Annotated in this window: 95 protein-coding genes and 1 pseudogene (2 of these 96 only partly in view); 68 read left to right on the top strand and 28 right to left on the bottom strand. The window is 55.6% G+C overall.

Going from position 1 to position 115,343, the window contains the following annotated elements; genetic code table 11:
• On the bottom strand, positions 1 to 3,453 hold the 5' portion of the coding sequence (locus V4U88_RS06215) for an AAA family ATPase (protein WP_334072393.1). The gene continues 678 nt to the left of window position 1, outside the view; the window shows 3,453 of its 4,131 coding nt (coding positions 1-3,453); its start codon is at positions 3,451 to 3,453; the stop codon falls past the left edge of the window.
• Positions 3,454 to 3,760: 307 nt separating this feature from the next.
• On the opposite strand from V4U88_RS06215, the gene V4U88_RS06210 reads away from it, so the two are divergent.
• From V4U88_RS06210 to V4U88_RS06195, 4 genes are all read left to right on the top strand, one after another.
• Positions 3,761 to 4,138 carry a hypothetical protein gene (locus tag V4U88_RS06210; RefSeq protein ID WP_334072392.1) on the top strand — a complete coding sequence of 126 codons (378 nt, stop codon included), beginning with the start codon at positions 3,761 to 3,763 and terminating at the stop codon, positions 4,136 to 4,138.
• A gap of 82 nt (positions 4,139 to 4,220) precedes the next feature.
• Positions 4,221 to 5,804 carry a hypothetical protein gene (locus V4U88_RS06205; protein WP_334072391.1) on the top strand — a complete coding sequence of 528 codons (1,584 nt, stop codon included), beginning with the start codon at positions 4,221 to 4,223 and terminating at the stop codon, positions 5,802 to 5,804.
• A complete protein-coding gene (locus V4U88_RS06200; RefSeq protein ID WP_334072390.1) occupies positions 5,801 to 6,676 on the top strand; it encodes an ABC transporter ATP-binding protein in 876 nt (291 codons plus the stop codon). The genes V4U88_RS06205 and V4U88_RS06200 overlap by 4 nt, the downstream gene beginning before the upstream one ends.
• Positions 6,658 to 7,287: a hypothetical protein gene (locus V4U88_RS06195; protein WP_334072389.1), complete on the top strand. Its 630-nt coding sequence runs from the start codon at positions 6,658 to 6,660 to the stop codon at positions 7,285 to 7,287. Before V4U88_RS06200 ends, V4U88_RS06195 begins: the two co-directional genes overlap by 19 nt.
• Positions 7,288 to 7,332: 45 nt before the next feature.
• On the opposite strand, the gene V4U88_RS06190 is transcribed toward V4U88_RS06195, so the two are convergent.
• The 5 genes from V4U88_RS06190 to V4U88_RS06170 form a co-directional block, all read right to left on the bottom strand.
• A complete protein-coding gene (locus V4U88_RS06190; RefSeq protein ID WP_334072734.1) occupies positions 7,333 to 8,532 on the bottom strand; it encodes an MFS transporter in 1,200 nt (399 codons plus the stop codon).
• Positions 8,533 to 8,737: 205 nt separating this feature from the next.
• Positions 8,738 to 9,706: an ABC transporter substrate-binding protein gene (locus tag V4U88_RS06185; RefSeq protein WP_334072388.1), complete on the bottom strand. Its 969-nt coding sequence runs from the start codon at positions 9,704 to 9,706 to the stop codon at positions 8,738 to 8,740.
• A gap of 125 nt (positions 9,707 to 9,831) precedes the next feature.
• Positions 9,832 to 10,677 carry an AraC family transcriptional regulator gene (locus tag V4U88_RS06180; RefSeq protein WP_334072387.1) on the bottom strand — a complete coding sequence of 282 codons (846 nt, stop codon included), beginning with the start codon at positions 10,675 to 10,677 and terminating at the stop codon, positions 9,832 to 9,834.
• 120 nt (positions 10,678 to 10,797) lie between these two features.
• Positions 10,798 to 10,980 carry a DUF2524 domain-containing protein gene (locus V4U88_RS06175; protein WP_334072733.1) on the bottom strand — a complete coding sequence of 61 codons (183 nt, stop codon included), beginning with the start codon at positions 10,978 to 10,980 and terminating at the stop codon, positions 10,798 to 10,800.
• Between the two features lie 62 nt (positions 10,981 to 11,042).
• Complete coding sequence (locus V4U88_RS06170) at positions 11,043 to 11,486, bottom strand: MarR family winged helix-turn-helix transcriptional regulator (protein ID WP_334072386.1); 444 nt, start codon at positions 11,484 to 11,486, stop codon at positions 11,043 to 11,045.
• A 172-nt stretch (positions 11,487 to 11,658) separates the two neighbouring features.
• On the opposite strand from V4U88_RS06170, the gene V4U88_RS06165 reads away from it, so the two are divergent.
• A complete protein-coding gene (locus V4U88_RS06165) occupies positions 11,659 to 12,135 on the top strand; it encodes a glutathione peroxidase (RefSeq protein ID WP_334072385.1) in 477 nt (158 codons plus the stop codon).
• 754 nt (positions 12,136 to 12,889) lie between these two features.
• Here the strand turns inward: V4U88_RS06165 and phnE (V4U88_RS06160) are convergent.
• From phnE (V4U88_RS06160) to V4U88_RS06145, 4 genes are all read right to left on the bottom strand, one after another.
• Entirely contained in the window at positions 12,890 to 13,693 is an 804-nt protein-coding gene (phnE, locus tag V4U88_RS06160; RefSeq protein ID WP_334072384.1) for a phosphonate ABC transporter, permease protein PhnE, read from the bottom strand.
• Positions 13,694 to 13,695: 2 nt separating this feature from the next.
• Positions 13,696 to 14,508, bottom strand: a complete 813-nt coding sequence (phnE, locus tag V4U88_RS06155) for a phosphonate ABC transporter, permease protein PhnE (protein WP_334072383.1) — start codon at positions 14,506 to 14,508, stop codon at positions 13,696 to 13,698.
• Positions 14,505 to 15,308: a phosphonate ABC transporter ATP-binding protein gene (gene phnC / locus V4U88_RS06150; protein ID WP_334072382.1), complete on the bottom strand. Its 804-nt coding sequence runs from the start codon at positions 15,306 to 15,308 to the stop codon at positions 14,505 to 14,507. The genes phnE (V4U88_RS06155) and phnC overlap by 4 nt, the downstream gene beginning before the upstream one ends.
• Before the next feature lie 130 nt (positions 15,309 to 15,438).
• Complete coding sequence (locus V4U88_RS06145; protein WP_334072381.1) at positions 15,439 to 16,440, bottom strand: phosphate/phosphite/phosphonate ABC transporter substrate-binding protein; 1,002 nt, start codon at positions 16,438 to 16,440, stop codon at positions 15,439 to 15,441.
• Positions 16,441 to 16,631: 191 nt separating this feature from the next.
• Between V4U88_RS06145 and V4U88_RS06140 the strand changes: the two genes are divergently transcribed.
• The 3 genes from V4U88_RS06140 to V4U88_RS06130 all read left to right on the top strand — a co-directional run bounded on the left by V4U88_RS06140 (position 16,632) and on the right by V4U88_RS06130 (position 21,165).
• Positions 16,632 to 18,236, top strand: a complete 1,605-nt coding sequence (locus V4U88_RS06140) for a bifunctional metallophosphatase/5'-nucleotidase (RefSeq protein ID WP_334072380.1) — start codon at positions 16,632 to 16,634, stop codon at positions 18,234 to 18,236.
• A 491-nt stretch (positions 18,237 to 18,727) separates the two neighbouring features.
• Entirely contained in the window at positions 18,728 to 19,276 is a 549-nt protein-coding gene (locus tag V4U88_RS06135; protein ID WP_334072379.1) for a class I SAM-dependent methyltransferase, read from the top strand.
• A gap of 188 nt (positions 19,277 to 19,464) precedes the next feature.
• Positions 19,465 to 21,165 carry a methyl-accepting chemotaxis protein gene (locus V4U88_RS06130; protein ID WP_334072378.1) on the top strand — a complete coding sequence of 567 codons (1,701 nt, stop codon included), beginning with the start codon at positions 19,465 to 19,467 and terminating at the stop codon, positions 21,163 to 21,165.
• A gap of 314 nt (positions 21,166 to 21,479) precedes the next feature.
• Here V4U88_RS06130 and V4U88_RS06125 read toward each other — a convergent pair whose 3' ends face one another.
• A complete protein-coding gene (locus V4U88_RS06125; protein WP_334072377.1) occupies positions 21,480 to 22,109 on the bottom strand; it encodes a YkoP family protein in 630 nt (209 codons plus the stop codon).
• A gap of 249 nt (positions 22,110 to 22,358) precedes the next feature.
• On the opposite strand from V4U88_RS06125, the gene V4U88_RS06120 reads away from it, so the two are divergent.
• The 7 genes from V4U88_RS06120 (at position 22,359) to V4U88_RS06090 (ending at position 33,808) form a co-directional block, all read left to right on the top strand.
• A complete protein-coding gene (locus tag V4U88_RS06120; RefSeq protein ID WP_334072376.1) occupies positions 22,359 to 24,974 on the top strand; it encodes a DUF2339 domain-containing protein in 2,616 nt (871 codons plus the stop codon).
• Positions 24,975 to 25,193: 219 nt separating this feature from the next.
• A complete protein-coding gene (locus tag V4U88_RS06115) occupies positions 25,194 to 29,270 on the top strand; it encodes a tail fiber protein (RefSeq protein WP_334072375.1) in 4,077 nt (1,358 codons plus the stop codon).
• A gap of 193 nt (positions 29,271 to 29,463) precedes the next feature.
• Positions 29,464 to 29,697, top strand: coding sequence for a hypothetical protein (locus V4U88_RS06110; protein ID WP_334072374.1), 234 nt, complete (start codon positions 29,464 to 29,466; stop codon positions 29,695 to 29,697).
• 91 nt (positions 29,698 to 29,788) lie between these two features.
• Entirely contained in the window at positions 29,789 to 30,658 is an 870-nt protein-coding gene (locus V4U88_RS06105) for an MBL fold metallo-hydrolase (RefSeq protein ID WP_334072373.1), read from the top strand.
• A 147-nt stretch (positions 30,659 to 30,805) separates the two neighbouring features.
• On the top strand, positions 30,806 to 32,002 hold the full coding sequence (locus V4U88_RS06100; RefSeq protein ID WP_334072372.1) for an MGDG synthase family glycosyltransferase: 1,197 nt from the start codon (positions 30,806 to 30,808) through the stop codon (positions 32,000 to 32,002).
• A gap of 17 nt (positions 32,003 to 32,019) precedes the next feature.
• The gene (locus V4U88_RS06095; RefSeq protein ID WP_334072371.1) at positions 32,020 to 33,231 is read left to right on the top strand and encodes an MFS transporter; all 1,212 of its coding nucleotides are present in this window, start codon (positions 32,020 to 32,022) and stop codon (positions 33,229 to 33,231) included.
• Between the two features lie 46 nt (positions 33,232 to 33,277).
• The gene (locus V4U88_RS06090; protein ID WP_334072370.1) at positions 33,278 to 33,808 is read left to right on the top strand and encodes a phosphatase PAP2 family protein; all 531 of its coding nucleotides are present in this window, start codon (positions 33,278 to 33,280) and stop codon (positions 33,806 to 33,808) included.
• A gap of 152 nt (positions 33,809 to 33,960) precedes the next feature.
• Here V4U88_RS06090 and V4U88_RS06085 read toward each other — a convergent pair whose 3' ends face one another.
• Both V4U88_RS06085 and V4U88_RS06080 read right to left on the bottom strand, forming a co-directional pair.
• Entirely contained in the window at positions 33,961 to 35,172 is a 1,212-nt protein-coding gene (locus V4U88_RS06085; protein WP_334072369.1) for an MFS transporter, read from the bottom strand.
• A gap of 534 nt (positions 35,173 to 35,706) precedes the next feature.
• Positions 35,707 to 37,059, bottom strand: a complete 1,353-nt coding sequence (locus V4U88_RS06080; protein WP_334072368.1) for a GH1 family beta-glucosidase — start codon at positions 37,057 to 37,059, stop codon at positions 35,707 to 35,709.
• Between the two features lie 164 nt (positions 37,060 to 37,223).
• Here V4U88_RS06080 and V4U88_RS06075 point away from each other — a divergent pair, with 164 nt between their 5' ends.
• Positions 37,224 to 38,690, top strand: a complete 1,467-nt coding sequence (locus V4U88_RS06075; protein WP_442951874.1) for an FAD-dependent oxidoreductase — start codon at positions 37,224 to 37,226, stop codon at positions 38,688 to 38,690.
• Positions 38,691 to 38,692: 2 nt separating this feature from the next.
• Here V4U88_RS06075 and V4U88_RS06070 read toward each other — a convergent pair whose 3' ends face one another.
• Complete coding sequence (locus V4U88_RS06070; RefSeq protein WP_334072745.1) at positions 38,693 to 39,166, bottom strand: hypothetical protein; 474 nt, start codon at positions 39,164 to 39,166, stop codon at positions 38,693 to 38,695.
• 424 nt (positions 39,167 to 39,590) lie between these two features.
• A pseudogene (locus V4U88_RS06065) lies at positions 39,591 to 39,701 on the bottom strand (GntR family transcriptional regulator); the annotation flags it as partial.
• A gap of 177 nt (positions 39,702 to 39,878) precedes the next feature.
• Here V4U88_RS06065 and V4U88_RS06060 point away from each other — a divergent pair.
• The 3 genes from V4U88_RS06060 to V4U88_RS06050 all read left to right on the top strand — a co-directional run bounded on the left by V4U88_RS06060 (position 39,879) and on the right by V4U88_RS06050 (position 43,499).
• Entirely contained in the window at positions 39,879 to 40,427 is a 549-nt protein-coding gene (locus V4U88_RS06060) for a GNAT family N-acetyltransferase (RefSeq protein ID WP_334072366.1), read from the top strand.
• Positions 40,428 to 40,732: 305 nt separating this feature from the next.
• Positions 40,733 to 43,030 carry an ATP-dependent DNA helicase gene (locus V4U88_RS06055; RefSeq protein ID WP_334072365.1) on the top strand — a complete coding sequence of 766 codons (2,298 nt, stop codon included), beginning with the start codon at positions 40,733 to 40,735 and terminating at the stop codon, positions 43,028 to 43,030.
• A 76-nt stretch (positions 43,031 to 43,106) separates the two neighbouring features.
• Complete coding sequence (locus V4U88_RS06050) at positions 43,107 to 43,499, top strand: cytochrome-c oxidase (RefSeq protein WP_334072364.1); 393 nt, start codon at positions 43,107 to 43,109, stop codon at positions 43,497 to 43,499.
• Positions 43,500 to 44,054: 555 nt separating this feature from the next.
• On the opposite strand, the gene V4U88_RS06045 is transcribed toward V4U88_RS06050, so the two are convergent.
• The gene (locus tag V4U88_RS06045; RefSeq protein WP_334072363.1) at positions 44,055 to 44,774 is read right to left on the bottom strand and encodes a 3-ketoacyl-ACP reductase; all 720 of its coding nucleotides are present in this window, start codon (positions 44,772 to 44,774) and stop codon (positions 44,055 to 44,057) included.
• A 123-nt stretch (positions 44,775 to 44,897) separates the two neighbouring features.
• Between V4U88_RS06045 and V4U88_RS06040 the strand changes: the two genes are divergently transcribed.
• From V4U88_RS06040 to V4U88_RS05995, 10 genes are all read left to right on the top strand, one after another.
• Positions 44,898 to 45,833, top strand: coding sequence for a helix-turn-helix transcriptional regulator (locus V4U88_RS06040; RefSeq protein ID WP_334072362.1), 936 nt, complete (start codon positions 44,898 to 44,900; stop codon positions 45,831 to 45,833).
• Between the two features lie 108 nt (positions 45,834 to 45,941).
• Positions 45,942 to 46,463 (top strand): GyrI-like domain-containing protein, encoded by a 522-nt coding sequence (locus tag V4U88_RS06035; protein ID WP_334072361.1) that lies wholly within the window; start codon positions 45,942 to 45,944, stop codon positions 46,461 to 46,463.
• Positions 46,464 to 46,481: 18 nt separating this feature from the next.
• Positions 46,482 to 47,246, top strand: coding sequence for a GNAT family N-acetyltransferase (locus tag V4U88_RS06030; protein WP_334072360.1), 765 nt, complete (start codon positions 46,482 to 46,484; stop codon positions 47,244 to 47,246).
• A gap of 117 nt (positions 47,247 to 47,363) precedes the next feature.
• Positions 47,364 to 47,807: a MarR family winged helix-turn-helix transcriptional regulator gene (locus V4U88_RS06025; RefSeq protein WP_334072359.1), complete on the top strand. Its 444-nt coding sequence runs from the start codon at positions 47,364 to 47,366 to the stop codon at positions 47,805 to 47,807.
• Positions 47,808 to 47,947: 140 nt separating this feature from the next.
• Positions 47,948 to 48,349, top strand: coding sequence for a DoxX family protein (locus V4U88_RS06020; RefSeq protein WP_334072358.1), 402 nt, complete (start codon positions 47,948 to 47,950; stop codon positions 48,347 to 48,349).
• 61 nt (positions 48,350 to 48,410) lie between these two features.
• A complete protein-coding gene (locus V4U88_RS06015; RefSeq protein WP_334072357.1) occupies positions 48,411 to 49,031 on the top strand; it encodes a nitroreductase family protein in 621 nt (206 codons plus the stop codon).
• Positions 49,032 to 49,044: 13 nt separating this feature from the next.
• A complete protein-coding gene (locus V4U88_RS06010; protein WP_334072356.1) occupies positions 49,045 to 49,995 on the top strand; it encodes a ring-cleaving dioxygenase in 951 nt (316 codons plus the stop codon).
• Complete coding sequence (locus V4U88_RS06005) at positions 49,992 to 50,600, top strand: alpha/beta hydrolase (RefSeq protein ID WP_334072355.1); 609 nt, start codon at positions 49,992 to 49,994, stop codon at positions 50,598 to 50,600. Before V4U88_RS06010 ends, V4U88_RS06005 begins: the two co-directional genes overlap by 4 nt.
• A gap of 39 nt (positions 50,601 to 50,639) precedes the next feature.
• Positions 50,640 to 51,251 carry a flavin reductase family protein gene (locus V4U88_RS06000; RefSeq protein WP_334072732.1) on the top strand — a complete coding sequence of 204 codons (612 nt, stop codon included), beginning with the start codon at positions 50,640 to 50,642 and terminating at the stop codon, positions 51,249 to 51,251.
• Positions 51,252 to 51,388: 137 nt separating this feature from the next.
• On the top strand, positions 51,389 to 51,865 hold the full coding sequence (locus V4U88_RS05995; protein ID WP_334072354.1) for a small multi-drug export protein: 477 nt from the start codon (positions 51,389 to 51,391) through the stop codon (positions 51,863 to 51,865).
• 155 nt (positions 51,866 to 52,020) lie between these two features.
• Here V4U88_RS05995 and V4U88_RS05990 read toward each other — a convergent pair whose 3' ends face one another.
• Positions 52,021 to 52,866, bottom strand: a complete 846-nt coding sequence (locus tag V4U88_RS05990; RefSeq protein ID WP_334072353.1) for a hypothetical protein — start codon at positions 52,864 to 52,866, stop codon at positions 52,021 to 52,023.
• A 283-nt stretch (positions 52,867 to 53,149) separates the two neighbouring features.
• On the opposite strand from V4U88_RS05990, the gene V4U88_RS05985 reads away from it, so the two are divergent.
• From V4U88_RS05985 to V4U88_RS05945, 9 genes are all read left to right on the top strand, one after another.
• Complete coding sequence (locus V4U88_RS05985; RefSeq protein WP_334072352.1) at positions 53,150 to 54,709, top strand: response regulator transcription factor; 1,560 nt, start codon at positions 53,150 to 53,152, stop codon at positions 54,707 to 54,709.
• Positions 54,710 to 54,729: 20 nt separating this feature from the next.
• Positions 54,730 to 56,568, top strand: a complete 1,839-nt coding sequence (locus tag V4U88_RS05980; protein ID WP_334072351.1) for a sensor histidine kinase — start codon at positions 54,730 to 54,732, stop codon at positions 56,566 to 56,568.
• The gene (locus tag V4U88_RS05975; RefSeq protein WP_334072350.1) at positions 56,558 to 58,102 is read left to right on the top strand and encodes a response regulator transcription factor; all 1,545 of its coding nucleotides are present in this window, start codon (positions 56,558 to 56,560) and stop codon (positions 58,100 to 58,102) included. The genes V4U88_RS05980 and V4U88_RS05975 overlap by 11 nt, the downstream gene beginning before the upstream one ends.
• A 126-nt stretch (positions 58,103 to 58,228) precedes the next feature.
• Positions 58,229 to 59,902 (top strand): extracellular solute-binding protein, encoded by a 1,674-nt coding sequence (locus tag V4U88_RS05970; protein WP_334072349.1) that lies wholly within the window; start codon positions 58,229 to 58,231, stop codon positions 59,900 to 59,902.
• A gap of 82 nt (positions 59,903 to 59,984) precedes the next feature.
• A complete protein-coding gene (locus V4U88_RS05965; RefSeq protein WP_334072348.1) occupies positions 59,985 to 60,950 on the top strand; it encodes an ABC transporter permease in 966 nt (321 codons plus the stop codon).
• Between the two features lie 2 nt (positions 60,951 to 60,952).
• Positions 60,953 to 61,912 (top strand): carbohydrate ABC transporter permease, encoded by a 960-nt coding sequence (locus tag V4U88_RS05960; RefSeq protein ID WP_334072347.1) that lies wholly within the window; start codon positions 60,953 to 60,955, stop codon positions 61,910 to 61,912.
• On the top strand, positions 61,913 to 63,475 hold the full coding sequence (locus V4U88_RS05955) for a glycoside hydrolase family 43 protein (protein WP_334072346.1): 1,563 nt from the start codon (positions 61,913 to 61,915) through the stop codon (positions 63,473 to 63,475).
• Between the two features lie 53 nt (positions 63,476 to 63,528).
• Positions 63,529 to 64,536, top strand: coding sequence for an endo-1,4-beta-xylanase (locus V4U88_RS05950; protein WP_334072345.1), 1,008 nt, complete (start codon positions 63,529 to 63,531; stop codon positions 64,534 to 64,536).
• Between the two features lie 71 nt (positions 64,537 to 64,607).
• Positions 64,608 to 66,710: an alpha-glucuronidase family glycosyl hydrolase gene (locus V4U88_RS05945; protein WP_334072344.1), complete on the top strand. Its 2,103-nt coding sequence runs from the start codon at positions 64,608 to 64,610 to the stop codon at positions 66,708 to 66,710.
• A 561-nt stretch (positions 66,711 to 67,271) separates the two neighbouring features.
• Here the strand turns inward: V4U88_RS05945 and V4U88_RS05940 are convergent.
• Genes V4U88_RS05940 through V4U88_RS05930 form a run of 3 tightly spaced genes read right to left on the bottom strand, consistent with a single transcriptional unit; the run spans position 67,272 to position 69,935 of the window.
• On the bottom strand, positions 67,272 to 68,126 hold the full coding sequence (locus V4U88_RS05940; RefSeq protein ID WP_334072343.1) for an SDR family oxidoreductase: 855 nt from the start codon (positions 68,124 to 68,126) through the stop codon (positions 67,272 to 67,274).
• Positions 68,110 to 69,219: a mannonate dehydratase gene (gene uxuA, locus V4U88_RS05935; RefSeq protein ID WP_334072342.1), complete on the bottom strand. Its 1,110-nt coding sequence runs from the start codon at positions 69,217 to 69,219 to the stop codon at positions 68,110 to 68,112. The genes V4U88_RS05940 and uxuA overlap by 17 nt, the downstream gene beginning before the upstream one ends.
• Before the next feature lie 26 nt (positions 69,220 to 69,245).
• Entirely contained in the window at positions 69,246 to 69,935 is a 690-nt protein-coding gene (locus tag V4U88_RS05930; protein WP_334072341.1) for a GntR family transcriptional regulator, read from the bottom strand.
• Between the two features lie 194 nt (positions 69,936 to 70,129).
• Between V4U88_RS05930 and V4U88_RS05925 the strand changes: the two genes are divergently transcribed.
• On the top strand, positions 70,130 to 71,272 hold the full coding sequence (locus tag V4U88_RS05925) for a glycosyl hydrolase family 8 (protein WP_334072340.1): 1,143 nt from the start codon (positions 70,130 to 70,132) through the stop codon (positions 71,270 to 71,272).
• A gap of 969 nt (positions 71,273 to 72,241) precedes the next feature.
• Here the strand turns inward: V4U88_RS05925 and V4U88_RS05920 are convergent.
• Together V4U88_RS05920 and V4U88_RS05915 are read right to left on the bottom strand one after the other, a co-directional pair.
• A complete protein-coding gene (locus tag V4U88_RS05920) occupies positions 72,242 to 73,294 on the bottom strand; it encodes an anthranilate phosphoribosyltransferase (protein ID WP_334072339.1) in 1,053 nt (350 codons plus the stop codon).
• 34 nt (positions 73,295 to 73,328) lie between these two features.
• The gene (locus tag V4U88_RS05915) at positions 73,329 to 73,934 is read right to left on the bottom strand and encodes an ANTAR domain-containing response regulator (RefSeq protein WP_334072338.1); all 606 of its coding nucleotides are present in this window, start codon (positions 73,932 to 73,934) and stop codon (positions 73,329 to 73,331) included.
• A 493-nt stretch (positions 73,935 to 74,427) separates the two neighbouring features.
• Between V4U88_RS05915 and nirB the strand changes: the two genes are divergently transcribed.
• From nirB to V4U88_RS05890, 5 genes are all read left to right on the top strand, one after another.
• Entirely contained in the window at positions 74,428 to 76,863 is a 2,436-nt protein-coding gene (gene nirB, locus V4U88_RS05910; RefSeq protein WP_334072337.1) for a nitrite reductase large subunit NirB, read from the top strand.
• A gap of 61 nt (positions 76,864 to 76,924) precedes the next feature.
• On the top strand, positions 76,925 to 77,242 hold the full coding sequence (gene nirD, locus V4U88_RS05905) for a nitrite reductase small subunit NirD (RefSeq protein ID WP_334072336.1): 318 nt from the start codon (positions 76,925 to 76,927) through the stop codon (positions 77,240 to 77,242).
• A 22-nt stretch (positions 77,243 to 77,264) separates the two neighbouring features.
• On the top strand, positions 77,265 to 78,140 hold the full coding sequence (locus V4U88_RS05900) for a formate/nitrite transporter family protein (RefSeq protein ID WP_334072335.1): 876 nt from the start codon (positions 77,265 to 77,267) through the stop codon (positions 78,138 to 78,140).
• Positions 78,137 to 78,934, top strand: a complete 798-nt coding sequence (gene cobA / locus V4U88_RS05895; protein ID WP_334072334.1) for a uroporphyrinogen-III C-methyltransferase — start codon at positions 78,137 to 78,139, stop codon at positions 78,932 to 78,934. The genes V4U88_RS05900 and cobA overlap by 4 nt, the downstream gene beginning before the upstream one ends.
• 229 nt (positions 78,935 to 79,163) lie before the next feature.
• Positions 79,164 to 79,421, top strand: coding sequence for a hypothetical protein (locus tag V4U88_RS05890; RefSeq protein ID WP_334072333.1), 258 nt, complete (start codon positions 79,164 to 79,166; stop codon positions 79,419 to 79,421).
• A gap of 135 nt (positions 79,422 to 79,556) precedes the next feature.
• Here V4U88_RS05890 and V4U88_RS05885 read toward each other — a convergent pair whose 3' ends face one another.
• The 3 genes from V4U88_RS05885 to V4U88_RS05875 form a co-directional block, all read right to left on the bottom strand.
• Positions 79,557 to 80,606 carry an LLM class flavin-dependent oxidoreductase gene (locus V4U88_RS05885; RefSeq protein WP_334072332.1) on the bottom strand — a complete coding sequence of 350 codons (1,050 nt, stop codon included), beginning with the start codon at positions 80,604 to 80,606 and terminating at the stop codon, positions 79,557 to 79,559.
• Positions 80,607 to 81,159: 553 nt separating this feature from the next.
• Positions 81,160 to 81,990, bottom strand: coding sequence for a carbohydrate ABC transporter permease (locus V4U88_RS05880; protein WP_334072331.1), 831 nt, complete (start codon positions 81,988 to 81,990; stop codon positions 81,160 to 81,162).
• Positions 81,990 to 82,877, bottom strand: a complete 888-nt coding sequence (locus V4U88_RS05875; protein WP_334072330.1) for a carbohydrate ABC transporter permease — start codon at positions 82,875 to 82,877, stop codon at positions 81,990 to 81,992. Before V4U88_RS05875 ends, V4U88_RS05880 begins: the two co-directional genes overlap by 1 nt.
• A 158-nt stretch (positions 82,878 to 83,035) precedes the next feature.
• On the opposite strand from V4U88_RS05875, the gene V4U88_RS05870 reads away from it, so the two are divergent.
• From V4U88_RS05870 to alr, 10 genes are all read left to right on the top strand, one after another.
• Positions 83,036 to 84,862 (top strand): cache domain-containing sensor histidine kinase, encoded by a 1,827-nt coding sequence (locus V4U88_RS05870; protein ID WP_334072329.1) that lies wholly within the window; start codon positions 83,036 to 83,038, stop codon positions 84,860 to 84,862.
• Entirely contained in the window at positions 84,855 to 86,504 is a 1,650-nt protein-coding gene (locus tag V4U88_RS05865) for a response regulator (RefSeq protein WP_334072328.1), read from the top strand. The genes V4U88_RS05870 and V4U88_RS05865 overlap by 8 nt, the downstream gene beginning before the upstream one ends.
• A gap of 136 nt (positions 86,505 to 86,640) precedes the next feature.
• A complete protein-coding gene (locus tag V4U88_RS05860; protein ID WP_334072327.1) occupies positions 86,641 to 87,963 on the top strand; it encodes an extracellular solute-binding protein in 1,323 nt (440 codons plus the stop codon).
• Between the two features lie 129 nt (positions 87,964 to 88,092).
• Positions 88,093 to 90,219, top strand: coding sequence for an alpha-galactosidase (locus V4U88_RS05855; RefSeq protein WP_334072326.1), 2,127 nt, complete (start codon positions 88,093 to 88,095; stop codon positions 90,217 to 90,219).
• A gap of 184 nt (positions 90,220 to 90,403) precedes the next feature.
• Complete coding sequence (locus V4U88_RS05850) at positions 90,404 to 90,829, top strand: SRPBCC family protein (protein WP_334072325.1); 426 nt, start codon at positions 90,404 to 90,406, stop codon at positions 90,827 to 90,829.
• Between the two features lie 2 nt (positions 90,830 to 90,831).
• Positions 90,832 to 91,266: an ArsR/SmtB family transcription factor gene (locus tag V4U88_RS05845; RefSeq protein ID WP_334072324.1), complete on the top strand. Its 435-nt coding sequence runs from the start codon at positions 90,832 to 90,834 to the stop codon at positions 91,264 to 91,266.
• 345 nt (positions 91,267 to 91,611) lie between these two features.
• Complete coding sequence (gene pdxR / locus V4U88_RS05840) at positions 91,612 to 93,078, top strand: MocR-like pyridoxine biosynthesis transcription factor PdxR (RefSeq protein WP_334072323.1); 1,467 nt, start codon at positions 91,612 to 91,614, stop codon at positions 93,076 to 93,078.
• 47 nt (positions 93,079 to 93,125) lie between these two features.
• A complete protein-coding gene (locus V4U88_RS05835; RefSeq protein ID WP_334072322.1) occupies positions 93,126 to 94,043 on the top strand; it encodes a D-alanine--D-alanine ligase in 918 nt (305 codons plus the stop codon).
• Positions 94,040 to 95,230, top strand: coding sequence for a pyridoxal phosphate-dependent aminotransferase (locus V4U88_RS05830; RefSeq protein ID WP_334072321.1), 1,191 nt, complete (start codon positions 94,040 to 94,042; stop codon positions 95,228 to 95,230). Before V4U88_RS05835 ends, V4U88_RS05830 begins: the two co-directional genes overlap by 4 nt.
• Positions 95,227 to 96,474, top strand: coding sequence for an alanine racemase (gene alr, locus V4U88_RS05825; RefSeq protein WP_334072320.1), 1,248 nt, complete (start codon positions 95,227 to 95,229; stop codon positions 96,472 to 96,474). The genes V4U88_RS05830 and alr overlap by 4 nt, the downstream gene beginning before the upstream one ends.
• Here alr and V4U88_RS05820 read toward each other — a convergent pair.
• On the bottom strand, positions 96,443 to 96,646 hold the full coding sequence (locus tag V4U88_RS05820; RefSeq protein WP_334072319.1) for a hypothetical protein: 204 nt from the start codon (positions 96,644 to 96,646) through the stop codon (positions 96,443 to 96,445). The two genes, alr and V4U88_RS05820, sit on opposite strands and share 32 nt — an antisense overlap.
• Positions 96,647 to 97,284: 638 nt before the next feature.
• On the opposite strand from V4U88_RS05820, the gene V4U88_RS05815 reads away from it, so the two are divergent.
• The 5 genes from V4U88_RS05815 to V4U88_RS05795 all read left to right on the top strand — a co-directional run bounded on the left by V4U88_RS05815 (position 97,285) and on the right by V4U88_RS05795 (position 104,029).
• Entirely contained in the window at positions 97,285 to 97,851 is a 567-nt protein-coding gene (locus V4U88_RS05815; RefSeq protein ID WP_334072318.1) for a TetR/AcrR family transcriptional regulator, read from the top strand.
• Positions 97,852 to 98,021: 170 nt separating this feature from the next.
• Entirely contained in the window at positions 98,022 to 99,515 is a 1,494-nt protein-coding gene (locus tag V4U88_RS05810) for an MDR family MFS transporter (protein WP_416367207.1), read from the top strand.
• A gap of 978 nt (positions 99,516 to 100,493) precedes the next feature.
• Positions 100,494 to 101,783 carry an NCS2 family permease gene (locus tag V4U88_RS05805; RefSeq protein ID WP_334072317.1) on the top strand — a complete coding sequence of 430 codons (1,290 nt, stop codon included), beginning with the start codon at positions 100,494 to 100,496 and terminating at the stop codon, positions 101,781 to 101,783.
• Between the two features lie 173 nt (positions 101,784 to 101,956).
• Positions 101,957 to 102,487, top strand: coding sequence for a hypothetical protein (locus tag V4U88_RS05800; RefSeq protein WP_334072316.1), 531 nt, complete (start codon positions 101,957 to 101,959; stop codon positions 102,485 to 102,487).
• A gap of 147 nt (positions 102,488 to 102,634) precedes the next feature.
• Complete coding sequence (locus tag V4U88_RS05795) at positions 102,635 to 104,029, top strand: diguanylate cyclase domain-containing protein (protein WP_334072315.1); 1,395 nt, start codon at positions 102,635 to 102,637, stop codon at positions 104,027 to 104,029.
• Here the strand turns inward: V4U88_RS05795 and V4U88_RS05790 are convergent.
• A complete protein-coding gene (locus tag V4U88_RS05790) occupies positions 104,019 to 104,939 on the bottom strand; it encodes a GNAT family N-acetyltransferase (RefSeq protein WP_334072314.1) in 921 nt (306 codons plus the stop codon). The two genes, V4U88_RS05795 and V4U88_RS05790, sit on opposite strands and share 11 nt — an antisense overlap.
• Positions 104,936 to 105,907 carry a GNAT family N-acetyltransferase gene (locus tag V4U88_RS05785; RefSeq protein ID WP_334072313.1) on the bottom strand — a complete coding sequence of 324 codons (972 nt, stop codon included), beginning with the start codon at positions 105,905 to 105,907 and terminating at the stop codon, positions 104,936 to 104,938. Before V4U88_RS05785 ends, V4U88_RS05790 begins: the two co-directional genes overlap by 4 nt.
• 156 nt (positions 105,908 to 106,063) lie before the next feature.
• Here V4U88_RS05785 and V4U88_RS05780 point away from each other — a divergent pair, with 156 nt between their 5' ends.
• The 9 genes from V4U88_RS05780 to V4U88_RS05740 form a co-directional block, all read left to right on the top strand.
• Positions 106,064 to 107,245, top strand: coding sequence for a glycosyltransferase family 4 protein (locus V4U88_RS05780; RefSeq protein ID WP_334072312.1), 1,182 nt, complete (start codon positions 106,064 to 106,066; stop codon positions 107,243 to 107,245).
• Positions 107,242 to 108,315 carry a non-hydrolyzing UDP-N-acetylglucosamine 2-epimerase gene (gene wecB / locus V4U88_RS05775; RefSeq protein ID WP_334072311.1) on the top strand — a complete coding sequence of 358 codons (1,074 nt, stop codon included), beginning with the start codon at positions 107,242 to 107,244 and terminating at the stop codon, positions 108,313 to 108,315. Before V4U88_RS05780 ends, wecB begins: the two co-directional genes overlap by 4 nt.
• A gap of 84 nt (positions 108,316 to 108,399) precedes the next feature.
• On the top strand, positions 108,400 to 109,089 hold the full coding sequence (locus tag V4U88_RS05770; protein ID WP_334072310.1) for a YveK family protein: 690 nt from the start codon (positions 108,400 to 108,402) through the stop codon (positions 109,087 to 109,089).
• A complete protein-coding gene (locus V4U88_RS05765) occupies positions 109,086 to 110,132 on the top strand; it encodes a Gfo/Idh/MocA family protein (RefSeq protein WP_334072309.1) in 1,047 nt (348 codons plus the stop codon). Before V4U88_RS05770 ends, V4U88_RS05765 begins: the two co-directional genes overlap by 4 nt.
• A gap of 289 nt (positions 110,133 to 110,421) precedes the next feature.
• Positions 110,422 to 111,759: a nucleotide sugar dehydrogenase gene (locus V4U88_RS05760; RefSeq protein WP_334072308.1), complete on the top strand. Its 1,338-nt coding sequence runs from the start codon at positions 110,422 to 110,424 to the stop codon at positions 111,757 to 111,759.
• Positions 111,760 to 111,799: 40 nt separating this feature from the next.
• On the top strand, positions 111,800 to 112,384 hold the full coding sequence (locus V4U88_RS05755; RefSeq protein WP_334072307.1) for an acyltransferase: 585 nt from the start codon (positions 111,800 to 111,802) through the stop codon (positions 112,382 to 112,384).
• A 4-nt stretch (positions 112,385 to 112,388) separates the two neighbouring features.
• The gene (locus V4U88_RS05750) at positions 112,389 to 113,528 is read left to right on the top strand and encodes a DegT/DnrJ/EryC1/StrS family aminotransferase (protein ID WP_334072306.1); all 1,140 of its coding nucleotides are present in this window, start codon (positions 112,389 to 112,391) and stop codon (positions 113,526 to 113,528) included.
• A gap of 19 nt (positions 113,529 to 113,547) precedes the next feature.
• Positions 113,548 to 114,876 (top strand): lipopolysaccharide biosynthesis protein, encoded by a 1,329-nt coding sequence (locus tag V4U88_RS05745; RefSeq protein ID WP_334072305.1) that lies wholly within the window; start codon positions 113,548 to 113,550, stop codon positions 114,874 to 114,876.
• 17 nt (positions 114,877 to 114,893) lie between these two features.
• On the top strand, positions 114,894 to 115,343 hold the start of the coding sequence (locus V4U88_RS05740; protein ID WP_334072304.1) for a polysaccharide deacetylase family protein. Its footprint extends 1,008 nt past the window's final position; 450 of the gene's 1,458 nt are visible here — the first part of the coding sequence; it begins with the start codon at positions 114,894 to 114,896; the stop codon falls past the right edge of the window.

Genomic DNA, 115,343 nt, shown 5'->3' with positions numbered 1-115,343 from the left:
GGATTCATAGATTTCGGCGGCCAAGGCCATACTGGCGTCGAAATCGGAGAAATGATAAGCGAGTGTTTTTACATAAAGGTAGGAAGAGGCCTCCCAGTAACGGCGGTCCCCGAGTTTTTCGTAAATCGCCATGGCCTGCTGCGCCAGATCGCCCGCCGCTTGCCATTCCCCGGTGCCGATATTGTTCAACGAAATGTCCATGTAAACCCAGGCTTTGGTGGAGAGATCGTCGAGCGCCTCGGCCGCATCCAGCGCTTGTTTTGCGTAAGAGCGGGCCAGTCTTCGCCAACCCATGATTCCCGCAGTAACGCACATATTCCCCGTAATGATGGCCAGCTCTTTGGAAACGCCGGACGTCTCGGCCAGATTGAGTCCATGGATCGAATAGTACAGGTTCCGTACGTTCTGATTGTTAAAAAAAGCGATCTCCGCCAGACAGTGATAACAATGAACCGCTTCGGCCACGGCGGGCGTCGGCTTGGAGGTCGAGGTGAATCCCATCGACCGCTTCAGGCGGTGCCACAACTGGACTACCAGTTGGCGGGACATCTGCCTTTTGATGCGCTCGGTGTACTTGGCGGAGTGCATATCCAGCAGGTCGAGCGTCTCCTCCAGACAAGGGACCGCCTGCTCCATGTCCCCGACCCCCATATAAGCGTCGCCGAGCAGGCGCCGATATTTGGCCCGGTCGGATTTCGGCGTATCGGCGGCTTCGGCCTTGGCCACAAGCTCGGACAGGACATTGACCGCTTCTTGATAAGCGCCGCTCTGGAGGGCCTGGCGTCCGACCTTCTCCAGATAGTACATGCTTTTCGCCGTATCTTCCACTCTCGACCAGTGATAAGCCAGCACACTGTAATAAGCCGGGGCGTCCGGATACTGCTGTTCGTACCACAGGGCCAGTTCACGGTGAAGCTGGCGGCGCTGGGCATGCAGGAGCAGGTTGTACGTTACCTCTTGCGTGATAATATGCTTAAAAATATACGATAATTCGGGTTCCCTGCTCTCCAACAGGGTCAAGTTGACTTGCTCCAGCGTATCGAGCCGGTTGTATAGCGCGTTGTCCGCCGTCGGCACCGGCAGAATCCCTTGGAGCGCGGAATAGGTAAAATGTCTGCCGATGACGCTGGCCACCTTTAAAATGAGCTGTTCCTCCGTAGGCAGCCGGTCGATGCGGCTGGCGATAATGCCATGGATCGAGTGCGGAAAGTCAAAGTTCATGAATTCGTTCTCCGACTTCAAAAGACGGCATTCCCCGTTCTTGATGCCGATATAGCCGTAATCGCGCAGGGTATACGCCAGCTCTTCACAATAAAAGGGGTGGCCTTCCGATTTGTCCAGAATCAGGTTGATCACCGGTTCGGGGAGCGAGGTCACCCCGAGGCGGTCCTGAATCAGCTGGAGTGTTTCTGCGCCGTCCAGCATCGACAAGTCGACCGTTTCCGTCCCGGGGCGTTCCTGCAACTGGCGGGACTCCATCGGCTGCGCAGCCTCCTCCGGCCGCAGGGCCGCTACAACAAGAACGGAGGGAAGCCGCTCGGTAAGACCGAGCAGCAGCGTCCAGGAGGAGGGGTCGATCCAGTGGGCGTCGTCTATGAAGAGGGCGGTCCGCTGCGTTCCGATCAGGCTTTGCAGCAGCTCCAGGCAGATCGTCTGGGTGTTCTCCGCCCGGATCCGGCCCGACATGGAGGCGGTCCACTCGTTGTCCGCGATTTCGAAAGGGACCACCGGCTGCAGCAGCGGGAATAAATGCTCCCAGGACGGCAGCCGTTCCTGAACGATCCGCTGAACATGCTCACGCCGGTCCCCTTCGTCAGCGGGCACTTTATCCAACTCCAGCAGCGCCCAAAAAATGCTTCGCCAAGGATAATACGGCGTTTGCTTTTCGATAGCTTCCCCGGCTCCATTGAATAAGGGGAGGCCGTAGCCGAGAATTTCGTGCTGCAGCTCGCCCAGCAAGCTGGTCTTTCCCATCCCGGCTTCGCCCCGGAGGAAGACGCAGCCGCTGCCGCCCTCGAGCAGGCGCACGACATGGCGGCGCAGCGCGCCGTGTTCGGCTTTCCGGCCGAACAGCGCTTGCGGCTGCTGCTCCCGCCCCCGGCGGCGGCCCGGCGCGGAGCGGCCCGCGGCGCCGATGATGCCGGCGGGCTCGTAGACCGCGCGGGCGCCGGCGAAGCCGCGGAACTGCCTCGGTTCCCCGGCCTGGAACCGGATGGCTCCCGAAGCCGCCGTATAGGTGGCTTCATCGCACAAGATCGCGCCGTCCCCGGCCGCTTGCATCAGCCGGGCCGCCAGATTCATCGTGTCGCCGATCATCGTGTATTCCCGGCGCAAAGGACTGCCGACGGACCCGCAGTACACTGTGCCCGTGGCAACGCCGATCGCATGCGGGATTCCCGCCTCCCGCAGCTCTGCCTGAATGCGCAGCGCCGTCCTTAAGGCGCGCTCCGCGTCGTTCTCGTAGGTCAGGGAAGGCAGGCCGGCGGCCGCGATGACGGAGATGCCTTTTTCGTCAAGGTTCACCTTGTTGATGGCGATTTGGCAGGTATGCGCACCCGCTTGAATTCTCTGCATCGTCCGGTGGATTTGCTGAAGGCTGCTCTGCTCCAGCACTCCCGGAAGATGAATGAACATCACGGTAATCCGCCGGAGCTCGGCGGACCAGTCATGATCCCCGGCCGCTGCGGAAGCCAACAGGGCGGGGGGAAGATATGGGAGCATCGAGGGGTCCAGTCCGGATGGCGGAGCGTTTTTGCCCGGAGCAGTCCCGTTCGACACCGGGGAGGCACCCGGCAACATGAAGGCGATAAAGACCGCTCCGTTCTCCAACGGAGCCCCGTGGCTTGCCGCATACGCCTCGATTTGCGCAAAGGCCTGCGGAGACAGCAGGACTTTGCCGACTTCTGCGGAGCCCGCGAGTTCCTTTAACTGCACGATCGCGTCTCCGCGCAGCACAAGCTCCCAGCGTCCGCTCGTGCCTCCGACATAGCTGACGGTATAGCCGCCTCCGCCTACAAAGACCCGCAGCGCCAGGTTTACGCCGTCCATGATCTCCCGCTGATGGAGTTCCCGCTGCAGGTCCAGCCCGCAGGCGGCAGCCTGGCGGATCAGGCGCTGGCGGCCTTCCTCGGTGGCTTGCCCGCTTCCTTCGCTCCATGTCGCCAGCAGGGCGTCGCCGGCGAAGCTGACGACCTTGCCTCCGGCGCGTGAAATCAAGTCGATCATGGTGTCAAAGCAGGCATTCAGGATGCCCGTGATCTGTTCGAGGCCGATCGTCCCTTGGTGGGCGAGCTTTTGGCTCAGCAGCGTAAAGCCGGAAATATCGACGAACAGCACCGCGCCGGAATGAACGTCTTCGACGGGGGTACGGCGATCCCACTCGGGGGCGTTCCACTTCTGCAGCAGCAACTCCGGCACATAACGGGTTAACTCGATCGTTTGAATCATGACCATCCTCGCTTACTCCGGGATTCTTGTATCCCGAGATAGAATAGATATCTCAAATATAGGGTCGCTGGGAAGAAATGACAATATGAATTTTGGGCCTTTAGGTCCGAAGTGATAATACTGTTTCTAAAGCCCGGGGGTAAGTCGCGGTAGATATTTAAGTCATGCTAGATTGCAATTTATTACCAATGCCAATAATATGAATATATGGAACTATTTAAATGAAATCTTCGTCGGAATATAATTAAAACTGTATTAATTGGGTTATGTATCCATATATAGCTTAAATTTTAATTTTAGGGAGGGTTTAATTATGTTGAATCGAACGAGAACACTTATTGCTGGAATTGCGGTGTTTTCTATTTTTGCAACGAGCGCATTTGCTGCTACTGGCACTGCAGATAAGCCCTTAAACTCCTCAAAATCTGTCGAAAGTGTATCCATCCAAGGAACGGGGGGAACGGGTACGCAATATACAAACTTATATGCAGGTACAGGTAAGGGAACCGGTAAACTTTACAAGTTTAGACGTTTTTGGCCGGATCAGCACCTAAATACACACGATGTTGCAAGTGGAAAAGGGCCTTTTAGTCTAACCTACTCTTTTACTACCGAATGGGATGCAGCATACAATGTAGTTGCTGATGGGGATTCCTCGGCGGGAATCAGAACCAGCATTGTTATTAACTAAACTTTAGTTAGTACAATAATTCTATGAACGCTATATAATGGAGCATAATCCAATTAACAAACAATAAAAGGTTGAGGTTAGTATGTTAAAAATCATCAAGCTAGAATTTAAACAGTTACTTAGGGTACCTTTATGGTTTGCTATATTTATATTGACCATAGTTGCATCAATTATTTTGCCAAGGTCAAATTTAACCGATTTGTCAGTTGTTCCTGGAATGGTTTATTTCGTTATGGTAATGTCCCTTGCGCTTTCGATTTATGGTTCGGAGCAGGCGAGATTGGAAGAGAATCAGCAAATGGAAGAGACTCTTTCCGTTACACCGAACTACAGAAAGTTTTTCTGGGGTAGGATTATCTACTGGTTGATATTATCGGCATTGATCTATTTGTTGTTTTATTTAACTGTATTAAGCTATATGGCAGTGGTACACCACAACACTACAACGAGGGATATTATTGATTCCCTGTTTTATACTATGATGTGTTGGCTAATCCCCTTTTTTTATTCTCTTATCATAGGTTATGTAGTCTATCGTTGGTTTCCTAGTATATACAGTTACCTGATCATTATTTTTATTTGGTTTATGACCATGCCTTATAATTCCTTACTTGGTTTTCTTCCTCGCGAGTTATCAGGCTGGATGATTAATGGAGACCCGAATATTCAACAAATATTTTCATATATTCCTGTAGAGAGTCTTTCCGTTAATAAAGGATACTATATTCAAAGGGCTTTTATGCTAATTCTTCTGCTTTCTATTTATACTTTGGTGAGCTACTATCGCAGTTTTAAATTTAAAATATTTGCCTTGTGCACAACTGCTTTAGCAATAATGATTCCGGTCTTTTCTCCTTATGTTCCTTATATCTCAGGGGACGATTTTCTGAGATCTGCGGCAGTATCCCTTCCCGAAGCGTCCACATCAGTGGGTTCTGATTATATAGTAAAAAAGTATTCTTTTCATTTATACCATGGAGAGAGCAATCATAAGTTTCGATATACCGTTGATATGGATTTGGAAGCCCGAAACAGTCAGATTTGTTTTGCACTCATGGAGGATTTTCAAATAAAGGAAGTTCGTATGAATGATATGCCAATAACCATGAAGCGTAATGATCAAATTGTTCAAATAGAGCTCCCTAAACCTAAGGGGATCCTGCACATGGAGGTTGAAAGCAATTCCTACATCGCCGTTGGACCGACGACAATTCAGCTAGTGGCGACCTCGGCCTGGTATCCGATGAATCCGAAGGAAGCACAAGATACTTATGCGAATGGGATTAAAGAGGAATACGAAGTGTATTGGGAATCCCCCAAACCTAATCCGATCTTGACCAACTTATCCCAAAAGTCGGATCAAGTCTGGACAGGAAATGCTTACGGCCCGACAATTCTTATGGGGAAATTCAGTCTAAGCAAAGAGATGATCTATCCTGGAAATAAATCTGTCGAGTGGATGGAGGAATATCAGAAGAACATCGAAAAAATCTTTGAAGCTAATAATAAGAAATTTAACGTACCCCGTCATTTACCCGAGAGAACTTATTACGTAACATTCTTTCAAGGCATGCAGGCCAATCCTGAAGAATCCTATATTCGACTGGAAGAAATTCCAACAGAGGATATACGAAGAGTGTTCTATTCTAGAAAAGGTGAGCGATGATGTTAAAAGTAGAGGGAATTTCAAAGAAGTTTGGCAACAAAAAGGTGGCTCTTCACCCAACTACGTTTACTTTAGAACGAGGAATTGTCGGCCTCCTTGGCCCCAATGGAGCGGGAAAAACAACACTATTGAGGCTATTATCCACCTACTATGCTCCAGATAGCGGTTCTATAAATTTAGACCAGCTCGATTGGATCAAGAATACGGAAGAAGTAAGAAAAATGATTGGTTACATGCCACAGCATCTGGGCACGTTTCCAAATTTAAAAGCATGCGAGTATTTGGAATACATGGGCTTGTTACGAGGCCTCGATATTCGGGGACTTAACAAGCGTATTTCCGATATCTTGAGAGAAGTAAACCTGGAGGAACGAGCGAATGACCTTATCAAGTCGTTCTCCGGAGGGATGAGGCAGAGGCTTGGCATTGCTCAAGCCATCCTACATCAACCTGCGTTATTGCTTGTTGATGAGCCTACAGCTGGCTTGGATCCCGAAGAGCGCATTCGCTTTCGAAGTTTGCTTAAGCGCCTGGGCAAGGACAGGATCGTAATTCTATCCACACATATCACCGAGGATGTCGCCATGACCTGTGATCAGATACTCCTTATGCAAAGCGGGAGGATAGAGCAATATCCTTCTACGGAAGAAGTAATTTCCTTAGCGGAGGGGAAAGTATGGGACTTGGAAACGGATGAGTCGACCTATGAGCGGTTACGTGAGGGTACAGACTTTTTAGTTACACAACTATTAAAATCGGGAAAAGATCGGGTAAATGTTCGTTTCATTGCATTTGAACCGGTAAATCCCGAGGCCGGGCCAGCCTCGCCTACTTTAGAGGAGGGATACATGGTTTGGTTAAACAAGAGATAATATTTTGGCGCTATTTATGGAAAACACAATATGTTTTGTTGCTGCTCCCTATTATTTTAATGGCTTTAGCTGCTGCCATAGCTACTTATGATGGGGATCTTGCGAATAATTTGATGAAGCTTATAGTGTTTCCTATTTTGTTGTTTCCGGCAGTTGCTTCTTTATATCATATTGGCTCTATTCACCATAGGGAGCTTTTGTTGACATTTCCATTAAATAACCTATGGTTAGGACTCATTCGTCCAGCTTTTTTAGGCTTCATATATTCGGCTTGTTTTACCATATCTTTAAAAACTGTAAGCCCCTATTCTACGGAGGAATTGGCCTCCGCTTTTATTTCATCGTTTTTTTATATGATACTGGCCGGATTTTTTCTCGTACTTTTTAAAAGTATAGCTATAGGATTCGTTATTCCTATGGCGTATTTATTTTATGGGATCTTTACTACGGGTACAGGGGAGGGATATTTCTATCTCATGCAGTGGGCAAGGCCCAATCCCGATCTCACCCTGCGGGATTGCGTGGTAGTCCAGGCGATTGCGGCGATTGTCTTTAGTTTGGGAACACTTTATTTTCTTGCAAAGCGGAATAAATACCACTGGAACACTTGAGAAGAGCGTCAACCGTTTAGGCGGTATGACGCTCTTCCCGTTCTTTCAAAGCAGTTCCCTGCGCTTCTTCAAATAGATGTACAACGCCAGGCTGGCGAGGGAGCAGACGACCGCGCAGAAGCCGATGAAGCCGTAGCCGGCTTGCAGGCCGCGCAGCAGGCCGGTTTCCGGGCCCTGGCTGGTGAGGAAGATCTGTTTGATCCCGTCGGTGATGACGCCGATCAAATAGTTGCCGAGCACGGTGCCGACGCCGATCAGCGTGACGATGAAGCTGATGGCGGTATCGCTGTTCTGGCGGTACCGGTCGGCGATCAGCGCCATGACGGTCGGGTAGATGGGCGCGACGCCGATCCCCGCGATGGCGAAGAGGGCCGCTCCCGGCTCACCGGCCAGGATCGCCGCAAATGTGCAAACGCCGGTAAAGCCGGCAAACAGGATCAGGGAAAGCGTGTAGCCGATCTTATCCGTAATCGGGCCGGCGATGAGCCGGGCGAACGTGAAGCACAGGAAGAAGGCGGACAGCATGCCCGACGCGGAGCTGTTGGTCCAGCCGTAGGCTTTTTCCAGGAAATTCACGAGCCAGCCCCCGACCGCCATCTCCGAAATGACGCCGAACGCCAGGACGGCCACGACCAGCCAGATCACCGGGTCGCGCATCAGCGTTTTGACCGGGATTCGCTCCTCATCCGCGAGATCCCTCTCCGGGAATTTGCCGAGGAAGGCGGGGATCATCGGAATTACCGACAGGAGCAGCACGACCATGTACATGCCTCTCCAGTCCAGCGCATGGCCTCCGACGGATACCGTCATCAGGCCCGCGGCCAGCATGGGCGCGACGGTGGAACTGAGCCCGTAGAAAAAATGGGCCAGATTCATCATCGTGCCGGTATTCCGCGTGAAAATCTGCGCGCCCAGCACCGCCAGGGCGATTTCCAGCATCCCGTTGCCGATGTTCATCAGGAAGTAGGACCCTGACAGCGCAGGGTAAGACCGGGAATAGAAAATCAGGACGCCCGTAAGCGCCATCAGCCCAAAAGAAAGAAGGCTGACCCATTTGACCCCCCATTTGCGGACGAGAAACGCCGTAAAGGAGCAGGCCAGCAGGTAGCCCAGCGAGTTCAGGGACAGCAGGGTTCCGATCTGCATCTCGTTCAGATGGAAATCGGTCTGGATGCGCGGGATGGCCGGTCCCTTTACATTTTCGGAAAAGCCGAAAATCAAAAAACCGATAAAAACAGTAGCCATAGGTAATAAGTATCGTTTGGCGGAAGCCGGACGGCCGACGGCAGATCCCGTCTGTTCCGCTGCGGTTTGCGACTGAGCTTTCAAGGGATAACCCTCCTGGTGGATTGATCTTGAGTCCGAACAACTCGAACAAAGAGATCGTAACATACTTTTCCAGGTGCAGCTATCCCTTGTTTAAACCGGTTTTATAAGCCTTCTGCCAAGTTTACTTTTGCAAAATTTCCTCGATGACATCCAGCCCTTTCGACTGGCCCATGGCCAGGGGCCCGACGATTTCGGTATCGATCACGTGCAGGTTTCCGCCCTTGACGGCCTTCAGATTGTTCCAGACGGGCCTTTTGCCAAGCTCCTCCAAGGTCAACTCCGCCGAATTGGTGAAATCCTCTCCCAGAAAAATATAGTCCGGGTCGATGTCGGCCACGCCTTCCAGACTGATTTCGCTCCAATCCTTCATGTCGGAGAATTTGGCGAAGCCCAGACGGTCATAGTAAGGCTCCATCCGGACGCCTCCGTAATAGTTGAAGCCTTTGCCCCAGGTCATCATGAAAATGGCGGTTTTGCCCTTGGCCCCGGTGTGGTCCATTTTCCCGGCCAGCTTGTCCAGCTTCGCGTTGTAATCGGCGATATATTGCTCCGCCTTGGCTTCCTCGCCGAGAACCGCGGCTACTTTGGTAATCGTGTCCTGCCAGTTTTCCGACTGCGGAATGACGATCGTATCGGCGATTTTGGCCAGCTGGTCGTAATTCTTCACATCATCCTCCCAAGCGATAATCACATCGGGCTCCAGCGCCAGAATGCTCTCCAAATTCGTGGTATCGCCCAGATCGGCGATCTTGCCCTGTTTCGTGAACGAATCGTAGACCGGGAAGTTTTGCAAAGACTTCAGGCCTACCACGCCCGCGACGACATCCTGCTCCCCGATGGCAAAAAAATGGTCGGCATACGGGAAATAGGTGACCGCGACCTTCTTCGGTTTTTCTTGAATGACCGTTTCCCCTTTGGCGTGCTGAATGGTGATCGGGAATTTGGCCGCGTTATCGGCACCTCCGGCGGAATTTCCGGATGGATTCGCGGTCTTGGATTCGGCCGCCGGACTGTTGTTTCCGTTCCCTGAGGAGCTGCCCGCCGGCGAATTTCCGCAGGCCGCCATGATTAATAACAAAATAGCGATCAAGGGAAGGATCCCCCATGTTTTGAACGTTGTGTGCACTTGTCTATCCCTCGCTTCGATTAGTTGATAATGATTTTCATTTTCATATTAAATTATAATCATGGAGGGGCGGAATTGAGAATAGACAATTATTCAAAGAAGGGTGGATTATTTCCGTTGCGGCTCCGAAACTCGCTTGGGGTGCAGCCTGTGTATTTTTTAAATAGTCTGCTGAAATAATGGCTGTCGCCATAGCCGATGCTCTCCGCGATATTCCGTATGCTGGAGTTGCTGGTGGCCAGCATTACGCGGGCACGGCTCATCCGGTGTTGGATCAGGTAGTCGATCGGATACACTCCAACATATTTATGGAAGACATAGGCGAACTTTTTGATGTCCATGTCCACCAGCCCGGCCAGTTTTTCCAGGTTCAGCGGCTCCGTATAGTGAGTATGAATATACTCCAGTACGTGTTCCACCGCATTCCGGCTTTCGCGGTTCATCCGGTTCCGGGCACAGCTTAGCGCTTCATAGATCGTGCTGTAAAACAGCTCCTTGGTACGAACGGCCTGCAGGTGTCCGGGTGTCGTTACCGAGGCTTGCAGCAGGTGAAGCAATTCGGTGATGCGCGGATTTTCCCCGGTCTCCAGAACGAAATGAGTCCCTGTGTAGCCCTGGGGTTCCCCTGGCGCAGCACTTAGCGTGTAGTGAATGAGCGCGTAATCGAAGCCGGACGTTCCAACATCAACCCGCAGCGTCATCCCCCTGGCCCCGTGGACAACGATACCGGAGGTTAGCTCGTAAGGCGTGCCGTTAAAGGTAAATACGGCTTGTCCCCGCAGGGCGAACACAAAACCGGCATGCGGCGTCGGCCGGTCAGACGTGTGGCCAAAATATCGGCCCGGACGCAGGCTGGTGAGGTAGACGCCATGCACGGTGACGGCCCCGCCGGCCATTTGTCCGGCTAACTCGTTAAGGTCTATGATGGAATTCACCCGCTCTCTTTGATGAGGTTGAAACAGTATCATTTTAACCGGAGGCGGCACGCCGGACAATGCAAAACACCCGATCCGTCCCTGAAAGGAACAGATCGGGTGTTTTGATTTCCACGTAAACTAGTGGTTAATATCGCATTTGTTCATAATAAAAGAGATCTGATTTTCCAAACGGTTAATGTGCTCTTGGGTTTCCGGGTCTTCCTTTCCTTGCCCCCGCAAAGACGCAAGCTCCTGCTTGAGCTGATGCAGATCGTCGCCGGCCCGTGCACAGTCGTAATTGCTTTCCAGATTGTCCAGCATATCGCGAATCGCCTCCATTGGTCTGGGATGTACTTCCCCTATTATGGAGATTTTGGCTGGATTTATTCCGCGATTTTACTTAAAAACGCATGGATATGCTTGTGCAGGTCCGTGATATCTTCCTTGGCAACCCCGGTATTGCCGAACAGCTTGAGCGGGACCTCGGCGGCTCGTTCCTGCAGCTCGCGGCCCTGATCGGTCAGTGTGATCAAAACGTTGCGCTCATCCGCCTTATTCCGCGTTCTGGTGATAAGGTTCATATTCTCCAGCTTTTTCAGCAGCGGGGTTAGCGTGCCCGAGTCCAGAAAGAGCTTGGAGCCGAGCTCTTTGACAGTTACGCCATCCTGTTCCCAGAGGGAGAGCAGCGTGATGTACTGCGTATAAGTCAACCCGAGCGGAGACAGCAGCGGGCGGTAGAGCTTCATCATTTCCCGCGAGCAGGTATAAAAAGCAAAGCAAAGCTGGTTATCCAGTTTCATATATTCTTGATATTCTTGAGGCTGCATATCGTATCACCTGCCATGGAATTGTATGCAATTTGTTTAAACCTGGTTTGGTAATTATAGCATTGGCTAGACTTGCACGTCAAAAAGCGGGTCGGAAGCATTTGACACGCCTGATTAAATTGTATACAATTTGATTATACACTATTTAAATAAGTTGTGGAGGCGTAAGAACATGTCCATCTATGATATTGAAGTCAAAACGATCAAGGGTGAAATGCAAACGTTGGAGTCTTATCGCGGGCAGGTTATGCTGATTGTGAATACGGCGACCAAATGCGGCTTTGCCCCGCAGTTCAAAGGTTTGCAAAAGCTGTACGATGCTTACAAGGAGCAGGGATTGGCGGTGCTCGGCTTTCCTTGCGGGCAATTCGCCAATCAGGAACCGGGGACGGATGCAGAGGTCGCGCAGGCATGCGAGTTGAACTTCGGGGTCAACTTCCCACTTTACGCCAAAATCGACGTGAACGGTAAAAACGCTCACCCGCTGTTCCAGCTTCTCGCAAAAGAAGCGCCCGGCATCATGGGCTCGAAGCAGATCAAATGGAACTTCACGAAGTTCCTTGTCGACCGGGAAGGACGCGTGGTCAAGCGCTTTGCGCCGACCGAGGAACCGGAGAACATCGAAGAGCATATTCGGAAGCTGCTTTAAAGAAGGGTCGGAATAGCGGCACACCGAATAATCGAGCTGCAGCAGCGCTCTCAAGGGCTGTCGTTGGCATCCTTTGAATAGGGAGAAAAATAGGGGCCATAAGGGCCTTTTGAGGCGCAATTTTGTCGAATTTGGCTTATTGATATGAAATAGCGGGTTTTTAAGGCCTTATTTTGGGAAAGGGCGGGCTAATTGCGGTTTTACGGTCCAACCTCGGGAAATAAGGCCGTTTTTGACCGCTATTATTCGCTTAGACCCGATTCGGGTCGAAATAGCGGCCCAAAAGACACTGAAGTTGCATCAAACCTGACAGGATGCTGCTTATTTTAAAACTTGTCGCCTCGGTGTGGCGAGTTGGATCCGGCGCGAAAACGAAAATTACGCTAACGGTTGCCACAGCCGTTATTTGCCCTGAAAACGCCGACTTCCCATTCTAACGGTCGCCACGTCGCTTATTTTCGGATAAACAGGCTGTTAGGGCGAGAATCCAGGGAAATAACGGCGCTCACGACCGCTAGAATTTTGAAAAGGTTACTTTTCGTTAAATAGCGGCTGCTACAGCCGTTAGACTTCACTGGCGTTGTATTAACCCGAGGGGGCTAATGGCTGTAACAGCCTCCCCTTGAAGCCGGGCGGGTGGATAACGGCCTTTTGCGCCGCTATTTTGTCGAATTCGTCCCTTCGGCGTCAAATAGAGGTCCTTTTGCCCCAAAAGGCCGCTATTTTGCGTGGGTGAGAGCGTAACCTCTCATAATTACACCAATTTCTTGCGAATTGCGCCGGAGATCAGGTCGATGATGGTGATCATGACGATAATCCCAAGCAGAATGATGCCGACCCGGTCCCAGTTTCGCGAGCTGAGCGCAAAAATGAGCGGCGTCCCGATCCCGCCGGCGCCGATGATCCCCAGGATGGTGGCGGAGCGCAGGTTGATCTCAAACCGGTACAGGGTGTAGGAAAGGAAGCCCGGCAGCACTTGCGGGAGCACGGCGAACCACAGAATCTGCAGCCGGGTGGCTCCCGCCGCGATGAGCGCTTCCGTCGGGCCGGTGTCCATGTTTTCCACTTCGTCGGCAAACAGCTTGCCGAGCATGCCGATGGAGTGCAGGCCGAGCGCCAGCACGCCCGCAAAAGACCCCGGGCCGACGGCTTTAATGAACAGGAGGGCCATGACGATTTCCGGAAAGGTGCGGACGAAGCTCAGCAGTATTTTGCCCGACCCGGAAATCCACCGCGACCGGCTCATGTTCACCGCCGCCCAGAAGGCGAACGGGACGCAGAGCACGGTGGAAATGACGGTGCCCAGGATCGAGATGGCCAGCGTATCCAGCAGCCCGCGCAGCAAATCCTCGCCGTCCGGCAGGTAGACGTAGTCCCAATCGGGGGAGAAAATGCCGCTGAAAATCGCCTTTGTCACTTGCCCGGCCGTTTCTTTGATGCCCTCGAACGGAATGCCGGCAAAGGCCCAAACGTAAACCAACGCAAGCAGCACATAAATCAGTAGGCGATAGCGGTTTTTCTTCGGTTTTTTCACCTTGTCTTGCCATGAATGGGTCATACTCATAGTAGTCTCTCCCGCAGCTTCGTGCTCAAATAGTCGATGATCAGGACCACCGCCAGGGTAAACAGAATAATCATGCACGTCTTGTCGTATTCGAGAAATCCAAGCGTCACTTCGTAATAGTGCCCGATCCCGCCGGCGCCGACCAGGCCGAGCACCGCGGCCGCCCGCACATTAATCTCAAAGGTATACAGCACAAAGGACATAAAATGCGCCTGGATTTGTGGAATCACGCCGAAAATAACGCGCTGGCCGGAAGTCGCCCCGACCGAAGTCATCGCCTCCAGCGGGCCGTGATCGATCGTTTCCAGGGCCTCATACGTCAGCTTGCCGATCAGACCGAAGGAGAAAAGGGACAGCGCCAGGATGCCGGGCAGCGGACCCAGGCCGAAGATAGCGACGAAGATGGCCGCCAGCAGCAGGTCCGGAATCGTGCGCACCAGGTTCAGCACGAAGCGGAACGGCTGGTAGATCCAGGCGGTCCGGCTGAGGTTGCTGGCGCAGAGCAGCGCCACGGGAACGGCCAGGATGGCGCCGAAGGTCGTGCCGATCAAGGCCATGCGGATCGTCTCCAGCATCGCTTCGACGATGTTGTCGAAGTAGCCCCAGTTCGGCGGAAACATCTCCTTCAGGAGTTCGAGCATATTGGGGGCTCCCTTGATCAGTTTTCCCCAATCGGCCTTCGATTGGACGGCGCTGCCCCAAACCAGAATCAGAATAATCGCCGCCGTAAGGTAGTGTTTCAGCTTGCCCGGAGGTTTGGGACGGTTCAACGGCTGGGGCTGTAGTTCGGGTTTGGCGTTCAGGTTCATCGGACCGGCTCCTTTGCGGCTGCGATGTCGGCCAGCCGGGCCTCCAGCAGCTCGTCCTGATCGATCGGCCGTCCGTAAATTTCGGCGAACCGCTCGTCCGTCGCTTCAGACACGGGGCCGTCAAACACCACCTGGCCGGCCCGCAGCCCGATAATCCGGGTGGCGTATTCCTGGGCCAGATCGATGAAGTGCAGGTTGACGATGGTCGTAATGTCGAGCTCCTGGTTAATCCGCTTGAGATCGTCCATGACCTGCTTGGTCGTCAAGGGATCGAGCGAGGCGACCGGCTCGTCGGCCAATACGATTTTGGCTTCCTGCGCCAGCACCCGGGCAATGGCGACCCGCTGCTGCTGGCCGCCGGACAGCTCGTCGGCGCGGGCGTAGGCTTTTTCGACGATGTTGACCCGATCCAGCGCCTGGAACGCCAGCTCGACATCCTCTTTCGGAAACGCCCCGAACAGCGTACGCAGCGTGGAATGGTATCCCACCCGGCCGGCCAGGACGTTGCGCAGCACGGAGGACCGCTTCACGAGGTTGAAGCTTTGGAAGATCATGCCGATGTCGCGGCGAATCGTGCGGAGGCCTTTGCCCGTAGCTTTGGTAATCGATTTGCCGTCGATGAGGATGTCGCCCTCGGTAATATCGTGGAGGCGGTTCATCGAGCGGAGCAGGGTCGACTTGCCGGCGCCCGACAGGCCGACGACGGCCACGAATTCGCCCTTCCCAATCTTCAGGTTAATCCCGTCCAGGCCTTTGGTGCCGTTGGGATAGGTTTTGGATACATTGCACAGTTCTATCACGTAGAGATCATCCTTTTTGAAAGTTTATCGTAAAAAAACGCATAGCCAGCCGGGTGCGGGGCACTCCGACTGGCTTGCATCGTGTCTTGCCGATCTGCTGGAAAGAGGGACCGAGCCTCGAAATGCCGGACTACTCGGTTTTTACCTTTTCGCCGTATTGACGGACAACGTCGAAGTTGCTGTCCTGGGATTTGACGTAGCCTTCGTGCGTGTAAATCTCGGAAATAATCTTGTGCCCTCCTTCGCTCTTGCCGATTTCAATAAACGCGTTCTGCAGCTTTTCGATCCATTCCTTGCTCATATCGGAGCGGACGCTGATCGTATCATTCGGGATTTTCTCTGTGTAAGTCAGCACGCGCGTATCTTCGAATACCTTCGGATAGTCGCCCTTCACGATGTTGCGGGCATCCTGGAAAATCGCCGCCGCATCCACGTCGCCGTTCAGTACGGCCAGCACAGCTTGGTCATGGCCTTTTACGGTGATCGGCTCGACATCTTTCAGCGGATCCAGCCCGGCATCCATAAGGGAGGCCGCCGGCCATACATATCCTGCCGAGGAAGTCACGTTTTGATAAGCGATTTTCTTCCCTTTCAAGTCAGCCACCGATTGAATCGGGGAGTCTTTCTTTACGATAATCATCGCTTTGTAGAAGTCGACCAGCTCATCGGTCGGTTCGCCGGTTTCGTCTTTTACGCCATAGCGTTGAGCCTGAAGAATAACCTCGGCGGCTCCTTTTTCTTTGGCCAGGACATAAGCGGTTGGAGGCAGGAAGCCTACATCCACTTGCTTGGATGCCATCGCTTCGACGATGACGTTATAGTCGGTGGATACGCTGACTTCGACCGGGATGCCGATCTTGTCGGACAACAGCTTTTCCAAAGGTTTAGCTTTAGCTTCCAGCGTATCCGCGTTTTGTGAAGGAACGAATTGGACGGTCAGTTTCTCGGGAACATAGCCGGTATTCTCCGGCGCCGGATCGGTCTTGGCGGCATCGCCCTGCGACGCGTTTTGCTGGCCGGAATTGGCCGCTGCCTTGCTTCCGGTATTCGTGGCGGCCTGATTGGCTCCGCAGCCGCTGATCACGGCGATGGACAGGAACAAAGGCATAAACAATTTCGTAAGCTTTTTCAAACGGGATGACCTCCAAAATTTAATAGTTTAGTCTTACTCGTTCCACTATAAGGACGGACTATTAACGGGGGGTTAGACAAATGATAATTTTTTGTAAAGTGATGGAAATTTAATATGGATCTGAAGATTGGCTGCTAGAATCGGAGGAGGAATAAGAGAATAAGAATGCGATTAAAGGGGAATACGACGGGATGAATACGAAACTGGACGAAAAGAAAAAGCAGCTCACGACCCTCACTATTTTGGCGACGAGCGATATTCACGGGTATATTTACCCCACCGATTACCGGAACCCGGACGAGCGTCCGCTCGGTCTGGCCAAGCTGGCGACGCTGATCCGGCAGGAACGCCTCGGCGATCCCGACCTGCTGCTGCTGGACAATGGGGATCTGATCCAGGGTTCACCGCTGGCCGCGTACACGTTCAAGCAAGGGGAGGGGACCCACCCCGCCGTGGCGGCGCTGAATGAGCTGGGCTATGATGCGGCCGTACCGGGCAACCATGAGTTTAACTATGGACCGGACCTGCTGCGCCGGGTGATGGAAGAATCCGCCTTTCCCTGGTTGTCGGCCGGAATTACGGACAAAGCAGGAGAGCCGGCGTTCGGGGCTCCTTATATCGTAAAAATGGTGGGGGCCATCAAAGTCGCCGTACTCGGCGTAACTACGCATTATATCCCCAATTGGGAAAACCCTGCGCACATTCGGGAATTTGAATTTCACGATGCGCTGGAAACCGTTAAGAGGTGGGTGCCGCGGGTTCGGGAGGAAGTTCGGCCGGATGTCATGATCGTCTCCTATCACGGGGGATTCGAACGGGATTTGGCGGAGGGCGAACCGGCCGAGCGGCTGACCGGAGAGAATCAGGCCTACGCCATGTGCGCGGAGGTGAAGGGCATCGATGTGCTGATCACGGGGCATCAGCACCGGCTGGAGGCCGGCGAGGTGAACGGCGTGGTGATCATCCAGCCGGGCTGCAACGGGCAGGCCTTGGGGAAGATCACGCTGGAGCTGGAGCGTGATGGGGACGGCCGCCGCTGGGCGATCCGCGGCAAGCGGGCCGAGCTGCTGAAGCCCGGGGCGGAGACGGCGCCGGATGCCGCGGTGCTGGCGCTATGCCGGGCGCTGGAGGAGCGGACGCAGCGGTGGCTCGATGAGCCGATCGGCCGCACGGACGGCGGCCTGCGGCTGAGCAGCCCGCTGGCCGTGCGGCTGGCGGAGCATCCGTTCATCGAGTTCGTCAATCGCGTCCAGATGGAAGCCGCCGGCGCCCCGGTATCCTGCACGGCGCTGCTGAACGAAGCCTCCGCCGGATTCGGCGAGGTGATCACGCGGCGGGACGTGCTCACCAACTTTATGTACCCGAACACGCTGGCCGTGCTCCGGCTGACGGGGCGGGACATTCGGGCCGCATTGGAGCAGACGGCGCATTATTTTACGGTCGGTCCGGACGGACAGCCCGCCGTCAACCCGGCTTACCTGATGCCGAAAGCCCAACATTACAATTACGACATGTGGGAAGGCATCGAATATATCCTGAATATCGCCAATCCGGCGGGCAGCCAGGTTAGCGTTTTGCGGTACGAAGGGAAAGACCTGGCGGACGACCTTGCGGTGGATGTGGTGATGAACAATTACCGGGCCGGGGGCGGCGGAGACTACGACATGTTTAAAGGAAAAGAAATCGTCCGCGAAATTCAGATCGACACGGCGGATTTAATCGAAGCTTATATTGCGGAGCGGGGAACGATTCCGACGGTGTGCAATCATAATTGGAAGGTGGTTGTGGAGGGGTGAGATAAAGCACGCGCAGCGGTCGGGCGGATGGATAGCGGCAAATAGAGTCGCTATTAAGCCCAAATGGGCGGACACGGCCATAGTTGAGCCAAGGGCGTCTCCTGGGCGGTGGATTAACGGGAAAACCTCCCGGTAATCGACTCGCGAATGGACAGGGGCAAGAATTACCCGGAAAAAGTACCGCTAATTTGCCAAAATCGGGCCGGATTGGCCGAAATGGGCTGAATTAGCGGGAGGAATTCCAGGTAAATGGCCAGGAGCCCGCCGGGTGGGCGAAATTAACGGGAGGAAATCCCGTTAATTCGAGAGAACGGCTAGAGCGGACAATACACCCAGAAGTTCGAGGCACTCAGGTGAAGGATGAGTTAGTTGAGTGATATGCTTGGCATGCGGTGTTAGGGAGCGGTAGAGGATGGAGGCAAGAGCAGGCACGTTTTCTTTCCTTCCGGCTCCTCAGCATTCCTTGTACAATGGAGCGAGGAGGCTGAAGGATGATGACAACCATGAACTTCATTTTATCCGCTGCTTTAATCGTTCTCTTTCTGCTGGCCGCCGGTTCCATTGTGTATTCCAGCTGGCGAAACGGAATTTCGCCGATGCCAACGGGCTCGGCCGTCCGGCGCCAGGTCATGGCCGAACTGAGGCGGGTGCCGGACGCAAAGGTGATGATCGAAGCCGGGTCCGGCTGGGGAACGCTGGCCTTGGAAGCGGCCAGGAGCCGGCCTGACCTGCAGGTCATCGGGATCGAAAATTCTCCCCTGCCGTGGGCGGTATCCCGGTGCTTGACGCGTTGGGGGGCTTTTCGAAATGTAGTGTTACATAGAAGGGACCTGTATGCGTATCCTTACGGCGAGGCGGATGCCGTGGTGTGCTATCTGTATCCCGGCGCCATGACCCGGCTGGATGGGATTTTTCGCGAAAAACTGAAGCCGGGAGTGCGGATCATCAGCATTTGTTTTGCGCTTCCCGGATGGAAACCGGAACGGGTGATCACCTGCGGAGATATGTACCGGACGAAAATCTACGTTTACAAATCCTGAATTATGACATTAATCGACAATAACATTTACAAAAGAAGCGCGAAATCCATTTTATTCGACAATAATCGATTTATTCATACAAATCTTAGATTTCCCCCTTATAATGGACTTACTTCCGCTGCGGATTGACGATGAGCAGGCCCGGTTTGGAAGAAATCGGTTGACCATGAAAGGGTGGATTTGTACATATGATGAGCGGAAAGCGTATGAGCATCGGCACCAAAATCAATCTCATCGTCGTTGGCATTTTGTTGCTGTTTTCGACGGCTACGGCTTTTGTCGCTGTGGAACGGATGAAAAAAGGAATCGAGTCCTTCGCGACGGCGAAATCAAAGAGCGACCTGAAATTGGCTTCCCGATGGCTGGAGGCTCGGTATCCCGGCGCTTGGGAGATTCGGGATGGCCGGTTATACAAGGGGAAGACCCTGATTAACGGTAATGAGACGCTTGTGGACCAAATCGGGGAGGCCACCGAGGACACGGTTACGATTTTCCAAGACAAAGTCCGGGTGACGACGAATGTGATCCATGAGGGGAAGCGGGCGGTAGGAACCGAGGTTTCACAGCAGGTGGGGGACGTTGTTTTAAAAAGCGGCCAAAACTACTACGGTAAAGCGGTAGTGGTCGGAAAAACCTATCAGGCGGCCTATGAACCGATCAAAAGCGCCGACGGCAAGACGATCGGCATTTTTTATGTCGGAGCTTCACAGCATTTGATTGAAGAAATACAGCAGGATTTTATCTTTGCTTTCATAATTGTGGTGGGCATCGCGATCGCGGTGGCCTGTGCCGTGATCATTTGGTATATACGCCGGATGCAAAAGCGTCTTGCCGCCATGGCGTCCGCTATGGAGCGGGCGGGAGAAGGGGATTTCTCCGCTTCGATTCAAGACATGTCCGGCGATGAAATCGGCCATCTGGGGGGCGGCTTTAACCGGATGGGGGCCAGTCTCAAAGCGCTGATCCGTCAAGGGCTTGAGGCCTCGGAAAAGGTGGCGGCTTCCGCGGATCAGCTTAAGCATGTCGCGGAAAGAACAAACAGCGAATCGTTGCGGATTGCCGCTTCGATGGGGCAGGTCGCCGAGGGAGCGGAGAGTCAGCGACACAGCACCGCCGAAAATGCCCGGGCGATGGAAGAAATCGCCCAGGGCGTGCAGAATATCGCGATGCATACGGTCGAAGTCGCCGAATCGGCGAATCGCTCCCGGGAACAGGCGAATACGGGGGCGGGTTATGTGAGCCGGACGATGCGGCAGATGGACTCCATCGCCAATTCCGTACGCAATACGGACGAAGTTATTCAACTGTTGGATGAGAAATCCCGGGAGATCGCCGGCATGCTTGAACTGATTCGGGGCATATCGACGCAGACGAACCTGCTTGCGCTGAACGCGTCCATCGAGGCCGCGAGAGCCGGCGAGGAGGGGCGCGGTTTTGCGGTCGTCGCTTCCGAGGTCCGGAAGCTGGCGGAGCAGTCGGAGGCGTCTTCGCTGCGGGTGGCCGGGGTCCTTCAGGAAATCACACAGGATGTGGGCCGGTCCAAAGGGGCGATGGCGGAAGTGATGAAGGAGGTTCAAGCGGGGCTGGAGCTTTCGCGGCAAACCGGCCGGAGCATCGACGGCATCGTGGAATCCAATGCCCGGATCGCGGAGCAGGTCGAGCAGCTCGCGGCGACGGCGGAGGAGATGTCGGCCGGCATCGAAGAGGTCTCCGCTTCGGTGGCGGTGATCTCCGATATTGCGAAGGTCACGAGCGAAAATTCCAGCGAGGTGTCGGACTCCGCAAGAGCCCAGCTTGCCGCAGTCGAGCGGCTCCAGGAGTCGGTGGTGCTGCTGTCGCGGGTGTCGGACGAACTGCAGGGGACGCTCGGGCGGTTCAAAGTTAATTAATAGAAGCCCGTTAGCTGGGCAAGACGAAAAAGGGGGTCGCCCCATTCGTAGCGCTATGTTGCTGCGGTGGGATGGGCCTCCTTTTAGATTAGCTGGAATTTCTCCAGTTAATCTGGCTTATACCGCCTTATATGCACAAAATAGCTGGAAAACCTCCATCTAATTTTCAGTGATAAAGCGCTTATTCGCCTCGTAATATCGAATTACTGGGAGGTTTTCCCGTTAATCGCTCGTCCGTGAGTGGATTCGGGTTGATTAACGGGAGGAATTCCAGTTAATTATAGGGCGAACGTGCTGTGGAGGTAACGACGGCCCTACCCTGTTTGTTTCGCGGGGGAAAAACGCCGCAGCAGGGCGTTGCGGGACATGACCAGCCGCAAGGGCACCAATTTCTCGGCATGCGGGGCGATTCGCTGCCCGTTTCGCGGATGGAAGACCGAGAGCAGCAGGCGGAGGTAGGACGTGGTAAACGCGCGGAACGTTCCGTGTTTCAGCGGATGGGTTTCAAAGCCCAATCCGTGGGTAATCCCTCTGTGGAGCAGTGTAATGCCTTGGAGCGCTTTAACCTGCCCCAGCTTGTGGTGGGTTTCTATGTCCGCGCAGATTTCCCGCATGGAGCTGCGAAGCAGCCGCGCTACCCGCAGGGCGACCTGGTTAGCATTCTGGCTGCGCAGCATCTCGAGAATGATCCGGTTATCGAGGTGAAGCTCGCCGACCCAATCGCCCGGAACAATTTGCGTGCCGTCCTGACAATCGATGACCGGTCCGCGGTATTTGGTCACGAACATTTTACATATCCCGTAATTGCCGGAATACAGGGATCTCGCCCGGCTCCACCGTTCAAATCCCTGTTCCCAGGCCATCCATACGTATTGAATCCACCTTTTGAAAATAGGAGTAGCCGCCGCTTGCATCGGGAGCAACCTCGCTTTCCATATATCCATAATTTAGTCCATGATCGCTTTCAGTATAACGATTCGCCGGACTGATGAAACCCGGCGGACGTCGCAAACGCGTCCAGACCGAAGTCCAGTTTTCGGGCTGGACCTCGGCATTTTTCGGCTGGACCGGGGGACTTTGGAAGCATTTTTTGGGAACGAAGAACCGGCAGGAATCAACTTATTGTAAAATAGGATAGATTGCTGCTTCATAAAGCGGTATTTTCCGCAAGTCATTGTACATGGAGGAAGGGAATGAAGGATTTTAGGGAACGGTTAAATGACATCAAGAAGGCACAGAACCGGCTCGCCCAAGAGTACGAAGTGCTGTTGGCGGAGTACGAGAGTACGGGCGATGTTGCCAAGGAAAATGAAACGCTGCGGCAGCGGTATTCCGAATATCAGCGCCGGGTAGAGGAATTGGAGACCCGGCTGCGCGAACTCGAGCGGGAAAACGGCGGCCTCCGGGCGGTACTGTCCGAACAGCAGCCTCGGGAGATTACGGCGCCGGATCAGATGTCGCAGCAAAGGCTCGAGGCGCATTTTTCCGCGGCCCGGCATGAGCACCAGAGCCGGCTGGATGCGATCGAGCAGGGGGCGAAGGAGCGGCTCCGCCGGTTCTATGAACAGGCGGACAAATACCTGGAGGCGGACCAACAGGTGATCGCCGCCAAGCTGGCGCAGTTCGAGGAGGAGCTCGGCCACCGTATGGGGGCTCATCGGCAGCATGCGCTGGAGGGCGAGCGCCAGATCCGCAGCCAAGCCGCGCAGGCTTATGCCTCGCAACCGGCCCTGACTGCGGGACCAGCCGCGGAGAATCAGGCCGCCATGACTTCTGCGCCGATGTATCAACAGGGGCAGGCCGAGAAGAAGCGGGAACGGCTGGAGATGAGGATCGGCCTCAACTGGATCAACAAGCTGGGGATTCTGCTGATTCTGCTTGGCGTGGTAGCGGCGTTCCAGTACTCTTTTTCAAACTGGTTCAGCGGGTATGCGAAGGGAGCATCCTTCTTCCTGCTCGGTATCCTGATGCTGGGCGGCGGGGAATGGATGTTCCGGCGAAAGCAAAAAACGTTTGCTCTCGGCTTGCTGGGCGGCGGGATTTCCGTGCTGCACGGCTCGGTATTCTACAGTTATTTTTTGCTGGATATCATCGGCTTGACGACGGGACTTGTCCTCTCCGTGCTGGTTACGGCGGCGGCTGTGTTCTTGTCGCTGAGGTACGATTCCCGGACGATTTGTGCCTTCGGTCTCGCCGGCGGGTATCTGCCTTTATATTCGTATATGATTGCGTTTGGTCTGCACGAAAACACCGTTTATGCGGCGATGGGCTATCTGCTCCTGCTTAACGCTTCGATTCTGGCGGTTTCCTTCCGCAAGCGGTGGCTCGTCATTCAGTACATAAGCTTCGCCCTGCATATGGCGACCATGTTGATCCTTACAGCCATAGCCGACAACGCGGCGGCAAGCATGGTTTACTCGGTCATCGCCTTTCTCATGTATCTCGGCATCACGCTATATGTGCCGTTCAAGTATGGCTCCAAGCTGTCCTGGTGGGACTTCAGCCTGCTGGCCTTGAATACGGTCATCAGCTGCAGCACCTTGCTCGGGCTGCTGGAGATCGCCGGCTGGGACGCCTGGCGCGGCGGGCTGGCGCTGCTCTTTTGCCTCGCCTATCTGGGACTTGCCCGGTTGTCCCGCAAATACCTGGCGCAGGAAAAAGAAACGCGCCTGTTGTTCTATGGGACTTCGCTTACGTTTTCCCTGCTCATTGTCCCGTTTCAGTTCGGCATTCACTACATGTCGTTGGCCTGGCTGGTGGAGGGGCTTCTGTTGTCGGTGCTCGGCCATCTTTACCGTTACAAAGGCCTGGAGCGGATCGGCTGGGGAATTATCGGACTTTGCGCCGGGGCGTTTATCATCATCGACTCGATGATCAGTTTGCTCGGCTTTGATTCGCTGGATTTTGCCTGGAAATATACATTCATCTCCCTGGGGATTTTTGCCCTCACCGTATTCTACGGCATCCGGCTGCAGGATGAAGGGGATGCCCGGCGGTACAACCCGGCGGATCGGACGATGCTCCGTACAATCAAATACACGGCGATGGTGAATATCTGGCTCTACCTGCTTTACGAGACGGGCCGGATTTACAACCATTTCATGCCGGTATGGTCGGACCTGTACGAGTTTTACGACAGGCTTCTGGTCTCCGCGGTCACGCTTGCTTTGGCTTACGGCTTATCTAAAGCCGCATTCTTGCACGACTTGTTCGTAAAATACTATGTCCGGGTCTTGTATGCCTGCGGGTATCTGGTATGCGTAGTGTTGACGATGTCGGTGTCGGCCCTCCAAGAGGTGTCCCATTACAACTCGGCCGGAAATTATATCTCCATTGTGATTTTGGTCGTGTTCAATCTGATGGTGTTCTTCAGCGGACGCGACCTGATCGCCGGTTTGCTGGAGCCCCATCCGAAGCGTCGGGAATGGTATCCGATTATTCTTGGGGTATACCTGCTCGGAATCATTTCGGCCTTCCTGGCCGTCCAATTCCATTTGGGCGAGATCGGCTGGCTGTTTAGCCTGGTGTACCTGCTGCTGGCGATCGGCTATATCATCTACGGATTTCGCTACAAGTATTTGCAGATCCGGCGCATCGGTCTGGGACTAACTTTGCTGGCGACCGGCAAAATGCTGCTCTTCGACCTGGAGCTCATGACGACGGCCAGCAAAATCGCCGCTTATTTCAGCTTTGGCGTAGCTTTGCTGGGCATCTCTTATATTTACCAAAGGGTGTCGAATAAAATATCGGCGGAGGCGGCGGAGCGCGCGAAGCCGCACGAGGAACAAGAGGAAGTACAACCTAGCTAGGAACCACGGTCGGTAGCAGTTTGTTTGCCAGATCGCGAAGTCGAGCTGAAGGAGCAAAAGCCTGATTCAGAGGAAGCGAAGCCTCTGGGTCAGGCTTTTACGTGTTATACGGAAATTGAGGAAAAATATTCAATTACAATAGATCGATTTAGTAATATAATTATTTTTAATCTATTAATTTTAAAAATATTAAAATGAAATCGATCGGGGGCTGTTTCATTGAATCGAATCAAGAATCGGGGGCGAGCCGGCATCGTCGGGAAAGCCCTTCTGGCACTTTTCTTAATGGTGCAGCTTGTGCTGGGAGGCTTCTTCCCGACGGAGCAGAAGGCGCAGGCTGCGGCCTCTTATCCGTTTATAGGAGAAATTCGCCTGTTTCCGTATAACACGGGGGTTAACGGCTGGATTTATTGCGCGGGCCAGGAGCTGCCGATTGCGGGAAACACGGCTTTGTTTGCCATTATCGGGAACAAGTTTGGCGGTGACGGCAAACGCACATTTGCCGTACCGGATTTAAGGGGATATGAACCTCTTAAAGGGACAGGGTACTATATGGCTCTGGAAGGGACTTATCCAAACTTTGAAGATTCGGACCACGGGGAGCAGAGAGAATTAGGCGAGGTCCGGATGTTTCCCTTTTTTCCGGGGCGTTATTTGCACGGATGGTTGCCAACTGATGGCGGGACGCACATCGTAGCGGAATATCCCGAGCTGGCGGCCATGCTGGGAGACAAATTCGGGCCGCGGGAGGATCCGCAGTTTTTTCAGCTCCCGGCCATAGAGGTTCCACCCTTGGTTGATGACCAGGGCCGTCAGGCGTTGTCGTACTATATAGCCACGTCAAAAACTTCGTCATCGCTTGGGGACACCGACTATTACACCGGTGAGCTTGTGGCTTTTCCGATGAAGTGGGCGGGGTCTCCGTGGGCGGAAGCCGATGGCCGGGCGGTGCCCAATGCGGGAAATGAGGAGCTGCTGGGGTTAATGAACGGGTTGTACGGAGAGGGGGCGGATTCTTTCAAGCTTCCGGACCTGCGGAATAACGCGCAATCTTTGAGCTATTATGTTGTTGGTAAAGGCATTATTCCGCTTCGAGGGCTCGATCTTCCCGAGCCGCAGCCTGACGGGTATGCCGTCGCTCCGGACAATACGCTCGCCGTTAATCGCCAAAACGGGGTGCTAAGCAATGATGCGGATGGGGTTACGGCTAAAATCATGGATTCTCCGGCGCATGGAACGATCCAATTCAATAAGGACGGCTCCTTTACTTACCGTCCGACCGCAAGCTATACAGGTATGGACGAGTTTACCTATATCGCCAGCAACGATAACGGAAGCAGCGAAAAGACGAAGGTAACGCTGACGGTCGAGGAATTGGAGCCGACCATCAGCGGGGTGACGGACGGCGCTGCTTACCGAAGCGATGTGACGATTGAATTTGCGAACGGGACAGGCAGGCTGAACAACGCTGCTATTGCCAGCGGATACACGGTTAGCCAGGAAGGCGCATATCAGCTGGTTGTGGCATCTCCCTCCGGCGTGAAATCCAAAACGGTTGCCTTTACGATTGACAAAACGGAACCGATGGTAACGGGGGTTACAGAAGGCGGAGTATACAATACGGCCGTTACCGTTTCTTTTGACGAAGGTACGGCCCTGCTGAATGGAGAGCCGTTTGCGAGCGGCGGCACTGTAACCGCGGAAGGTGTGTACAAACTGGAAGTGACCGATAGCGCGGGGAACAAAACGACGGTGAATTTCTCGCTCTACCATTCTCGGGTCGTCACCTTCGACAGCAACGGCGGATCGCCTGTAGCCGGCCAAACGGTTAATTATCAGGAAGCCGCCACCGTTCCGGCCGATCCGGTCCGGGATGGCTTCCGTTTTGCGGGCTGGTTTGAGGATCGCCTGCTCGTGACGCCGTTCGACTTCTCGACACTGCTGACGCAGAGCATCACACTCTACGCCAAATGGATCGACACGGCCGCGCCGCTGCTTGTTTCGTCGTTACCGGCAAACGGTGCGCGGAATGTTCCGGTGACGACCGCTCTGGAAATGAGCTTTAACGAACCGGTAACCCCGGTGGCGGGGAAATTCATCCGACTGACCAAGCAAAGCGACGGCACGTTGGCGGATCAGATACCAGCGGAGGATGCGGTAAACCTTGGCGGGAACCGATACCGGGTCGACCGGGGCGTCTCGCTCGAATATGACACGGAATATTACGTGGAAGTCGACCCCGGTGCATTTGTTGACGGAGAAAATAACGGGTTTGAAGGAGGGGCCGGACCGCAAGGGTGGAGGTTTAGGACGGAACGCGCACCCGTGTCGGCTCCACCCGCCCCAACCGACCTTGCGGCGATTCCCGGTAACGGAGCGGTAACCCTGAACTGGAGTACGGTGACGGGGGCAACGTATTACGAAGTTTATCAAGGGACGGCGCCGGGAGAATATGGGGATCTTCCGGTCCATACCGTTACGGACGCCGTATACAACGCGGAGGGGTTGACCAACGGAACGACCTATTATTTTGCGGTAAAAGCAGGGAACGCGGGAGGGACCAGTGCCTATTCAAATGAGGCGGCAGCGACGCCTGCGGCTCCGGCCCCGCCGGGCGAAGCGGATTTAAGCGGCCTTTCGATTTCGAGCGGAGTGCTGCGACCCGGCTTTGATCCGGCAGTTGCCAATTATGCGGTCAGTGTTCCGTACAGCCTGACGCAGCTCGCGGTCACGCCTGTTGCGGCCGATCCGTTTGCACGGATTACGGTAGCGGGAGTATCGGTGCCTTCCGGCAAAAGCTCGCCTCCCGTCGATTTAAAGGTGGGCTTGAATTTTATCGAAATTCGCATTGAAGCGCAAAATGGCGGCTTGAAAACTTATGGCATCACTGTAACCCGGGAAAAAGAGGAGCCGCAGCAGCCCGGCCCGAATCCGGGTTCCGGATCAAACGGCGGCTCCAGACCATCCAGGGGGAGCGGCTCCGGCGGAGCAAACCCGGGAACCTCGGCTCCTGTACCGTCCCGGCAAGGACAGCTGGAAGTGCTGGTTAACGGGCAGGCTTGGCAGGAACCGATCGGCAAAGCCGTTATGCTGGGGAAGGAAGGGGGAGCCGGAGCCGTATGGTCGGCCGAGTTGAATTCGGAGGGCCTGGCGAAGCTTCTGGCCCGTTCAGTTCCGGAGTCGGTCATCGAAATCAGCGCCCCCGAAGGAGCGGAGGCCACGGAAGTACTGCTGGACGGCCGGACCCTGCTTGCATTGGCGGATAAAAAGGCGGTTTTGGCGGTTCGCACGCCTTTGGGCTATTACCGATTCCCGGCAGACTCGGCAGCGGCGGGGCAGCCGGGGTTCAGCGCCAAGATTTCCATAATGAAAGGCGACCCGACCGAGCTGGCCGCCCTGCAAAACGCCGCATCCCGGGAAGGGTTTAACCCGGTCGGAACACCGGTGAACTTTACGGTCACGGCTTCCTTTGCAGGCAAAACCGTCCCTGTCGAGCGGTTCGACGCCTTCGTGCGGAGGGAGATCCCGCTTCCGGAAGGCGTGCGGGCGGACAGCGTAACCGGGGCCGTGGTGGTCGAACCGGGCGGTACGGTTCATCCGGTGCCCTTCTATATCGAAGAGCGCGGCGGCATCCGGTTTGCCGTCATCCATAGTCTGACGAACAGCACTTACGCGCTCGTCGGCAAACCGGTCGCTTTCGCGGATATGGCGCATCATTGGGCCGGGGCCGCAGTCAACGGCCTCGCTTCCAGAATGATCGTCCGCGGAGCCGACCCGGCGCATTTCCAGCCGGACCGGGCCGTTTCCCGCGCGGAGTTCGCCGCGATGCTGGTTCGCGCGCTGGGCTTGAACGAACGGAGCGATGCGGCCGCCGGGTTCACGGATGTCACGGCGAACGACTGGTTCGCCGGGGCCGTGGCTCGTGCAACCGAGTATGGCCTGATCCAAGGCTATGAAGGGAGCGTATTCGCGCCGGCGCGGACGATTTCGCGCGAAGAGGCGATGGTCATGATCGGACGGGCCGCGGAACTCGCGGGACTGCCGGGGCCGGCATCCGCCGGAACGGCCAACGCCGAAAGCCCGGCCGATGGGCCGCTCCCCGCCTTTGCGGATTGGGCGGACGTCAGCGCGTGGGCGAAGCCCGCGGTAACCGCCGCCGTCCGGCAGGGGCTCGCGGGTGGCAGCGGCGGCAAACTGCTGCCGCAAGACAGCATCACCCGGGCCGAAACCGCGGCCTTGATCGAGCGTTTTCTGGTGCAAGCCGGTTTGATCGGCCGCGGCGAAGGCGCGGAATAATGGAAATCCCCCGAAACGGGTATGGCACAGCTAGGGAGCTGGCCTGCTCGTTCCGGGGGATTTTTTTGAGGCGTCATTAACTTGAGGCGCTCCGTTAATTTCACAACACAGTCCCCCGCTATGTAACTTCCCGGCCCCCTACAACGTTTAACTAGTGAAGAAGGATAGAACGGAAGAAAGGTAGCGTTGCCGGATGTCCACATTGCTCATTGTTGAAGCCGAATATGGCGCTGTTGAAGGCCGATGCGCTTTACGCAGGGGACTCAGCTTCATCATTGTGCTGATCGGCGTGCTGAACTACAATAATACGGTCATCACGGACATGCGTGTCCGTGTGGCCGATCTTTTCCGTGATACCGTTCCTGCCGCTCCTTTCTGCGGCCGTCACCCTGACGGTCTGCCGCCTGCCCAAAGGCCTCGATCGTAAGAGGCTGCGGGAGGCGGAGTGAACGTAAAAAATTGGTAGTCATGTTGTCCATGGCTTCTGTATACTACTTTCAGAAGGAGATGAGTGTACAATGAGCCGTTTTGAACGAATCAGCGAGCATATTCATATCATGCATGCCGAGCATGAGACGGATCGGCCGATTCTGGCCCATATCCGGGGCAGCCGTAAGAGCCTCCTTATGGACGCGGGCAATTCCCCTAAACATGCGGCTCAGTTTCAGGAATATTTGCGGGAGCAAGGGCTGCCGAAGCCGGACTATGTGGTGCTGACCCATTGGCACTGGGATCATACCTTTGGGCTGCCGGCCTGGGACGTGCCGGTGATTGCCCAACGGCTCACGGCGGAGACACTGCGTCCGCTGGCGGATCTTCAATGGTCCGATGCGGTGCTGCGGCAGCTGTCGGATGAGGGCATCATCAGCGATCGCACCATCTCCGATATGAAGGGCGAATATGAGGATATCGCCGACATGCGGGCAATCGTGCCCGACCTTCTTTTTTCGGACGGACTGGATATCGACCTGGGCGGGGTGACCTGCTCGGTACATCATGTAGGCGGTGACCACGCGGAAGACAGCTGTTTCCTCTACGTAAAAGAAGACAAGACGCTGTTCCTCGGCGATGCGCTGGGACCTTCGGTATACGGCGGACCCCCATCTTATACGCCGGCCCATTTTTTGAAGCTGATGTCCCAAGTGTACGGCTACGGCGCGGAAATTTACGTGGAGTCTCACGGCGAGCCGGCGGAAAGGCAGGCTTTTCACGAGGATATCGGAAGATGGGAACAGTTTGCGCGGATCGTGGAGCGGTTTGGGGAAGACTCCGAGGCTGTCGCCCGCGAGATGTGCGATTACTTGAAAACGGAAAGTCTGCCGGACGAGTTTCGGAGCGCGATGGATTATTTTATGGCGGGATTGCGACGGAAGCCTAATGACAAGTAAAAAAGACATTTTCTGGACTATAGTCGGGGAGTTCCCCCGACGCCTGCCCGGTTTCGTTCACTTTGATCTTTTATATACTATTTATCGGAAAGTGAACAAAAGGAGCGGGAGAAACGTTAATATCGGTGGAAAGGCAGGTAGCTCGTCTTGAGAGATTTGAAAATCGTCATCCTGACCGCCGGATACGGTAACGGCCATATTCAGGTGTCCCGGACACTGCAGCAAACATTTTACCGGCGGGGGATCGGCAATGTCAGCATTGTGGACCTGTACCGGGAAGCGCACCCCGGCATGAACTCGATCTCCCGCTATTTGTACCTGTTCAGTCCGTACTTTTCGACGTATGGACTGGATTATTACGGCTGGAGTTATTACGCCACCCGGAATGCGAAAACGAACAGCGCTTTTGCGAAATGGAGCGGGTGGCTCGGCGTAAAGAAATTCGTCGCCATTCTGAAGGAACTGCAGCCGGATGCCATCATTTGTACTTTTCCTTTCGGCGGAATTTCCGAGCCATTGAAAAAGAACGGAATCTACGTTCCCTGGTTCACCGTCGTCACCGACTTCAGCCTGCATAACCGTTGGCTGCTTACACGCTCCGACCGCTTTTACGTGGCGACCGAGGATTTGAAAGCGGAGATGGTACGGCGCGGAACCGACCCCGATGCCATTACGGTTAGCGGTATTCCGGTTCGCGATCCGTTTTGCAAGCCTGCTGCGTCACGGCGGGAACAAGCCGAACCGCGCTCCATTCTGATTATTATGGGGGCGTTCATCCCCCTGCCGAATATTCAACTGGTCACTGCAAAGCTGCTGGCTTTGGAAAATGTGCGGGTCGATATCGTCTGCGGCGGGAACGACAAGCTGAAGCGGAGGCTGGAGCGTCGCTTTGCTGGGAATGACCGGCTTCGTCTGTTCGGATATGTCGAGGAGATCCATGACTGGATGCGCCGCTCTTCCTGTGTGATCACGAAAGCCGGCGGCATTACGCTGTCCGAGGCGATCCAAATCCGCACGCCGATCGTTATTTACCGGCCTTTTTCCGGACAGGAGCTGGAGAATGCCCGATACTTGAAGCGCAAAGGGGCGGCGTCGGTTGCCTCGAGCGTGGGCGAGTTGGTGGAGCAGGCCCGCGAAATTTTGGATTCCGAAGAAAAAAGAAACGAGATGATCAGGCAATACGAGGCCCTCGCCGTAGGTCACGCATCCGATACGATTGTAGAGGATGTGCTGAGTACGGTGGCGGAGATGCCGGTCAGAGCCGGAGAGGAGTACCGCCGTCAGGTTGTTTGCGTCGGCGGACCGCTGACCGAGGATGATAAACCAGATAAATATGGAGTATAGGAGAGTTTAGTAAATTTATGAAGCGATCAGCACAATCCGCATGGCGGAGTCAATTTTCTCCTTCTTTTCTGCATCGTTCAGCAATTTTGTTTTTGACCGAAATGGCTCGAAGCGCTTTTCTGATTTCCTTTCTTCCCGCCTTTGCGAAAGAACAGCATATTACTTTGGCGGCTGTTGGAGTGGCGATCTCGGTGCACTATTTGGCCGACACCTTGATCAAGGTCGTAGCGGGATACGTGCTCGACCGGTTTCCGGCCCGGCTGATCTTGAACTTGTTCTTGCTGCTCGGCCTGCTTGGTTTGCTCGTTTCCTATGGCGTGAGCGCCCCTTGGGCCATCATACTCGGGGCCGGATTGATCGGCATCGGGGTATCCCCCGTATGGCTGCTGTGCCTTTCGCAAATTCAGGAGGACAGCCGGGGCTCGCAAATGGGTTCGGTCTATACGATCTGGCTGGTGTCTCTCGGGCTTGGCCCGGTCGCGGTCAACTTTTTGATCGACCAGAGTTATGCGCTGTCGTTCTGGCTGCTCGCCGGATTATGGTGTGCCGGCTGGCTGCTGGCGGCCGTGGTTAAAGTCGAATTCCCGTCCGCCAGTCAAATTGCCGCGATTCCGTTCGGGCAGCAAGTGCGGGAGATGAAGAACAAGCTTAAGCAAATGAAGCCGCTCGTTCCGGGCATGATCGTTCAGACGATGGCGGCGGGGCTGCTGGTGCCGGTGCTGCCGAGCTTTGCTTCGGAATACCTTGCCCTGGATTACTCGGGATATTCCATCGTCTTGATGGCCGGCGGAGCGATGACCGTGCTCCTGCTGATTCCAATGGGCCGCCTGGCCGACAAGTGGGGACACAAATGGCTGTTGATCGTCGGCTTTGGCGCTTTGGCCGCTTGCCTGGGGCTGCTTATTTACTCCCGGCAGATGTTCAGCACCATGCTCCTCGCGGTCTGCCTCGGTGCCGCTTATGCCGCCGTGCTGCCTGCCTGGAACGCGATTCTGTCCTACTTTGTCCCGGCCGAGCAAAAAGCGACGGGTTGGGGCGTTCTCTCCGGCATTGAAGGAATCGGCGTCATCATCGGGCCGATGTTGGGCGGATGGATGGCCGAGAGCTTCGACGCGACGGTAACGGTGGGCATCAGCGCCGTGCTGCTGTTCGCGATTACGATATTTTACTGGGTCCGGCCCGTCAGTTCGTACAAGACCGCCGGACAAAAGGCAGGACAGCCGCACTAGCCGCACGCCCTGTTTATAAGTTTGCTTCCGCTTGGAGTGTGGGGACATGAAAAACCGCTATTATCTTAGAATGCGCGAATATGACAACCGGCTGTTTTTGTGGTGCAACCACAAGATGCGAAAACGCTGGCTGGATGGGCTTCTGAAAAAAATCACCCATTTGGGCAGCGCGGCTTTCACTATTGGCTGCGTCCTGTCCGTGATTCTGTTTGCGGAGGGACCGTGGCGGCGGACCGGCTGGCTAAGCTTGATTGCGTTGACGGTGAGCCATCTGCTGGCCGTGTTGGTCAAGAACGCGTTTCAGCGTGTCCGGCCTTATAATGCCTTGCAGCAGGCCAACATCGCCATCCTTCCGCTGAAGGATTATTCTTTCCCGTCGGGGCACACGACGGCGGCGTTCTCCGTCGCGATTCCTTTTCTGTTCGTGGCCCCGGGGCTGGCGCAAGTCCTGCTGTTGATCGCATCGATCGTCGGCCTGTCGCGGATTTACCTGGGCGTGCATTATCCCTCCGATTGCCTGGCCGGCTGCTTTCTCGGAACGGGAACAGCCCTGCTGGTCGTGCTGGGGGCGTCATAATATGACACATAAAAAAGGTGAGCTAAGCTGTTGGCTTAGGTCACCTTTTTGCGATGTAAAATACCCGGGAAAACTCCCGTTATTTCCGCCAAACTCCGCAGCGGCCGTCGGATCCTGCCCGGCCACGCCGCTTCCCCAACGGTCCGGCCGGCCTACGCCGCCTCCCGCCTGCGCTCGCCGATATAGCTGATTGCGCCAAGGATCAGCGCGAGGCTGACGAGCAGCGAGCCGATCCACGGCAGCGACGTCAGGCCCAGGTGGGGGATAGCCAGCCCGCCGATGAAGGCGCCGGCGGCGTTCCCCAGGTTGCCGGCCGAGTGGCTGGAGGTGGAGGCGAGGGCCGGCGCGGCCTGGGCCAGGCTCATGATGCGCACCTGAAGGCCGGGCATCACCCCGAACGAAGCGACGCCCCAGAAGAATATCGTGATGACCGCCAGGACCGGGCTCTGAATCGTGAAGGTGAAGACGCCGAGAAGAACGGCCACCAGCAGATAAAGCCCGAGCAGCGATGGCATCAGCTTCCAGTCGGCCAGCCGGCCGCCCAGAATATTGCCGATGGTCACGCCGCAGCCGAAGATGACCAGAATCCAGGTCACGCTGTGCTCGGCAAAGCCGGTGATGTCCTGAAGGAGCGGGGCGATGTAGGTAAAGACGGCAAACAGACTCGTATTGCCGAGCGCCGCGATCAGCAGGAACAGCAGCAGCTTCGGGCGCAGCAGCGAGCGGATTTGCTGGGCTATTCCGCCGGGCGCTTCCTGGCGCAGCCGCGGCACGAGCAGCAAAATGCCGGCCAAGGCGATGACGCCCATGATGGCGATGGCGCCGAAGGAGGCACGCCAGCCCAGCTGCTGGCCGATGAAGGTGCCGAGCGGCACGCCGACGATATTGGCGATGGTCAGGCCGGCCATCATGATCGAGACGGCGCCGGCGCGCTTCTCCGGCCGGACGAGGCCGGCGGCGATGACGGCGCCGACGCCGAAAAACGTGCCGTGGGTCAGCGCGGTCAGTATGCGCGCCGCCATTAAAACCGTATAATTCGGTGCAAAGACGGAGATGCCGTTGCCCAAGATGAACAGGATCATCAGCAGGCAGAGCAATCCTTTTTGCGGGATACGCTGGGTCAGCAGCGTCAGGATCGGGGCGCCGATCGCTACGCCCATGGCGTAGGCCGTAATCAGCTGCCCGGCGGTGGAGATGCTGACATGCAGGTCAGTCGCCACATTCGGGAGCAAGCCCATGATGACGAATTCGGTCATGCCAATGGCGAATGAACCGACCGTCAGCGATAGGAGCGCCACGGGGAACGGTTCTTTTTTGACGGAGGCCGAAGCCTTCGTTTCACTAAGAGACGGTGTGGAATTCATAAAGTACAACCTTTCTGAAGATCGGGTCTTCCCATATTGAATGCGGTGCAGGACAATAAGCTCCTTTGTGACCGCTATGATTCCCCCGTAGCCGAATCGGGCCGAAATAGCGCTCTAAAACAAAAGGCCGCTAATGCGGCGTTACAGCACTTTAGCCTTTAATTTAACGGGAAAACCACCCGTTAATTTTCGTCTACTGGGCCTCGGAGAGGATTTAGCTGGAAAAACTCCATCTATTTCGCGGTCCAAACCGCCGTTATAGGCAATTTCAGGCGAATTAGCGGGAGGTGTCCAGCTAATTTGCTCGGCAGCCGCATAGGGTACCAAATTAACAGGAGAAATTCCCGTTAAATGGGTGCCCGTCCCTCATTTTTCAATCAAGGATTCAACTTATACAGCTACTAATTATTAAGTTTAAACCGGATAAGATCAAGGGTTAATTTCGTCCGTTGTCCTCAAAATCGAAATGTAACCGCTTGCCCCGCAAAAAAGAGCCTCAACCCACCCTAAGGTGAGTCAGAGGCTCTTTCAAACTCACAGCATGTCGCCGTTGCTCTCAATGACGGATCGGTACCAGTACCCCGAATCCTTAATGGTTCGTTTGCCGTCGCTATAATCGACATGCACAAGGCCGAAACGTTCGTGGTAGCCCTCGGCCCACTCGAAGTTATCCATGAAAGACCAGCAGAAATAGCCTTTGACCGGCACGCCGTCGGCGGCCGCCCTGCGGTATTCCCGCAGGTAGCGGTGGAGGAAGTCGATGCGCTGCATATCATGGACCTTCCCGTCCAGGCTGACCCAATCCATGCTGGACAGGCCGTTTTCCGTAATCATGATCGGGAGGCCGTATCGTTCGTGGAACAGCTTGGGTCCCCAATACAGGGATTCCGGCGTCACCGTCCAGCGGATCATCGTTTCGGGATGGCCGACCGCATTGCCGATCGTCTCGGGCTGTCCGTCCGCTCCTTTTTGCACCGGGGTGCCGTGGTAAATGTTGAGACCCAGAAAATCAAGCGGCTGGCGGATGGTTTCCATATCGCCGGATTGGATCTTCGGCAGCCAAGGCTCGAATACGTGAAGTCCGTCCTCGGGATACCTTCCGAAAAAGACGGGATCCATATACCACGTATTCATCCAAAACGTAGGCTCCGTAATGCCGAAGGTCCGCTCCCGGGCGGCCTCGATATTCTCCGGCGTCGGCGTGACGGGGTACGAGGTGATGCCGACCGGAGCATAGCCGATCTCACAAGGTTGCTTGGAGGTCTGCCGCAGCGCTTGAACCGCTTTGCCGTGCGCCAGCAGCGAGTTGTGTACCGCCTGCAGCCATTCGGCGAGCCCGAGCTTCAGCCCCGGAGCATGGGTGCCGGCAAAATGGCCGAGCCCGAGGTAGCACTGCGGTTCGTTTTGCGTGAACCAATGCTTGACCCGGTCGGACAGGCGCCCGGCGATCACCTGCGTATACTCGGCAAACCAGTCCGAGCTTTCCGGGTGGAGCCAGCCGCCCTTTTTAAACAGTTCATGAGGGTAGTCCCAATGAAAAAGAGTCACATAGGGAACGATACCGTTCTCCAGAAGTTCGTCAACCAAACGATCATAGAAATCCAGGCCCTTGTCGTTGACCCGGCCAATTCCTTCCGGCAGCACCCGCGGCCAGGAGATGGACATGCGGTAAGCTTTTAACCCGAGCTCCTTCATGATCTGTACGTCTTCTTTATAACGATGGTAATGATTGCAGGCCACTTCCCCGGTATGTCCGCTTTTGATAAAACCCGGAATCCGGGAGCACATATCCCATACGGATAATCTTTTTCCGTCCGCATGGGCCGCCCCTTCGATTTGGTAGGCCGCCGTGGCCGCTCCCCAGACAAAGTCGTGTTGAAAGCTCATGGTTATCTCCTTTTTAATATTTTGTTATCTATAATTATAAAATAATAGCTAACAGAATAACAGGTGACCGCTAAGATAAGATAGAGCAAGCAATTTGACTGGATACCGGTATTTTCTGGAGTTACAATAAAATTACAATCTGTAGGCGAGGAGAATGACCTTTGATTAAAAAACACTGGAACAAATTTTCACGGTTTGTCATCGTATTTCTCGGCTGGACTCTATTTGTCTCGGGGTTTGCGGCAGCGGGGCCGGCCTCGACTGTTCGGGCGGCGTCCGACTCTTGCGGGGCCGGCTGCACCCGCTATGACGTCGTGCTGATCGGCAGTGAAATCGAAGGGGTGCTGCTGGCGAAATCCGCCCGTGATCTCGGGCTGAAGGTGCTGATTCTGGACCCGCGCGGCAAGCCGGGCGGCGAATTGATCCAGGGCCAGATGCTCGTCCTGGACGAGCCGAATGATAATAAGAAGCGGAGCCTGGTCCAAGGCGAATTGAAGTCGTTGTACGACGGGTATAAAGCGGGAACGATCCGGAAGCTGGCCGCGTTTGAACGCTATTTCAACAGGCTGATCCGCGGCATTCCACTGGAGAAAGGCGTCGCGATCGAAGGGCTGGAAACCGCGCCGCGGGAGGAAGGCAAGCCGGGAAGGTCACTGAAGTCGCTGACTTACCGGGCGAAGGACGGCTCGGAGCATACGGTGCGGGCGGAGTATTTTGTGGAGAATACGGATTTCAACGCATTGACCGGCAGGCTAAACGTCAAGCGGATTCCGGGGATGGAGAGCCTGTATAAAAGCAAGAAGCCCGATTATATGGCGGCCACGTATATGCTGAAGTTTAAAAATGTCGATTGGAAGGCGCTGCATCAAGCCGTTCTGGAGGACTACCCGCTTACCCATGTCCGCGAAAAATACGGCTCCAACACTTATGTCGATTGGGATTTTGCCACCGGCTTCAGCAATTTGACTTATAACTACAAGCCGCGGGACAGTCAATTGATGCTGCGCGGTCTGAATGCGACCTACCAGCAGGACGGCGAGGTCATTATCAACAGTCTGCTGATATACGATGTGAATCCGGCCGATCCGAAGTCCGTCGCTTCTGCTGTGGGGAAGGCGAAGGCGGAGGCGCCTTATATTTTGGAATATTTGCGCAAGCACATTCCCGGTTTTGCTGAAGCGGAATTAAACGGCTACCCGGATTATTTGTACATTCGCGACTACAACCGGTATGAGACGGAATACATGCTGGATTATCCCGACCTTATGTCGGGCCGGATGTTTTGGGACAATGTGACGATCGGCGGCTATCCTGTCGATTTGCAGGCCACCCGGATCGTCAAAAAAGGGATCGGCTACGGAAAGCCCGACCGGTACGGTATCCCGCTGCGCTCTTTCAAGTTGAAGAACTATGACAACGTACTGGTGGCGGGCAAAAATGTCGGCGCCGCGATCAAAGCTTACGGCAGCGCGCGCATTATCCCCACAACGGCGCTGGCCGGGGAGACCATCGGCATAATCCTTGGCCGTGAGCTTAAACAGGGCAAGCGTCTGGATGAGCTGACCCCGGCCGATTTCCAGCGGATTCACCGCTATCTGGAGAAGGAGTATCATATCCGGCTGACCCGCTGAAATTATGTTCGCCCGGGTTCGCTCAGGTACGCGGACCAAGCTTCATACAGGCGCTTTATGTCTTCGTCAATTTGTTCCGTACGGATGCCCCCGAAACCGACCATAAAGCGCTTTTGGTCGGTTTCGGTTTTTTTGTGCCAGAAAAAGGCCGCCGACGCGATTCTGACGCCGGCTTCTCCGGCCAATCGCAGCAGCTCTGCTTCGGTCAGCAAGGAGCGGATTTCCAGCACAAGGTGCAGCCCCGCCGCATCCCCCAAAATGGCGGCCCGGTCGCCGAAGTGCTCTTGAATGGAGGCGGTCAACCGCTGGTTCTTTTTCCGGTATAAATTACGCATTCTGCGAACATGTCTTTCGAAGTACCCCCTTTTGATGAACTGTTCCAGAACCCGCTGGTGAATTCGCGAGGCGGAAGCTTCGAACATGAGATCCCGCCGCAGGTCGTGATACCGGGAAGCCAGGTGTTCGGGAAGCACCATGTAGTGAATGATATTGAACCAGCATCTGCTGCTCCGCCGCGACGACAATCCGGCCGGGATCGCAGATCACGCCGCGGAATTGGCGCAGATATCCGGCAATTTCCCGGCGCAGTCCGAGCTCCCCTTGGGCATCTCCATAAAACATCAGCTCCCGGTTTTCGGGTCCGAACAGCTGATGGTGGAGCCTTTTCCAAACGGAAAAAGGGAACAGGGTGAAGTCATTCTTGGAGAGATGAAAATCATAGAGGATCTCCCTCGGAGCGTGCCTTTGTTCGGTCTGGACGTCGGAGGCTTGAGGAGCTATGTTCTCTCCCGGGTGTACTGCCTGTCTGCCGAGTTTCCCGTAAGCTTCCGGCAGCTTGGCCACATAGTAGCCCCGCCTTGGCCGGCTCTCGATAAAGCCTTCGGCGATCAACTGTTGGTACGCGAGTTCAACCGGCGTTGGGCTGAGCGACAGAAATTCGGCGAGCTTGCGGATGGAGGGCAAGCGGTTTTCCTCTGTGAGAACTCCGTTTATGATGTTCTGTTTGATCATCTCGTAGATTTCCTGGTATCGGTAGTTTGGGCGGGAATCGGATACCGGCGGACGAAGGTTCGCAAAAAAATCCATTTCTAATCTGTCCTTTTATTTTTGACGAATTTGTATATTTTTAAGTATACAATAACTTGCTATAGTGGATGGATAAAAGACCGAAGGGATGATGGAAGTACGATGAAATACGCCAGATTTTTGGAAGGGAAGCAGGTTTATTTGCGCCCGATCGGCATGGAGGATGCGGAGTGGTATTTTTACGATTTATACGATCCGGAAACGCGTCGGCTGACGGGAACCCAGCGGCATTTCACGAAGGAGGGGATCGCAGCCTATATCGAACGCAAAAATCAGGACGACTCCAGCGTTCTGCTGCTGATCGCCCTGCGGGTGAACGACGAATTAATCGGGGATATCGCGTTACAGGATATCGATTCTTACAACCGGAACTGCAACATCCGCGTCGCGATCAGTTCGCAGGCACAGACGGGAAAAGGCTACGGCAGCGAGGCGTTACGGCTGATGCTGGATTACGGGTTCGGCATCCTGAATATGCACCGCATTGAATTGAATGTCTTCGATTACAACCCCCGCGCGCTCCATGTTTACGAGAAGCTTGGCTTTAAGCGGGAAGGGGTTCAGCGCGAAGCGCTCTATTACAATCACAAGTATCACGATTCCATTACGATGAGCCTGTTGGAGCATGAATTCCGGGCGGCGAAGGGCTAGCAGAAATAGGGGATAACGTGCAAATTCCTGCAAATCTGCAAGCTTTTTTTCCTCATAGGGGGAAAAATTAAAAATTCCTGCGAATCTGCAAGCTTTTAAGGCGGAACAAGGGAATTTTACGAATGTGTCCGAAAATTCCTGCAGATTTGCAGGAATTTTGATCGGAGCCCAATGGACGGCTAAAATTCCTGCAGATTTGCATCTTTTTGAGCTGCCAAGGGATTTTCCCATGCTCGGCTATGTACCCCTTATCCCCGCGCGTATGCTATACTTAGAACAAATGTTCTGTGACGGCGGAGGAAACGATGAGCAATCCGGTTATTAATATAGCGGTAAGGCCATTGGTAGAGTATGTGTTTCGTGGCGGCGATCTGGACGTCGGAGACTTCCGGACGGCCCATGCTCTGGTCGAGGGAACACGGGCGCATCAGCAGGTGCAGCGCCATTACGGCGAGGGTGATGAGAAGGAAGTGTATGTGTCGGCGGAGATTCCTTGCGGGGATCTCCTTTTTGCCGTGGACGGGCGGTGCGACGGTCTGCTGCGGGAAGCGGACGGGACGCTGACCGTCGACGAAATTAAGTCGACATCCGGCGATCTGGCGATGATTGCGGAGGACACGTATCCCGTACACTGGGCCCAGGCCAAATGCTATTCCTATATCTTGGCGAAGGACCGCGGTCTGGCGCGGATGAATGTCCAGTTGACCTATGTTCAGCTTCCTTCCGGCGAGCAAAAACGGTTCCGGCAGTCGGCGGAATTCACCGAACTGGAGGATTTTGTGCAGGAGGTGGTGCGGAGCTATGCGCCATTCGCAAAAATGCTGCGGGATCACCGGCAGGCGCGGGACCGCAGTATTGCGGAGCTCGCCTTCCCTTTCCCGGCCTACCGGGCGGGACAGCGGAAGCTGGCGGGTGCGGTCTACAAGACGATTGCGGAAAAAGTGAATCTGTTCGCCAAAGCGCCGACCGGCATCGGGAAAACGATCTCCACCACCTTTCCCGCCATCAAGGCGATCGGCGAAGGGCATTTGCAGCATCTGTTCTACCTGACCGCCCGCACAATTACGCGGACCGCGGCGGAGGAGGCTTTTGCGCTCATGGAATCGGGGGGACTGCGCCTGCATGCGGTGACCATTACCGCGAAGGAAAAGGTCTGCTTCCAGGAGGAGATCAGCTGCCGGAAGGAAGACTGTCCATTTGCCGACGGCTTCTATGACCGAATCAATGGGGCCGTGCTGGACATCCTGTCGCGGGAAACTCGGATCACCCGCCAGGTTATCGAGAAGTATGCCCGCAAGCATACGGTATGCCCGTTCGAATTTTCGCTGGAGCTGGCCTACGCCGCCGATGCTCTCATATGCGATTACAACTACGTGTTCGACCCCCGGGTTTCTCTAAAAAGAATGTTCGCCGAGCAAAAGAGCCGGACCGCGCTGCTGGTGGACGAGGCACACAATCTGGTCGACCGGGGGCGGGAGATGTACTCGGCCGTTTTGGAAAAGGCCGGTTTCCTCGCCCTGCAGCGGGCATACAAAGGCGTCAATGCCGGGGTACATCGGGCGACCAAGGCGGTCAACGGATACTTTATCGCGCTGCGCAAAACGATCGAGGGGCAGCCTCGGGTAGACCGGGACAAGCCCGAGGACCTGCTTGCCTTGCTGGAGGAATTTATCCTCCAGGCGGAGCCGGAGCTCGCTTCACCCGGACCGATGACCGCAGCCTCCGGTGACCGTGAACTGCTGCTAGAGGCTTATTTTGGCGCTCAAGCTTTTGTGCGGATCGGCAATTTGTACGACGAGCGGTATGTCACCTATGCGGAAGACGCCGCCAATGACGTACGGATCAAAATGTTCTGCCTCGATCCTTCCCATCTGCTGCGGGAAGCGGGGAAGGGATTCCGCTCCTCGATCTTTTTCTCGGCGACCTTGTCGCCGTTATCCTATTACCGGGACATGCTCGGGGCCGGGCCGGAGGATTATACGGTCTCCATTCCTTCGCCGTTCTCCCGGGAACAGCTGGACGTCCAAATTCATCCGCTGTCGACGCGGTACCGAGACCGGGAGCGGACGAAGGAGGCGCTGGCGGAGCTGCTGCGTCGGTTGGTGGCGGAAAGGCCGCCGGGGAATTACCTGTTCTTTTTCCCTTCGTATGCCTATATGAACCTGATTTATGAGGCGTTTGCCGTGGATGTTCCGGAGGGCGTCCGGCTCCTCGTGCAGCGGGGAGAGATGTCCGAAGCGGAGCGGGAGGCGTTCTTGGCGGCCTTTGAGGCGGGGCGGGAGGATACGCTGGTCGGTTTTGCCGTGATGGGCGGCATTTTTTCGGAAGGCATCGATCTGGTGGGCGACCGGTTGACGGGCGTGGCTGTGGTGGGGGTCGGGCTGCCGCAAATCGGGCTGGAGCGCGATATCATCAAGGAGTATTTTCAGGCGCAGGGCAAGGACGGATTTGATTACGCCTACGTATATCCGGGGATGAACAAGGTGCTGCAGGCCGGAGGCCGGCTGATTCGGTCGGAACGGGACCAGGGCGTACTGCTGCTGGTGGATGACCGGTATCGGCAGCCCCACTATGCGAGGCTGCTCCCGGAGGAGTGGTCATGAAGCGGGCCAAGCAGGAATACAATGGTGAGGAAATCCAGTGTTTGAACTTTTTGTGACAAAAAGGAGGTCAAACCGCATGACGATCACCGGGATCACCTACTTGAAAGTGTCGGTCGTCTACTTCGTTATCGGCATACTGCTCGGCATGTACATGTCCATGAACCACGATTATGATCTGGGGAGCGTACACGCGCACGTCAATTTGCTGGGATGGGCTTCCTTCGCGCTGGCGGGCGTGATCTACTGGTTGTTCCCCAGGGGCGCCGCGAGCTTGCTGGGCGTCCTCCAATTCTGGACGCATATGATCGGATTCCCGGTCATGATGATCGCGCTGGCTTTGGTGATGAAAGGAAATGCCGCCTTTGAGCGGATTACCGCGCTCGGAGCGACGCTCGTGGCAGTGAGCGTGCTTCTGTTTGCGGTGAATGTGTTTCTCAACGTGCGACCGGAGCATGGAACGCGGAAGTAGGCGGAGCGTCGTGGCGAGCGGGGGCCGGCACCCGGGAATTCCCTGGCTGCCCGCCACATTAACGGACTTTTGGGATGCTATTTCGCCCGATGCGGACTCGTGGGAATCATAGCGGTCAAAAGGGCCGCCTGAGGGAAGTCTAACGGCTGTAGCAGCCGCTATTTAACGTAAAGGAACCCTTTCGAAAATCTAGCGGTCGTGAACGCCGTTATTTCCCTGGATTCTCGCCCAAACAGCCTGTTTATGCGAAATAAGCGCCGTGGCGGCCGTTAGAATGGGAAGTCGGCGTTTTCAGGGCAAATAACGGCTGTGGCGACCGTTAGAATGGTTTAGAGGGGAGACGACGACTTTGAGTCCGCCACTTTGCTTGCCGAAGTGCGGATAGGCCCAAAATGGGCAGCACTAAGGAAGGTTTGATGCAACGTCAGTGCCTAAAAGTCTGCTATTCCATACCGATGAGCAGAATTTTGACAAAGCAGCAGCGCAAAAGGCCCATTATTAGCAAAAAAAGAAGCCGCGATTTCCGCGGCTTCTTTTTTGGGTCATCCCCGCTTATTACTGCGGGTTGGTCGTCCAGATGCCCGCCGTTTTGACGAAAACGCGGCTCGGCAGCTTCAGCGTAGCCAAAGCGAGCTCGGCCACGTCCTCCGGCTGCATCATCCGGTCCTCGTCGCCGATCTTTAGCCCCGTGTTCACGGCCAGTTCGGTGTTCACCGTACTTGGGGTGAGCGCGACGACGCGGATGTTGGACTTGCGGACCTCCTGCATCAGCGATTCGGTCAGTCCGAGCAGCGCGAACTTCGAAGCGCAGTACGCGGAACCGGTCGCAAAGCCGCGTTCGCCGGCCGTGGACGCGACGTTGATAATGTCCCCGCTTTGCTTCTCCAGCAGATGCGGCAGCGTGGCGCGCGTCACATAGTACGTGCCCATGAGGTTTACGTTGATGATCCGCTCCCAGTCGGCCGGATCCATGTCGTTTAGGGTCGCGAACTTGGCGATGCCCGCATTGTTGATCAAAATGTCGACGGTGCCGAGCGCGCCGATCAGCTGGGATACGGCAGCTTCGGCCTCTTCGCGTTTGGATATGTCGGCGGAAGCGATATGTACCTGGATGCCGAATTCGCCGGAAAGCTGTTGTTTCAAGGCTTCCAGGTCACTCGCTGTGCGGGCGATCAGGCCCAGATTCACGCCTTCTTTCGCGAGGGCGGTGGCGACCGCTTTGCCGATCCCTTTCCCTGCGCCGGTAATAATGGCGGCTTTGTTTTTTAATTCCATCCTTCTCTACCTCCGGTTTATAATGATGGTGAGACGCAATGCTTCCCCTTTATTATAAAGGATACGAAGGTGAAGTACTATTTTGCATAGAGATAGGGAACGGAAAGGGGGGGCGCGAACCCGATGAAAACGGAACGTCTGTTGGCGATGACCGTACTGCTGCTCAATCGCGGCCGGATGAGCGCCAAAGAGCTGGCCGAGCGGTTTGAGGTTTCCGTCAAAACGATATATCGGGACATGGAAACGTTAAGCCGCGCGGGGATCCCGGTGGTGGCGCTGCAAGGGGCGTCCGGCGGGTTTGAAATCATGGACCGCTACACATTGGACAGGTACATGATAACGCCGGAGGAAATCGGCTCTCTGCTTTCCGCCGTGCGGGGCGCGAGCCAAGCGATCCAGGACCGGACCTATGATGACCTGGTGCAGAAGTTCATATCGCTGCTGCAGCCGGAAGGCAGGCTCCCTGTGACGAAGGGGGAAACGGTCATCTTTGATTTTCACCCTTGGGGTCAGGGGAGTACCGCCAAGCAAAAACTCGTGCTGCTCCGGCAGGCGATAAGCGAGCGGCGGATAGCCAGCTTCATCTATATCCGCCAGGATGGGAGCGACAGCCGCCGGACCGTGGAGCCGACGGTTCTTGTGATGAAAGGGGGCGTCTGGTACCTTCAGGCGTATTGCCGGGAAAGGAACGATTTCCGGATTTTCCGGCTGTCCCGGATCCATGAGGTAAACCTGCTCCCGGAAACCTTCGAGTTGCGGGAAGCCCCCAGGCTGGAAAGCTACGAATGGGACAAGTCCTGGTCGGGCCGGGAGGAGACGCCGGTTCGGCTGGTGTTCCGGGCGGAAGCGCGATACCGGTTCGGGGACACCTTTTTTCCCGAGCAGATCACGGCTCGTCCGGACGGCGGCTTTACGGTGGAAGGCAACTTTGCGGTGGACGAGTGGTTTTGCGGGATGCTGCTGAGTTATGGCGATCTTGTCAAGGTGGAGCATCCGTCCTCTCTGGCGGAGGAGATCAAGTCCCGCGCGGAACGAATCGTTCGAGTGTATGACAGGTAAAGGTAAGAAATTTTTTAAAATTGGTGCAGAACCGGATTTAAACTGGACAGACTGGTGTCCAGGTCGCTCCTGTAGAATAAGAATATCTTTGAAGGGGGCGATACAACGATGAATCACGATCAAGAGTTCAAGCTGGAAAAGGAAATTCAGGTGGCCGGCATCTCCGTACGGACGACAAATGCGGAGGAAGGCGGTCCGGAGGGACGGCTCCCGGGACTGTGGGACCGCTATTTCCGGGAAGGTGTTGAACAGCCGGATACACTTCAAAATCCGCACCTGCTGTATGCGGTGTACACCGATTATGAAAGTGATGCCTCCGGGGCATATACGGTGATTCTCGGGCATGAGCTGCAGGAGTCCGCAGAAGGCGGCGGGGCCCTGTACTCCGTGGAACGTCAGCACGAAAACGGGTATCGGAAGGCGGCCATTTCGGCTTCCGGGTACAAAGTGTTTGAAACGCGGCGGGGCCCGGTATATCAGGTGGTGGCCGAGGCGTGGGGACAAATTTGGGCTTATTTCCAAAATTCGTCCGAGCAAAGGGCCTACACCGCGGATTATGAGCTGTACGATTTGCGGAACTTCGATCCGGAGAACGCGGTAGTATCCATTTATATTGCCTTAAAATCATAAAAAGGTGAGGATTCAAGCATGGAATTCATTGAGATGACGCCGGAACGGCTGGAACGGGAGCATATCTGCTGCGCGCTGGGAGCGAAAGCCTACGAGGAGGCGGTAAACAGCAAAAAAAGCTGGTTGAAGGACCGGATGGCGGAGGGGCTCACGTTTGTCAGGCTCAACGAGCGGGCCAAGGTATTTATCGAATACCTGCCTGCCGAGGCGGCCTGGGTTCCCGTGCATGCTCCCAATTATATGATGATCAATTGCCTGTGGGTCAGCGGGAAATACAAAGGCCAGGGCTACGGGCGAAAGCTGCTGGAACGCTGTATCGCGGATGCCCGGGCGCGGGGAATGGACGGCGTGGTTCACGTGTTTTCGGACAAAAAGATGCCGTATTTGAGCGAGCGGAAGTTTTTCCTTAATCACGGCTTTGAAGTCGTGGACGAGGCGGAGCCTTACTATGAGCTGGCGGTGTTGAGATGGAACGACGCTGCTCCGCTGCCGTCCTTTAAGGAGAGCGCCCGGTCTTTGACCGTGAACGAGGACGGCCTGGTGGTCTATTATACGCCGCAATGCCCGTTTGCCGCCGGGGTGCTGCAGGATTGGCAGGCGGTTGCGGAGGAGCGGGGGATCCCGTTCCGGGCTCATCGCATCCTGTCGCGGGAGGAGGCGCAAAAGGCGCCCGCGCCTTGGACGACATTCGCTTTCTTTTACGATGGCCGGTACGTCGGTCATGAAATGATGAGCCGAAAAAAATTGGAACAGGTTCTTGAAGGGGTTGCCGGGGAAACCTAGGGCGAGCCCTTTTTTTTGTGGAGGGGTTGACAAAGCTTAAAAATCATATTATCTTAATATCAAGATAAATAACATCGAGATAAATTAAGATAAAGGCGAAAAGGAGGAGAACTTCTCATGACTTATAATCAACAGGACGCCCTCGATCTGCACATTGCGCTATCGCGGGCCAGTCAATGGGTCGGGGCCCACACGGACCGGGATATCCGGCAATACGGACTGACGCGTACGGAGTTCGGGGTGCTGGAGCTGCTGTATCATAAAGGGCCTCAACCGATTCAACAAATCGGCGGCAAAGTATTGATGAGCAGCGGCAATATCACGTACGTGGTCGATAAGCTGGAGCAGAAAGGCCTGGCCTGCCGCAAAGCCTCCACGGAAGACCGGCGTTTGACTTACGCGGAAATTACGGAGAAAGGCTCCAAATTTATCGAAGAAGTCTTTCCCAAGCATGCGGAAGCCATCGCCCGGGCGACCGCGGGATTGACGGAGGATGAGAAGCGGGTGGCCAGCGCTCTGCTGAAGAAGCTGGGGAAGTACGCCCAGGAGGGCTTTAAGTAGTAGAGTGAGATAGACGTGACGAATGTAACGAAAGCCGGTACCTAAGCCGGACGAAGGCTTGGGGCCCTTTTTTTAAAACTAATATCTTAATGATGAGATTCTTAATATATATCAATGCAAATTCAAAGGAGATGGAATAAATGAGTATAGCTATCGGGTTGTTCATTTTGCGGTTGGTGGTCGGTTTGTCATTTATGGCGCATGGGGCGCAAAAATTGTTTGGCTGGTTCGGCGGATACGGTCCGAAGGGCACCGGCGGATGGATGGAGTCCCTGGGCTTGAAGCCGGGGGTGCTGATGGCGGTGTTGGCCGGTTTGGGCGAGTTTGTCGGCGGTCTCCTGTTCGCTGCCGGATTTTTGACTCCGCTTGGGGCGGCGTTGATCGCGGTGACCATGATCATGGCGATCGTCACGGTACACGGTAAGAATGGATATTGGTCCACCGCGAACGGGTACGAGTACCAACTGCTTATTATCGGCGTTGCCGCCGCTGTAGGTTTGGCCGGTCCGGGAGCGTATTCTTTGGACGCTCTGGTTTTTTAAGTGATATAATCGCTGACCCGAAAGATTTTATAAAAATTGTTGAAAATGAGGAGACTGTACCATGAGCGAATTTACGGAATTGTTGAAAAACCGCCGTTCGGCCAGCAAATTTATCCAGGGGGTAGACATTCCCGAGCAAGATTTGAATGAGATTTTCAGCCTGGCCAAATACGCCCCCTCGGCGTTTAATCTTCAGCATGCCCATTATGTCGTAGTGAAGGATCCGGAACTCAAGGAAAAAGTATACGAGGCTGCCAACAAGCAATACAAGATACGTACCGCCTCCGCCGTGATTGCGGTTATGGGGAATACCCACGCCTACAAGGATGCGGCTACGCTTAATGAGGGCTTGCTGACGCTGGGCGTGATGAGCAAGCAGGAATACGATCTGACGGTGAAATCGACCACCGCGTTCTATGAGGAACGGGGCGAGGTCTTTCAACGGGAAGAAGCGATCCGCAACGCCAGCTTGTCCGCCATGCAAATGATGCTGATCGCCAAGGATCACGGATGGGACACCTGCCCCATGATCGGTTTTGATCCGGTCGCGTTGTCCGAGGTCTTGGGCACACCGGAATCCTATGTTCCGGTCATGCTCATCGCGATCGGCAAGGAAGATACCGCAAGCCAGCGCCCGCGCGGTTACCGCAAGCCGGTGGCCGAATTCGTCAAATATCTGTAAGGAGGCGAAAAATATGCCGCAACGTACCGCAGGAATCCATCACATTACCGCGTTTGTCCCGGGACCGCAGGAAACGGTTGATTTTTATTCGGGAATCCTGGGACTGCGGTTGGTTAAGAAAACGATCAATTTTGACGCGCCTGAAGTGTATCATCTGTACTTTGGGGATGAAGTGGGGCATCCCGGAACGATTATCACCTTCTTCCCATCCCCGGGCTCCCGTCGCGGCCGGATTGGCGGTGGTCAAGTCGGCGTGACGACGTATGCGGTTCCCCCCGGAACCCTCGGTTTTTGGGAGGAACGCTTGCACCGGTTTAAGGTTTCCGTGGAAAAGAGGGAGAAATTCTCCGAAACGGTGCTTCGCTTCCGCGATCCTTCCGGCTTGGTCCTGGAGTTGGTGGAGCGGGCGGAAGGGAAGGCCAGCGCATGGTCATTCGGCGGTATCCCGGCCGACCATGCGATCAAAGGGTTCGGAGGTGCGGTCCTATACAGCCTGTCTCCCGATAAAACGAGCCAATTGTTGGAACAGGTGTTTGGAATGGAAAAAATAGGAGAGGACGGGTCCTACGCCCGATACAAAACGGCGGGAGACTTAGGTAATATAATCGATATCAACGTGAACCCGGTGGAGCCTGGAAACGGCGGCGCCGGTACTGTACACCATATCGCCTGGCGGGCGAAAGATGACGAGGAACATGCGGCCTGGAGAAACAAATTGGCGGGGCTTGGTTATCAGGTCACCCCTATTGTGGACCGGCAGTATTTCAACGCGGTCTATTTCCGGGAAGAGGGAGGCATTCTGTTCGAAATCGCCACCGATCCGCCGGGATTTGCCAGGGATGAGCCTGTGGACAAGCTGGGCGAGAAGTTGATGCTGCCTGACTGGTACGAGGAGCATCGGGCGTTGATCGAAGCAAATCTGGAACCGATTGAGGTTCGGGTATTGAAGGAGGATCAGGTATGAAGCATATTTTTCAGCAGGGAACCAATTCGGACGCGCCCGTGCTGGTACTTTTTCACGGCACCGGCGGAACCGAGCGGGATCTGCTGCCGCTGGCCGGAATCATCTCTCCACAGTCTTCGGTACTGAGCGTCCGGGGGAATGTGTTGGAGAATGGAATGCCGCGTTTTTTCAGACGCTTGTCTGAAGGCGTCTTCGATGAGGAAGATCTTGTGTTTCGCACCGCGGAACTGAACGATTTCCTGGATGAAGCGGCGCAGAATTACGGCTTCAACCGTCGGAACCTGGTCGCGGTCGGCTACTCCAACGGTGCGAATATTGCCGGCAGTTTGCTCTTTCATCATAAGGACGCTTTACGCGGAGCTATCCTGCATCATCCGATGGTGCCGCGGCGGGGGATTTCCCTGCCGGCCTTGGACGGGGTTCCGGTCTTCATCGGAGCCGGAAGAAATGATCCGCTTTGTTCGCCGGAAGAGTCGGAGGAGCTGGAACGGCTGCTGGCGGAAGCGGGAGCGAAGGTGACGGTCCACTGGGAAATGTCCGGCCATCAGCTGTCGCCCTCCGAGGTTGACGCCGCCTCGGTTTGGTATCAACGGACCTTCGCCTAAATTCCTACTAATGAGAGGGGGAGCCTTATGTCGCCGAAAATGCGCTCGATCGACCCGGATGCCCAGAGCGAACGGGACAATTATAAGCTGCTGACGGGCACGATCATTCCGAGGCCGATCGCGCTGGTGACCACCCTGTCCGCCAGCGGGATCCTGAATGCGGCCCCGTTCAGTTACTTCAATATCGTGACCGCCGATCCGCCGATGATCTCGGTTTCTGTCCAGCGCAAGCAGGGGCAGCCCAAGGATACGGCCCGGAATGCGCTGGAGCGCGGGGCCTTCGTCGTCCATATTGCGGATGAATCTTACATCGCGCAAGTCAACACGACGGCGTCGCCCCTGCCGCCGGAGGAGAGCGAGGCCGCCTTGGCGGAGCTGACGGCGATCGCGAGCGAGCGCATTTCGGTGCCCGGCGTAGCCGAAGCCAAGGTACGGATGGAGTGCCTGCTGGAGCAGGCCCTTCCGATCGGGGGCAAGGCCGGCGCACCGGCGGCCGATCTGCTGATCGGCCGGGTGGTCCGGTTTCATATCGCGGAGGCGATTTATGAAGACGGACGCATCGACGCCGCCGGACTGGGAGCCGTCAGCCGGCTAGCCGGGCAGAATTATGCCCGGATCGGCGGCGTGTTTTCCTTGCAACGGCCGGAATAAGATCGGCCGGATCAGAGCGTTCCCCCGCAGCCGAAGGTTGCAGGGGAACGTTTTTTTGAGTACGCTCATAAAGGGAGCGGGGGCGAGTGGCAAGGCATCGCTTCACCAAGAATCGGATTGGGAGGGAAGAGACTTATATGTTGGAATGGGCTGAACAGGCCGAGGGGATCTGGCAATATGTCGCTTTATTTTTGCTGGCGGCCGCGCCTTGGCTAGACGTGTTTATCGTCGTTCCGGCCGGAATCGTCTGGGGGTTATCGCCGGTCGCCGTGGCTATCGTCGGGTTTGCCGGCAATTTTCTAATGATCGTGCTGCTGGGGCTATTGTTCAATACATACCGGAATTGGCGTGATAAACGGAGAGAGGCAAAAGGCATTACGGCCGAAAACAAAAGAGAGACCCGCGCAAGAAATCTGTGGGAGCGCTACGGCCTGCCCGGACTCGCGCTGCTGGCGCCGGTGCTGGTCGGGACGGATCTCGCGGCTTTGATGGCGCTGACGTTCGGTTCCTCACGGACCCGCGTGATCGGCTGGATGGGCGTCAGCCTGGTCGGATGGACCGTCGTGATGACCCTGGGCTCCGTATACGGCTTTAGCTATATTAACTGGATTTAGACGAGAAAACTCCTTTTTATGAGGAGTTTTTTTCATCCGGTTGCATCAGACTTACTAACAGTGACCAAAGAGAGTTAATTGAAATGCTTGAGGCAAACGGAAGCTCCGGTAAAATCACAATAAGTGAGAGCTAAAATTTAAAGGGTGGGATTTACCTAGCCCTTTTTTGCATTAATTTGCTTTGTATTTATCAAGTTGAACCATTTTTGAAATTCACTTTGACTAATTTTTTTAATGGTTTTTACTTTTTTGCTTTCCAAAGAGTATCTATATAATTTTTTTTGGTTAGATGGATACTCACTTATATAGTCCAAATTTTTTCCATTTTTATGCCATAAAATCAGGCTTGTGCTAATATAATCCGTTTCCCTGGGAAGATATATAAAGGCATCCTTTGTTGTATTATAAATGGCTAAGGAGCTGCTTGATGTATCACCGTACGAAAAAGCAATTTGATCTTCTTTAGGTGACCAGTTATAAGCAGGAATTGATTCAATATCTTTTTTACCTTTAGCCTTTAACAGATCATTAACAATAGCAGATTTTCCGGTTTTAAGATTGACCAGTATTAAGGTATCTCCCGCACTATGTTGTGCCTGTATAGCTAACCATGTATTAGAAGGAGATAATGCTGCGCTCGAAATATCACACAGTTTATCATTATATCCATCTGTTTTAATGGTGTAACTCTTTTTTCCTTTTTTAATCGATATTGATGTAATAACACTTTGCTCAGGACCCGGAGCATTTTCTAGCTCAATTTTTTTTGCTACTAACGAAATACTTTTCTCTTTCCAGATCACCTGATTTGAAGTTTCGCTCTTTTTAAATTTAGTTATGGACTGATATACAGATGGATTTACAGTATTAATTGAACTTTTAACATACGTATTAGAGCGTAATGTACTTTTAGCATCGGCAACAGAAAAGCCACTTACACTTCCCACCAGCACTATACTCGACAGGAAAGCAGTAGCATATTTTAATTTTAGATTTTTCATTTTAATTGTTCCTTTGCAAAAAAAATTATTAGTCTACAAGACATGATCCAAAGTTTTCCTAAAACTATATCTATATACATAGACGTGAAAATCGTGAATTTGTTTCTGATTTATTGAAAGAGCCTTATTGCCCCGGTGCGGACCGCGAAATCAGGGGTCACTTTTATATTTCAACTACCATACAAGTATGGTAGCATGAATTTGTGATGGCGCTTACATTGCGGGTCCATCGGTCAAGTTACAAAAAAAGTGGAATAAATCGCCCGAAGGAGCGGATGAACGGATGATGAATGTTCTTTTGGTTGACGACGAGCCGTTGGTTCTGGATGGGCTCCGGACCATGATCAAGTGGGAGCAATACGGCTTTCGGGTATGCGGCGAAGCCTCGAACGGCCCGGAGGCGTTCGGTTTGATCCAGCGGCTTATGCCCGAATTGGTGCTGACCGACATTCGAATGCCGGTCTATGGCGGTCTGGAGCTGATCAAACGCTCGAACCGGGCGCTGAAGCGGCCGCCGAAATTCGTGGTGCTGAGCGGCTACGATGATTTCAACTATGCCCTTACGGCGATGCGCCAAAGGGTCGCAGAATATTTGCTGAAGCCGATCGATGAAGAGGAGATCGAGGCGATTTTGGAGCGGCTTGGCGCTCAAATCCAGGGGGAGCTTGCGGCGGAAGAAACCCACAGGCAGCGGCAACTGCTGTTCGCGGGCAATATATTGGGGCGCTTGACGCAGGGCGAGTATAACGAAGGCCTGGAACAGCAAGCCATACGGGGCTTGAACCTTCCGGGCGATGCGGAATTGATCTGCGTGCTGGTGGACGGCGTGGCGGATCGGGCCGAGGTGGAGCGGAGATTCCGCGCTGTTTTTCCCGAGGAGCCGGTGCGGTCTTTTCACGACAGCGCGGCCCGCTTCGGATTTATTCTTCCGGCGTCCGCCCATCCGGAAGCCCGGCTGCAGGAGATCGGCTTACAGTTGGGCAGGCCGGCCGGGGGGACCGAGGAGGCGGGTCCCAAGTCGTCCGCGATCATCGCCGTCAGCGGGAGGCTGAGAGGAATCCGGGCGATCCGCGAGCTCTATTTGCAGGCGAAGGAACTCTGTAAGACGAAACGCTGCCAGGGGAAAGCGGGGCTCTTTTATTTCCGCGACCAGGAAACGTTCTGCCCCCGGCAGGATACACAGCTCCAAGAAAAATTCGGGCGCCTTCTGGACTGTACGGGCATTGGGGATACGGCCAAGCTCGACATGGCGCTGGATGAGGTTTTCGGTGCCCTGTTCGGGCGCCGGACCGGGCTTGCGGCGGCGAAGGCCCTTGTGGCCGATCTCGAATTCCGCCTATGCCGGATGGTTCAGGAAATGGAAGGGGCGCCCGATGCGTACATGCACAAAGTGCAGGAAAACTGCGGGCGGTTGAGCGAGGTTCAGGATTACCCGGCCTTAAAGAGGTATGTCCATTGCCTTTGCCTCGAGGCGGGCTTGCTTCTTTCCGAGCTGCGGCTCAAAAACGAAAACAATACGATTTTTCACGTGATCCGGCAGGTGGACCGGGAATACCGGACCAAACTGCAGCTTCAGGACCTGGCCAGGCACTACCATCTGAACGCCACCTATCTTGGCCAACTGTTCAAAAAACAGACGGGCAAAACCTTTAACGAGTATTTGCACGAGAAACGGATAGCTGAGGCGAAAAGGCTGTTGAAGCGGTCGCAGATGAAAATTTCGGAGATCGCGCTGCAGGTCGGATATCCGAATGCGGATTATTTTATCAGCAAATTCAAGAGCAAGACCGGCGTGCTGCCGTCGGCCTATAAGCAGGAGCCGGAACGGAAGCGGGCGGATTGAATCACGGGACGGTGTTGATCATGTGGAAACGAAAAACCGGCTTCACCAAATTCGTCAACGACATTCCTTTGAATTACAAGTTTTTTATGATTTATATTGTCGGCGTGCTGCTGCCAATCCTTCTGCTTAATCTGCTGTTCATGGACCGGATGTCCGGTTTGATCCGGGAAAGGGAGGATCAGAACCTCGAAATTTCGCTGGAACGGGCCAGGAAGGATATTCACGACTTCATCGACGGCGGGGTGGCGGTCAGCCACGCTTTAAATACGGATAAGACGCTGTATGAGATGCTGGACCGGACCTATAAGGATCCGCTCGATTTCTACGCGGCGTTCGACGAGCAGCTTCGAAACCGGGTGAGCAGTTATATTCCGGTCAATAACCAGATCTTGCAGATCGGTATTTTTACGGAGAACACCACCATCGTTCCGGGCGGCAATTACCACATTATCGATCAAGAGGTCCGGGAGAGCGATTGGTACCGAATGTGGGAGGAGTCGAAGGCGTCCGTTATGGTGGCCGCCTACCGCGCAAAACAAGCGAGCAATCAAACGCTGACGGCTCCCTACTTGAGCGTGATCGAAAAAATGGACTATTTTGACTATTACGGCACCTTTGACAAGCTGCTACGGATCGATATCGATTTAAGCCGGATTTATGACGTGATCGCTCGCGAAAGGGACTATCTGAATCTTTTCCTGGTCAATGAGAACAACGAAGTCATTATGTCCACGGAGGGCGGATATCAGCGGGTCGTCTCCACGAGTGAAGGTTATCCGAAGTTCACGCCGGATTCGGGCGATTCGCGGAGCATGGGTCCCTATGAGGTTGCGATCGGTACGGCCAAGTATGTCAAGGGCTGGCGGCTGATCGGAGTTCCGCAGGGGAACCGGGTCACGAAGGCGATGCTGGACATGCGGCTGTATGTCGGTTTTTTGGCGGCGGCGATTACGTTGATTACGTCGGTTTTTATTTATGTCATGCTGCGATCTTACAATTACCGGGTGAAGCGGCTGTCGCGGCACATGCAGAAGGTGACGAACGAGAAGTTTGATCTGATCCGGATCGATGAAGGGCGCGATGAAATTGGGGGATTGATCCGGAATTTCAATATCATGACCTCGCGGATCAATTCTTTGATCAACAATGTGTATAAATTGGAGATTCAAAAGAAGAGCCTGGAGATGGAACGGGTCCGGGCGGAATTGAACTTTTTGCAGAGTCAGATGAACCCGCACTTCCTGTTCAACACGCTGAATGCCATTCTGGTCGTGTGCACCAAAAACCAATATACCGACGTTACCGATATCATTAAAAGTTTGTCCAAGCTCCTTCGGCGATTGCTCAGCTGGCAAGAGGATCTGGTCCCCGTGGAAGAAGAGATGAGGTTTATCGAAATGTATCTCAAAATCGAAAAATTCCGCTTTCGGGACAAATTTGAGTTTCAGTGCGAAATCGATGACGAGGCGCTGCGTTATAAAATCCCGAAAATGAGCATCCAGCCGCTGGTGGAGAATGCCTGCAAGCACGGAATCCAGGCGGCGGAAGGGCTGGGATTGGTCCGGATCAAAGCCTTCGTCGCCGAAGGACGGCTGCGCATTGTCATTTCCGATAACGGCATCGGGATGGAAACGGGCCGACTTCGGGAATTGATTTTGTCGGTACGCAACGAGAATGCGTCGGGAAGCAGCATCGGCATCCGGAACGTATACCGCAGGCTGGAATTGTATTATGACGATCAAGTCCGCTTTGATATCGCCAGCCGCCCGAACGAAGGGACGACGGTGTCGTTTGATATTCCGATCAGGCTGCTCGAGCATCAGAATGACGAAGATAGGGGGAACGTCGATGGCGTTTAAAGTGTTGTTGGTCGACGATGAGCCGGGAGCTTTGGAAGGCATGCAGCTGTGGATCGACTGGGAGGCCCTCGGATATGAAATTTGCGGGACCGGCTCGAACGGCAGGGAAGGGCTGCGGTTAATCGAGGAACTGGAGCCCGATCTCGTCGTAACGGACGTGAATATGCCGCTGATGAACGGGCTGGAAATGATTGAGGCGTGGAAGGCGCGCTCGGCCAGACCGATGAGGTTTGCCCTGATGAGCGGGTACAGTGAGTTTGAGTATGCCCAAAAGGCGATGCGGTTCGGCATTACCCATTATTTGCTCAAACCGGTGGAAGCGGAGGAAGCCGCGGCGGAGCTGGAGCAAATCCGCGACGAGCTTCTGCGGGAAGCCGAACGAAGCCGGGTTGGCCGGGTCGCGGCTTACGAGGAGACGGCCGCCCTGGTCAGGCAGCTTCTGGCGGACCCGGGGGGGACGAAGGCCGTCCGGCCGTGCCCGCTTCTCGACAGGGTTTCGGCAAGCCGGGCGGCATGGAACTGCTGCCTTGTCCATGCCGATGAGGACGGGTTTCGGGAGGCCAGGGAGTGGGCCTCCTCTCTGTTGGAGGACAACGAGGCTCTTTATTTGATTGATCTGGATTCCGACCAATTCGTTCTGGTTTACGGCGAAGACGCGGGGAAGGCGACGGGGGAGGCGAAATCCGGGGACGTCATGAGCGAACTGATTCGCGGGTATGCCGGACGACCGGTCTGCCTGGCTCTGGGAGAAGGCTGCAAATCGCTGTACGAGATCGGGCATAGCTATGTGACGGCCATCCGGGCGATGTCCCACAGATTTTATGAGGAAGGCGATTTTCCGCAAATCTTCACCCATGAGGCAACCCGGTCGCTTTCCTTCAATCACCATTATGATCAGATACCGCTGACGGACCGGATCATCGAAGCGATTCAGCTCATGAAAGCGGACGATTTTGAGGAGGCGGTAACTATGGCGGCCCGCAGCTTTCGAGAGAAACGCATGGCCCCCGATATCGTGGAGAAGGCGGTGATTCACCTGCTGTACAAGATTTCGGAATATCTCCGCGAAATGCTGGGGGATCAAGCGGAAGAGGCCTTGGGTCCTTTTCACGTTCCCGGGGTGTCCGCCTATCCTACACTGGGGGGGATGATGGAATGTTTGAGTTCCTTCGGTGAAGCTTGCATCGACTTGCTCTCCCGGGAGCAAGCGCGAAAGGCCAAGGGCATCGTGGAGGAGATTAATCGTTACATTCTGGGGCACTACCGCGAAGCTCTGACCATTAAAAGACTGGCGGAAATATTTTATCTCCACCCGGTATATTTGGGGCAACTGCTGATGAAGAAGAACGGGGTCTCTTTTCACGATATGGTTCACGATTTAAGGATTGAAGAAGCGCTGAGGCTGCTTCACGAGAGGGAGATGAAAAACTGCGACATAGCGGAGCAGATCGGTTACGCAAATTACGGGCAGTTCCTGAAGCAATTTGAAAAAAGACACGGCATGTCTCCCAAGGAGTACAAAAGCAGAATCTAAAGTTTTTAGGGGTAAAAGCTTTAATTGTGATATAGTTCGGCGTTGAAAACGCTCTTACAATGAAAACAGGTACTTGTAAGGGCTTACAAAACCTGAGGGTACCAAATCCATTCGGAGGTGCTTTACATGGGGGGCAAGTCTAAATCAGTACTCCGGCTCAGCATGATCATGCTGTTATCGCTCGGCGTCATTCTTTCGGGATGCGGCGGCGGCAACAATGCTTCCAAGGCCGGAAAGAGCAACACTGGAGGACAGGGAGCGGACGGACCGTTTGAAATTACCGCATTTATCGGGGAAGCCGGACAGCAGCCCACGCCGGACAACAAGATTTACAAAAAGATTAAAGACGAGCTCGGCGTCACGTTCAAATTCGAATTCCTGGCCGGTGATATCAATCAAAAGCTGGGCGTCATGATCGCGGGCTCCGATTACCCGGATATTATGACCGCCAACACGAAGCTGACGGCGGCCGGCGCTTTTATACCTCTCGAAGACCTCATCGAAGAACATGCACCGAATTTGAAAAAACACTATGAAAAATACTGGAACATGATGAAGGACCCGAACGACGGTCATATTTACACCTTGCCGAATTATGGAGCTTATAACGGGGAGGTTGCCTCCACCTGGTACTCCGGGCCGGCCTTCTGGATTCAAAAGGCGGTGCTTAAGGAGTTCGGGTATCCGAAAGTAAAGACGCTGGACGAGTATTTCGATCTGATCGCCAAGTACAAGGAGAAGTACCCGACCATCGACGGGAGCCCGACCATCGGCTTCGAGATCCTGAACTACGACTGGAAAAACTGGGGCTTGTTCAACGCGCCTCAACATTTGATCGGTCATCCGAACGATGGCGGCGTGGTGGTCAAGGACGGGAAAGCGGAGATCTATGCCAACAAGGACTATGCCAAGAAATACTACCAAAAGCTAAACGAAGTGAACCAGCTCGGCCTGATCGATAAGGAGACGTTTACCCAGAACTATGACCAGTACATGGCGAAAATCTCTAGCGGTACGGTCCTGGGGATGTTCGACCAGCACTGGAACTTCCAAAGTGCCGAGAATGCCCTGATTACGCAGGAAAAGCTGGAGCGAACGTATGTTGGACTTCCGCTCGTTTACGACCCCAGTACTCGGGATCATTACCGGGATCGCGCGGCACTAAACCTGAATAACGGATTCGGCATCAGCGTCAACGCCAAGGATCCGGTGCGGATTATCAAAATGTGGGACCGCCTGATTCAGGAGGACTGGCAGAAAACCTTGACCTGGGGCATCGAAGGCGAAGACTACATCGTCAATGAGAAAGGCCGGTTCCTGAGAACCGAGGAACAGCGCAAGAAAACGACGGATGCGACATGGGAACTGGGGAACAAAGCCAAAACGTTGTATGCGTCCAGTCCGAAACTGGAGGGGTACTTCAGCGACGGCAACGCCACGGACGCCGCGGCGCAGCCCGAAGAATACCAGGCCGGATTGAAGCCTTATGACAAAGAGTTCCTTGCGGCTTACGGCTTTGAAAGCTATGTGGACTTCTTCAGCGATCCGCCGGAGAACCCGATTTATTATCCGGCCTGGTCCGCCGATTTGGTGGAAGGCTCTGAAGCGAAGATCGTGAATACGAAACTGAACGACCTCTCGACCAAGTTTTTGCCGCAGGCGATTCTGGCCAAACCGGGGGAGTTCGATAAGGTCTGGAGCGAGTATACAGGAGAAATCGGCAAGTTGAACGTGAAGGCCTATGAGGAACGAATCAATGAAGTGCTGAAATGGAGAATCGATACCTGGACCGTGAAATAACGCTTTTTGATGCACCGGAAGTGGAAGGTGACGGAGCCTTCCACTTTCCCAAATAACAGCCTTTTACGGGGAGAACAAATTTATGAATGAGACCTTGATGGGAAAAAGTGCTGTCCGGAAAACGAAAAAGAGAAGAAAACAGCCGTTGACGTGGTCCGTCATCAAAAGCCAGAGACAACTGATTTTTATGTCGGTCCCGCTGCTCGCTTATATTATATTGTTTGCTTACGTCCCTGTTTGGGGATGGACGATGGCCTTTCAAAACTACAAGCCGGCCCGGGATTTCGCCCAGCAGGAATGGGTGGGTTTCAAGCATTTCAAGTTTCTGTTCTCGGATGACAGCTTCTGGCGGGTGCTGCGCAATACGCTGGGGATGAGCATCATTAACCTGGTGCTCGGTTTTGTGACCGCGATTATTCTGGCCCTGCTGTTGAACGAAATCAAGAAGGTGTTTCTGAAGCGAACCGTTCAGACCATCTCGTACCTGCCGCACTTTTTGTCCTGGATTATCGTCACCGGGATCGTAGCGACTTCGCTCGCCTCGGACGGGATCGTCAACGATATTCTGATGAAACTGCACATCATCAAAGAACCGATCCTGTGGCTGAGCGAAGGGAAATACTTCTGGGGCGTTGTCGGCGCCTCGCATGTCTGGAAGGAAGTCGGCTGGAACACGATTATCTATCTGGCCGCCATCGCTTCCATCGACCCGGCCTTGTATGAAGCCGCCGATATCGACGGGGCCAGCCGCTACCGGAAAATGCTGCATGTGACGATTCCCGGAATCAAGGCGACAATCGTGATTCTGCTGATCATGTCCGTGGGGCATATTCTGGAAGCCGGCTTTGAAGTCCAATACCTGCTCGGCAACGGGCTCGTGGTGGACTGGTCGGAAACCATCGACATCTTCGTGCTGAAATACGGCATTGCCCAGGGCAACTACTCCCTGGCTACCGCCGGCGGTATATTCAAAACGGTCGTCAGCGTAACCATGCTGCTTATCGCAAATTGGACCGCCAAGCGGCTAGGGGAAGAGAGGCTGTTATAAACATGGACAATCAAACGATCAGCCCGCGTCAGATGTCTGCCGCCACCGCAAACCGCCGGATCCGGAGAGGCCGATTGGAGCCGATTCTTTTTAACACTTTTAACGCGATTTTTATGACGCTGCTTGTCATCGTTACGTTATATCCCTTTTTGAACACCATTGTCGTCTCCTTCAATGCCGGGAACGATACGATCCGGGGCGGACTGTATTTGTGGCCCAGAGAATTTACGCTGCAAAACTATAAAGCCGTGTTCGTGTCGGGCACCATCTACAATGCCTTTCTGATCTCGGTGGCAAGAACGGTGCTGTCCACGCTGCTCAACATCTTTTTGACGACGATGCTGGCCTATACGCTAAGCCGCCGGGAGTATGTGTTCCGCAAGCCGATCACGTTCATCTTTGTACTGACGATGTACTTTAACGCCGGTTTGATTCCGGGATACTTTCTGATGAAGGACCTGCATTTGACCAACAGCTTTTGGGTTTATGTTCTGCCTTCCATGATCAGCGCCTTCAACTTGATCGTGATCCGGACTTACATCGGGACGATTCCCGAAAGCCTGGTCGAATCGGCCAGGATCGATGGGGCGGGAGACTTCAAAATTTTCTGGCGGATCATTTTCCCGCTGTGCAAGCCCGTGCTTGCTACGATCGCCTTGTTCGTGGCCGTGGGGGCCTGGAACTCCTGGTTTGACGCCTTCCTGTTCACCTCCTCCCGGCAGGAGCTGAGTACGCTGCAGTATGAGCTGATGAAGCTGCTCTCGTCCAGCATGAACGCCAACAGCAATCCGGCCGTGGCAGCCGGAGCGGGGATGACGCAGGAGACGGCGGCTTCGATGGTAACCCCGCTGTCGATCCGCGCCGCCGTTACGGTGGTCGCTTCGGTACCGATTCTTCTGGTTTATCCGTTTATGCAAAAATACTTTGTCGTCGGACTTAACGTGGGGAGTGTAAAAGAATAAATGAAAAAGCATCCGCAGGCGATTTCGTATACGAACCCCATCCTTCCCGGCTTTTACCCCGACCCGAGCATCACGCGGGCCGGGGATGATTTTTATCTGATCTGCAGCTCTTTTGAGTATTTCCCGGGCGTCCCGATCTTTCGCAGCCGGGATCTGATCCATTGGGAACAGGTCGGGCATGTGCTGGACCGGATCGGGCAGCTGGATTTGCGGAGCCGCCGGAGTTCCGACGGCATCTATGCTCCGACGCTGCGCTATCATGACGGTGTTTTTTACATGATTACGACCGATGTGCGGGGGATTGGGAACTTTTATGTGACGGCGACCGATCCGGCAGGCCCGTGGTCCGACCCGATTCCCGTTCCCTATGGCGGGATCGACCCGTCCCTGATGTTTGACGATGACGGCCGGGTTTACGTCACCGCCCAACAGGGGGCCGATTACGACTCCCATGTCATCCAGTACGAGATCGACATTCAAACGGGCCGGGCCTTGACGGAACCGGCCGTGATCTGGCGGGGAGACGGAGGTCCGTGGACGGAGGGGCCGCATCTGTATAAAATCGGCGACCTCTACTATATCATGAGCGCGTCGGGCGGAACGGCCAAAGAGCATCGGGAAATTATCGGGCGGAGTTCCCATCCCTACGGACCGTTTGAAATGTGCCCGCAGCCGATTTTGACGCATCGGGGGATCGACCACCCGATCCAGTATCTGGGGCATGCGGACCTGATCGAAGACCAAAGCGGCGGCTGGTGGGCCGTGTTTCTCGGCGTGCGTCAGGTCGGTGACGGCTACAGCTACAGCTACAGTGTCCTGGGCCGTGAGACGTTTCTGGCGCCGGTGCGCTGGAGTGAGGACGGATGGCCGATGATCGACAACAACGAAGGTCTCGTCAACCTGGAAATGAACGTGCCGCGGGTCCCGGGCTCTCCTTCCCCGCTTGTAACGAAAGCCGCGGGGAAGGATGACTTCGACGACGGGCGGCTGGATGCGGCCTGGACCTTCCTCCGCAACCCGGCGGAAGGAAGCTGGTCGCTCGCCGAGCGTCCGGGTTGGCTGACGCTGCGGGGGCAGGCCGCGGGCTTGAGCGATGTCGGCCAGGTGGCGTTCGTCGGCCGCAGACAGCGGCAGGTCCGGGCCGCCTGGAGTACCTGCCTGGAATTCGAGCCGCTTGAAGAGGGGGAGGAAGCGGGAATCTGCGCCCGGAGGGACGAGGATGCGCACTATGAAATTTGCCTGAGGAAGCAGGGCGGCAAAAGAGTAATCACCGCGCGGCTGACGGCTCGGGGACGGACGGCGGAAGAGGCCGCGGTCAAAACGGAAGCGGGACGCGTCTGGCTGAAAATCACCGCGGATGCGGAGGAATACAACCTGCTGTATTCGCTGGAGGGCGGGGATTGGGTCCGGCTGGCGGCGGGGCCCGCCCGCGGTCTTTCCCCCGAGGATTTCGTGAATAAGATGTGTTTTACCGGTGTCGTAATCGGTCTGTACGCGACAGGTAACGGGAAAGCCTGCGCAAGCCCCGCCAGCTTTGACTGGTTTGAGCAGCGGATGGAATAAAAGTAATGAAACTCGGAGGCAGGTTTGGATCATATATTTTGAGGAGGGCCTTTATGGAAAAGCGGGAGCGGGCGGAAACGCCATTAAAGCAGCTGTTTCAGGAAGATTTTAAAATCGGGGCGGCGGTAAATCCGCAGACGATTGTTTTGCAGGAGGCGTTGCTGGCCCATCATTTTAACAGTATTACCGCCGAGAACGAGATGAAGTTTGCCAGCGTTCATCCGCAGGAGGAAGTGTACACCTTTGAGGAAGCCGATCTTTTGGCGGCGTTTGCCCGCAAGCATGGCATGGCGATGCGCGGACACACTCTGGTGTGGCACAACCAGACGACGGACTGGCTCTTCCGCGACCGGCAGGGAGATCCGGTGAGCAAGGATGTCTTGCTGGAGCGGATGCGTGCTCACATTCACACGGTGGTCGGCCGCTATAAAGGAGATATTTACGCCTGGGACGTCGTGAATGAGGTGATTGCCGACGAAGGCGCGGAACTTTTGCGCTCCTCCCGCTGGCTGGACATTGCGGGGCAGGATTTTATCGTCAAGGCTTTTGAATTTGCCCATGAGGCCGACCCGGATGCCCTACTGTTTTATAATGATTACAACGAATCGCATCCGCAAAAACGCGACAAAATTTACACGCTGGTGAAGCAACTGCTGGACCGTGATGTCCCGGTACACGGCATCGGCCTGCAGGCGCATTGGAATCTTTACGATCCTGCCCTTGAGGACATTCGCGCCGCAATCGAAAAATACGCTTCCCTCGGGCTGCAGCTCCAACTCACGGAGCTGGACATGTCGGTCTTCCGCTTCGACGACAAGCGCACCGATTTGACGGAGCCTACGCCGGAATTGCTGGAGGCCCAGGCGGAGCGATATGAAGCGGTCTTCCGGCTGCTTAAGGAGTACCGCAACGAAATTACCTCCGTCACGTTTTGGGGAGCCGCGGACGACTATACGTGGCTGAATGATTTTCCGGTGCGCGGCCGGAAAAACTGGCCGTTCCTGTTCGACGGCGGGCATCGTCCGAAACCGGCTTATGACCGGATCGCCGGGTTGGGCTGAAGCTGAATTTTCCACTTGTCGGCAGCGGTCTCGTTTCGTATGCGAAATCATGATGCACAGGAGGAACAGGGATGGAATCCGAAAGCGCATTATACAAAGCATGGCTGCAATACAGCGAACTGGGGAAAGGCAGTCTGCGGCGGATTTACGCCGAATGGCTTGGACGTATTTATCTTGACGCCGAAGGCGAGGCGGCGAGGCCCGGCCAAGGGCCGGGCGTTCTTGCTGCGGCCCTAAGGGAACTAAGGCACGGCGCGGGAAAGATGCTGGGCGTGGATCCTGTAGTCTCATGCGGTGAGCCTGCGGACGACGGTCCTTGCCTGGTGATTCGGACGAGGGGAACGGAAACCGGAAAAGCAGAGACCGGAAGAGCTGAGAGTCGGCGCTGGGAAAGGGAAGCTGAGGCTTACTCGGTAAATCTTCGCCCGTCCGGACCGGGGCACCGTTTGGAACTGGTTGGCGGGTCCGAGACGGGCGTATTGTACGGGGTTTTTCATCTGCTTCGCGGAATGGCTTTGGGGCTGACTCCCGAAGCGCTGGCGACGGAGGCGTCCCCGGCAAACCGGCTGCGGATGATCAATCAGTGGGATAATGCGGACGGATCGATTGAGCGGGGGTATGCGGGGAAGTCGATTTTTTACCGGGACGGTAAAATTGTGGAGGACGTACCGCGAATCCGGGATTACGCCCGTTTGCTGGCATCGGTGGGCATCAACGCGATTTCAATCAACAACGTAAACGTCCATGAAAAAGAAACCCGCTTCATTACCGGGGAAGGGCTCCCGGATATCGCGCGCGTGGCAGAAGTGTTTCGGGAGTATGGGATCGTGCTGTTTTTGAGCGTCAATTTTGCCGCTCCGCTGGCCATCGGAGGGACGGGTACCGCTGATCCGCTGGACGCCGGCGTCCGGAGCTGGTGGGTGGAAGCCGCGCACCGGATTTACCGGCATATTCCCGACTTTGGCGGATTTGTCGTAAAAGCGGATTCCGAACATCGCCCCGGACCGTTCGCTTACGGGCGGGATCATGCCGACGGAGCGAATATGCTGGCCGAGGCGCTTGAACCGTACGGCGGGCTCGTCATTTGGCGCTGCTTCGTATATAACTGCATGCAGGATTGGCGCGACCGCTCCACGGACCGGGCGCGGGCGGCTTACGACCACTTTAAGCCGCTGGACGGCCGCTTCCGGGACAACGTGCTGCTGCAAATCAAAAACGGCCCGATGGACTTCCAGGTCCGCGAGCCGGTGTCCCCGCTGTTCGGGGCGATGCGGCAGACGAATCAGATGATCGAATTCCAGATCACCCAGGAATACACCGGCCAGCAGCGCCATTTGTGTTACTTGATCCCGCAGTGGAAGCAGGTGCTGGACTTCGGTACGCATGCGGTTCCCGATGGCGGGGAGGTTAAGCGCATTGTCGGGGGCTCGGGGTTTGGCATGAAATACAGCGGCGTGGCGGCCGTCTCCAATATCGGGGACGACGTCTGCTGGACCGGGCATCCGCTCGCCCAGGCCAATCTGTACGGCTACGGCCGGCTGACCTGGGACCCGGACCTTTCCGCCGAGGATATCGCGCAGGAATGGGTGGTCCAAACCTTCGGAGACGACAAAGAGGTTGGCCATGCGGTGACGCGGATGCTTATGGCCTCCTGGCCGATTTACGAGAGCTATACGGCTCCGCTCGGCGTCGGCTGGATGGTCGTCCCCCACTATCACTACGGGCCGGACGTGGACGGATACGAGTACTCGCGGTGGGGGACCTACCATTTTGCCGACCGGGACGGCATCGGCGTGGATCGGACCGTCGCCACGGGCACGGGATATACCGCGCAGTACTTCAGTCCGAACCGGGAAATGTACGAGTCGCCGGACACCTGTCCGGATGAGCTTCTGCTGTTCTTCCACCACGTCCCCTACGGCCACCGGCTGCATTCCGGCAAAACCGTCATCCAGCACATTTACGATACGCATTTCGAAGGCGCGGAAGCGGCGGAAGACTTGCGGGGCAAGTGGACTTTCCTGGAGGGCAAGGTTGACCCCGAACGCTACGCGCGGGTCGCCGAAAGGCTGGCGGAGCAGGCCGAGCACGCCCGGCATTGGCGCGACGTGATCAACACTTATTTCTACCGTAAATCCGGCGTGCCGGATGAGCGGGGGAGACGGATTTACTAGAAACGAAGCGCCCGGAGCGGTTTCGCACTCCGGGCGCTTTGTTTTGCGGGGGCAGGGCCAAAGAGCATGACAAAGATTAACGGGAAAACCTCCCGGTAATCTAAGACGGACGGGCTGCGGGCAAGGATTACCTGGAGAAGCTCCAGCTAATTTTCCGCAATCTGGCTTAAATAACCGATTTCGAAAGAATAGCGGGCGAAATTCCCGGTAAATGGGTCATGCGCGGCAAATGGGCGAGATTTACGGGAGGAAATCCTGTTAATTTTGCGAGGCCGCCCGGCTTGCCCAGTCGACATGGGAGCGGCAAAGGAGTGGATGAAGCGAGTATGGAGCAACAGACGGAAGATTCGCAGTATGAGGTACTGGGGAGCAGGATTAATTAGTTAGTTGAGTATATAAGCTTCGTGTGCGGTGGTTAGGTACAGTTGTCGGGAGTGGTGGGCGAATTTAATGGGGATGACGAGTACGGCCCGGCGCCTTCGCGAGAGTGGCACGCCCAGGCGTCCACTCCCGCGGGCGTCGTGCCCGCTAACCCGCTCCGGCTCGCCGGCCGTCTATGGCCTACACGCCGGAGTAGGCCATAAAGCCGCCGTCGACCGGCACGACGGTGCCGGTGACGAAGCCGGAGGTGTCGGCGTCGGCGAGCCACAGCAGCGTGCCGAGCAGGTCCTCGGGCACGCCGAAGCGGCGCATCGGCGTGTGCGCGATGATTTTCCGGGAGCGCTCGGTCAGCGTCCCGTCCTCCCGCATGAGCAGACCGCGGTTCTGCTCGGTCAGGAAAAATCCGGGGGAGAGCGCGTTCACCCGGATTCCCGCCTCGGCCAAGTGCACCGCCAACCACTGCGTGAAGTTGTTGATCGCCGCTTTGGCCGCGCTGTAGGCCGGCACCTTGGTCATCGGACAAGGCGCGCTCATCGAGGAGATGTTCAGCACCGTCGCCCCCGGGCGACCGACCATCTCCTTGGTGAACACCTGCGTCGGAATCAGCGTCCCGACGAAATTGAGGTCCATCACGGTGCGCACGCCCGTAAGGCTCAGGTCAAAAAACGTCGTCACGTCCGGATTGGCCAAATCCTCGGCCCGGAACGTTTCGCCCGTCGTGTTGGCGCTGGGCTGGTTGCCTCCGGCGCCGTTGACCAGCACATCGCACGGCCCGAACGCCGCGCGCACCGCCTGCTCCGCCGCCCGCCCGCTGTCCGCGTCCGTGACGTCGCAGCCCACGGCGATCGCCGTGCCGCCGAGGCGGCGGATGTCCTCCGCCACCTGTTCGCCGCGCTCCGCCGTGCGGTTCAGCACCGCCACCCGCATGCCTTGGCGGGCGAGCTCCAAAGCCATCGCGCGGCACAGAACGCCCGCGCCGCCCGTGATGACCGCGGTTTTTCCCTCTAACGCGGGATGCTTAGGCAATCGGGACATGGCCGTCCGCCTCCTTTCGCGCCTGTTCCTCCGTCCGCCGGCCCGCAAAGGCGTCCCACAGCCCCCAGAGGTACATGATGCCGAGGGCGCGGTCGTACAGCCCATACCCCGGCCGGCAAATTTCTCCCCAAAGGTGGCGGCCGTGGTCCGGACGGCAGAAGCCCTTGAATCCGGTGTCATAATAGGCTTTGACGATACCCCGTATGTCGACCGATCCGTCCGAGGTCCGGTGGGAGGTCTCGATAAAGTCCCCGTTTTCGTACACCTTGACGTTCCGGATATGGGCAAAAGGGATGCGCCCGCTGAATTCATGGATCATGCCGATGATGTCATTGTCCGGATTCGCCCCGAGCGAGCCGCTGCACAGCGTAATCCCGTTCGAAGGACTGTCGTGGAGAGCGAGAAACCGGCGGAAATTCTCCCGATCGGTCAAAATCCGCGGCAGCCCGAAGATCGGCCATGGCGGATCATCCGGATGAACGGCCATCAGAATTCCGTGTTTTTCCGCGACAGGAATGACAGCATCGAGGAAATATTTCAGGTTGGCCCACAAATCTTCGGCCGTGACGTTGCGGTAAGCTTCAAACAGCGCGGTCAGGTGCTCAAGACGATCCGGCTCCCAGCCCGGCATCGTTAAGGTGCTGTTTTCGTTAATGAGGCGCACCAGCTCAAGGGGATCCACCCCGCGGATTTTGGACTGTTCGAAAAAGAGCGCCGTCGCCCCGTCCTCCATCGGCTTGTGCAGTTCGGTGCGCACCCAATCGAAGACCGGCATAAAATTGTAGCAGATCACTTTGACGCCGGCCGCGGCCAGCTTTTCGATCGTGCGGATGTAATTGCCGATATAGCGGTCGCGGGTAGGGAGGCCCAGCTTGATGTCCTCATGGACATTGACGCTCTCCACCACTTCGATATGCAGATCGTACCGAGCCGCGAGCCGGCGCATCTCTTCAATTCGCTCCATCGGCCATTCTTCTCCGGCGGGAAGATCGTGAAGCGCCCATACGATCCCCTCGACGCCGGGAATTTGCCTGATCTGTTCCAGCGAAACCGTATCGTTTCCTTCGCCGAACCAGCGGAATACCATACGCATAAATCCACCGCCTTCAATTGAGATGGTTATTGCTCCGTTTTGCTGAAATAATCCGGGAATTTCTCCTGCAGCACGCTTAAGTTCGCGATACTCAGTCTTAAATGTTCTTTCATCGTCCGCTCGGCAAGTTCTTCATTCCGCTGCATTACCGCATCGCCCATGGCCCGGTGCTGATCATACAAATGGTCCCAATGCGGGTCCGTTTTCAGCCACAACACCCGAGTCCGGTTCAGGTGGGCGTTCATCTGCTGGATGACGGACCAGGTACCCAGCTTTCGGCACCCTTCAAACAAAATCCGGTGAAATGCCTCATCCAGCTCGAACATGGCGCTGCCGTCATGCCGGGCCAGGGCATCCCGCTGAAGCTCAAGGTTGTCATTCAACGCGAGGAGCGATTCTTCGGGAAAATTCCGGCAAGCCAGGCGAATTACGGCCCGTTCCAACTGCTCCCGCATGAACCGCGCCTCCTCAACCAGAGCGGGATCGATCAGCGAGACGCGGGTGCCCCGCTGCGGCAGCACGACGAGCAGCCCCTCCTGCGCGAGCCGGACGAAACTTTCCCGGACGGGCGTTCGGCTGACCTGAAAGGCGACGGACATCTCTTTTTCCGACAGTGCCGTCCCCGGTGGGAGTTCCAGATTAACAATTTGCCGCTTCAGTTGCGCGTAAACGTGGTTTCCGGCCGATCCGGCCGCGGAGTCTGCCAATGATTTCAAACGATCACCTCCTGTTCGGTTTCATACTACCATACAAGTATGGCAGTGTAACTGCACAAATTAAAGGAATTGGCAAAGTCAGGCTTGATTTGGGTAAAAAAAGGCGTGATCTGCGCATGGCAACGCGTTCCATCCTTTGGTACCTTTTGGGTAAGCGCTAACACTAAAAAAGAAGCAGGAGGATGTTTTTGCCGATGAACGCGTTAAAAGGAGCTTATTATACGGATCGATATCGGAATTTGCTGGCCGACTACGGTTATGAGGAAGAGGAGATTACCCGGCGGGTAGAGGCCGCCTGGCGTGAGATGTTTGAGGGTGACGAGCAAACCCGGATTTATCATGAATCGGGGAGCGATATGGGGTATATGCAGGATACGGGCAACCATGATGCGCGCACCGAAGGAATGTCCTACGGGATGATGATGGCCGTGCAGATGGACCGCCGGGATGTGTTCGACCGCTTATGGAAATGGGCGGTGGAATACATGTACATGACGGAAGGGGAGAATGCCGGTTATTTCGCCTGGTCCTGCGCGCCGGACGGAACCAGACTGTCGGACGGGCCAGCCCCGGACGGGGAGGAGTATTTTGCGATGGCGCTGTTTTTCGCCTCCCACCGCTGGGGGGATCGGGAAGTGCCTTTCAATTATGGTGAACAGGCGAGGGAGTTGCTGCGCACCTGCCTGCATAAAGGAGAGGACGGCAAAGGGTATCCGATGTGGAATAGGGACAACAAGCTGATCAAGTTCGTCCCGAACTGCGAGTTTACGGACCCGTCCTATCATCTGCCGCATTTTTACGAGTTGTTCGCTTTATGGGCGGACCCGGAGGACCGGGCGTTCTGGAAGGAGGCGGCCGAGGCCAGCCGGTGCTATGTGCAGGCCGCCTGTCATCCCGTGACAGGGCTCGCCCCGGAGTACGCGCATTATGACGGAACGCCGAACCATGTCCGGGGGTTCGGGCACTTTTTCAGCGACTCTTACCGGGTGGCCGCCAATTTGGGACTGGACTTGGAATGGTTCGGCGGAGCAAAGCGGGAGCGGGAAACCGCTGACCGGATTCAGGCTTTTTTTGCGGATAAAACGTCTGACGATTACCGCAGGTATACCGTTGAGGGGGAACCTTTCGAGGAAAAAGCGCTCCACCCGGTCGGCCTGCTCGCCACCAATGCGATGGCTTCGCTCGCCACGGAGGGAGCGAATGCGCGCGCCAGCGTGGAACTGTTTTGGAACACACCGCTGCGGACCGGGGATCGCCGCTATTACGATAACTGTCTCTATTTCTTCGCCTTGCTTGCCTTGAGCGGCAGATATCGCATTTGGAAGCCTGAAGCGTGAGGGAAGGGGGCGCGTGGTCGCCCATTTCAGCTTAGACGTGCAGGTAATAAGGGCTTTTTGCGGCGTAATTTTGTCGAATTCGGCTTATCGCCATGGAATAGCGGTCTTATAGGCTTATAGGGCCCTATTTCGGCAAAAAGCCGGCCAAATGCTGAGCCATGGATGGGCATATGTGCCCGGGTTGGGGACCTGGACGGCAGATTAGCGGGAAAAAGTCCCGCTAATCTGCCGCGATTGGGCCGGATTGGCCCAAATGAGCTGAATTAGCGGGAGGAAATCCAGCTAATTGGGCGAGACCCCACCAATGAGCGAAATTAACGGGAGGAAATCCCGTTAATGCGAGGGGACGACGGGATTGGACCACATGGACTCATGGACATCACATTCAGAAGATCGAGGCACTCAGGTGAAGGATTAGTTAGTTGAGTAATATGATTTGCCTGTGGTGCTTAGTTACGATAGGAGATAAAGGCAAGTTAGAGCTTGACGACATGTTGGGCTGGGCGAGGGCCAGGCCTAACCTTGGAGTCGGGCACGGCCATGGATGGGCATATGTGCCCGGGTTGGGGACCTGGGCGGCAGATTAGCGGGAAAATCTCCCGTTAAATAACGCGCGAGTGGCCAGGAGCAGCAGCCTCGATAATACAGAATTCCTGCAAATCTGCATGTTTTTTTCCTGTTGGGAACAAAAAAATGAAAATTCCTGCGATTCTGCAGGAATTTTCGGCGAAATCGGCTTGATCCTCAAAAATCGTCAGAAATGCCTGCAGATTTGCATCTTTTTTCGAATCCCCTCGGGAACCGGCCTAAAATACCTGCAGATTTGCATCTTTTTGGAGTTGGGAGGGAGTTGGAAGGGACGAAAAAGTCGCTCAGGCTCCTTGATCCCCGTAGGTTTAAGGGTGAGGTACTAACTAGAAGCGCACTTGTTCGCGACAACCGAGAACCAATTAACCCACCCGTACCGACTTAACGCCGGGCCAACTGCCCGTTTCCGTTCAGAAGGGTCTCCCGCCACCGGTTGAACGCCTGCCATGGACCGCCGCCGTCCAACAGGGATTTGCCGATATAAATCCCCTCTTCGACGGAATCGGCGCGGCCCGTTACATGCAGGCGCAAAGCGCCGTTCAAAATCGCCTGGTTGATGAAGGCCTGGTGGGCTTCCCCGGTCAGAACAGCTTCGGTCACGCGCAGCTGCTCGTCGGCGGTCCATTGCATTTCCGGCGGCACCGCCTCGAGCCCGTAGGCCTCCGGGTCGATTACCCGGAGCCGGGCCCCGTCCGGATCGACCGTATAAACGCGCGTAGGACGATCGATATGGACGTCCTCGGAGCCTTCCGCGCCCTGGACGATCAGGGATTTTTGGTAATTCAGCCGCTGCAGGAGCTGGGCGGTCCGGTCGAACACCGTGTTGTGGAATACACCGTACACGATATATGGGGAGTGGCTGTAGTCGACCAGCTTCTCCACGGTATTGAGGATCGTGCGGAGGCCGAGCTCTTCCCGCAGCTCCCGCAGGTTCCGCAGCGGGGGACACCAGGCTTCGGCCGGCACGACCAGCACGCCGCTTCCCTCGGCCGCGGCCGCCGTCCGGTCACGGGAGACCACCTCTTCGTCCAGCCCCATGGCATGGAGCACATCCATCAGGGTAACGCCCCATTTGGGCGGAAGCGAAGAGGTGCCGTGCAGCGTTACCGGAACGCCCGCCGCAGCCAGCACAAAGGCGGCGGCGAATCCGGGCATGAAGGAGCTTTTTCTTCCGTCATACGGCCCGGCGCAGTCCAGTCCGTGTGCACCACGCGGGATGCGTACGGCACGGCTGCGGATTACCTCAACGAAGGCGGTCAGTTCTTCCACGCTCTCCATTTTGATCCGCTCCGCCAGGAAAAAGGCTCCGATTTGCGCCGGCGTCGCCTTCCGGTCCAGAATTAGCTCCGCGGCGGCGAGCGCTTCCTCGTAATTCAGGTCGCGGGCACCGCGCTTGCCCCGCCCGACTTCCTTCAATATTTCCGTCATGTTCATACGGAATTCCTCCTTGTGAACCCGCCTGGCTTTGCTAGGTTTTTAATTGTTGGTGGGCCTTGACGATCGAGGTGGCGATGTCGACGATTCGTTTACGTTCATTCATCGCCCGCCTGCGCAAAACGTCGTAGGCTTCCGCCTCCGGAATCCGGTTTATTTCGCACAAAATGCTTTTGGCCAAATCGATCCATTTGCGTTCTTCCAGCCGGGAGACCAGTTGGGCCCGCTCCTCGAGCCATTGCTGGCGCTCAAAAAAATGCTTGCCTCCCAGGTGGAGCGCCCAATGGAGTTCGTGGGCGGACATGGAGGGAGTCAGGATGCCATCCACCGGGACGTCCTCCTCGCAAGCTTCCAGGGAGGAGGCGGCCGTTTCGGCGCTGCACCACCAAAGAAGCGGAACCGGCTTCCACCGGGACAGTTGCTTCTCCCAGTCGTGAATTCCCGTTATCGGCAATTGCAGGACGACGGCATCGGCATCCTGGACTTTTTTGCGGATTTCCTGGCTTCGGCAGGAGGCCAACACCTGGTACCCGTGGCGTTTCAGCAGATGCTCCGGCCCTGCTTCACTTCCGGGCGCATCGGATGGTCCCTCGTGTTCCTTAAGGGAGGCAGCTTCGCGAATGACCAACAGGAAACGCATCGGAATATAACCCTCCTATTCATTCCAACTTCAATAACCAACCCGTCATAAAACCTTACATAAACTCATCCTGCAAGAAAGTTTTATCTGTATTTTCGCGTGGTATTTCAGAAAAATCAATATAATTTTCGTAATAAAGCATGGATTAAGTGACATAATTGCTTTCTAATTCTGAAATTACAATTAAGTAACATGTTATGTGATGTATTTTAAATAAAATGAGATATTTAAAATTTTATGTCATGTATATTGACATGAAATAAATTATTGGATATAGTAGCCTCAACGATGAATTACCAAACGCATAGTCAAAACCATCGGACACAATGGCGTGCCGATGTTGAAGCGGCAACGGAGCCTGTCTTCGCCAGAATCAAGGGATTGGAAATGAGCATGAAACCTGCATGCTTGTGACCGGTCTGTGGCGGAGCAGGCTTTTTCTGTTATGCAACGCTTGTACGAAGGACAAAGAAACGGAAGGGGAGAACCGGACATGGGTGAAAAGAAGAAACTGGTGCTGGTCGGCAATGGGATGGCAGGGATGAGGACGGTCGAGCATGTGCTGAAGCTGGCCCCGGACGCTTATGAAATTACCGTTTTTGGGGCGGAGCCTCATCCGAATTATAACCGGATCATGCTGTCCTCCGTATTGGCGGGCGGGTCCGATTTAAAAGAAATTGTGATTAACGATTTGGATTGGTATGCGGACAACGGAATTCGCCTGTACACCGGGGATGCGGTGGTCAACATCGATACGGGGAAGAAAAGGGTTGTCTCGGAGTCCGGGGTGGAGATGGAGTACGATGCCTTGATCGTGGCAACGGGTTCCAATCCGTTTATGCTTCCGCTGCCCGGCGTGAATAAAGAGGGCGTTATCGGGTTCCGCGACATTAACGACTGCCATTTAATGATGGAGGCTGCGAAAAAATACAAAAAAGCCGCCGTCATCGGCGGCGGGCTGCTGGGCCTGGAGGCGGCGAGAGGACTGCTGCATTTGGGGATGGATGTCTCGGTGATCCATATACATTCTTATTTAATGGAGCGCCAGTTGGATGAGCCGGCGGCCAAAATGCTGCAGTTGGAGCTGGAAACCCAAGGCATGAAATTCCTCATGGCCAAACAGACCGCGGCGATCCGGGGAGGGCGCCGGGCCGACGGGCTTGAATTCGCGGACGGCAGCTCTCTGGATGCGGACCTCATCGTCATGGCCGTGGGGATCAAGCCGAATGTGGAGCTGGCCAAATCCGCGGGACTGCAGGTCAACCGGGGCATCGTCGTGGACGACTTCCTGGAAACCAGCGTTCCGGGCATCTATGCGGTTGGCGAGTGTGCGGAACACCGCGGGATCGCCTACGGCCTCGTGGCTCCGCTGTACGAACAGGGCAGCGTGCTGGCGAAGCGGCTGGCGGGCGTGGAAACCGGCGGCTATACGGGTTCGGTGACCTCGACGAAGCTGAAAGTGTCGGGGGTGGACGTTTTCTCGGCCGGGTATTTCATGGACGCCCCCGGAACGCGATCGATGCGGATTCAGGATGATCTGGAGGGTACCTATAAAAAAATCGTCCTTCAAGACGACAAGCTGGTCGGCGCCGTGCTGTTCGGGGATACGTCGGATGGAACCTCCTTGTTCGCGAAGATCAAGAGCGGGGAGAACGTGGCCGGCAAGGAGAAAGAGCTGCTGCTCGGCTACCCTGCCGGAGGTGGAGCGGCCGTTTCGCCGGCAGCCAGGCTCGCCGCCATGGCGGATGACGAGATTATCTGTGGCTGTAACGGCGTATCCAAAGGCACAATCGTAAACGCGGTTAAGGACGGTTGCGGCACGGTCGGCGAAATCAAGGCCTGCACGAAAGCGTCCGGTTCCTGCGGCGGATGTAAGCCGCTGGTCGAAGGGCTGTTGGAGCTGTACGGGGACGGAACCGCGGGTGAGCCTGTCAAAGAGGGCATCTGCGGTTGTACTTCGCTGGGACGCGATGAAATTGTGGAGAGCATTCGGGCGATGTCGCTCAAATCCGTAAAAGAAGTCATGAACGTGCTGGAATGGCGTGAGCCGGAAGGCTGCTCGAAATGCCGCCCCGCGCTCAACTATTACCTGGGCATGCTCTGGCCGGCGGAATATATGGACGAGAAGGAGTCCCGCTTCGCCAATGAGCGTTACCACGCCAACATCCAAAAGGACGGCACCTATTCCGTCGTGCCGCGCATTTATGGCGGAGTAACTTCCCCGGCCGATCTCAAGCGGATTGCGGCCGTGGCGGAGAAATACGACGTGCCGATGGTCAAGTTTACCGGCGGACAGCGGATCGACCTGCTCGGCGTAAAAAAAGAGGACCTTCCGAAAATTTGGGCCGAGCTCGATATGCCGTCGGGCCATGCTTACGGCAAGGCTTTGCGCACCGTAAAAACCTGCGTCGGCTCCACTTTCTGCCGGTTCGGCACCCAGGATTCGATCGGCATGGGAATCGCGCTGGAGAAGGCCTTCGAACGGCTCAACACGCCGGGAAAAGTAAAGCTTGCCGTCTCCGGGTGCCCGCGGAACTGCGCCGAGGCGACGATCAAGGATCTTGGCGTTGTCGCGATCGACGGCGGCTGGGAGCTTTATGTCGGCGGCAACGGAGGCGTCAAGGTTAGGGCGGCCGACTTGCTGTGCACGGTGAAGACGGAGGAGGAAGTCATGGAGTGGACGGCCGCGTACCTGCAATTTTACCGGGAGCAGGCCAACTGGAACGAACGCACGGCGCAATGGGTGGAGCGCGTCGGGCTGGAGACGATCAAAGCGGTGCTGGAAAACACCGTGGAACGCCAGGCTCTGGCCGCCCGGATCGAAGAAACGCTGAGCCGGACGACCGATCCGTGGAAGGAGATCATCAACAGCGAAGAGCTGCGGAAAAACTTCGAACCGCTGCCGAACGCGGAGCCGGTCGTGGGGTAACATGGGCTATTTTGCGGAAGGATGCCATGAATTGAATGGATTTTTTGGGGAGGGAACAGCCATGCTGACGAAAATAAAAATCGCTCAAGTGCAGGATATCGATGCGCTGGGCTCACGGACTTTTACGGTGGGAGATAAAGAGATCGCCCTGTTCCGGCTAAGCGACGGCAGCATTCATGCCGTGGAAAACCGCTGCCCCCACAAAGGCGGGCGGTTGTCGGAAGGGATGGTGTGCGGGTCCAACGTACACTGTCCGCTGCACGATTGGAAGATCGATCTGCGAAGCGGCAGCGTCCAGGAGCCGGACCACGGTTCGGTGATTGTGTATGAAACGGAAGTGGACACCGCAACGGGCTCCGTCTACATCACTATAGACTAACTGGAACAGGGAGGCTGGGCCGATGGATTATGTAAAACCTGCGGAAGTACTTGAAGGAATGATAGAAGCGGGAGCCAATAAGGCTGAGTTGGGAATCCGGCAAATGCTGATCAAAGGCTTTTTGGCCGGTGCCATTCTGGCTTGTGCGACGACGCTGGCCTTTGCCGCGACGCAGCAGACCTCGCTCAGTCTTGTGGGCGCGCTGATTTTTCCCGTCGGTTTCGTCATCATTATTCTGCTGGGCTTGGAGCTCGTGACGGGCAGTTTTGCGCTGATCCCGCTCGCCGTTCTGGAACGGAAGGCCACCTTCCGGCAGATGCTGACGAACTTCGGCTGGGTCATTGTTGGCCACCTGCTCGGCTGCGCCCTGTATGCCGTACTTTATGGCCTGACGACTACGAAAATGGGAACCGATTTGAGCCACCCCCTGGTTCAGACGCTGATCACGACGAGCGAAGCCAAAACCCTCGGGTATAAGGAGATGGGCCTCTCGGGTCTGGGACTTGTGCTGATCAAAGCGGTGCTGTGCAACTGGATGGTGACGTTAGGCGCGGTGATGGCTTTTACTTCGCGTTCGACTGCGGGGAAAATCGCTGCGATGTGGCTGCCGATTCTGATTTTTTTCGCCCAGGGGTTTGAGCATGCGGTCGTAAATATGTTCGTCATTCCGGCCGGGATGCTGCTGGGGGCAAAGGTAAGCCTGACGGACTGGTGGGTGTGGAACCAGCTTCCGGTGTTGGCCGGAAACTTGCTCGGGGGCATAACTTTAACGGGCCTGGGGCTTTATTTTTCGCTGAAAAAGAAAGCCACCCCCGCGGCTCCCGCAGGTTCCCCGGTTGAGACGGGCGAGGGCCGGTTCGTTCCGGCGTCCGTTTCCCGGGCGGGGGAGAGCGTATGATGCGCCCGGGGAAGGGCTTCGTGAGCATTGTCGGAGCGGGCCCCGGCGATCCGGAGCTGATCACGGTGAAGGCGCTCAAGGCGATTCGCGCGGCCGACGTCATCCTGTACGACCGGCTGGTGAACGTCGAGCTGCTCACCTACGGCGATCCGATCGCCGAGCGGATCTACTGCGGCAAGGCGCCGGGGCGGCACGCCATGACGCAGGAGATGATCCAGCGCCGGATGATCGACAGCGCGCTGGAGGGCAAACGGGTGGTCCGCCTCAAGGGCGGGGACCCGTTCGTGTTCGGCCGCGGCGGCGAAGAGGCGCTGGCGCTGGCCGCCCGGGGCGTTCCGTACGAGGTGATCCCGGGCATCACCTCGGCGATCGGCGCGGCGGCCGCGTCCGGCATCCCGCTGACGCACCGCGGCGTCGCGGCCTCCTTCGCCTGCGTGACGGGCAGCCGCTGCCCGGGCGCCGAGGCCGACGAGGACGGCGGCGGGCCGTCCGTCCGGTGGGAGCTGCTGGCCCATGCCGTCGACACGCTGGTGATCTACATGGGCGTCAGCCAGCTGAAGGAGATTCGCAGCGAACTGCTGCGGCACGGCAAGGCCGCCTCGACGCCGGTGGCGCTCATCGAGAGCGGGACGACCCGGCGGCAGCGTACGTTCACCAGCACGCTCGGCGAGGTGCACAAGCTGGCCGCGGCCGTGCAGATCAGCAATCCGGCGCTGATCGTGATCGGCAAGGCCGTGCTGGTCCGCGAACAGCTGGACCAGTTGGAGCGCCAGGCCGCGGCGATGATCGGATAAGACGAACAACGGATGTCCCGGGGACATCCGTTGTTCGTCGTTTGGAGGGGAGAAGATCCCCGGCGCGCGTTCCGTGATTGGACCTCGAGTGTACGCAAGCTATCATTAATTTGCCGGGGACGCGTCGCTCCCGAAATAATTACATCGCAATTGCCGGCATCTTGCTCTTATCCACCTAGAGTGGTAGTTATTAATTAAAGAATAATTCCACTTCTGAGAGGGTGAGAAATTGAAAGTTATCGAATTGGCCATTGTATTAGATGATAAAGAGGGAAACTACGCTGAAAAATTTGACCTGGTTGCCTTGCCTTTTGTTCCAAGAAAAGGAGAAATGATTTTATGGAATCATAAACTTTATCGTGTGCTGGATGTTATGTATGGTTTTGATACGAACCCGTACGACTATAATTTTGATGCCGGCCCTACTACTCAAAGTTCGGTGGCTCATAATGTAACTTATAAAGTTTTTTTGAAACCTGATAGTTAAACAATTTTGAATTCTATTTGCCGCATTAACTCCGAGCTGTTCTTTAAAATCAAGATTCCGTTTTATTCAATAGACTAAGGGGCTGTCTCCAGATCATTCAATCTGTGGAGACAGCCCTTTTAACGTGTGTAGCACTTAGTTGTTTTTGAGCTCGGCCAGCAGCTCGTAAGAGCGTAAACGGGCTTTATGGTCATAGATTTGTCCGGCGATGATCAGTTCGTCCGCGCCGGTCTCCCGAAGGATTTCCTCCAACCGGTTGCGGACCGTGGCTTGGGAACCGATGGCCGAGAAGCCGAGTTGACGTTGGACGAGCGCTTTTTCCTGCGGCGTCCAGATCTCTTCGAGACTGTCGACGGGGGCGCTCAACTGCCCGGGGCGGCGGCGGATCAGATTCAGGAATTGCATCTCCTGCGAAGTCGCAAGCCTGCGGGCCTCGGCGTCCGTAGCGGCGACAATCACGTTTACGCCGACCATGGCGTACGGCTTCTCCAGGTGGACCGACGGCTGAAAATGGCCGCGGTACAAATCCAGCGCCGGCAACAGGTAGTCCGGCGCGAAATGGCTGGCGAAGGAGAACGGCAGGCCGAGAGCGGCGGAGAGCTGTGCGCTGAAACCGCTCGAGCCCAGCAGCCAGATCGGGATATTGAGCCCTTCGCCGGGGACGGCCCTTACCCGCATCGAGGAACTCGATACGGGGTGGAAATATTCCCGGAGCTCGCGCAGCCGCTCCGGGAAGTCCTGGCCGTCGCTGCCCGGCCCCCGGCGCAGGGCCTGCGCGGTGAGCTGGTCGGAGCCGGGCGCCCGGCCGAGGCCGAGATCGATCCGCCCGGGATACAGCGTCTCGAGCGTCCCAAACTGCTCGGCGATCACGAGCGGTGAATGGTTCGGCAGCATAATGCCGCCGGAACCGACGCGGATCGTGCTCGTGCCGCCGGCCACGTAGCCGATGGCTACCGAGGTGGCCGAGCTGGCAATGCCCGGCATACTGTGATGCTCGGCGAGCCAGAAGCGGTTGTAGCCCCATTTTTCGGCATGGCGGGCCAAGTCCAGTGTGTTCTTTAGCGACTGGGCCGCCGTGCTGCCGGCGGTGATCGGGGCGAGATCCAATATGGACAGAGGAATCGCGGACAACGGTCTGTTATCGGAATCTTTAGTGGAATGAAGGCCGTAACTAAGCTCAGACATAAGATCGATACCTCCCAATTTTACATACTTTAGATCACTATCATACCAAAAGTAACTACAAAGATGAAAGTGGGACGGTTCTGATACCTTTTCATTAATATGCCCTACTCCGCTTGATTTGACCGAATTTCCCGCATATTTGCATTTTCTGTAATATCGGGGAGAACGCCGGAGTCAATATACCGCTTAGACCAGAACGCTACCCGCTAACGGAAGCCATAGCTGCTATTTCGCGTTTTAAGAGCGAATTGGAATTTTAACGGACCCAGTAGCGGCTATTTCAGCAAAAAGAGGTGATTCTGGCGGTAATCAACACAAATAGGCGCTATGGCTTCCGTTAGGTTTGTCAAAGGGCGGTTTAGCGCGAAATAGCGGCTATTGTGTCCGTAAGTCCGTAAGTCCGTGAGAGTGACCGATCTTGGGCCGGCTCTCACGTGACCAACTTGGAGCCAGTTCTATCCGTGACGGCTCAGCCCCGTGCGTGAGCCGCGATGCCCTGGCCCAAATAAAACGTCCCATCCGGCACAAGAGGTGCTGGATGGGACGCCCGGGTTTAGCCTTTCACCGCGCCGGCGACAACGCCTTTGACGATGTATTTTTGCAGGAAGATAAATACGACGATCGAAGGGAGCACGGCCATCACCATGGCGGTCATCGCATACTGCCAGTCGGAGGTGTATTGTCCGACGAAGGTGTAGGCGGCCAGCGTGAGCGTCTTGGTGTCCGGCGAGCCGTTGACCATCAGGAGCGGGAGCAGGAAGTCGTTCCAGATCCACATCACGTCGATGATGATGATGGTTGTCGTCACGGATTTCAGCAGCGGGAAGATGACGCTGAAGAAGAGCCGGAATCCGGAGGCGCCGTCGATTGTGGCGCTTTCGTCGATCTCCTTCGGAATGCCTTTGACGAAGCCGTGATAGATGAACAGGGCGAGCGGGGCGCCGAAGCCCCAGTACATAATGCCGAGTCCCCAGGTGCTTTCGGCAAGATGCAGGTTTTTGGCCATTTGCAGCACGGTCAGCATGATCGACTGGAACGGGATCAGCATCGGCATGATGCAAAGGAAGTAGATGATGCCGCTGGCTTTGGATTTCGTGCGCGCCAGTTTATAGGCGGCAATGGAGGAAATCAGCACAATGCCGGCCAGGCCGAGAACCGTGATGACGGTGTTGTTCAGGAACAGCCGCGGATAGTTGATGAATTTCCATACATACGTATAGTTTTCGAACGCCAGCGCCTTGGGCAGCGCGATGACGTCGGTCATGACCTCGGAGAAGCTTTTGAGCGAGTTGATGATGGTCAGGAACAGCGGATACAGGAATATCAAGGACAAAATGACCATCACGACTTCAAGCAGAATACGTCCTGTTTTGTTGGATTTCATTAAGCCTCAACCTCCCTGCGTTTAAAGATCGTTAACTGGATTACGGTGATGACGAGTACCGCGACGAACAGAATGAGCGCTTTCGCCGTACCGTAGCCGTACAAGTTGTTTTGGAACGTGTCGCGGTAAATATCGTAAGCGACCGAGTATGTCGTTCCGCCCGGACCACCGCCCGTCAGGGACAGGATGACGTCGAACACTTTGATCGAGTTGGTCAGCGCCATGAACACGGAGATCGTAATCGACGGAGCGAGCAGCGGCAGCGTGATGTTGAAGAAGCGGCGGATCGGCCCCGCGCCGTCCACGGTTGCGGCTTCCTTCAGGTCGTCCGGCACCGATTGGAGACCGGCGATGTAAATCACGAGATAGAAACCGATGGACTGCCAGAGCGAAACCAGCAGAATCGAGATGAAGGCAAGCCCGGGTTCACCCAGCCAACTGAGCTGGAAGAGTCCCCATCCGGTGCTTTCGCCCAAAGACTCGAATCCTTGCATGAAGATGAACTTCCAGATAAAGCCGACGATGACAAGGCTGAGGATGTAGGGAATGAAGAACGCGGCTCTCAGCCAATTGGTCGATTTCAGCTTCATATCGAGGACCAGCGCCAGCAAGATGGCCAGCACGTTGACCAGGATAATGTACAGAATCGCATATTTAATGGTGAACAAGGCCGCGTTGGTAAAGTTGGCGTCCCCCATGAAGATTTGCTTGAAGTTATCCAATCCGATAAATTTCGGATGCTTCGAAATCCCGTTCCATTTCGTCAGGGAATAGCGGATCGTCATGATAAACGGATAATAAAACACGGCAATGACGCAAATTAGAATGGGAAGTGTAAAGGCTCCGAATTCGAGCTTGTCAGCACGTTTTCTCCCTAGTTTCATCATAATGCACCTCTTTTTCGTGGCGATGGTTTAAATTCGCTGTTGTATTTCAGTTATAATGCAATTATAGGACAGGGGGTATTCGGTCTAAATGGATTTAAATAAACAGTTAAGGGTAAAAAGGTGAACTGTGAAAAAAAAGCGCAGATAGGATGGAGCCGATGAGATACCGCATAGACAGAGCCTTCCGCAACCTGATCGAGCCGATTTCCCGCAGGCTGGTCAATAAGCTTATTTTGTTTTTTTCCACGATTATTATCCTCGTTGTCGGTTCGTTAACCATCATTTCGTACAACATGCTCCAGCGGGAATCCGTGGACCATAGCATCGAAAGCACGGCGAGCAATCTGAAGCTGGTGAATCAGAATCTGGAGGATTATCTGGAGGGGATCGAGCAGTTGTCCTTACCGCAAATCCGATACGACGATCTGATCCGCGCGATTATCAACGAAGATCAGGACTATGCTTCCAAAATGTATCTGGAGGATTACCTCCGCAACCTGTTCTACTCGCGCGACGACTTGAGCAGTATCTACCTGTACCTCGTCGGGAAGGGCAAATACTATTCGATCACCCAGGAAGCTTACGATATTAAGCTGCGGATCAGTTACGAAGGGAAAATTCCGGAGCAGGCCTGGTTCAAAGAGGCTATGGAAAGCCCGTATAACAGGTCCTACCAGTCTTTTCTGGATCCCAATGCGAAGACGGGCTATACGGCGATTATGGATCCGGGGTTTATGGCTTATCACCGGGTGCTGCGGTCGATTGCTACCAGGGAGCCGCAGGCGGTGATATCTTTTTATTTAAAACCGGATATGAAAAATGAAATTATGCGGGACATCCCGTTTGAAGATGGAGAGCACCTGCTTTATCTGGATCCCCATAATGTCCCGTTCCATGCGGACAATCTTGAATTTTACAAGCAATTGAAAGAGGCCGGCGGACTTCCCCCGTCGGGCGAAGGCGTGGCGGCCGGACCGATTTCCTGGACCGCGGAAGGTCAAAAATATCTGATCGTATATAATGTAGGGGAACAGGACGGCTGGAAGCTGGTCAAGCCGATCCCTTACAGCAATATCTATGAGCCGGCCCGGGTAACGCGAGACTTGAACTACTTAATCGGATTTATTTTTCTGGTGATTTCCGTCGTCTTGGTTACGCTGATCTCCAACGCGATTACGAAGCCGCTCAAAAAGCTGTCCCATCAAATGAAGCGGTTCAGCGAAGGAACCTTCGATGCCGAGGCACCGGTGAAGGGCAGGGATGAGATCGCCTATCTGACGCGGCATTTCAACCGGATGGTATCCCGGACCAATGACCTGATCAATGAGCGGTATAAAATGAAGCTGGTGGAGAAAAATGCGATTTTAAAGGCGCTGGAGGCGGAGATCAATCCTCATTTTTTATATAACGCCCTGCAGGCGATTTCCACCAAAGCGCTGAAGAGCGGCGATTTTGACGTCGCAGACATGGTGGATGCACTGGCTCTCACGCTGAGATACTGTATAAGCGGAAAAGACATCGTGTACGCTAGAGAAGAGCTGAAGCATATCGAGCGGTATTTGGCTTTGCAAAAAGCCAGATTCGGGAGCCGACTCGACGTGTCCGTCGAATGGGACGATTCGCTGATGGAGCTGCAAATCCCCAAGCTGTCCATTCAGTCGCTTGTTGAAAACTCCATCAAGCATGGGGTGGAGAAGGTGTCCGTGGCCATCCGCATCATAATCCGGGCGGAACTTGGTGATACCCATGCGGTCATTACGGTGGAGGATAACGGTCCGGGAATTCCGCCGGCTCGGATGGAGGAAATTCTGGCGTCATTCCGTACGGAGTGGGAAGAGCAGGAAGGGGAGAACATCGGATTGAAGAACTTGCATACCCGGCTGGTTCTCCTTTACGGAGAGGAAGCGGGCTTAAGGATTGAGAGCGGGGACAAAGGCACGAAAATGATCATGCTGATACCGCGGGGAGGCCAAAGTCATGTATAAAGTGCTGATCATTGACGATGAAGAACCGCTTCGCGAAGCGATTCGCATCCTGGGCGATTGGGAACGGCTTCAGGTAGATACGGTACTGGAGGCCACGGACGGCAAGTCCGGGCTTGAAATGGTTCGGGAACATAAACCGGACCTCGTTATGGTCGACATGAAAATGCCCGAAATGAACGGGGTGGAGTTTCTGCGCGCGATGGAGACGGAATTTCCCGAGCTTTTAACGATTGTGATCAGCGGGTACAACGATTTCGAATTTACCCGGCAGGCGATCCATTCCAAAGTGCTGGACTATCTGCTTAAACCGATCAACCGCCTGGATCTGAATCAGGCGCTCGGCAAGGCGGTCGGCCTGCTGGAGGCGAAGCGCCAGATTCGCAGTGAATCGATCACGCGGAATATCGCTTTTAATATGTCGCTGCCTAAGCTGAAAGAGAAGATTTATTTCTCCATTATCGAGCGAAGCTTCAAAAAACAGAGCAATAAGGCTTTTCTGGCCCTGATCGGCGCCGAGGAGGAAAACCTTCGCTACGGGACGCTCGTCTTGCGGATTCTCAATATGGAGTCGATTCGGGACAGCCGGTTCAATTCGGATACGGAGCTGCTCTATTTTGCCGTGGCGAATGTAATTAACGAGATGTCCGATGACGGCCTTCAATGCTTTAGCTTTGCCAATCCGAAGCAGGAGCGGGAAATCATCGCGGTGTATACCGCCAACGGCGGTTATCCGCAGGAGCTGCTGTTCCGCTCGGAACAGTTGTTGAAACGCGTCGTCTCCACCTTAAGTTCCCTGTTCGGCATCATTGCGGCGGGCGGTGTCGGCCGGCCGTGCGATGACGCGCTGGAATTGGCTGACTCTTATGAGGCGGCGGGTTCCTCGCTGCAGGCGATCGACCTGTTGAAGCTGACGGGCAAGGCGGTGATCGGTTCCGGGGACAAGCAGACGGTCCGCGACGTCCATTCCCTGACGGGACGGATGCCGATCCTGCGCAGCGCCGTGGAAGCGGGAAACCTGAACCACGCCAGAACAGTCCTCGGCGAATTTGCCCGCAAGGTCCGGGCCTCCGCTTTTTTCGGCCTGGGGGATGCCGACCGTATGGTCCGCGAGATTGTAGTGCTTTTCAATGATATGGCCCTCGAGCTCGGAGTGTCGCCGGACCGGCTTCCGTCTTTCAGCGGGGAGCGCGGGTTGCGCTCGGTTCGGGTGAAGACCGATTTTGCGACCTTCGACGAATTCGAGGGCTTGCTGATGCGGACCCTGGAATACTACAGCGAGCAAATCCGCCAGGCGATGGCTGGAAGGCGCCCGTTCAATGTAGAGGACATCAAGGAATATATCGATAACCACTATTATGAGGATATTAAAATATCTATGTTCACGGAGAAGTATTTTCTAAGCCGGGAATATTTGATGAAGCTGTTCAAACAGCAGTACGGCTATGGCATACATGAGTATATTCAAAAGATTCGTATGGACAAAGCGCAGGAACTGTTGAACGATTCCACGCTAAAAATACAGGAAATTTCCGAAATGCTCGGATACAAGGACAAGAACTATTTCAGCAAAGCTTTTCGGAATTACTACGCCATTTCTCCGTCGGAGTACCGGAGTCAGCGGGCGGAAAGGGCTAAAAAGTGAACTAGCCTATAACATTACTTTTTTACCCTTAACAGACCACATATCTACATTTTTATTGGGCACCCTTTTCTTTAGAATAGGGAGCATAGAAGGTCAAACCTCTAGCGCAAACAGAATAAGAAAGTGGGGGTATGCAATGAAGAAGAAGATTTGGGCGGGTCTATTTAGTCTGACGCTGATCATGGGCCTCTTGTCCGCTTGCGGCGGCAACAATGCGGCGAATAACGGAGCGGCCGGTGGAACCAACGCAGGAAATGGCGGCGCTGCGGACGACAACAAGAAGGTAACGATCAACATGTTCACAGCTTCCCCGGAGTATACGGATGCGTTCAATGCTTACATCGCAGAGTATAAAAAAGTGAAGCCGAACGTAACGATCAATCTGGAAATTATGCAATCCGACTACAACACCGTATTGAAATCCAGAATCGCGGCAGGCAGCACGCCGGACGTATTCCAAACGACCGCGGGCGGGGACATCGATACTTACGCGGAATACAGCGCCGACTTGACGAACGAACCGCTGGCGGCAGCCATGACGGATGCCGTTCGCGCCAACATGAGTTCCAGCGACGGCAAAGTGCTCGGTCTGCCGGTGAAAGGCAACCTCTTCTCGATCGTATACAACAAGAAATTGTTTGAGGATGCTGGTATCGCAACATTCCCTAGAACGACAGCCGAGATGGAAGACGCCATCGCCAAGCTGGAAGCCAAAGGCATCACGCCATTCGCCAATGCCTACAAAGAATGGTGGGTATGGAAGCACCTCTTCCAACACTTCGTGGATGCTGCAGCACAGGATGCCGGCGTAACTCCGAAAGAACTGGTCGACAAATTTATCGCCGGGGAAGCCAAAATCAAGGATTATCCTTTACTGTACAATAACTTCTTCGCTTATGTTGACACTACGGTAAAACATGGTACGGACAAGCCTCTGGAGCGCGACAGCAACGCTCAAGTCAGCGACTTCGCCTCCGGCAAGGCGGCGATTCTGAACGGTAAGGGCGCATGGGACGAAGAAGCGATCAAGAAAATTACGCCGGACATCCAAATCGGCATCGCGGGTTACCCTGTCAGCGACAAACCGGAGCAATCCCAAATCATTACGGGGGCCGACCAGGCGCTGCGGATCAACAAAGATTCCGCTGTAGCGAAGGAAACGATCGAATTCTTCAACTGGTTGTACACTTCGGAATACGGTAAGAACTGGTTCTCCAGCGTTGCGAAAGTAATCCCTCCAATCAAGGACGCTCCGCTTCCTGATCTGGATATGCCGAAGCAAATGGACGAGATTTTGAAAAAAGAGCCTTCCGGCGACCTCTCCATCAACTACTCGCTGGATACGTTCCACCAAAAATTTGGTGAAATTATGCAGGCTTACATTGGCGGCAGCAAAGATAAAGACGCTGCTGTAGCCGAAATCGAACAAGCTTGGGTACAACTCGGTTCCGCTCAATAATACCGGGCCGCGAGTCACTCGCCTTAACGCAGCACCGCCTGGTGCTGCGTTAAGTTTTTTTCGGGGATCGGAAGGTATAGAATGAAGATAGTACTACGAGAACGCATGCAGGATGCGAGGAGGAGAACGATGACGAAGACCCGGAAGATAGAGTTGAAAGAGAACGGATTGTACCTGGTTCTGGAGATTACGGAAGAACAGGATGTCCGGCTGCTGCATTTCGGCGCGGTGCCGTACGAGGAGCAAAAGGTGCGCGAGGATCAGAAACAAGGCTTCCGCCTGATGGAACTGCAGCTTACCGGCGAAGACCGGGAGGAATACCACGGCCGGACGCACCGCGCCACCTACCCCGGACTGCGCATGCGCTATGCCGGTCATACGGATGTCCGGAACGAGACGGGGCGCAAGCTGGAAATTACGCTCAAGGACCCGGTAACCTCGCTTTCGGCCGTGCAGCACATTCAGTTTCATGATGGCGTTCCCGCCGCCCGCGCCTGGGTGGTTTTAAGCAATGAAGGAACGGAAGAACTGGGCGTGGAATATGTCTCGTCCTTCGCATTGACCGGAATCGACAAGGAGGGTGTACGGTCCCGCGACGAGAAAATGAAGCTCTTCATTCCGCATACGGGGTGGCAGAGCGAACTGCAATGGAGAGCGTACCGGCTGCCCGAGCTGGGATTGTCGCATTTGACCGACCGGTCCTCCAAACGGATTTCTTGCAGCAATACCGGGTCTTGGTCCGCCGCGGAACATATTCCGATGGCGGTGCTGGAGAACGAGGAGGCGGGTACGGCCCTTTTCTGGCAGATCGAGCATAACGGTTCCTGGCATTGGGAAATCATCGACCAGAACGATTATTTGACCGCGCTGATCAGCGGACCGACCGAACATGACAACCATTGGTGGGACAAGCTGGCACCGGGAGAGCGGTTCGTCAGCATCCCGGTCGCCGTGGGCTCGGTGTCCGGCGGATTCGATGAGGCCATCGGGGCGCTGACCCAATATCGGCGCAAGATTCGCCGGCCGAACGAGGACAACCGGCTGCTGCGGGTGATTTTCAACGATTACATGAACTGCCTGTGGGGCAGCCCGACGACCGCGAAGCTGCTGCCGCTGATCGATGCCGCCGCGGAGGTGGGGAGCGAGTATTTCTGCATCGATGCCGGTTGGTATGCCGCGGGAGAATGGTGGGACGGCGTAGGCGAGTGGCTGCCGTCGGAGGAACGCTTCCCGGAAGGGATCAAATACGTCCTCGACTATATTCGGAGCAAGGGCATGATTCCGGGCCTGTGGCTGGAACTGGAAGTGATGGGCATCAACAGCCCCAAGCTCAAGGATACGGATGACAGCTGGTTTTTCATGCGGCACGGGAAACGGGTCAAGGACCGGAGCCGGTACCAGCTGGACTACCGGAATCCGGCCGTGCGGGCGCATGCGACCGAGGTGATCCGCCGGTTGGTCGAGGACTATGGCGTCGGCTACATCAAGATGGACTACAACATCAACGCGGGCATCGGGACCGAAACCGGGGCGGACAGCGTGGGCGACGGGCTGCTCCAGCATAACCGCGCCTATCTGGAGTGGCTGGACGGCATTTTTGCCCGTTATCCCGACCTCGTCATCGAGAACTGCTCCAGCGGCGGGATGCGCATGGACTATGCGATGCTCAGCCGTCACAGTATCCAGTCCACCAGCGATCAGGAGGACTACGTCAATTACGCGGCGATCGCGGCGGCTTCCCCGTCCGCGCTGACGCCGGAGCAATCGGCCATCTGGTCTTACCCGCTGCGGGAAGGCAACGACGAGGAAGTCGTGTTCAACATGGTCAACGCGCTGCTGCTGCGCGTGCACCAGAGCGGCCACCTGGCCGAACTCAGCCCGCGTCGGCGGGAGCTGGTGAAGGAGGCGCTGGATTACTACAAAACGATCCGCGCCGATATTCCCGAAGCGCTGCCGTTCTGGCCGCTCGGCTTGCCGACCCAGCAGGACGAATGGGTAAGTCTTGGCCTCCGGCGGGAGGACCGGATTTACCTGGCCGTGTGGCGGGTACGGGCTGTCGAGACGGGCAATCCGCATGAGCCGGCGGAGACAACCATCCCGCTGGACTGGTTAAAGGGTAAGCCGCTCCAAGTACGCTGCGCTTACCCGCAGGATTTTGCGGGGGATTGCGTCTGGAGCGCCAAAGACGGGGAACTAAAGGTCGTCTTGCCGGCCGAGAAAACCGCAAGATTGTACGAGATTACCGTGGGGGAGTAGTGAAGCGGTAAGAAATGCTAGTTTAACAAAGCCGTATCCCATGGAATGAAGAAAGGGCCGTATTCACAACCTATAGTGGAGTACGGTCCTTAATTTCAGTTGACAGGAAACCGTTTGGTTTCATATAATGACGCCATGCTTAAAAATGAAACTAAAAAGTTTCCTAATGGAGGGAGAATAGATTATGGAAGATAAGATGAATGAAACGCTGCCGGATATCCGGCATACTATTTTATTGCATGCAACGGCAGAGAAGGTTTGGGAGGCCGTCGCTACGGCCGAGGGATTGTCGGCCTGGTTTATGCCGAATGATCTGAAGCCGGTGGTTGGACATGAATTTCATTTGCAGGCAGGGCCTTTCGGGCAATCTCCATGCAAAGTAACGCTTGTGGATCCGCCGAACAAGTTGTCTTTTAATTGGGGTAAAGATTGGACGCTGACCTTTGAACTGGTGGAAAAAGAGGGGCAGATCGAGTTTACGCTCATCCACGGCGGCTGGACCGCGGCTCAAGTGACGGAGTTCGGCGAGCCCCATGACATTGTGCGCGACCGGATGGACCAAGGCTGGGCCGGCCTTGTTAACAAGCTGTCCGCCTACGTCGGAGGTTAACGATGACAAACGCGGCTGCCGCGCCGAAACAAGATGTCTTTCAAGCGGTCGCTGATCCGACCCGGCGTGAGCTTCTGGGTTTGCTCGGCGACCGGGAACTGCCGCTGAAGGAGCTGACCGGCCACTTTTCGATGAGCCGGACCGCCGTTTCCAAGCATCTTCGCATCCTCTCCGATGCGGGACTGGTCCGGGACCGGAAGGTAGGCCGGGAAACTCGCTACCGGCTCGACGCCGATCCGCTGCTCGAGCTGAAGCGCTGGCTCGCTTACTTCGACCGCTTCTGGGAGAACAAGCTCTCCCTGCTGAAGCATTATGTCGAATCCAGCCCGGACGCCGGTACGCCCGCTGTTGCGGAAGAACGCCTCCGGCTGGCAAGGCCGGCACAGCAGCAGACCTTGCCGCAGCAGGCGTCCTCGGTTCAGGCCCCTGAGGATTGACGGTGAAACTGGAGCGGTCATTCCAGTAAATTAACTGGAAAACCTCCAGTTAATTTACGCGTAATCGGCCAAATCACCAATTTTGCTGGAAAACCTCCAGGTAATTCGCGGCCTTCCCGCGTGTTGGCTCCCTTTGAGGCGAATTAGCGGGAGGTAATCCCGTTAATTCGCTTGGTGAGGGCAAAAGGTCAAATTAACGGGAGGTTTTCCCGTTATCGCCGCGCCGCCCCACGTTCCCCTTTCTCGCCGCCATATGAGAACCGCCTCCGGGTCAAAAAAACGGATCGGCGGTTCTTTTATTTTTGCGCCGGTTTGTGCCATCATGAGGGTAAGGAGAGATGAAGCATGTTCAATGATTTTCGGCTTGCCGCAGGCCGTCCGGTTTATATCCAGGTCAGGGACTACCTGAAAGGGCTGATCCTGAAAGGTGCTTTGCAGAGCGAGCAAAAGCTGCCGTCCACGCGGGAATTGGGAGAACTGCTGGGCGTGAGCCGCAACAGTGCGATTTCCGCCTATACCCTGCTGGAAGAAGAGGGATTTATTTATGCCAAAGCGGGCCGAGGCAGCTATGTCGCTTCCGACGCGACCCTTCCCGGGCCGGCGGCGGCCGCCGAACCATGGCGGATGGACTGGAAGGACCGGATGAGCCGGCAGGCGCGGCAGGCGGTAGAGCTTGATCATATGAAACGCGGCCTCCGTGCGGAGAAAGGGACGATTTCATTTACCAGCATCGCGCCCGATGAACAGCTGTTTGATCTCGAGAACGTCAAACGGGCTTTTTTGGACCGCATGGCCATGGAAGGCCGGGTGCTTTTGAATTACGGATATGCCAAGGGCTACAAGCCGTTAATGGAATATTTGCTGAACTATATGGAGAGCAAGGGCGTTGATTTGCAGGGCAAAGACATCCTTATCACCAACGGATTCACGGAAGGTCTCGACATCGTATTGTCCGCACTTCACCGAGACCGTGGGGGTGCGGTCATTTGCGAGAATCCGACGCACTATACGGCGATCAAAAATCTCAAGCTGCACGGCTTTGAGATCACGGGCATCCCGATGGATGCGGACGGGGTAAACCTGGAGAAGCTTGAGGAGGCTTTGGCGGAGCGGCCTTACGATTGCGCCTATCTGGTGCCTTCTTACCATAACCCTACAGGGATTGTCACTTCAGCGGAAAAAAGACTGGCCCTGCTTCGGCTGCTCGGCCGCTACCGCATCCCGGTCATCGAGGACGGGTTCAATGAGGAACTGCGTTATTCGGGCTCGCATGTGGCTCCGCTGATCGCGATGGCGGGAACGGGCAACAGTGTCATCTACCTGGGCAGCTTCTCGAAAGTGCTGTTCCCGGGGATCCGCGTCGGCTGGGTGCTGGCGGACCGCTCGTTGATCGACAGCCTGGAAAGCGTAAAGCGGGCGCGCAGCATTCACACCTCAACGCTGGATCAATCCGTGCTTTTTCAATATTTGCAGAACGGAAATCTTGAGAAATATTTAAAGAAAGCCCGCATGGAGTATAAGCGGAAATACGAATGGACCAAAGCCTGCTGCGAGCGCTACATTCCGTACAGCCGGCTTTCGGGGAGCGGGGGGCTGCATCTTTTTATCGAATTCCCCGAAAACTTCGACACCTGGAAACTGCTGGAGGCCTGCTCGAAACAAGGCGTGATCTTTACGCCCGGAGATATGTTTTATACGGATGGACGGGGGCGGAATACGATGCGGATCGGTTTCTCCAGAGTATCGGATGAGGATATCGGCACCGGCATACGTCTGATCGGCGAGACGGCGGCAAAAATGATGGGGGACTGACGGGAAACTGTCGGACCGAAGGACTTAGGGAGAAGGGGCGATCAGGGATGAGAATCGGCATCATTATGGGCGGCGTCTCCTCGGAATATGAGGTTTCGCTGATGACGGGGCAGGAGATGGCGGCGCATTTGGACCGGAAAAAATATGACGTGCTGCCCATTGTCGTAACGAAGCGGGAAGAGCTCATCGACCAGGTGAAGGATATCGATTTCGCGCTGCTTGCGCTTCACGGGGCTTTTGGCGAGGATGGCACGGTGCAGGGCGCGCTGGAAACGCTGGGCATCCCTTATTCGGGAAGCGGCGTGCTGGCCAGCAGCCTTTGCATGGATAAGGACTTGTCCAAGAAGATGATGCGCGCCGAGGGCATACCGACCCCGAATTGGCGGTGCCTTACGCTCGACGGTTGGCGAGAGCAGGTGGCTGGCGTGGAATTTCCGGTATTCGTAAAGCCGAACAACGGCGGCTCCAGCGTTGGGGTGCGGCGGGCGGACGACGAGGAGGAACTGCATGAGGCGGTCGCGGAAGCTTTTCGCTGGGACCGGGCGGTTATCGTCGAATCGAGGATCGAGGGACAGGAGATCACCTGCTCGCTCGTTGATGGGGAACTGCTTCCGGTGCTGGGCATCCGCGCGGCCTGTGCGGAATGGTTCGACTATAATGCCAAATATACCGCCGGCGGAGCCGAGGAGGCGCCTATCGCTCTCCCGGATGACGTGCATTCCCGCGTCCGGGAGACGGCGATGGCCTGCTACAGGCTTTTTAAATGCGGTGTTTATGCGAGGATCGATATGATTTTGCGAAACGATACGCCCTACGTGCTGGAGGTAAATACGCTGCCGGGCATGACGAAAACCAGTTTGCTGCCCAGAAGCGCCGAGGCGGCGGGGTGGACTTATGCTGAGTTGCTGGACCGGATTATTGAAGGCTCGCTGCGGGAGCGGGGAAAGGCAGGGGAAACGCAATGACATCAACGAAAAATTGGATTGCTCCAAGAGTGAGGGAAATTCCGCCCTCGGGAATCCGGAGATTTTTTGACCAGACCCTAGGGGAGACCGATGTGATTCGACTGGGGGTGGGGGAACCGGATTTCTCCGTGCCTGAACCGGTCCGTGAGGCGTGTATTCGCGCGCTTTATGACGGGCCGACGGGGTACACCGCGAATGCGGGGCTGCCGGAGCTCAGAGAGGCCATCTGCGAATATATGCAGGGCAGCTTTCGTCTCCGGTATGACCCTGTCCGGGAAATCCTGGTTACCGTCGGCACCAGTGAGGCCGTTGATTTGGCGCTTCGGGCCTGCATCGTTCCCGGGGATGAAATTCTGATGCCGGCTCCCGGTTATGTCGCTTACGCGCCCATCGCCCATTTGTGCGGCGGAAAAGTTGTGGAGGTTGAGACGAACGCAGCGCAGAAGTTTAAGCTTACCGCGGATGCGTTGGCCCGGCAGATCACGGACCGCTCCAAAGTGCTGATCGTCAATTACCCGGGAAATCCGACAGGAGCCGTCATGACGGAGGAGGACTGGCTTCCCGTGGCCGCGCTCGCCGTAAAGCATAACTTGATCGTCATTTCGGATGAAGTTTATGCGGAGCTCACGTACGGAAGGCGGCACGTCAGCATCGCTTCGCTGCCGGGGATGTGGGAGCGGACGCTGGTCATCGGCGGTTTTTCTAAGGCGTTTGCCATGACGGGCTGGCGGGTCGGGTATGCCGCCTGCGGCAATCATGATCTGCTGTCGGCGATGTTGAAAATTCACCAGTACACCGCGATGTGCGCCCCAACGCCGGGGCAGATCGCCGCGCTGGCTTCCCTTCGGTATGGCCTGGAGGCCAAGGAAGCGATGAAAGAAGTATTCGACGAAAGACGGCGCATGTTTGTACGCGGGTTGAGAGAGCTCGGGCTTCCCTGCCATGAACCGGAAGGGGCTTTCTATGCCTTCCCTTCAATTTCTCCTGCCGGGGAGGACTCCGACACCTTTGCTCAAAGGCTTCTTCGCGAGGCCGGGGTGGCAGCCGTACCGGGCCGGGTATTCGGAACGGGCGGGGAAGGACATATCCGTTTTTCTTACGCGGCGTCCACGGAGAACCTGGAAAAGGCATTGGAGCGAATGGAGCGCTTTTTGAGCCGGATGCGCATGGGTGTGGAGGCGATATGAAAGAAGCGGGCATCATGATATCCACTCCTTCGAAGGTCAGTAGCCGCGACACTTGGGCGGAAGTTTCGCTGGATGCGATAGCCCATAATGTTGCGCTGTTCCGGCGTCAAGCGGCTGCGGAGTGCCGGGTAATGGCGGTGGTCAAAGCCAACGGATACGGCCACGGTGCCGTGCAAGCGGCGCGGGCGGCGAGAGTGGGCGGTGCGGATTACCTTGGTGTAGCTTTGCTTGATGAGGCTCTGCACCTCAGGGAAGCGGGAATCCAACTGCCGATCCTGGTGCTGGGCTATACCCCGCCCTCCGCGGTGGATTTGGCGGTTCGTCATGATATAACTCTGACGGTCTTCTCTGCTGACGTTCTGCGGGAAGCTGCCGCCCGGGCGGAACTGCGGCGGAAGCCGGCCCGGATCCACCTCAAATTGGATACGGGGATGTCCCGGATCGGCCTGACCTCCGCCGAGGCGGTGGTGGAGATGGCGCAACAAGCATCCGCATGTTCACCTCATATTGTTCTGGAAGGGCTGTTTACGCATTTTGCCGATGCGGATGGGCCAGACCCCGGGTTCACGGATCGGCAATACCGGCAGTTCATCTCCTGTATCCAGGCTCTTGAGTCCAGGGGGCTGTCCATTCCTCTCAAGCATTGCTGCAACAGCGCCGCCGCCATGCGTTTTTCCCATATGCATCTGGATATGATCCGGGTAGGTATCGCCATGTACGGCCTGCACCCTTCGGATTATACGAAGCTTCCGAACTACCCGCTTCGTGAAGCGATGCAACTGAAGACGAAGATTGTGGCCCTCCGGCAAATCGCGAAGGGAGACACGGTGAGCTACGGACGGACCTACCGGGCGGATGGGGACCGGCTTATCGCCACCGTGCCGATCGGCTATGCGGATGGTTTATCGCGGTCGCTTTCCAATCGGGGAACGGCGATCTTGCGGAACCGCCGGGTTCCGATCGTCGGGCGGGTGTGCATGGACCAGACGATGCTCGATGTCACGGCGGTGCCGGATGCGTCGGAGGGGGATACCGTCATCTTGTTTGGCGGAAAAAAGGGGCGGGAGACCATCCCCATTGATGAGGTTGCGGCGCTGATGAACACCGTGAATTATGAGATGGTCTGCCTCATCGGCCAGCGGGTCCCGCGGGTGTATCAGGAGGAGGGCGTTGCCCTTATGGCGGGCGGTTTTTACGGCGTCGGGCAGGAGGTTAAGCGTCTCCATTCGTCAGATAGCCGGTGATCAGCAGCGCCAGTAAAACGGCAATTCCGGCGGACGCCAGCTGAACGATCAAATCGTATGGATCCGGCACATCGATCAAGCCAAAAACGACATGTCGCAAAAAAAGAAAGAGCAAATTGACCGCAGCATAGAAAACAAGGACCTTTAAAGCCCCCTTTTTCATCTTTTTCATAGAGAATCGCCTTCTTCCCTGGTATCAACAAATTTAATAAAGCCGAGTATTCGATTCCTGACAGTACGCTGTCAGGAATGTTGTCTATAATAGGAACTAGCCATGGTTAAGGGACTAATTTCGACGGATTTGGGCAACGGGTTCTCGTATATTATTTTAATCGAAGACGGAAATAAAAGAGTCCTCACCGGGTCAAAAAAATAAGATACCCGCCTAGCACCGCCCTGCAACTAATGGTTTGGTTGGAATTAAAGGGAATTCTTCCCGTTAATTTGGTGCGTATGAGACTGCAGAGGCGATTTAGCTGGAAAACCTCCCGCTAATTCGCCTGAAATTCTGAATATCGGCCATTGGGCTGCGAAATAGATGGAGCTTTTCCAGCTAAATCCGATCCAAGAGCTAAGAGCGGTGCATTAACGGGAGATTTTCCCGTTAATGTGTAGACTCCGACGTTGGCGCTTTATTTCTACAGTTTGGATGTTGGCAACGTATCTCCGAAACCATTTCACAACCTTGCCCAACGCTAATTCTTAAGCTCAACCTATATAAGTTGGATTTGGGTTCTTGACAGGGGATTTATTATGGACTAAATTATATAGACCGATTGGTATAATCCTATGAGACGCGAGGTTATTTCAATGGCAAACCAGAATCCCACCCGCAAATCCCTGATTGAAACAACCGCCAGACTACTGATGAATCAAGGCTACAATGCGACTGGCCTAAACCAAATAACTCAGCTGAGCGGGGCTCCTAAGGGCTCGTTATATTATCACTTTCCCGACGGGAAGGAGCAGCTCGCCTGTGAGGCTATCCGCTACACGCAGGACACGGCGCGTTCCGAAATGATGAAGGTTTTGCAATCCACCACGGATCCCGTGGAGGCCATTCAACGCATGCTGGATTTGATGATCGAGCAATTCGACAAGGATGAAGTGATTGGAGTACCGATCGGCATTATCGCACATGAGACGGCCAAGAGTAACGAAACGATCCGCCAGGCTTGCAGCAATGCTTATGAATGCTGGGGCGTCGAACTTAAGAAGAAGTTCGTATCGGCCGGGCTAGTGGAGGAAGAAGCGCATGAATTGGCCGTGATGATTAATTCCATGGTGGAGGGCGCGGCGATCATGAGTATGACCCAAAAGAGCAGCGAACCACTACGGATTGCCTCCAAGCTGATTCCGCGATTATTTGTGCGTTAGCGGGCGGGTACAGGCTTTTTTTAACCTCATACTTAAAATTTTATATATAGAACGGTCTAATTACGAAAAGAGCCGAACATGCCAAGGCGGAAGAGCCGCGAGCCTTTCGCCTTGTTGATATAGAGACATAAACATAAATTAACCTTGGATAGTATTGGAGGAAAAGTATAATGAATATGGACGCGACAGGCGCGGTTTCATCCGCGCCTACGGAAGGGATCCGAAGGCTTCCGATCACGATTGCGCTGATTATCGGCGCGTTCGTGTCGATTCTGAACGAAACCCTGCTGAATGTAGCCTATACGGATTTAATGAAGGAATTAAGCGTCGGTCCTTCGACGATACAGTGGTTATCCACCGTTTATATGCTGGTGATCGGTATTTTGGTTCCGATTACGGCGTTGTTGATTCAATGGTTTACCACAAGACAGATGTTTTTGTCCGCGATGATTCTGTTCTTGATAGGAACGATGGTCTGCGGGGCCGCTCCTTCGTTCGGCCTCCTGCTCGTCGGCCGGATTATCCAAGCCGTCGGCACGGGACTTCTGCTTCCGGTGATGATGAATACCATTCTGACGATTTATCCCCCGGAAAAAAGAGGAGCCGCCATGGGCACCATCGGTCTCGTCATCATGTTTGGTCCGGCGATCGGACCGACGCTGTCAGGCTTGATTCTTGACGCTTTGAACTGGCGTTGGCTGTTCTTCCTGATTCTGCCGCTGGCCGTATTCTCCATTCTGTTCGCGGCCGTTTATCTGCGGAACGTTTCCGAATTGACCCGCCCTAAAGTGGATATGATTTCGATTTTGCTGTCCACCATCGGCTTCGGCGGGATCGTATATGGCTTTAGCCATGCCGGTGAAGGCGGCGGATGGTCCGATCCGACCGTTTATGTTTGTCTGGTGGCGGGTTTTGTTTCCTTGGGTCTGTTTGTATGGCGCCAGTTGGTTGTCAAGGAACCGACCCTGGACGTCCGGGTCTTCAAATACCCGATGTTTGCGCTGGCGGCCGCGTTGCTGATGGTCATGATGATGACCTTGTTCTCGACGTTGATTTTGCTGCCGATGTACTTGCAGGGAGCGCTTGTATTGGCTCCGTTTGCGGCAGGACTGGCGCTTTTGCCGGGCGGTGTCATCAACGGATTGATGTCGCCGATTGCCGGGCGGCTGTTCGATAAGTTCGGCCCGCGGGCTCTGGTCGTTCCCGGTCTGGTCATCGTGATCGTCACGATCTGGTTTATGCGCGGCCTGACCCCCACGACGCCTGTAGGAAACGTAATAGCGATGCATATCTCGCTGCTGATCGGGATTTCCCTGGTGATGATGCCCGGTCAAACGACGGGACTTAATCAACTGCCGCGCCGGATGTACCCGCACGGAACCGCGATTATGAACACGTTGCAGCAGGTCTCCGGCGCAGTCGGAACGGCGCTGTTTATCAGCATTTATTCCTCGGGGCAAAAGAGCTACCTGAGCACGGTGTCCGACCCGACCGATCCGGCTCAAATTCCGCACGCGATCGTTTCCGGGATTCACAACGCGTTCACCGTCTCGATGTTCGTCGGCGTCATCGCGCTGCTGCTGGGACTTTTCCTGCGCCGCACGCACGCCCCGGTTGAGTATCATCCTGCCGAGCCGCAGCCTAAGCCGCAGCCGCAGCAGTAAAGATAGAAAAAAGGGACTGTCCGCATTTTTGGGGCAGTCTTTTTTTGCGTAGGTCTCCCCGCGGAAAAAGGCGGGCTGCTTGGCATCACAAGGCGGACGAGGTCAATTTACCGGGGAAATCCCCCTTAAATCTGCACTAAGCGGGCTGCGGGCCACTAGCCGTTGCATTAAGCCATTTAAATACGAACAAATATGGTGGAGCCAGCTTTCCTTTGAAAGCCGGATAGGTAAATAAGGGCGTTATGCGGCGCTATTTTGTCGAAACTGGCTCATCAGTAGGGATTAATGGCCTTTTAGGCAATGACGTTGCATCAAACCTTCCTTGATGCTGCCCATTTGGGGCCAATCCGCCGCTTCGGCAAGCAACATGTCGAACTTAGATCGTCGTCTCCCCCTCTAAACTATTCTAACGGTCGCCACAGCCGTTATTTGCCCTGTTTGCACTGAATCCAAATTCTAACGGCCGCCACGGCCCCTATTTCATATAAGTATGGCTGTTTTGGTCGAAATGAAGTAAATAACGGTCCACACGACCGTTAGAATCCCAATACGTGATTCAATCGCAACATAACGGCTCTCACGGCCGTTAGACTTCCTAACTGCAGAACCTTGTTTAAAGGCCTGTACTTTTTTGCGAAGTTCTTTAAAAGCGATTAAGGCATCAAGCTCCGTTGTAATCATGTGTCAGGGTTAAAGCAACGCAAGTGACTTTTAGTAGGAAAAAGCAGGCGAAACCCTGATTTTGGAGCCCGCCACCTCTTTTTTGGTGAAATAACGTGAGTAAATCTGGATATTTCCTTTTGTGCGAGATAAGTGGCGAAATTAGCGGGACGGTTTCCTTCAATCCCACAGCCTCCGTCGCAAATTCCGAAAGATTCGTGGAATGAATCACCCAGGCCTTGACGAGGCTAGGGGATAAGCGGACAATACTAGAGGATTACAATGTAAAGCCGCAAAAACAGAGGAGAGAATACCTACATGAATCAGTTTTTTAAACTCGAACAGCATGGAACCAGCGTCAGAACCGAGCTGGTGGCGGGGATCACCACCTTTCTGGCCATGGCCTACATTCTGGTCGTCAATCCGGCCGTACTGAGTGCGGCCGGGATCCCTTTTGACCAAGTGTTTATGGCCACGGTGATCGCCGCCGTGATCGGGACGCTGTTTATGGCGCTGTTCGCCAACCATCCGATCGCCATCGCTCCGGGCATGGGGCTGAACGCGTATTTTACCAGCGTCGTCGCCTCCACCGGGCTCAATTATCAAACCGTGCTCGGCACGGTGTTTCTCGCCGGGGTGTTGTTCCTGCTGCTGAGTCTGACGAAGCTGCGGGAGGCGCTAATCCGGGCGATTCCCGATTCGCTGAAATTCGGCATTACCGCCGGCATCGGCCTTTTTATCGCTTTTCTCGGACTGAAAATGTCCGGCATCGTCGTCGCCAATCCGGAGAATCTCGTCACCTTTGGCGATCTGCACCGCTCGGTGACGCTGCTGACGATTCTCGGCGTCTTCGTGACGCTGATTCTGATGGCGCGCCGGGTCCCGGGGGCGCTGTTCATCGGGATGGCGGTCACCGCGCTGATCGGCTATTTGACCGGTGAGCTGAAGTTCGCAGCCGTAGTCTCCGCTCCACCGGTTCCGGTCTTCTTTGACATGGACATTCCCGGCGTGTTCAGCCAGGGATTGTATACGACCGTGTTCGCGTTTCTGCTTGTCACGCTGTTCGATACGACCGGTACGCTGATCGGCGTGGCGGAGCAGACGGGCACGATGAAGAACGGGGAGTTCCCGCGCGCGAAGTCCGCGCTGCTCGCCGACGCGACGGCGACAACGGTCGGTTCGATGTTCGGCACCAGTCCGACGACCGCGTTTATCGAGTCGACCACGGGGGTCGCGGCCGGGGGACGCACCGGTCTCACTTCGCTGGTGGTTGCCGTGTTGTTCCTGCTGTCCGTCTTCTTTTCACCGCTCGTCGGCGCGATCTCTTCGCTGCCCGCCATCACCGCCCCGGCGCTGATTATCGTCGGCTGCTTTATGATGGAGGGACTTGCCCGAATTCAGTGGAAGACGTTTGACGAAGCCTTCCCGGCCTTCGCCATCCTGCTGATGATGCCGTTAACCGCAAGCATCGCCACAGGGATCGCGGTCGGCTTCATCACCTATCCCGTCATGAAGCTGGTCAGCGGAAAGGGCCGTGAGGTACATCCGCTGCTTTATGTGTTCGGGCTGATTTTCCTGATCCAGCTCACCTTCTTTCCGGCTCATTGAGCGTCCATAAAAGATAAGATTTTGTCACCCGTTTTAACCGGATTGTGACCCTTTTCCTTCAGGGAAACCATATAATGAAAGTATAAATTTACCGGTGGTGTTTAAATCCTTCCGGGATGGTTATTTATACTTCATAGACGGTTATATCGGATTTCGAAAGGCGGGACGCTGAAATGAAAAAATGGATGAAGCTGTTGATCCCCCTGTTTCTTATCGTAATATTAACTTCGTTTACTACTACGTCCAGCTCTGGCGCAAGCCGGCAGGAAAGCGAACCTGCGGCGGCAGCTCCGGAAACGAGGCAGTTGACGGTTTATATCGAGGCTCTCAATACCCGCGCTGACGGGACCGAATTGACGGTCGACCCGATTGAGTGGTACACCGGGAAGGAAGCCGAGGCGGTGTTCGCCAAGCACGAACCGGACGCCGGTATTGACGGACCCCCGGACGGGTACTATATCGTCAATGAGGATGAGGCCCTGGAACATTTCACGGTAGCCAAGGACGCCAAAGTCCTTATGCAGATTTATGATCGGAGTGGAGACCCCGCGGATGCCGATATCGTGTGGAACGAGCCGGTGAGCTTGAACAAATTCACGAGTCTGTTCCGGGGCGCCCAGGTGCTTGATCCGCAAGTGTTCCCTTATCATTTGAGTATCGAGAATGGTGTGGTCACCCAAATTGTTCAGCAATATGTGCCTTAACAGCAAGGACCGGATGTTGATCCGGTCTTTTTTGTTACCGTATATTAATTTTTTTCAGGAAACAGTACCCTTATAATTCCCAAAGGTGTAATATGAAAGAAAGTGAATCTAGTTCTTTATAACTATTTTTTGGAGAGCGTGGATTAAATGAACAGGTTGCAAGAAATTCACCAGCGGAACGTACTTGTGGTAAAGCTGTTGTGGAGCTTCTATGGCATTGCACTCGCGGTAAATCTGATTGTGGACAAAAGCATAGATGCCATCCATCCCCTGGTAGGTCTGCTGATCGGCTTGATTATGCTGTTGCTTGTGAACAGCCGCCGTGTCCCGGAAATCGTCATGCTGCTGATGATAGCTTCCCTCTACGTGTTTTTTGTGAGTCAGGCCATAAATTCCCCGTACTCGTTCAACTATATTTTTCTCGGACTTGTGCCGCTATTTGTCCTCCTGTACCTGGATCTGAGAGCGGTCTTGCTGTCGGGAGGCTTGTATCTGGTGAGTGCGGCTTATTTGTTCATCCGGTTTCGGGATAAGATGTTTCCGGAAGCCGCCGCCAGTGACGTCATCTATGTCATTATCTTCGGGGCGTTTACCACCGCGTTTTCTTTCTTGTTCACCCGGTATACGAAGTCGCTATGGCTGAAGGCGGAGAAGAATGGGATTCAACTGAACAATATTTTGGAGAACGTCAAAATCGCCACCTGGTCTTTCGACTTAAGCATAGGTGTGATGACACTGTCGGATGGAATCGTTCACATTACCGGTTGGCCGCCGGAGGCGTTTAAAGGGGACTATCATTTGCTGACCGGCTTGGTCTTGCCCGCGGACAAGCCGCGGATCATGCAGGCCCAGAAAGAAATGGTGCTGGATAAACGAAGCGTGAATCTGGAATGCCGGATTTACGATAAAGACGGGGAGTACCGCTGGACGCAAATCCGGGGAACCCCGCTCTTTAATGAACTGGGGCATCTGGAAAGGCTGGAGGGAGTCATCATTGACATCACCGAGCGCAAAAGGCTGGAGGAGCAGGTGGAATACCTGGCCTATCATGATGAGTTGACGGGACTCCCCAACCGGGCACTCTTTCAAATGCGGTTCGATCAATACGTGCATGACGGGATGACTCCGCTGACGATTATGTTTATCGATCTGGATAACTTTAAGGAGGTTAATGACGCTTTCGGCCATACCGCGGGGGATTTATTGCTCAAGGAAACCGCCGGGAGACTGTGCAGCCATATTCGGGATAGTGACACGGTCTGCCGGCTTGGAGGGGATGAGTTCCTGGTCCTGCTCTCGGCCAGTGATCAAAGGCACGCTTCCAAAGTCGCCGAGCGGATTATCGGCAGCTTGTCTGAGCCGTACTACTATCAGGGATATCCGCTGGTGACCACGCCGAGCATCGGCATTTGTGTTTACGATGGAGGCCCGGGCGATCTGGACCGGCTGATTCGCGAAGCGGACGAAGCGATGTATGAAGCAAAACGGGAAGGACGCAATCAGTATTACGTTCATCCGTCATCGCTCGAGGTCACGGTCTGATCCCCCTTGAGAATTGCAGCCAATCCCGGCCGGCCCGCAGCACGTCCTTTAAGCCCGGTTTGCGAATGACGTAATAGGGCAGCAATTCTCCGCCCCATTCCGCCTTGGCCTCGGAGACGGAAGATAGGTTGGCCCCCGTAAAATCAAACCGCTCTACGCCGGCGGCGGCAAGGTCCTCGAATTCATGGAGCTGAACCTGTTGGACGACGCCGTTCGAAAGATGGGCGGTCTTGGTGCCGGCGATCCAGCCGATCGCCGAAGCAGGGTGCAGCAGCAGGGAAATGTTGACACTGACCGGTTCTCCGTCTTTGGAGTAACAAATATAGCAACGAAAGGCATGGTCTCCCATCAAATCGCGAGCGAGCTCCAGGTCCGCTGCGCTGAGCCGATGGCTGAAGCCCTGCCTTTTTTCGGTTTGAATCAGACACTGGTAGGCATGCGACATATTGTCCGATCTTTCGGTTCGATAGCCGGCAGCTTCCGCCTTGCGGATCTTGTTGCGGATCGCCTTGCTGGCGAGGTCCAAGGAATAAGGGACGTTAACGCAATACGTATATTTCACTTCCGCCTTCAGCCCCCGCCACAGAAAAGGACGGACATCGTCCATCTCCGGCGGGAGGTGAAAAAGGACCGGCCCCCGAACCTCCTGCAGCCGATCCATCAGCAAACCGGCAATCTCATGCCACTGCTTGTTGATACGGAAAGGCTTTTGACTGGGAGTAGCCAGAAACACCAACGGGTGGTACGGATTTTGCGGCGGGAGCATGAACCGGCCTCCGGCATTGAAAAAGAACAGACACTCTCCTCGCGCCTCGGACCGCCCGGCCTGCAGCCGCACATGCTCCACCTTGCAGCCCCATTTGCGACGATTGAATTCCCCCCACTGACTTAAAGCTGTATGATCCATCATCCTCTTGCTCTGAAACTCCCTTCTTCCTGAAAAATAGCAAGCCGTTTTCTCCGGTTGAAGCGCAACCAATCCAGGCTTGTACGAGCCAGCTCTTTGAATACCGGAATCCGTACCTGATAGTAGGGCACGAGTTCTCCTCCCCAACCGGATTTCGAGCGGGCGACGGACGGCAGATTGGCTCCCACTAAATCGATGTCCTTCAGACCCGCTGCGGCCAGATCGTCGAACACAACATGCTGGGACAGCTGGACCACGCCATGCGACAAATACTCGGTTTTACTGCCCGCGATCCAGAACAAGGCCCGGCGTCCGTCCAAAATCAGGATAACGCTGGCGGTAACCGGTTCACCGCTTGGACTGTAACAGACATAACAACGAAGACCCGCGTTGCCGAGAAGCCGCTGCGCCAATTGCAAGTCTTCCAGGCTCAGCCGGTGGCTGAAGCCTTTTCGCGTTTCCGTTTCGAGCAGGCAGGCGTACACTTCCTCCATATTTTGGGTCAAACGGCAGCGGTATCCTTCTTGGACCGCCTTTTTAATTCGGTTGCGTATGCCGGGACTGGCCTGGTCCAGGGAATGGGGAAGCCGGATTTGATAGGTATACTTCACGTTGGCCTTAAACCCCCTCCACAAAAATGGGCGGATATCCCGGATGTCCGGCGGGAAGCAGAATGCCGCGCTTCCCCCATGCCGGAGCAATTCCCCGATCATCACCTCGGCGGTTTGATGCCACTGCCGGTTCAAACGGTAGGGTTTGTCCGTCGACGTAGGCTGAAACACGGTCGGATGGAATGGATTGAGCGGAGGGAGGCAGATTTTTCCCCGTTTGTTCAGAAAAAAGAGACTTTCGATATACGCCTCGGAATCCTCGCGTTGAAATCTCATGATTTTCGCTTCACAGCCCCATTTGATCCGGTTGAATTCCGCCCAAGGCTCCAGGCCATGCGATACAGGCTGAAGCTGATCCATAATTCCCCTCCTAAAAATCAAGTTCTAAGATGCCGCAAACATCATCTACTAGTGTTATAGAGCATTTCGAACTGGCTGTTATAGTATATTTTCTCTTTTTCATTGTATGAGTAGTTCTGGAGAAACCCTTGATTTTTTCCGAAGTGGAGGATGGTTGTGCTGAAGAAAGTGTTGTTTTGCGCTACGGTGGTGTCCCACTTGACCCAGTTCCATACGCCTTATATGCGCTGGTTCAAGCAGCGGGGCTGGGAAGTCCATGCGGCGGCATGCGGGGAGGCGCCGGTTCCTTATGTGGATTGTCAATTCCCGCTGTCGATCGAACGTTCCCCGTTCAGGTGGAACAATTTAAAGGCTTATAAGGAGCTGTCCGATTTAATCGGGCGCCACGGCTACAGTGTTGTCCACTGCCACACGCCGATGGGAGGGGTTCTGGCGAGATTGGCGGCAAGGGAAGCGAGGCGGAGCGGAACGAAGGTGATTTATACCGCGCACGGCTTTCATTTTTTTGACGGGGCGCCAGCCGTGAACTGGCTGCTTTATTACCCGGTGGAAAAGCTGCTCTCCCGGTGGACGGATTGCCTGGTCACGATCAACGAGGAGGACTATCACCGGGCCATCCGGCGGAGGTTCAAAGCCAGGTCTATCGTTCACGTCCATGGGGTCGGCGTCGATTTCGGACGATTTAAGCCGGTGGACCGAAGGGGCAAGCAGCAGTTGCGATGGGAGCACCGCATCGGCCAGGACCGTTTTGTCCTGATTTATGCGGCCGAGCTGAGCAAGCGGAAGAATCAGGCTTTTCTGCTGCAAGCGGCGGCCAATCTGAAGAAACGGATCCCGGAGCTTTTGGTGCTGTTGGCCGGCCAGGGGGAACTGGAGGTCCCTTACAAGAAGCAGGCACAGCAATTGGGATTGACCGGGAATGTGGTGTTTTTGGGGCAGCGCAAGGACATGCCCAAGCTTTACGCCCTGGCTGACGTGGCGGTGACCACCAGCAAGCAGGAGGGGCTGCCCGTGAATGTGATGGAGGCCCTAGCCTCGGGACTACCCGTGGTAGCGACCGGGGTCCGGGGCAACCGGGATTTGGTGGATGACGGAATCAACGGGTATTTGGTGAAGCCGGGGGATACGGACGCGTTCGAGCAGCGAATCTGGGAGCTTTATGCGGATGCGAAGCTGCGGAAGAAACTGAACGGCAGAGAAAGGCTGCTCGGCAAGTATTCCGTGGCGCAGGTGCTGGAAGAGATGACATCCGTTTACCGGTCCGCCGGGGTAACCGGCGGCCACGAGGTGACGGAGGAGCCATCCGTTTACGGGGGACGAAAGGAGCTGAAAGGATGAAAACCGTAATGACCATCGTAGGCGCCAGGCCGCAATTCGTGAAGGCGGCGCCGGTGTCGCGGGAGCTTAGGAAGAGATGCCGCGAGGTGCTCGTACATACGGGACAGCATTACGATTACAGCATGGCGGGGGTATTCTTCGAAGAGCTGGAAATTCCGAAGCCGGATTACGACCTCGGCATCGGTTCCTCTTCGCATGGACGGCAGACCGGGGAAATGCTGATTTCACTGGAGGCGTTGATGCTGGAGACCGTCCCGGATGCCGTGTTGGTGTACGGCGATACGAACTCCACGCTGGCGGGGGCGCTTGCGGCAAGCAAGCTGCGGATTCCGCTGTTTCATGTGGAGGCGGGGCTGCGGAGCTATAACCGCGATATGCCCGAGGAGATCAACCGGGTCATGACGGACCACGTCTCCGCCTTGTTGTTCGCACCGACGGCGGCGGCGGTGAGTAACCTTCGGGCCGAGCGGGTGACGGAAGGCGTATACGAGGTGGGCGATGTTATGTATGACGCCGTGCTTTACAACGAACGCCTGGCCGCCGGGAAACACCGGCCCGAGGATTTCGGCGTTTCGGCCGGCGGTTACTATCTGGCCACGATCCACCGTCCCTCCAACACCGACGATCCCGTGCGGCTAAGGGCCATATTGCAAGCGCTGCGCAGCCTGGATTATCCGGTTTTGTTTCCGCTTCATCCCCGGACCGGCAAAATGCTGGAAGCGATGGGGGAGTCCGCCGAGCGACCGTCCGGGGGCAACCTTTTGTTCACCGAACCGTTGTCTTATCTCGAAATGCTGGCGCTGGAACGCCAGGCCAAGGCGATTATAACCGATTCCGGCGGGGTGCAGAAGGAGGCCTATTTCGCCAAAGTTCCCTGTTTTACGCTGCGTCCGGAGACGGAGTGGGTCGAGACGGTCGACTGCGGCTGGAATACGCTGGTGGACCCGCTCACGATGGATTTGGGGCGAATGATAGGAGATTACCGGCCCGGGTCCTATATCGAGAACTTGTATGGCGACGGTACCGCCTCTCTTCAAATTGCCGAGTTGATTCAACAATTTCATCAGTGACTCTTTTATATTGCAAAAGATTGAGAGGAAACCTCTTCTAATTGCCGCATTCCGGAAATATAGATAGTTTGAGGTGAGTGGGAAGTGGAGCTGAATGTTTTGTTGAAAACCGCCAGAAAACACGGGATCGCCGTGCTGATTACGCTGGCGCTATGCGTGGGGGGCGTTTTTTTGGCGAATGAGCTTGTCCGCCCGCAATATGAGGCCGCGGCAAGCTTGGTCGCCACGATTTCCTCATCTGAGTCGGGAACCTATAACGAGTTTTTGGCCAGCCAGATGCTGACCAAAACGTATGAGGACGCGATTCAAAGCCGTTTTGTGGCCAATGAGGCGAAGGCCAAGCTGCAAACGTCGGAATCCGCGTATGAGCTGTTGAAGCGGATCAAGGTGAGGACCGACCCGGGAACGCTGGTGCTGATGCTGTATGCGAGGCACGATAACCCGGAGGATGCCGTCACTATCGCCAACGCGTTTGCCGAATCATTCATCAGCAAGTCGACGGAAATCGTGCAGAGCGCCAATGTGACGGTATTGGATTATGCCAATCTGGAGGATGCGTCTATCCCGGTCAGCCCCAAAAAGCTGTTCAATCTGGCGATCGGCGGCTTCATCGGGATTTTCGCCTCGCTGAGCGTGGCGATGCTGCTGGAGAAACGGGACTCTTCGCGAAGGAAAAGACGGCGTAGGGGAAACCCGGATACAGGAGAACCGGCCCCGGTTTCGGCACCGGATCAGGCAGGGGAGATATCGAACAGAAACGAGGAAGCCGTATGAGAAAACTACCCGAATTCGAATCGGAACGGGAGCGGAAGCAAGCCGGGGAGGTCCGCTTCGCCATTGTGGGCTGCGGGCACATCGCCGGCAGGCATCTCGAAGCGATTCAGCATGCGGAAGGCGCAGCGCTTGCCGCCCTGTGCGACCCGAATCCGGCGCGGGTGTCCGCGCTGGCGGAGCGCTGGAACGTGCCTGCGTACGCGGGGATGGCGGAGATGCTGGAGCGGGAGCCGGACATCGATGTTGTATGCATTTGTACGCCGAGCGGGCTGCATGCCGAGCTGGCAATCGCCGCGGCCCGGGCCGGCAAGCATCTCGTCATCGAGAAGCCGCTCGCGCTCTGCGCGGAGGAAGCCGGGCGCATCGGGGAAGCTGCTGCGGCGGCCGGCGTCAAAGCTACGGTCGTCCATCCGAACCGTTACCGGCCGGCGATCCGCCATTTGAAGGAGGCGCTGGACCGCAAGGCGTTCGGCAAGCTGAGCCATGTGAACGCGACCGTCCGCTGGAACCGCAGTCAGGCTTACTATGATCAGGCGGCGTGGCGGGGGACGGTCGCGATGGACGGCGGCGTCCTGATGAATCAGGGCATTCACAGTCTGGATCTGCTCCTGTGGCTGTTCGGGCCCGTGGCCGAGGTGAGATCTTGGGTGGACACCCGAATCCGCAACATGGAGGCCGAGGATACCGCGATCGCGGCGCTAAAATTCGCGAACGGCACTTTAGGCGTCGTGGAGGCATGTACGACCGTTTACGAGCATAACCTGGAAGAAAGCTTGGCGGTGTTCGGCGAGAACGGATACGTCCTGATCGGCGGGCGGACCGCCAATTGGATCAAGGCATGGAACTGCGTCACGATGGCGGATGCAGAAATCGCCGGGATCATGGCCGAAGTGGAGGCCGACCCCTTTGGCGTGCCGGGGCATGAGCGGATTATCGCCGATATGGCGGAAGCGGTCCGAACGGGGCGGGAGCCGGCCATTACCCTGGAAGAGGGAGCCCGGGCGGTTCGGCTGGCATGGGATATCGTACAGAACGGAAGGTAGATGATGGCCGCTGCAGGGCCGGAGTCAAATTAACGGGAATCCCTCCCGTTAATTTGGTGCCTATGCGGCTGCAAAGGAAAATTAACTGGAAAACCTCCCGTTAATTCTTCTGGAATTGGGTATTTCGGCGGTTAGGGTCGCGAAATAGATGGAGTTATTCCAGCTAAATTGGATCCAAGGGACAAGAGTGGAAAATTAACGGGAGGTTTTCCCGTTAATAGGTGGTTAAGTGTTAGTTCAGCTTGCGCAGAAACTTAAGGGATAAGGGAAACGGAGGACGCAGTAGGAGATGAGCGGGCAAAAAGGAACGAAATCGGAGCACAGCACAACGTTAATGGAGAAACTGCATACCCGGACCGCCGTGATCGGGGTGATCGGGCTCGGCTACGTCGGCTTGCCGTTGGCGGTGGAGAAGGCCAAAGCCGGGTACCGGGTCATCGGCTTTGATGTCCAGGCGCAGAAGGTGGAGATGGTGAACCGCGGCTACAACTATATCGGGGATGTCGTGGATGATGACCTGCGGGAGATGGCGCGGAGCGGTCGGCTCCGGGCGACGGCCGACTACGCATTCCTCGGGGAGGCGGACACGGTGGCCATCTGCGTGCCGACGCCGCTGGACGTCTACCAGCAGCCGGATACCAGCTATGTCGAGAACTCGGCGCGGGAGGTCGCCCGCCACTTGCATCCGGGGATGCTGGTCGTGCTGGAAAGCACTACGTACCCCGGGACGACCGAGGAGTTGATCAAGCCGATTCTGGAATCGACCGGACTGGTGTGCGGGGAGGACTTTTTTTTGGCGTATTCCCCGGAGCGCATCGACCCCGGCAACACTTCGTTCAATACCAGGAACACCCCCAAGGTGGTCGGCGGGGTCACTCCCGCCTGCACGGAAGTCGCGGCGGAACTATATCGGCAGGTGCTGGATGGAGAGGTGCACCTCGTCTCCAGCCCGGCCGTGGCCGAGATGGAGAAAATTTACGAAAATACGTTCCGGCATATCAATATCGCCCTCGCCAACGAGATGGCGATTCTGTGCAACCGCATGGGCCTGAACGTCTGGGAAGTGATCGATGCCGCGAAGACAAAGCCCTACGGGTTCATGGCGTTTTATCCGGGGCCGGGCCTGGGCGGACATTGCATCCCGATCGATCCGTTCTATTTGACGTGGAAAGCCCGGCAGTACAACTATCACACCCGTCTGATCGAACTGGCTGGGGAGATCAACAACGCGATGCCGGAGTTCGTCGTCCACAAGATCGCGGAAATTCTCAATTTAGCCCGCAAGCCTTTGTATGGCTCCACAGTCTATCTGCTTGGCGTGGCGTACAAAAAGGATATCGTCGATTACCGGGAATCGCCGGTGCTGCAGATGATCCGGCTCTTGGAAGAACGGGGAGCCGAGGTGTGGATCAGTGATCCGCATATTCCGTCGTTCCGGTTTCGGGATCGAACGTACGAGTGCATCGAGATCACCGGAGAGGGGCTGGCGGACGCGGATATCACCGTGATCGCGACGGACCATTCCGCGTTTGATTATGAACGGATCGGCCGGCGGAGCCGCTGTCTGCTGGATACGCGCAACGCCATGAGCCGGTTTGCCAAGCCGGAAAACTATTATTTGCTCTAGCAAACGCAAAATATGTTTCATTAACGGAGGGGCAAAGATCATGGAAACCTATTATGCGCATCCCACCGCCGTCGTGGATGAAGGCGCCCGGGTCGGGGAAGGGACACGGGTGTGGCATTTCTGCCATGTTTCGGCGGGAGCGAAAATCGGGGCAGGCTGCAGCCTGGGCCAGAACGTGTATGTCGCTCCGAATGTGTCCATCGGTCAGGGCGTCAAAATTCAGAACAACGTGTCCGTGTACGAGGGGGTCGTATTGGAGGATTACGTATTCTGCGGACCGAGCATGGTCTTCACCAACGTACGCACGCCCCGCTCGGCATTTCCGCGCAACACGGCCGCGGATTACCGGCCGACCGTGGTCAAGCGCGGGGCGTCGATCGGAGCGAACGCGACGGTCGTCTGCGGCGTGACGATCGGCGAATCCGCCTTTGTGGCGGCGGGGGCCGTGGTCAACCGGGACGTTCCCGCTTATGCGATGGTAGCCGGTGTACCCGCCCGGCACCTGGGTTGGGTTTGCGAGTGCGGCCTAACGCTGGCTTTCCGCGATCGCAAGGCGGTATGTGCGGAGTGCGGAAGACAGTATGAACGGAATCAAGAGCTGGTCAGTAAAACGGAGGAAGGGTAGAGGGATGATGATGGAACGAGAAAACAAAGCGGGAGAAGCCAAGGGGAAAATTCCCGTCCTGGATATAGGCTGTGAGATTAGGGAGTTAAAGCCGCAGGTCATGAACGCGATCGAAAAGGTGCTGGACCGCGGCGCCTTTATTATGGGGGAGAACGTCAAGGCGTTCGAGCGGGAGGCGGCGGAGTATCTTGGCGCGGAGCATGCGGTCGCGCTGAACTCGGGAACCGATGCGCTCGTCATCGCCCTGCTGGCGGCGGGGATCGGCGAGGGCGATGAAGTGGTAACCACGCCGTTCACTTTTTTCGCCACGGCGGAGGCGATCAGCCGGGTCGGGGCCGTTCCGGTGTTCGTCGATGTGGAGCCGGACACCTTCAACCTGGACCCGAGCCGTCTGGAGACGGTGCTGACGGCCAAGACGAAAGCGGTGATTCCGGTGCATCTGTTCGGCCACGCCGTCGATATGGACCCGCTGCTGGAAATCGCCGGCCGTTACGATCTTAAGGTGATCGAAGACGTTGCCCAGGGATTCGGCGGCGAATACAAAAACCGGAAGCTCGGGACGCTGGGGGCCGCGGGATGCTATTCCTTTTTTCCGTCCAAAAACCTCGGCGCTTACGGGGACGGCGGCCTGCTGGTGACGAATGATCCCGACCTGGCCGAGCGGGCGGCCATGCTGCGGGCGCACGGATCCCGCAAAAAGTATTATAACGAGCTCATCGGATTCAACTCGCGTCTGGACGAGATCCAAGCGGCGATATTGCGAGTGAAGCTGCCGCGGATCGGGGAATGGAACGAAGGGCGGCGGCAGGCGGCCGAACGGTACAGCGCAACCTTGAGCGGTTTGACGGGAGTCACCCTGCCGGAGGAGAAGGCCTACGCCAAGCATGTGTATCACCAGTATACGCTGAGGATCGCGGACGGAAAGCGGGATGAACTGCGGGCCCGGCTGGAGGCGGAGGGCATCAGTTCGATCGTCTACTACCCTTTGCCCGTGCACAAGCTTCCGGTGTACGCTCCTTCCCTGTGGGATTTGCCCGTGGCGGAAGCGTTGGCCGGCGAAGTGCTGTCCATCCCGATCTGGCCGCAGATTGAAGCAGAAACCCAGCGTTGGATCAGCGAAAAAATAAGGCAGTCGCTGCGCTGATTCCCGGGACCGGTCGCCGATGCTGAATTACCTAAAAAACCTGACGAGGGACCATTTTTTCCGGAACGTCGTTGTCCTCGCCAGCGGGACGATCATCAGCCAAATCCTGATTCTCGCCACCTTGCCCATAATTACGCGTCTTTACAATCCTGCGGAATACGGCGTTTATTCCATGTATACCTCGATCATCTCCATCATGCTCATGCTCGTTTCGTTTTCCTATGAACAGGCCATAACCCTCCCGGAGGAGGATCGGGTCGCCAGCAGCCTGCTGAGCCTGTCCCTGCGCATCTGTGTGGCGGTGAGCCTGCTGGGCGGCGTCGGGGTTTACTTTCTGGCCGGTCCGCTGGCGGCGTGGGCGCACGAGCCCGACATTCGGGAGTATTTCGGCTTTTTTATCCTCAGCCTGTTCTTCGGCGGTTTTTATCAAATCCTGAACGGCTGGTCGATCCGAAAAAAATACTTCCGCCAACTCTCGCGGACCAAGTATACGCAGAGCTTCTCCCTGGTGTCCTCGCAGTTGCTGTTCAGCGGCTTGTTCAAGGGGCCGCTCGGCCTGATTCTCGGCGATGTGGCCGGCCGGCTCGGCGGTCTGGTCCCGCAGTGGCGGATTTGGCGGAAAGACGTGAAGCAAGACGCCCTGCACACGACCTGGAGCGATATCAAAGAGTCGGCTTACCGGTACCGGCGGTTTCCGATGCTGTCCCTGGCCTCCAACATGCTGAACAGCCTGGGCATCTATCTGCCGACGATCCTGCTGGCCGCCTTCTACGGGCCTCACGTCGCCGGATGGTTTGCCTTGGGGCAGCGGATTCTCGGGTCTCCGATGACGTTGATCACGTCTTCCGTCATGAACGTGTACCTGTCCGAATCCTCGCAGTACAGGCTGCATGCCCCCCACAAGCTGTATCCGCTGTTCAAACGGACGGTGCGCAACATTTTCCTGTTCGGTCTGCTGATCGTTCTGGTCATGGTTTTTATCGCCCCGTCCGCCTTTGCTTTCTTGTTCGGGCCGGAATGGGGCAATTCCGGTCAAATCGTCCGTTTGCTGGGCGTCATGTATTTGAGCCAGTTCGTGGCGAACGCCGTCGGAACGACGATCGACGTGATGGAGCGGCAGGACCTTCATTTATACCGGGAGATCGGACGGGTGATCATCGTGCTGGGCGCGCTGCTGCTGGCCCGGTATACCGGGCAGGGCGCTATGACGGCGGTGCTGTGGTTCAGTCTGGCGTCCACGCTGGGGTATATGCTGCATCTTTGGATGTCTTGGACCGCCGTGAAAAAATACCGGAATCTGCCGGCGGACCCGGAGCCCGGAAGCGAAGCCGGGGCGGAGGCCGGATAGGGACAGGGGGGATAACGATGCTGATGCTGCGCTGCCCGCGCTCCCGGCAGCCGGAGCGCGCCTATGCCGCGCGGGTGCTGCTGGAGGAACTGCTGGGCCTGCCCTTCGTTCTGGAATGGGAAGACAGGGACGATGTGGAACTGCGCGTGGCCGGAGCTTCGGCTCATGAGGCAAGACTGCTGCTTGCCGATGTACTGCTCGGGATGACGGAGCGAAAATGGTTGAGATCCGACTCGCTCCCCCGGGAGCCGCTGGCTCGGCTGGACGTGGAGGGCCTCGGAAGCTTGCCCGTAATCTACGGTGAACCCCTCGGGGGAGAGCGGGGGTGGCAACGGGCCGGAGGCGGCCCGGAGGCGGAAGGACAGCTGATCCGGGAGGAAGCGGGAGGCCGCGTGCTCCGCTGCGGGGTGGATTTGTTCGGCAGCAGTTTTTTTATGCTGACGCGCTATGAAGAGCTGGCTATTCCG

Origin of the sequence: Paenibacillus sp. A14, assembly GCF_036864815.1 — a bacterium.
Classification (GTDB): domain Bacteria; phylum Bacillota; class Bacilli; order Paenibacillales; family Paenibacillaceae; genus Fontibacillus; species Fontibacillus sanfengchensis.
The sequence above is the reverse complement of the archived record's forward strand: the minus strand, read 5'-3'. Positions and strand labels throughout refer to the sequence as shown.

What these genes read in the sequence shown, in the direction of transcription:
- V4U88_RS05835 (WP_334072322.1), top strand. Translation starts at nt 93,126, where the DNA reads ATGAGAATCGGCATCATTATGGGCGGCGTCTCCTCGGAATATGAGGTT.
- V4U88_RS05970 (WP_334072349.1), top strand. Translation starts at nt 58,229, where the DNA reads ATGGGGGGCAAGTCTAAATCAGTACTCCGGCTCAGCATGATCATGCTG.
- V4U88_RS05795 (WP_334072315.1), top strand. Translation starts at nt 102,635, where the DNA reads ATGAACAGGTTGCAAGAAATTCACCAGCGGAACGTACTTGTGGTAAAG.
- V4U88_RS06120 (WP_334072376.1), top strand. Translation starts at nt 22,359, where the DNA reads ATGAAGGATTTTAGGGAACGGTTAAATGACATCAAGAAGGCACAGAAC.
- V4U88_RS06070 (WP_334072745.1), bottom strand. Translation starts at nt 39,166, where the DNA reads ATGGTGCTTCCCGAACACCTGGCTTCCCGGTATCACGACCTGCGGCGG.
- V4U88_RS05945 (WP_334072344.1), top strand. Translation starts at nt 64,608, where the DNA reads ATGGAATCCGAAAGCGCATTATACAAAGCATGGCTGCAATACAGCGAA.
- V4U88_RS06030 (WP_334072360.1), top strand. Translation starts at nt 46,482, where the DNA reads ATGGAATTCATTGAGATGACGCCGGAACGGCTGGAACGGGAGCATATC.
- V4U88_RS06010 (WP_334072356.1), top strand. Translation starts at nt 49,045, where the DNA reads ATGCCGCAACGTACCGCAGGAATCCATCACATTACCGCGTTTGTCCCG.
- V4U88_RS05760 (WP_334072308.1), top strand. Translation starts at nt 110,422, where the DNA reads ATGAGCGGGCAAAAAGGAACGAAATCGGAGCACAGCACAACGTTAATG.
- V4U88_RS05985 (WP_334072352.1), top strand. Translation starts at nt 53,150, where the DNA reads ATGATGAATGTTCTTTTGGTTGACGACGAGCCGTTGGTTCTGGATGGG.
- V4U88_RS06140 (WP_334072380.1), top strand. Translation starts at nt 16,632, where the DNA reads ATGAATACGAAACTGGACGAAAAGAAAAAGCAGCTCACGACCCTCACT.
- V4U88_RS05925 (WP_334072340.1), top strand. Translation starts at nt 70,130, where the DNA reads ATGAACGCGTTAAAAGGAGCTTATTATACGGATCGATATCGGAATTTG.
- V4U88_RS05900 (WP_334072335.1), top strand. Translation starts at nt 77,265, where the DNA reads ATGGATTATGTAAAACCTGCGGAAGTACTTGAAGGAATGATAGAAGCG.
- V4U88_RS05790 (WP_334072314.1), bottom strand. Translation starts at nt 104,939, where the DNA reads ATGATGGATCATACAGCTTTAAGTCAGTGGGGGGAATTCAATCGTCGC.
- V4U88_RS05850 (WP_334072325.1), top strand. Translation starts at nt 90,404, where the DNA reads ATGGAAGATAAGATGAATGAAACGCTGCCGGATATCCGGCATACTATT.
- V4U88_RS06060 (WP_334072366.1), top strand. Translation starts at nt 39,879, where the DNA reads ATGAAATACGCCAGATTTTTGGAAGGGAAGCAGGTTTATTTGCGCCCG.
- V4U88_RS06170 (WP_334072386.1), bottom strand. Translation starts at nt 11,486, where the DNA reads ATGCAGCCTCAAGAATATCAAGAATATATGAAACTGGATAACCAGCTT.
- V4U88_RS06210 (WP_334072392.1), top strand. Translation starts at nt 3,761, where the DNA reads ATGTTGAATCGAACGAGAACACTTATTGCTGGAATTGCGGTGTTTTCT.
- V4U88_RS06130 (WP_334072378.1), top strand. Translation starts at nt 19,465, where the DNA reads ATGATGAGCGGAAAGCGTATGAGCATCGGCACCAAAATCAATCTCATC.
- V4U88_RS06005 (WP_334072355.1), top strand. Translation starts at nt 49,992, where the DNA reads ATGAAGCATATTTTTCAGCAGGGAACCAATTCGGACGCGCCCGTGCTG.
- V4U88_RS06095 (WP_334072371.1), top strand. Translation starts at nt 32,020, where the DNA reads ATGAAGCGATCAGCACAATCCGCATGGCGGAGTCAATTTTCTCCTTCT.
- uxuA (WP_334072342.1), bottom strand. Translation starts at nt 69,219, where the DNA reads ATGCGTATGGTATTCCGCTGGTTCGGCGAAGGAAACGATACGGTTTCG.
- V4U88_RS05980 (WP_334072351.1), top strand. Translation starts at nt 54,730, where the DNA reads ATGTGGAAACGAAAAACCGGCTTCACCAAATTCGTCAACGACATTCCT.
- V4U88_RS06125 (WP_334072377.1), bottom strand. Translation starts at nt 22,109, where the DNA reads ATGGATATATGGAAAGCGAGGTTGCTCCCGATGCAAGCGGCGGCTACT.
- V4U88_RS05920 (WP_334072339.1), bottom strand. Translation starts at nt 73,294, where the DNA reads ATGAACATGACGGAAATATTGAAGGAAGTCGGGCGGGGCAAGCGCGGT.
- V4U88_RS06200 (WP_334072390.1), top strand. Translation starts at nt 5,801, where the DNA reads ATGATGTTAAAAGTAGAGGGAATTTCAAAGAAGTTTGGCAACAAAAAG.
- V4U88_RS05940 (WP_334072343.1), bottom strand. Translation starts at nt 68,126, where the DNA reads ATGTCCCGATTGCCTAAGCATCCCGCGTTAGAGGGAAAAACCGCGGTC.
- V4U88_RS05965 (WP_334072348.1), top strand. Translation starts at nt 59,985, where the DNA reads ATGAATGAGACCTTGATGGGAAAAAGTGCTGTCCGGAAAACGAAAAAG.
- V4U88_RS06090 (WP_334072370.1), top strand. Translation starts at nt 33,278, where the DNA reads ATGAAAAACCGCTATTATCTTAGAATGCGCGAATATGACAACCGGCTG.
- V4U88_RS05800 (WP_334072316.1), top strand. Translation starts at nt 101,957, where the DNA reads ATGAAAAAATGGATGAAGCTGTTGATCCCCCTGTTTCTTATCGTAATA.
- V4U88_RS06035 (WP_334072361.1), top strand. Translation starts at nt 45,942, where the DNA reads ATGAATCACGATCAAGAGTTCAAGCTGGAAAAGGAAATTCAGGTGGCC.
- V4U88_RS05950 (WP_334072345.1), top strand. Translation starts at nt 63,529, where the DNA reads ATGGAAAAGCGGGAGCGGGCGGAAACGCCATTAAAGCAGCTGTTTCAG.
- phnE (WP_334072384.1), bottom strand. Translation starts at nt 13,693, where the DNA reads ATGACCCATTCATGGCAAGACAAGGTGAAAAAACCGAAGAAAAACCGC.
- V4U88_RS05860 (WP_334072327.1), top strand. Translation starts at nt 86,641, where the DNA reads ATGAAGAAGAAGATTTGGGCGGGTCTATTTAGTCTGACGCTGATCATG.
- cobA (WP_334072334.1), top strand. Translation starts at nt 78,137, where the DNA reads ATGATGCGCCCGGGGAAGGGCTTCGTGAGCATTGTCGGAGCGGGCCCC.
- V4U88_RS06190 (WP_334072734.1), bottom strand. Translation starts at nt 8,532, where the DNA reads ATGGCTACTGTTTTTATCGGTTTTTTGATTTTCGGCTTTTCCGAAAAT.
- V4U88_RS06165 (WP_334072385.1), top strand. Translation starts at nt 11,659, where the DNA reads ATGTCCATCTATGATATTGAAGTCAAAACGATCAAGGGTGAAATGCAA.
- V4U88_RS06135 (WP_334072379.1), top strand. Translation starts at nt 18,728, where the DNA reads ATGATGACAACCATGAACTTCATTTTATCCGCTGCTTTAATCGTTCTC.
- V4U88_RS05915 (WP_334072338.1), bottom strand. Translation starts at nt 73,934, where the DNA reads ATGCGTTTCCTGTTGGTCATTCGCGAAGCTGCCTCCCTTAAGGAACAC.
- V4U88_RS05995 (WP_334072354.1), top strand. Translation starts at nt 51,389, where the DNA reads ATGTTGGAATGGGCTGAACAGGCCGAGGGGATCTGGCAATATGTCGCT.
- nirB (WP_334072337.1), top strand. Translation starts at nt 74,428, where the DNA reads ATGGGTGAAAAGAAGAAACTGGTGCTGGTCGGCAATGGGATGGCAGGG.
- V4U88_RS06085 (WP_334072369.1), bottom strand. Translation starts at nt 35,172, where the DNA reads ATGAATTCCACACCGTCTCTTAGTGAAACGAAGGCTTCGGCCTCCGTC.
- V4U88_RS05990 (WP_334072353.1), bottom strand. Translation starts at nt 52,866, where the DNA reads ATGAAAAATCTAAAATTAAAATATGCTACTGCTTTCCTGTCGAGTATA.
- alr (WP_334072320.1), top strand. Translation starts at nt 95,227, where the DNA reads ATGAAAGAAGCGGGCATCATGATATCCACTCCTTCGAAGGTCAGTAGC.
- V4U88_RS05855 (WP_334072326.1), top strand. Translation starts at nt 88,093, where the DNA reads ATGACGAAGACCCGGAAGATAGAGTTGAAAGAGAACGGATTGTACCTG.
- V4U88_RS05815 (WP_334072318.1), top strand. Translation starts at nt 97,285, where the DNA reads ATGGCAAACCAGAATCCCACCCGCAAATCCCTGATTGAAACAACCGCC.
- V4U88_RS06045 (WP_334072363.1), bottom strand. Translation starts at nt 44,774, where the DNA reads ATGGAATTAAAAAACAAAGCCGCCATTATTACCGGCGCAGGGAAAGGG.
- V4U88_RS05820 (WP_334072319.1), bottom strand. Translation starts at nt 96,646, where the DNA reads ATGAAAAAGATGAAAAAGGGGGCTTTAAAGGTCCTTGTTTTCTATGCT.
- V4U88_RS06050 (WP_334072364.1), top strand. Translation starts at nt 43,107, where the DNA reads ATGACGATCACCGGGATCACCTACTTGAAAGTGTCGGTCGTCTACTTC.
- V4U88_RS05830 (WP_334072321.1), top strand. Translation starts at nt 94,040, where the DNA reads ATGACATCAACGAAAAATTGGATTGCTCCAAGAGTGAGGGAAATTCCG.
- V4U88_RS05805 (WP_334072317.1), top strand. Translation starts at nt 100,494, where the DNA reads ATGAATCAGTTTTTTAAACTCGAACAGCATGGAACCAGCGTCAGAACC.
- nirD (WP_334072336.1), top strand. Translation starts at nt 76,925, where the DNA reads ATGCTGACGAAAATAAAAATCGCTCAAGTGCAGGATATCGATGCGCTG.
- V4U88_RS06205 (WP_334072391.1), top strand. Translation starts at nt 4,221, where the DNA reads ATGTTAAAAATCATCAAGCTAGAATTTAAACAGTTACTTAGGGTACCT.
- V4U88_RS05975 (WP_334072350.1), top strand. Translation starts at nt 56,558, where the DNA reads ATGGCGTTTAAAGTGTTGTTGGTCGACGATGAGCCGGGAGCTTTGGAA.
- V4U88_RS05845 (WP_334072324.1), top strand. Translation starts at nt 90,832, where the DNA reads ATGACAAACGCGGCTGCCGCGCCGAAACAAGATGTCTTTCAAGCGGTC.
- V4U88_RS06055 (WP_334072365.1), top strand. Translation starts at nt 40,733, where the DNA reads ATGAGCAATCCGGTTATTAATATAGCGGTAAGGCCATTGGTAGAGTAT.
- phnE (WP_334072383.1), bottom strand. Translation starts at nt 14,508, where the DNA reads ATGAACCTGAACGCCAAACCCGAACTACAGCCCCAGCCGTTGAACCGT.
- V4U88_RS06105 (WP_334072373.1), top strand. Translation starts at nt 29,789, where the DNA reads ATGAGCCGTTTTGAACGAATCAGCGAGCATATTCATATCATGCATGCC.
- V4U88_RS06110 (WP_334072374.1), top strand. Translation starts at nt 29,464, where the DNA reads ATGTCCACATTGCTCATTGTTGAAGCCGAATATGGCGCTGTTGAAGGC.
- V4U88_RS05870 (WP_334072329.1), top strand. Translation starts at nt 83,036, where the DNA reads ATGAGATACCGCATAGACAGAGCCTTCCGCAACCTGATCGAGCCGATT.
- V4U88_RS05865 (WP_334072328.1), top strand. Translation starts at nt 84,855, where the DNA reads ATGTATAAAGTGCTGATCATTGACGATGAAGAACCGCTTCGCGAAGCG.
- V4U88_RS05785 (WP_334072313.1), bottom strand. Translation starts at nt 105,907, where the DNA reads ATGGATCAGCTTCAGCCTGTATCGCATGGCCTGGAGCCTTGGGCGGAA.
- V4U88_RS06040 (WP_334072362.1), top strand. Translation starts at nt 44,898, where the DNA reads ATGAAAACGGAACGTCTGTTGGCGATGACCGTACTGCTGCTCAATCGC.
- V4U88_RS06080 (WP_334072368.1), bottom strand. Translation starts at nt 37,059, where the DNA reads ATGAGCTTTCAACACGACTTTGTCTGGGGAGCGGCCACGGCGGCCTAC.
- V4U88_RS05955 (WP_334072346.1), top strand. Translation starts at nt 61,913, where the DNA reads ATGAAAAAGCATCCGCAGGCGATTTCGTATACGAACCCCATCCTTCCC.
- wecB (WP_334072311.1), top strand. Translation starts at nt 107,242, where the DNA reads ATGAAAACCGTAATGACCATCGTAGGCGCCAGGCCGCAATTCGTGAAG.
- V4U88_RS06020 (WP_334072358.1), top strand. Translation starts at nt 47,948, where the DNA reads ATGAGTATAGCTATCGGGTTGTTCATTTTGCGGTTGGTGGTCGGTTTG.
- V4U88_RS05960 (WP_334072347.1), top strand. Translation starts at nt 60,953, where the DNA reads ATGGACAATCAAACGATCAGCCCGCGTCAGATGTCTGCCGCCACCGCA.
- V4U88_RS05745 (WP_334072305.1), top strand. Translation starts at nt 113,548, where the DNA reads ATGCTGAATTACCTAAAAAACCTGACGAGGGACCATTTTTTCCGGAAC.
- V4U88_RS05875 (WP_334072330.1), bottom strand. Translation starts at nt 82,877, where the DNA reads ATGATGAAACTAGGGAGAAAACGTGCTGACAAGCTCGAATTCGGAGCC.
- V4U88_RS05885 (WP_334072332.1), bottom strand. Translation starts at nt 80,606, where the DNA reads ATGTCTGAGCTTAGTTACGGCCTTCATTCCACTAAAGATTCCGATAAC.
- V4U88_RS06000 (WP_334072732.1), top strand. Translation starts at nt 50,640, where the DNA reads ATGCGCTCGATCGACCCGGATGCCCAGAGCGAACGGGACAATTATAAG.
- V4U88_RS06015 (WP_334072357.1), top strand. Translation starts at nt 48,411, where the DNA reads ATGAGCGAATTTACGGAATTGTTGAAAAACCGCCGTTCGGCCAGCAAA.
- V4U88_RS05750 (WP_334072306.1), top strand. Translation starts at nt 112,389, where the DNA reads ATGATGATGGAACGAGAAAACAAAGCGGGAGAAGCCAAGGGGAAAATT.
- pdxR (WP_334072323.1), top strand. Translation starts at nt 91,612, where the DNA reads ATGTTCAATGATTTTCGGCTTGCCGCAGGCCGTCCGGTTTATATCCAG.
- V4U88_RS06025 (WP_334072359.1), top strand. Translation starts at nt 47,364, where the DNA reads ATGACTTATAATCAACAGGACGCCCTCGATCTGCACATTGCGCTATCG.
- V4U88_RS05810 (WP_416367207.1), top strand. Translation starts at nt 98,022, where the DNA reads ATGAATATGGACGCGACAGGCGCGGTTTCATCCGCGCCTACGGAAGGG.
- V4U88_RS05880 (WP_334072331.1), bottom strand. Translation starts at nt 81,990, where the DNA reads ATGAAATCCAACAAAACAGGACGTATTCTGCTTGAAGTCGTGATGGTC.
- V4U88_RS06175 (WP_334072733.1), bottom strand. Translation starts at nt 10,980, where the DNA reads ATGCTGGACAATCTGGAAAGCAATTACGACTGTGCACGGGCCGGCGAC.
- V4U88_RS05755 (WP_334072307.1), top strand. Translation starts at nt 111,800, where the DNA reads ATGGAAACCTATTATGCGCATCCCACCGCCGTCGTGGATGAAGGCGCC.
- V4U88_RS05765 (WP_334072309.1), top strand. Translation starts at nt 109,086, where the DNA reads ATGAGAAAACTACCCGAATTCGAATCGGAACGGGAGCGGAAGCAAGCC.